General features: G+C 65.5%; 103 protein-coding genes, 1 tRNA gene and 3 pseudogenes (2 of these 107 running past the window's edge). 49 read left to right on the top strand and 58 right to left on the bottom strand.

All coding sequences use genetic code 11. The features are described from left to right. A protein-coding gene (locus DACI_RS17900) for a hypothetical protein (protein ID WP_012205385.1) crosses the window boundary here: on the bottom strand, positions 1–519 show its 5' portion. 210 nt of this gene lie to the left of the window's left edge; the window shows 519 of its 729 coding nt (coding positions 1–519); it begins with the start codon at positions 517–519; the stop codon falls past the left edge of the window. A gap of 202 nt (positions 520–721) precedes the next feature. Here DACI_RS17900 and DACI_RS32730 point away from each other — a divergent pair, with 202 nt between their 5' ends. Beyond that, complete coding sequence (locus DACI_RS32730) at positions 722–1,984, top strand: alpha/beta hydrolase (protein WP_080518201.1); 1,263 nt, start codon at positions 722–724, stop codon at positions 1,982–1,984. A gap of 37 nt (positions 1,985–2,021) precedes the next feature. On the opposite strand, the pseudogene DACI_RS17890 reads toward DACI_RS32730, so the two are convergent. Continuing rightward, positions 2,022–2,973 (bottom strand): annotated as a pseudogene (locus tag DACI_RS17890) (IS481 family transposase); the annotation flags it as partial. A gap of 174 nt (positions 2,974–3,147) precedes the next feature. Between DACI_RS17890 and DACI_RS32400 the strand changes: the two are divergent. Both DACI_RS32400 and DACI_RS32815 read left to right on the top strand, forming a co-directional pair. Further along, positions 3,148–3,516 (top strand): hypothetical protein, encoded by a 369-nt coding sequence (locus tag DACI_RS32400; protein WP_043781882.1) that lies wholly within the window; start codon positions 3,148–3,150, stop codon positions 3,514–3,516. Beyond that, a complete protein-coding gene (locus tag DACI_RS32815) occupies positions 3,516–4,037 on the top strand; it encodes a helix-turn-helix domain-containing protein (RefSeq protein WP_373784222.1) in 522 nt (173 codons plus the stop codon). The genes DACI_RS32400 and DACI_RS32815 overlap by 1 nt, the downstream gene beginning before the upstream one ends. Positions 4,038–4,082: 45 nt before the next feature. Here the strand turns inward: DACI_RS32815 and DACI_RS31395 are convergent, their stop codons facing one another. Further along, entirely contained in the window at positions 4,083–4,439 is a 357-nt protein-coding gene (locus DACI_RS31395; RefSeq protein ID WP_012205380.1) for a hypothetical protein, read from the bottom strand. Between the two features lie 364 nt (positions 4,440–4,803). Between DACI_RS31395 and DACI_RS17875 the strand changes: the two genes are divergently transcribed. Then, the gene (locus tag DACI_RS17875) at positions 4,804–5,121 is read left to right on the top strand and encodes a hypothetical protein (protein ID WP_012205379.1); all 318 of its coding nucleotides are present in this window, start codon (positions 4,804–4,806) and stop codon (positions 5,119–5,121) included. A gap of 154 nt (positions 5,122–5,275) precedes the next feature. Further along, a complete protein-coding gene (locus tag DACI_RS17870) occupies positions 5,276–5,521 on the top strand; it encodes a helix-turn-helix transcriptional regulator (RefSeq protein ID WP_012205378.1) in 246 nt (81 codons plus the stop codon). Here DACI_RS17870 and DACI_RS17865 read toward each other — a convergent pair. Both DACI_RS17865 and DACI_RS32560 read right to left on the bottom strand, forming a co-directional pair. Further along, a complete protein-coding gene (locus tag DACI_RS17865; RefSeq protein ID WP_225970947.1) occupies positions 5,508–6,356 on the bottom strand; it encodes a tyrosine-type recombinase/integrase in 849 nt (282 codons plus the stop codon). The genes DACI_RS17870 and DACI_RS17865 overlap by 14 nt on opposite strands. Next, positions 6,344–6,781 (bottom strand): integrase arm-type DNA-binding domain-containing protein, encoded by a 438-nt coding sequence (locus DACI_RS32560; protein WP_225970946.1) that lies wholly within the window; start codon positions 6,779–6,781, stop codon positions 6,344–6,346. The genes DACI_RS17865 and DACI_RS32560 overlap by 13 nt, the downstream gene beginning before the upstream one ends. 189 nt (positions 6,782–6,970) lie before the next feature. Between DACI_RS32560 and DACI_RS17860 the strand changes: the two genes are divergently transcribed. After that, positions 6,971–7,987, top strand: coding sequence for a D-2-hydroxyacid dehydrogenase family protein (locus tag DACI_RS17860; protein WP_043781876.1), 1,017 nt, complete (start codon positions 6,971–6,973; stop codon positions 7,985–7,987). Positions 7,988–8,033: 46 nt separating this feature from the next. On the opposite strand, the gene DACI_RS17855 is transcribed toward DACI_RS17860, so the two are convergent. From DACI_RS17855 to DACI_RS17845, 3 genes are read right to left on the bottom strand one after another with little or no spacing between them, the layout of a single operon-like run. Further along, entirely contained in the window at positions 8,034–8,849 is an 816-nt protein-coding gene (locus DACI_RS17855) for a hypothetical protein (RefSeq protein ID WP_043781875.1), read from the bottom strand. 3 nt (positions 8,850–8,852) lie between these two features. Further along, positions 8,853–9,284 carry a DNA polymerase III subunit chi gene (locus DACI_RS17850; RefSeq protein ID WP_012205376.1) on the bottom strand — a complete coding sequence of 144 codons (432 nt, stop codon included), beginning with the start codon at positions 9,282–9,284 and terminating at the stop codon, positions 8,853–8,855. 45 nt (positions 9,285–9,329) lie between these two features. Further along, on the bottom strand, positions 9,330–10,907 hold the full coding sequence (locus tag DACI_RS17845) for a leucyl aminopeptidase (protein WP_012205375.1): 1,578 nt from the start codon (positions 10,905–10,907) through the stop codon (positions 9,330–9,332). Positions 10,908–10,930: 23 nt separating this feature from the next. On the opposite strand from DACI_RS17845, the gene lptF reads away from it, so the two are divergent. The 9 genes from lptF to DACI_RS17800 all read left to right on the top strand — a co-directional run bounded on the left by lptF (position 10,931) and on the right by DACI_RS17800 (position 22,404). Further along, on the top strand, positions 10,931–12,058 hold the full coding sequence (gene lptF, locus DACI_RS17840) for an LPS export ABC transporter permease LptF (protein ID WP_012205374.1): 1,128 nt from the start codon (positions 10,931–10,933) through the stop codon (positions 12,056–12,058). Then, positions 12,058–13,167: an LPS export ABC transporter permease LptG gene (gene lptG / locus DACI_RS17835; protein WP_012205373.1), complete on the top strand. Its 1,110-nt coding sequence runs from the start codon at positions 12,058–12,060 to the stop codon at positions 13,165–13,167. Before lptF ends, lptG begins: the two co-directional genes overlap by 1 nt. A gap of 10 nt (positions 13,168–13,177) precedes the next feature. Next, positions 13,178–13,591: a sirohydrochlorin chelatase gene (locus DACI_RS17830; RefSeq protein WP_012205372.1), complete on the top strand. Its 414-nt coding sequence runs from the start codon at positions 13,178–13,180 to the stop codon at positions 13,589–13,591. A 64-nt stretch (positions 13,592–13,655) separates the two neighbouring features. Continuing rightward, positions 13,656–14,597, top strand: coding sequence for a CysB family HTH-type transcriptional regulator (locus tag DACI_RS17825; RefSeq protein ID WP_034398475.1), 942 nt, complete (start codon positions 13,656–13,658; stop codon positions 14,595–14,597). A gap of 58 nt (positions 14,598–14,655) precedes the next feature. Then, a complete protein-coding gene (locus DACI_RS17820) occupies positions 14,656–15,822 on the top strand; it encodes a pyridoxal phosphate-dependent aminotransferase (protein WP_012205370.1) in 1,167 nt (388 codons plus the stop codon). Positions 15,823–15,927: 105 nt separating this feature from the next. Continuing rightward, positions 15,928–17,622, top strand: a complete 1,695-nt coding sequence (locus DACI_RS17815) for a tannase/feruloyl esterase family alpha/beta hydrolase (RefSeq protein WP_012205369.1) — start codon at positions 15,928–15,930, stop codon at positions 17,620–17,622. A gap of 126 nt (positions 17,623–17,748) precedes the next feature. Continuing rightward, entirely contained in the window at positions 17,749–18,711 is a 963-nt protein-coding gene (locus DACI_RS17810; protein WP_012205368.1) for a helix-turn-helix transcriptional regulator, read from the top strand. A gap of 77 nt (positions 18,712–18,788) precedes the next feature. Further along, a complete protein-coding gene (gene fauA / locus DACI_RS17805) occupies positions 18,789–21,008 on the top strand; it encodes a TonB-dependent alcaligin siderophore receptor FauA (RefSeq protein ID WP_225970945.1) in 2,220 nt (739 codons plus the stop codon). A gap of 400 nt (positions 21,009–21,408) precedes the next feature. Then, positions 21,409–22,404, top strand: coding sequence for a Bug family tripartite tricarboxylate transporter substrate binding protein (locus DACI_RS17800; protein WP_012205366.1), 996 nt, complete (start codon positions 21,409–21,411; stop codon positions 22,402–22,404). Here the strand turns inward: DACI_RS17800 and DACI_RS17795 are convergent. The 9 genes from DACI_RS17795 to DACI_RS17755 all read right to left on the bottom strand — a co-directional run bounded on the left by DACI_RS17795 (position 22,340) and on the right by DACI_RS17755 (position 32,643). Further along, positions 22,340–23,569, bottom strand: coding sequence for an NAD(P)/FAD-dependent oxidoreductase (locus DACI_RS17795; RefSeq protein WP_012205365.1), 1,230 nt, complete (start codon positions 23,567–23,569; stop codon positions 22,340–22,342). The two genes, DACI_RS17800 and DACI_RS17795, sit on opposite strands and share 65 nt — an antisense overlap. A gap of 9 nt (positions 23,570–23,578) precedes the next feature. Beyond that, positions 23,579–25,480, bottom strand: a complete 1,902-nt coding sequence (locus DACI_RS17790; RefSeq protein ID WP_012205364.1) for a LodA/GoxA family CTQ-dependent oxidase — start codon at positions 25,478–25,480, stop codon at positions 23,579–23,581. A 179-nt stretch (positions 25,481–25,659) separates the two neighbouring features. Then, the gene (gene rng, locus DACI_RS17785; RefSeq protein WP_013802635.1) at positions 25,660–27,147 is read right to left on the bottom strand and encodes a ribonuclease G; all 1,488 of its coding nucleotides are present in this window, start codon (positions 27,145–27,147) and stop codon (positions 25,660–25,662) included. A 161-nt stretch (positions 27,148–27,308) separates the two neighbouring features. Next, entirely contained in the window at positions 27,309–27,923 is a 615-nt protein-coding gene (locus DACI_RS17780) for a Maf family protein (RefSeq protein WP_012205362.1), read from the bottom strand. Positions 27,924–28,050: 127 nt separating this feature from the next. Next, positions 28,051–28,518: a 23S rRNA (pseudouridine(1915)-N(3))-methyltransferase RlmH gene (rlmH, locus tag DACI_RS17775; protein ID WP_012205361.1), complete on the bottom strand. Its 468-nt coding sequence runs from the start codon at positions 28,516–28,518 to the stop codon at positions 28,051–28,053. Positions 28,519–28,539: 21 nt separating this feature from the next. Further along, a complete protein-coding gene (rsfS, locus tag DACI_RS17770; protein ID WP_012205360.1) occupies positions 28,540–29,325 on the bottom strand; it encodes a ribosome silencing factor in 786 nt (261 codons plus the stop codon). A 249-nt stretch (positions 29,326–29,574) separates the two neighbouring features. Continuing rightward, entirely contained in the window at positions 29,575–30,639 is a 1,065-nt protein-coding gene (hemF, locus tag DACI_RS17765) for an oxygen-dependent coproporphyrinogen-III oxidase (RefSeq protein WP_012205359.1), read from the bottom strand. 4 nt (positions 30,640–30,643) lie between these two features. Next, complete coding sequence (gene purD, locus DACI_RS17760; protein WP_012205358.1) at positions 30,644–31,927, bottom strand: phosphoribosylamine--glycine ligase; 1,284 nt, start codon at positions 31,925–31,927, stop codon at positions 30,644–30,646. Then, a complete protein-coding gene (locus DACI_RS17755; protein WP_012205357.1) occupies positions 31,924–32,643 on the bottom strand; it encodes a YebC/PmpR family DNA-binding transcriptional regulator in 720 nt (239 codons plus the stop codon). The genes purD and DACI_RS17755 overlap by 4 nt, the downstream gene beginning before the upstream one ends. Positions 32,644–32,721: 78 nt before the next feature. On the opposite strand from DACI_RS17755, the gene DACI_RS17750 reads away from it, so the two are divergent. The 3 genes from DACI_RS17750 to upp all read left to right on the top strand — a co-directional run bounded on the left by DACI_RS17750 (position 32,722) and on the right by upp (position 36,059). Next, a complete protein-coding gene (locus tag DACI_RS17750; protein ID WP_012205356.1) occupies positions 32,722–34,248 on the top strand; it encodes a helicase HerA-like domain-containing protein in 1,527 nt (508 codons plus the stop codon). Positions 34,249–34,395: 147 nt separating this feature from the next. Then, positions 34,396–35,373: a threo-3-hydroxy-L-aspartate ammonia-lyase gene (locus DACI_RS17745; RefSeq protein ID WP_043783498.1), complete on the top strand. Its 978-nt coding sequence runs from the start codon at positions 34,396–34,398 to the stop codon at positions 35,371–35,373. Between the two features lie 56 nt (positions 35,374–35,429). Continuing rightward, on the top strand, positions 35,430–36,059 hold the full coding sequence (gene upp / locus DACI_RS17740; RefSeq protein WP_012205354.1) for a uracil phosphoribosyltransferase: 630 nt from the start codon (positions 35,430–35,432) through the stop codon (positions 36,057–36,059). A 71-nt stretch (positions 36,060–36,130) separates the two neighbouring features. On the opposite strand, the gene DACI_RS17735 is transcribed toward upp, so the two are convergent. Next, positions 36,131–36,832, bottom strand: a complete 702-nt coding sequence (locus DACI_RS17735; RefSeq protein WP_012205353.1) for a YebC/PmpR family DNA-binding transcriptional regulator — start codon at positions 36,830–36,832, stop codon at positions 36,131–36,133. Between the two features lie 263 nt (positions 36,833–37,095). Between DACI_RS17735 and DACI_RS31390 the strand changes: the two are divergent. Further along, positions 37,096–37,236 (top strand): annotated as a pseudogene (locus tag DACI_RS31390) (PQQ-dependent sugar dehydrogenase); the annotation flags it as partial. Between the two features lie 20 nt (positions 37,237–37,256). On the opposite strand, the gene DACI_RS17725 reads toward DACI_RS31390, so the two are convergent. From DACI_RS17725 to DACI_RS17705, 5 genes are all read right to left on the bottom strand, one after another. Next, positions 37,257–38,249 (bottom strand): tripartite tricarboxylate transporter substrate binding protein, encoded by a 993-nt coding sequence (locus DACI_RS17725; RefSeq protein WP_012205351.1) that lies wholly within the window; start codon positions 38,247–38,249, stop codon positions 37,257–37,259. Positions 38,250–38,312: 63 nt separating this feature from the next. Continuing rightward, positions 38,313–39,134: an amidohydrolase family protein gene (locus DACI_RS17720; RefSeq protein ID WP_012205350.1), complete on the bottom strand. Its 822-nt coding sequence runs from the start codon at positions 39,132–39,134 to the stop codon at positions 38,313–38,315. Continuing rightward, positions 39,134–40,297, bottom strand: coding sequence for a CoA transferase (locus tag DACI_RS17715; RefSeq protein WP_012205349.1), 1,164 nt, complete (start codon positions 40,295–40,297; stop codon positions 39,134–39,136). Before DACI_RS17715 ends, DACI_RS17720 begins: the two co-directional genes overlap by 1 nt. A gap of 58 nt (positions 40,298–40,355) precedes the next feature. Further along, positions 40,356–41,360, bottom strand: coding sequence for a tripartite tricarboxylate transporter substrate binding protein (locus DACI_RS17710; protein WP_012205348.1), 1,005 nt, complete (start codon positions 41,358–41,360; stop codon positions 40,356–40,358). A gap of 81 nt (positions 41,361–41,441) precedes the next feature. Further along, positions 41,442–42,311: an HpcH/HpaI aldolase/citrate lyase family protein gene (locus DACI_RS17705; protein ID WP_043781868.1), complete on the bottom strand. Its 870-nt coding sequence runs from the start codon at positions 42,309–42,311 to the stop codon at positions 41,442–41,444. A 75-nt stretch (positions 42,312–42,386) separates the two neighbouring features. Here DACI_RS17705 and DACI_RS17700 point away from each other — a divergent pair, with 75 nt between their 5' ends. Next, entirely contained in the window at positions 42,387–43,304 is a 918-nt protein-coding gene (locus DACI_RS17700) for a LysR family transcriptional regulator (RefSeq protein ID WP_012205346.1), read from the top strand. A 9-nt stretch (positions 43,305–43,313) separates the two neighbouring features. Here DACI_RS17700 and DACI_RS17695 read toward each other — a convergent pair whose 3' ends face one another. After that, positions 43,314–44,222 carry a LysR family transcriptional regulator gene (locus DACI_RS17695; protein WP_192812286.1) on the bottom strand — a complete coding sequence of 303 codons (909 nt, stop codon included), beginning with the start codon at positions 44,220–44,222 and terminating at the stop codon, positions 43,314–43,316. Positions 44,223–44,329: 107 nt separating this feature from the next. On the opposite strand from DACI_RS17695, the gene tam reads away from it, so the two are divergent. Further along, a complete protein-coding gene (gene tam / locus DACI_RS17690; protein ID WP_012205344.1) occupies positions 44,330–45,103 on the top strand; it encodes a trans-aconitate 2-methyltransferase in 774 nt (257 codons plus the stop codon). Between the two features lie 19 nt (positions 45,104–45,122). Here tam and DACI_RS17685 read toward each other — a convergent pair whose 3' ends face one another. Further along, positions 45,123–45,518, bottom strand: coding sequence for a VOC family protein (locus DACI_RS17685; protein WP_012205343.1), 396 nt, complete (start codon positions 45,516–45,518; stop codon positions 45,123–45,125). A gap of 148 nt (positions 45,519–45,666) precedes the next feature. On the opposite strand from DACI_RS17685, the gene DACI_RS17680 reads away from it, so the two are divergent. Further along, positions 45,667–46,896: a nucleoside recognition domain-containing protein gene (locus DACI_RS17680; RefSeq protein WP_012205342.1), complete on the top strand. Its 1,230-nt coding sequence runs from the start codon at positions 45,667–45,669 to the stop codon at positions 46,894–46,896. Between the two features lie 142 nt (positions 46,897–47,038). Here DACI_RS17680 and sbcB read toward each other — a convergent pair whose 3' ends face one another. From sbcB to dnaE, 5 genes are all read right to left on the bottom strand, one after another. Further along, on the bottom strand, positions 47,039–48,478 hold the full coding sequence (sbcB, locus tag DACI_RS17675) for an exodeoxyribonuclease I (RefSeq protein ID WP_012205341.1): 1,440 nt from the start codon (positions 48,476–48,478) through the stop codon (positions 47,039–47,041). A gap of 37 nt (positions 48,479–48,515) precedes the next feature. After that, on the bottom strand, positions 48,516–49,970 hold the full coding sequence (gene cls, locus DACI_RS17670; RefSeq protein ID WP_012205340.1) for a cardiolipin synthase: 1,455 nt from the start codon (positions 49,968–49,970) through the stop codon (positions 48,516–48,518). A gap of 83 nt (positions 49,971–50,053) precedes the next feature. Beyond that, entirely contained in the window at positions 50,054–52,390 is a 2,337-nt protein-coding gene (gene clpA, locus DACI_RS17665; RefSeq protein WP_012205339.1) for an ATP-dependent Clp protease ATP-binding subunit ClpA, read from the bottom strand. Between the two features lie 63 nt (positions 52,391–52,453). Further along, positions 52,454–52,831, bottom strand: a complete 378-nt coding sequence (clpS, locus tag DACI_RS17660) for an ATP-dependent Clp protease adapter ClpS (RefSeq protein WP_012205338.1) — start codon at positions 52,829–52,831, stop codon at positions 52,454–52,456. A gap of 133 nt (positions 52,832–52,964) precedes the next feature. After that, a complete protein-coding gene (gene dnaE, locus DACI_RS17655) occupies positions 52,965–56,498 on the bottom strand; it encodes a DNA polymerase III subunit alpha (RefSeq protein ID WP_043781863.1) in 3,534 nt (1,177 codons plus the stop codon). Between the two features lie 212 nt (positions 56,499–56,710). Between dnaE and DACI_RS17650 the strand changes: the two genes are divergently transcribed. Beyond that, complete coding sequence (locus tag DACI_RS17650) at positions 56,711–57,502, top strand: outer membrane protein assembly factor BamD (protein ID WP_012205336.1); 792 nt, start codon at positions 56,711–56,713, stop codon at positions 57,500–57,502. Here the strand turns inward: DACI_RS17650 and DACI_RS17645 are convergent. After that, positions 57,465–59,639: an ATP-dependent DNA helicase gene (locus DACI_RS17645; RefSeq protein ID WP_012205335.1), complete on the bottom strand. Its 2,175-nt coding sequence runs from the start codon at positions 59,637–59,639 to the stop codon at positions 57,465–57,467. The genes DACI_RS17650 and DACI_RS17645 overlap by 38 nt on opposite strands. 136 nt (positions 59,640–59,775) lie before the next feature. On the opposite strand from DACI_RS17645, the gene DACI_RS17640 reads away from it, so the two are divergent. Continuing rightward, the gene (locus DACI_RS17640) at positions 59,776–60,546 is read left to right on the top strand and encodes a PP2C family protein-serine/threonine phosphatase (protein ID WP_012205334.1); all 771 of its coding nucleotides are present in this window, start codon (positions 59,776–59,778) and stop codon (positions 60,544–60,546) included. 9 nt (positions 60,547–60,555) lie between these two features. Here the strand turns inward: DACI_RS17640 and DACI_RS17635 are convergent, their stop codons facing one another. From DACI_RS17635 to DACI_RS17615, 5 genes are all read right to left on the bottom strand, one after another. After that, positions 60,556–61,284, bottom strand: a complete 729-nt coding sequence (locus DACI_RS17635) for a hypothetical protein (protein ID WP_012205333.1) — start codon at positions 61,282–61,284, stop codon at positions 60,556–60,558. 40 nt (positions 61,285–61,324) lie between these two features. Further along, a complete protein-coding gene (zapE, locus tag DACI_RS17630) occupies positions 61,325–62,428 on the bottom strand; it encodes a cell division protein ZapE (protein WP_012205332.1) in 1,104 nt (367 codons plus the stop codon). Positions 62,429–62,525: 97 nt separating this feature from the next. Beyond that, complete coding sequence (gene lpdA, locus DACI_RS17625) at positions 62,526–63,953, bottom strand: dihydrolipoyl dehydrogenase (RefSeq protein ID WP_043781860.1); 1,428 nt, start codon at positions 63,951–63,953, stop codon at positions 62,526–62,528. Positions 63,954–64,043: 90 nt separating this feature from the next. Continuing rightward, positions 64,044–65,309: a 2-oxoglutarate dehydrogenase complex dihydrolipoyllysine-residue succinyltransferase gene (gene odhB / locus DACI_RS17620; protein ID WP_012205330.1), complete on the bottom strand. Its 1,266-nt coding sequence runs from the start codon at positions 65,307–65,309 to the stop codon at positions 64,044–64,046. 54 nt (positions 65,310–65,363) lie between these two features. Next, on the bottom strand, positions 65,364–68,243 hold the full coding sequence (locus DACI_RS17615; protein ID WP_012205329.1) for a 2-oxoglutarate dehydrogenase E1 component: 2,880 nt from the start codon (positions 68,241–68,243) through the stop codon (positions 65,364–65,366). 231 nt (positions 68,244–68,474) lie between these two features. Between DACI_RS17615 and DACI_RS17610 the strand changes: the two genes are divergently transcribed. From DACI_RS17610 to DACI_RS17570, 8 genes are all read left to right on the top strand, one after another. Further along, complete coding sequence (locus DACI_RS17610; protein ID WP_012205328.1) at positions 68,475–69,638, top strand: AI-2E family transporter; 1,164 nt, start codon at positions 68,475–68,477, stop codon at positions 69,636–69,638. A gap of 357 nt (positions 69,639–69,995) precedes the next feature. Further along, complete coding sequence (fdnG, locus tag DACI_RS17600; protein ID WP_080518199.1) at positions 69,996–73,061, top strand: formate dehydrogenase-N subunit alpha; 3,066 nt, start codon at positions 69,996–69,998, stop codon at positions 73,059–73,061. Positions 73,062–73,071: 10 nt separating this feature from the next. Further along, on the top strand, positions 73,072–74,001 hold the full coding sequence (gene fdxH, locus DACI_RS17595) for a formate dehydrogenase subunit beta (protein ID WP_012205325.1): 930 nt from the start codon (positions 73,072–73,074) through the stop codon (positions 73,999–74,001). Further along, a complete protein-coding gene (locus tag DACI_RS17590) occupies positions 73,998–74,624 on the top strand; it encodes a formate dehydrogenase subunit gamma (RefSeq protein WP_012205324.1) in 627 nt (208 codons plus the stop codon). Before fdxH ends, DACI_RS17590 begins: the two co-directional genes overlap by 4 nt. Positions 74,625–74,836: 212 nt before the next feature. Continuing rightward, on the top strand, positions 74,837–75,811 hold the full coding sequence (gene fdhE / locus DACI_RS17585; protein WP_012205323.1) for a formate dehydrogenase accessory protein FdhE: 975 nt from the start codon (positions 74,837–74,839) through the stop codon (positions 75,809–75,811). A gap of 14 nt (positions 75,812–75,825) precedes the next feature. Beyond that, a complete protein-coding gene (gene selA / locus DACI_RS17580; RefSeq protein WP_012205322.1) occupies positions 75,826–77,280 on the top strand; it encodes an L-seryl-tRNA(Sec) selenium transferase in 1,455 nt (484 codons plus the stop codon). A gap of 10 nt (positions 77,281–77,290) precedes the next feature. Continuing rightward, entirely contained in the window at positions 77,291–79,222 is a 1,932-nt protein-coding gene (selB, locus tag DACI_RS17575; protein ID WP_012205321.1) for a selenocysteine-specific translation elongation factor, read from the top strand. Between the two features lie 189 nt (positions 79,223–79,411). Beyond that, positions 79,412–79,507, top strand: a tRNA-Sec gene (locus DACI_RS17570). Between the two features lie 32 nt (positions 79,508–79,539). On the opposite strand, the gene DACI_RS17565 is transcribed toward DACI_RS17570, so the two are convergent. From DACI_RS17565 to DACI_RS17550, 4 genes are all read right to left on the bottom strand, one after another. Beyond that, a complete protein-coding gene (locus DACI_RS17565) occupies positions 79,540–80,046 on the bottom strand; it encodes an OmpA family protein (RefSeq protein ID WP_012205320.1) in 507 nt (168 codons plus the stop codon). A gap of 1 nt (position 80,047) precedes the next feature. Next, positions 80,048–81,277, bottom strand: a complete 1,230-nt coding sequence (locus DACI_RS17560) for a sensor domain-containing diguanylate cyclase (protein ID WP_012205319.1) — start codon at positions 81,275–81,277, stop codon at positions 80,048–80,050. Then, entirely contained in the window at positions 81,274–81,831 is a 558-nt protein-coding gene (locus tag DACI_RS17555; protein ID WP_043781856.1) for a YfiR family protein, read from the bottom strand. The genes DACI_RS17560 and DACI_RS17555 overlap by 4 nt, the downstream gene beginning before the upstream one ends. Positions 81,832–82,013: 182 nt before the next feature. Then, on the bottom strand, positions 82,014–82,850 hold the full coding sequence (locus DACI_RS17550) for a GNAT family N-acetyltransferase (RefSeq protein WP_043781852.1): 837 nt from the start codon (positions 82,848–82,850) through the stop codon (positions 82,014–82,016). 99 nt (positions 82,851–82,949) lie between these two features. Between DACI_RS17550 and selD the strand changes: the two genes are divergently transcribed. Beyond that, positions 82,950–84,008: a selenide, water dikinase SelD gene (gene selD, locus DACI_RS17545; protein ID WP_043781849.1), complete on the top strand. Its 1,059-nt coding sequence runs from the start codon at positions 82,950–82,952 to the stop codon at positions 84,006–84,008. A gap of 106 nt (positions 84,009–84,114) precedes the next feature. Here the strand turns inward: selD and DACI_RS17540 are convergent, their stop codons facing one another. Together DACI_RS17540 and DACI_RS17535 are read right to left on the bottom strand one after the other, a co-directional pair. Further along, the gene (locus tag DACI_RS17540; protein WP_012205316.1) at positions 84,115–86,565 is read right to left on the bottom strand and encodes a penicillin acylase family protein; all 2,451 of its coding nucleotides are present in this window, start codon (positions 86,563–86,565) and stop codon (positions 84,115–84,117) included. A gap of 156 nt (positions 86,566–86,721) precedes the next feature. Beyond that, entirely contained in the window at positions 86,722–87,201 is a 480-nt protein-coding gene (locus tag DACI_RS17535) for an Lrp/AsnC family transcriptional regulator (RefSeq protein WP_012205315.1), read from the bottom strand. A gap of 662 nt (positions 87,202–87,863) precedes the next feature. On the opposite strand from DACI_RS17535, the gene DACI_RS17530 reads away from it, so the two are divergent. Beyond that, positions 87,864–89,354 carry a GGDEF domain-containing protein gene (locus DACI_RS17530; protein ID WP_012205314.1) on the top strand — a complete coding sequence of 497 codons (1,491 nt, stop codon included), beginning with the start codon at positions 87,864–87,866 and terminating at the stop codon, positions 89,352–89,354. A gap of 32 nt (positions 89,355–89,386) precedes the next feature. Here the strand turns inward: DACI_RS17530 and DACI_RS17525 are convergent, their stop codons facing one another. Continuing rightward, positions 89,387–91,207 carry a methyl-accepting chemotaxis protein gene (locus tag DACI_RS17525; RefSeq protein WP_012205313.1) on the bottom strand — a complete coding sequence of 607 codons (1,821 nt, stop codon included), beginning with the start codon at positions 91,205–91,207 and terminating at the stop codon, positions 89,387–89,389. 800 nt (positions 91,208–92,007) lie between these two features. Between DACI_RS17525 and DACI_RS17520 the strand changes: the two genes are divergently transcribed. Then, on the top strand, positions 92,008–92,301 hold the full coding sequence (locus DACI_RS17520) for an H-NS histone family protein (protein ID WP_012205312.1): 294 nt from the start codon (positions 92,008–92,010) through the stop codon (positions 92,299–92,301). 486 nt (positions 92,302–92,787) lie between these two features. On the opposite strand, the gene DACI_RS17515 is transcribed toward DACI_RS17520, so the two are convergent. Beyond that, positions 92,788–94,350, bottom strand: a complete 1,563-nt coding sequence (locus DACI_RS17515; RefSeq protein ID WP_012205311.1) for a methyl-accepting chemotaxis protein — start codon at positions 94,348–94,350, stop codon at positions 92,788–92,790. Next, positions 94,340–94,564, bottom strand: coding sequence for a hypothetical protein (locus DACI_RS32050; protein ID WP_157059668.1), 225 nt, complete (start codon positions 94,562–94,564; stop codon positions 94,340–94,342). Before DACI_RS32050 ends, DACI_RS17515 begins: the two co-directional genes overlap by 11 nt. Before the next feature lie 132 nt (positions 94,565–94,696). Here DACI_RS32050 and DACI_RS17510 point away from each other — a divergent pair, with 132 nt between their 5' ends. Continuing rightward, positions 94,697–95,872 carry a GGDEF domain-containing protein gene (locus DACI_RS17510; protein WP_225970944.1) on the top strand — a complete coding sequence of 392 codons (1,176 nt, stop codon included), beginning with the start codon at positions 94,697–94,699 and terminating at the stop codon, positions 95,870–95,872. Between the two features lie 109 nt (positions 95,873–95,981). Here the strand turns inward: DACI_RS17510 and DACI_RS17505 are convergent, their stop codons facing one another. Together DACI_RS17505 and DACI_RS17500 are read right to left on the bottom strand one after the other, a co-directional pair. Next, positions 95,982–96,161: a CsbD family protein gene (locus tag DACI_RS17505; RefSeq protein ID WP_012205309.1), complete on the bottom strand. Its 180-nt coding sequence runs from the start codon at positions 96,159–96,161 to the stop codon at positions 95,982–95,984. A gap of 131 nt (positions 96,162–96,292) precedes the next feature. Further along, positions 96,293–96,694: an Arc family DNA-binding protein gene (locus DACI_RS17500; RefSeq protein WP_043781844.1), complete on the bottom strand. Its 402-nt coding sequence runs from the start codon at positions 96,692–96,694 to the stop codon at positions 96,293–96,295. A 182-nt stretch (positions 96,695–96,876) separates the two neighbouring features. Here DACI_RS17500 and DACI_RS17495 point away from each other — a divergent pair, with 182 nt between their 5' ends. After that, entirely contained in the window at positions 96,877–97,269 is a 393-nt protein-coding gene (locus DACI_RS17495) for a hypothetical protein (protein ID WP_012205307.1), read from the top strand. A gap of 24 nt (positions 97,270–97,293) precedes the next feature. On the opposite strand, the gene DACI_RS17490 is transcribed toward DACI_RS17495, so the two are convergent. Together DACI_RS17490 and DACI_RS17485 are read right to left on the bottom strand one after the other, a co-directional pair. Next, positions 97,294–98,595: a UDP-N-acetylglucosamine 1-carboxyvinyltransferase gene (locus tag DACI_RS17490; RefSeq protein WP_013802678.1), complete on the bottom strand. Its 1,302-nt coding sequence runs from the start codon at positions 98,593–98,595 to the stop codon at positions 97,294–97,296. A gap of 141 nt (positions 98,596–98,736) precedes the next feature. After that, entirely contained in the window at positions 98,737–99,213 is a 477-nt protein-coding gene (locus DACI_RS17485) for a GNAT family N-acetyltransferase (RefSeq protein WP_012205305.1), read from the bottom strand. A gap of 271 nt (positions 99,214–99,484) precedes the next feature. Here DACI_RS17485 and DACI_RS17480 point away from each other — a divergent pair, with 271 nt between their 5' ends. The 3 genes from DACI_RS17480 to DACI_RS32725 all read left to right on the top strand — a co-directional run bounded on the left by DACI_RS17480 (position 99,485) and on the right by DACI_RS32725 (position 102,489). Continuing rightward, on the top strand, positions 99,485–99,688 hold the full coding sequence (locus DACI_RS17480; RefSeq protein ID WP_012205304.1) for a hypothetical protein: 204 nt from the start codon (positions 99,485–99,487) through the stop codon (positions 99,686–99,688). Between the two features lie 251 nt (positions 99,689–99,939). Continuing rightward, positions 99,940–101,013: a linear amide C-N hydrolase gene (locus DACI_RS17475; protein WP_043781839.1), complete on the top strand. Its 1,074-nt coding sequence runs from the start codon at positions 99,940–99,942 to the stop codon at positions 101,011–101,013. Between the two features lie 579 nt (positions 101,014–101,592). Continuing rightward, the gene (locus tag DACI_RS32725) at positions 101,593–102,489 is read left to right on the top strand and encodes an IPTL-CTERM sorting domain-containing protein (protein ID WP_264080302.1); all 897 of its coding nucleotides are present in this window, start codon (positions 101,593–101,595) and stop codon (positions 102,487–102,489) included. Positions 102,490–102,569: 80 nt separating this feature from the next. Here DACI_RS32725 and DACI_RS32550 read toward each other — a convergent pair whose 3' ends face one another. From DACI_RS32550 to DACI_RS31380, 5 genes and pseudogenes are all read right to left on the bottom strand, one after another. Further along, positions 102,570–102,716, bottom strand: a complete 147-nt coding sequence (locus DACI_RS32550) for a hypothetical protein (protein ID WP_225970943.1) — start codon at positions 102,714–102,716, stop codon at positions 102,570–102,572. 365 nt (positions 102,717–103,081) lie between these two features. Beyond that, positions 103,082–103,472, bottom strand: a pseudogene (locus DACI_RS17460) (head maturation protease, ClpP-related); the annotation flags it as partial. Positions 103,473–103,580: 108 nt separating this feature from the next. Then, the gene (locus DACI_RS17455; RefSeq protein WP_225970942.1) at positions 103,581–103,916 is read right to left on the bottom strand and encodes a hypothetical protein; all 336 of its coding nucleotides are present in this window, start codon (positions 103,914–103,916) and stop codon (positions 103,581–103,583) included. 162 nt (positions 103,917–104,078) lie between these two features. After that, positions 104,079–104,552 carry a hypothetical protein gene (locus DACI_RS32545; RefSeq protein WP_225970941.1) on the bottom strand — a complete coding sequence of 158 codons (474 nt, stop codon included), beginning with the start codon at positions 104,550–104,552 and terminating at the stop codon, positions 104,079–104,081. After that, the gene (locus DACI_RS31380; protein ID WP_080518198.1) at positions 104,527–104,742 is read right to left on the bottom strand and encodes a hypothetical protein; all 216 of its coding nucleotides are present in this window, start codon (positions 104,740–104,742) and stop codon (positions 104,527–104,529) included. The genes DACI_RS32545 and DACI_RS31380 overlap by 26 nt, the downstream gene beginning before the upstream one ends. A 943-nt stretch (positions 104,743–105,685) precedes the next feature. Between DACI_RS31380 and DACI_RS32810 the strand changes: the two genes are divergently transcribed. From DACI_RS32810 to DACI_RS17415, 9 genes are all read left to right on the top strand, one after another. Beyond that, entirely contained in the window at positions 105,686–106,378 is a 693-nt protein-coding gene (locus tag DACI_RS32810) for an IPTL-CTERM sorting domain-containing protein (protein WP_012205298.1), read from the top strand. A 612-nt stretch (positions 106,379–106,990) separates the two neighbouring features. Continuing rightward, on the top strand, positions 106,991–108,298 hold the full coding sequence (locus DACI_RS17445) for a tyrosine-type recombinase/integrase (protein ID WP_012205297.1): 1,308 nt from the start codon (positions 106,991–106,993) through the stop codon (positions 108,296–108,298). A 95-nt stretch (positions 108,299–108,393) separates the two neighbouring features. Then, positions 108,394–108,606, top strand: coding sequence for a hypothetical protein (locus tag DACI_RS17440; RefSeq protein ID WP_012205296.1), 213 nt, complete (start codon positions 108,394–108,396; stop codon positions 108,604–108,606). After that, complete coding sequence (locus tag DACI_RS32540) at positions 108,603–109,649, top strand: hypothetical protein (protein ID WP_012205295.1); 1,047 nt, start codon at positions 108,603–108,605, stop codon at positions 109,647–109,649. Before DACI_RS17440 ends, DACI_RS32540 begins: the two co-directional genes overlap by 4 nt. Beyond that, positions 109,646–109,846 carry a hypothetical protein gene (locus DACI_RS32040; protein ID WP_012205294.1) on the top strand — a complete coding sequence of 67 codons (201 nt, stop codon included), beginning with the start codon at positions 109,646–109,648 and terminating at the stop codon, positions 109,844–109,846. The genes DACI_RS32540 and DACI_RS32040 overlap by 4 nt, the downstream gene beginning before the upstream one ends. Then, a complete protein-coding gene (locus DACI_RS17430; protein WP_012205293.1) occupies positions 109,846–110,655 on the top strand; it encodes a hypothetical protein in 810 nt (269 codons plus the stop codon). The genes DACI_RS32040 and DACI_RS17430 overlap by 1 nt, the downstream gene beginning before the upstream one ends. Positions 110,656–110,686: 31 nt before the next feature. Further along, positions 110,687–110,917: a hypothetical protein gene (locus DACI_RS17425; protein WP_012205292.1), complete on the top strand. Its 231-nt coding sequence runs from the start codon at positions 110,687–110,689 to the stop codon at positions 110,915–110,917. Position 110,918: 1 nt separating this feature from the next. After that, positions 110,919–111,218, top strand: coding sequence for a hypothetical protein (locus DACI_RS17420; RefSeq protein ID WP_012205291.1), 300 nt, complete (start codon positions 110,919–110,921; stop codon positions 111,216–111,218). Next, on the top strand, positions 111,215–111,508 hold the full coding sequence (locus DACI_RS17415) for a hypothetical protein (protein ID WP_012205290.1): 294 nt from the start codon (positions 111,215–111,217) through the stop codon (positions 111,506–111,508). Before DACI_RS17420 ends, DACI_RS17415 begins: the two co-directional genes overlap by 4 nt. Here the strand turns inward: DACI_RS17415 and DACI_RS17410 are convergent. The 4 genes in view from DACI_RS17410 to DACI_RS17395 are tightly spaced (each overlapping or abutting the next) and all read right to left on the bottom strand, a layout consistent with a single transcriptional unit that may run on beyond the window. Then, positions 111,493–112,029: a hypothetical protein gene (locus DACI_RS17410; RefSeq protein WP_012205289.1), complete on the bottom strand. Its 537-nt coding sequence runs from the start codon at positions 112,027–112,029 to the stop codon at positions 111,493–111,495. The genes DACI_RS17415 and DACI_RS17410 overlap by 16 nt on opposite strands. Further along, positions 112,026–112,577: a glycoside hydrolase family 19 protein gene (locus DACI_RS17405; RefSeq protein WP_012205288.1), complete on the bottom strand. Its 552-nt coding sequence runs from the start codon at positions 112,575–112,577 to the stop codon at positions 112,026–112,028. Before DACI_RS17405 ends, DACI_RS17410 begins: the two co-directional genes overlap by 4 nt. Continuing rightward, positions 112,574–112,792 carry a hypothetical protein gene (locus DACI_RS17400; protein ID WP_043781822.1) on the bottom strand — a complete coding sequence of 73 codons (219 nt, stop codon included), beginning with the start codon at positions 112,790–112,792 and terminating at the stop codon, positions 112,574–112,576. Before DACI_RS17400 ends, DACI_RS17405 begins: the two co-directional genes overlap by 4 nt. Next, positions 112,779–113,458 carry the final stretch of a hypothetical protein gene (locus DACI_RS17395; protein ID WP_012205287.1) on the bottom strand. Its footprint extends 1,213 nt past the window's final position, so 680 of the gene's 1,893 nt are visible here — the last part of the coding sequence; the start codon falls outside the window, past its right edge; the stop codon is at positions 112,779–112,781. Before DACI_RS17395 ends, DACI_RS17400 begins: the two co-directional genes overlap by 14 nt.

The raw sequence follows: 113,458 nt of genomic DNA, 5'->3' as shown, positions 1-113,458 counted from the left end.
GTTGGTGCCGGAGTAGCTGTTGCCGTCGCGCGTGACAGCGCCGCTTGGCGCCGTTGATGCAGCCGGCTGAACAGGTGCTGGAGGAGCGGCCGGCGCGAGAGTTGGTGCCTGGGAAAAGTCGTTGACTGCGGAGAAGTCGGCATACGGAGCTTGAGCAAAGGAGGCTGGCACGGCAGGAGGCGCCGCATTGCTGGCCGAAGATGCGCTCGGCGGTGCTGGGAGGCGGTAGCCCACGCCGACACAGGCACTGGCAGGCTGCGGCGTGCTGCCCCCGAACGTCAGCGAGCGCGGATCGCTGGCGGCGTTCATCCGCATGGAGCCCGCGTCCAGGCTCTTGGCTGGCTCGAACGAGCTCGGTCCCGTGGCGGCGTAGGGCTGCATCATGCCCGGCCGCGTGCCTGCGGTTTCGGGCCGGCGGTAAACGCCGAACCCAGTGCCGTGCGTCACGTTGGAGGATGCAGGCGCATACGGTTCTTCACCGTTCTGGCGCCGCAGTGCTTCGAGGATGGTGGTGGCCATGAGCGTTCCTTGGTTGCTTCATGGCAGTCTGATTAGAGAAAGCCTTCTCATCAAACACTAATGGGGGTCTCTCCTACTCTAGACCTCAGGGATGAACTTCCGAGAGGTAGCACTCATTGCGCACACGGTAGGTTTCTCACCGTTGACTCGCTCAAGCAACTGGCGTAACTTTTGTAACTACAAATGATTTTCGGGAGAAGAAATGCAATTCGCAAAAATCAGCCTCATGGCTCTGGTGGGTTTCGCGATCATGGGATGTGCTTCCCAAGCCCCTATGCAAACGCCCTATCCATCCATGCCAGCATCTCCCGCGCCGGCACCAGCCACTGCACCTGCCCCGATTCCAGTTCCGACACCGACCTCAGTACCTGCCCCAGTCGGGACCCCTCGACCGACAGATCTGTTTCCCCCATCCGCTGAAGCAGTGATTCCGCCTGGGTTGACGAATCCAGCTCCAAATGCAGGAACATCTGTAAATGTCTGGTACGCGACGAACAGACAGATAACCGCGCCATTTAAATTATCCGACCCATACACAACATTAAGAGATGATAAGCTGAACTATGGGATAGCAAATGTGTGGGTTCCAGAGAATAGGCGACGTGGCTCGATGGGCTCCATATGGGGAGAGATAACCCAAAAAAATCAGAAAGTAAAATATCGCAGATCTGACCCAATGTTGCCTAGCGATTTTTGGCCCAGCTTGGCAAGCAAGCTAAAAACCTCTCCAGAAGGAAAGGTCGTTCTCGTCTTTATTCACGGATACAACGTAAATTTCGTCGATGCAACAAAACAAACGGCTCAACTCTGGCACGACCTTCGACTACAGGGCGCTCCTGTCTTATTTTCTTGGCCTTCAAAAGCAGATCCCAAGAAATATATCCTGGATGAGGCTAGCGTTGAATATAGCGAACTACACCTAGAAAAATTCCTTGTTGCCCTAAGGAATGAAGTTGGATCAGCACAACCAATTCACGTAATAGCGCATAGCATGGGGAATCGTGCGCTACTTAGGGTGGCGGAACGAGTGCAAAAAAAACTAAACTTTGGGCAAATTATTCTGGCTGCTCCTGATATTGATGCAGACCTCTTCCATCATCTAGCTCAACACTACGGAAAAATCTCAACAAGAACTACAATATATGTAGCAAAGAACGACCTTCCCGTTTCTTTATCAAAACAAATCCATGGAGCGGATAGAGTAGGTGCGCCGCCGTATTTCATACAAATACCAGGCATTGATACCGTAGAAGTAGTGGCTTCGAAAAAGCTCTACGAAATGGGGCATTCATACTATGCCGAATTCAATCCCATGCTTGATGAAATTGAATATCTTTTCAAGAACAATCCAAAGCACGGTGCGCCTATTGTCACTCCGCGTGTTAGCACAAAGGAATGCGCCGAAAGCGAACCAGCTTATAAGATAGAGAAAGCATGTTGGAGAATATCCAAAATCGCAAAATAGAGACCGGCATCAACACACCACAGACTAAGATGTTCAGTCCCACAGTGAGATGGTGCGGATGAAGTCTAAAGCGGCTTGGATCTTTTTCCCATGCCTCGCAAATCGCCCGCAATGGTGTCTTCCACCTGAGCGCCTTCAAGTGCTTGCCGAAGTTGTAGCTTTGTATGAAGGCCTGGACATGCTCCCGTAGCTGCTCCAGCCCCTCGTACTCGTAGGCCTTGATCGTGGATTCCTTGGTGGTCCGGTTCATGCGCTCGACCATGCCGTTCGTCCAGGGGTGATATGGCTTGGTGTGCCTTTTATCGACGCCATTGAACTTGCAGATGCGTTCAAAGATGTGACCGATGCATGTGTCGGTGATGCCGCCTCTGAAGCGTTCTTGTCCCGTAAAGGCCATGCCGTTGTCCGTCAGAACGGTATGTATGCGGTACGGAAAGGCTATAAGCACCTGCCGAAGGAACTGTGCTGCATTGGCTTTCGTGGCCCTGTCAAAGAACGCGACATGCGTGAATTTTGTGACGCGGTCTATGGCGACAAACATGTGCTGTTTGCCGCTGGAGATCTTCATTTCGGCGCTGTCGATGTGCACGAAGCCCAGCGTCGTTTCTTCAAACTTTCCGTGCCTTCGTGGCAGGTGCGTTACGGGTTGTCGGCTGATTCCGTGACGCTGCAGGCATCGATGCAAGGCGCTGCGGCTGAGCTTGGGTGCTGTCTCCAGGAGCTGTCCCATGAGATCGTCCAGCGACAAATGCCCTTGCTTGCGTAACGCAATTGCCAGATGTTCTTGCATCTTGAGAAAGATGCCGGCTTGCTCTGTCCCGAGGACCCATGGGCTCGTCGAGCACCGAGGTGCGCGCACGCCACTTGGCCACGGTCTTGGGATTGATGCCGTAGAGCTTGGCCAAGGACCGATGGGAGCCGGTCGCTAGCTGGAGTTCTGCGCGGATACGCGGCGTTGAGCGGGCGCTGCCATGCAGGCGGATTGCAATAGTGCTTTCTCCTGTTTCAGGCTGAAGAATGCACCATGACTTCCTGGGACCGTACATTTAATTCCCAGGCACGCCTTCACGGCATCGGCACTTTCCTCCAAAAGCCCGCAGCACTTGCTCGCGGGCCTTTTTCATTCCCGGCCCGCAGCGGCCACCGCCATAGCAGATACCACCGTGAATCACACCCTGGACAAGATAGCCATTGCGTGGGGCACCGCGCCCCAAATCGGCCAGCAGGACAGCGTGCCGAAAGGAATGGGCGCCCTCGCAGACTTCACCCCCAAAGCTGCCCAGAGCGCGACAGCAACCGCCATGGCCGGCGCCAAGGAACAGGTCGGGCAGGTGCAGGCCACGCTGCGGCGCCTGGGCAAGCGTTTGGCGCCGGTGCTCGGCCCGGCTGCAGGGCAGACAGACGGCGATTGCGCCCAAGGCAACCAGAAGGCGAATTCCGCGCCGTTGGTCTCCCAGATCGACGCGCTGACCCACGTGCTGCGGCTGGTGCGGACCGAACTGCAGGACCTGGAGCGGCGCCTGGCGTTGTGATGGGGATGGCGAACACCTTCGGGGCGCGCCTGATTCGCGCCCGGGTCGCAAAAGGGCTGAGCCAGTCGGACCTAGCCGCGAGCAGCGGCATAGCGCCCGCTCAGATCTCGCGGTACGAAGCCGACAAGAACCAGCCTCGTCTGCATATCCTCCGCAAGCTGGCTGCCGCACTGGATATTGCTCCCGACCGGCAGTTGGCCGGCGACGATGAAGCCGATACCGAGCCTGCAGACACGGCACCGACGACGCAGTGCAAGGCGCATCCCCGTCGATATGCATGCGTGCCTCAGCAAGCTGGCGGGCTCGTCCAACCGCAGCCTCAACGCCGAGATCGTTCACCGCCTGGCCCAGACCCTGGGCGAAGACTTCGCCGCAGGGCAGCCCGCTGCGCAGCCGGTGCTGGCCGAGAGCTGGCCCAGATGCGAAAGCAAACCGACTGCCTGCGCGAGTTGGTGGAGCTGGCGCGCCCTGCAAAGCCCGAGCGAGCGGATTGGCAGTCACATCGAGTCCAAGCACCTTGAAAAGCAACAGGCACAGGTGCCAGGTTTTACCCCCAGTGATTCAATTCAGCGAATCGTAGATTTGGTTTTCCCTTCTGAATTCATTTTTGTGACTTCTGCACCTTTCATTAATGGAGAAGATTTCAATATTGGTCGAACAATCCTGTAAAGTTTTTCTGCATCCCTGCCTCTTATATCAAAATACCCATCATTACCGTCAGCATGGAGCTCTGGCTCATCCAATTCTCCAGCCCCAGATCTCTTCAGTGCTTTGACCAACTGCTTCTGCAGATCACGAACATCGGCATATTCCTCTGGATTGTATTCAAAATGAATCGAAAGCGTAGGACCATTCTGTGGAGAAGCAACCGCTACCAGCGATGCTGTGCAAAGCATTAATGCGACAGATGATATTTTTATCATATAAACAGCAGAGCAATTTTTAATACAAACTCTGTCGAGGATTTATGCAAACATCTTAAGACAAATAAGTCTGGTATTTTATACGGCCGGAGTTATCTAGCGCCCTCTAGACCAAAACTCAACATAAATTACCCAATTTCTGCAGACGCTGCTTTGGCCTGATTCAACACGCCATCACGCAGGCGCCCTGCCCCCCGGAAGCCGCCGCGATGGAGCTGGAGCCATTTCGGCATCTCTACCATTGGAGTGGGTTCTGACCCGGCTTCATCGACCTTCACCACCACTTTCCAGCCGGGCCCTGGGGGACTATCTCCAACCCTCCCTGACTCCCCAGGCGTGCCCATCCGGGCGCCGGCTCTTTCCAATGACCACCAGCGGCAGCCAGCAGCAGCTGATCGCCGCGCCCCTGTGCACGCTGCGCAGGAACAGCGTAGGCAGCGACATTCGCGAGCCTGTGCCCACCGTCACGGCCGGGGCCGGGGCCGAGCACCATGCCCTGATCCAGTACCACCTGGCGCTCGTGACCGTGTGGCTCAAGGGCGAGCCCTGGGTGATCGTGGACATCACGCTGCGCATGCTGGTGCCGCGTGAACTCTACAACGCTCAGGACTTTCCCCCTGGCCGACCGGACCGGCTCCGGCAAGCCTCTGACGAAAACGGTCCAGAGTCGGCAACTCCGTGAGCCCGCTGCCTATGCGGCAAATCGTCTCGCTCAACTCTCCCGAGGCCACGGGCTGGCAACTGCGCCGGGCCGCCTGATCTTTCCAACCTGGCCCGCCCAGCGCGGTCCGTCCTAAATGACCAGCACCCGCTGGCCATATTCTTTGAGGCCAACCATGTCCAAAAGCATCACCCTGAACTTTGCACCTGCCGTGCTCGGCCGCGAGCATGCCGCAGCCTACGTGGCGCTGAGCGTCAGTTCCTTCGAACAACTGGTGCGTGAGCGCCAGATACCCCAGCCACGCCAGCTGTCTGCCAGGCGCGTTGGCTGGCTGCGCGCCGAGCTCGATGACTGGTCCGCCCGGCGGCCGGCATCCGAGCTGCTGCCACCGGAGAACACCGGCGCCCCTAAGCCCCGATGAACTCCTCCAACTTCGCATCGAGCGCCGCCAGCCATTGGCCGCGCTCGGCGTCGTACCGGTAGAGGTTGTAGTCGCCCGCCACGCCAGGGAGGACGTGGCCAAGGATCGCCTCTCCAACCTCATGCGGACAGCCCATCGACGCAAGGATGGTGCGCCCCGTCCGCCGAAGATCATGCGGTGACCAATGCGTCACGGTCAGCCGCGCCCGCCGGTGCTCGGGCTTCGTCTTGCTGTAGGGCTGCAGATAGTGCACCTTGGTCTGCATGTAGGCCTGGGTCTGTCCTTTCAGCACACCATCGCGCCCGATGCTCGGGAACAGCCATTGCCCCTCATTCGCCAGCAGACGACGCACGATCTGCTCGGCACGACCGAACAAAGGCACACGCAGGTCATGCGCAACCTCAACGTGCCGAATCTTCATTGCCTCCTTGGGCACGGTCCACCAAAGCACACCCCCCTCCTCCGACAACTGCTTCTTCTGCATCTGGCAGATCTCCCCGCCTCGCGTGCATGTCCACAGCTGCAGCGTCAGGAAATCCTGAACCTGCTGGCTGAACATCGACAGCTCGCCGCCGATCAGCATCTTGATCTCCGCGCCGCTCAGCACGCGCTTGCTGGTGCCCTTGTCTTTGCCCTCGCGCACTGCGCCTTTGCTGCGCAGTTTGTGGGACGTGCGTTCCGCCCACCAGTTGGGCATGCCATCCGGAATTCGCCCTGACTCCAGCCCCACGCGCCATGCAGCTGCCATCTCCGTCTTCACGGACTTGGCCAAGACGGGGCGGTCGGCCAGACCTTCAATGACGTCGTAGACAAAAGAGCGCCTCACCTCGGCCACGGATGTCGACTCCCGTCCCGAGATCGCATTGCGCAGACGCTGCTCGATGTTGCGCGCGCCCTTGGCTCCCGGTTGACCAAGAGATACCGGGCGGCATGGTCGTCAACCAGCATGGTCAGTGTGTAAACCTGTGCAACCGGTTGCGCCAATGCCTTGCGCGCCAGCTTTCGCTCATCCGCCGGATCTCTTCCCTGCTCACGCAGGTCCCGTGCTGCCTGCCATTCGGCTGCAGCCTGAGCTGGCGACATGGCTGGCCATTGGCCGAGCTTGACCTGCTTGAGCTTTGCCGAATCCGCCAAGCTTCTGTAACGATAGGTCCAAGATTTCGTGCTGGCCGTCGCTTCGAGCCTCAAGCCTGGGCAACCTTGTACGACAATGTGTTCGCCCTGCTTTAGGGTCTTGGCTGAACGTGCGTCAAAGAACATCTGAAGCTACACCTTGAGTGCCGGAAAAACCTACACAAAAACCTATACCGAGCGGTGAAGTGCAGACGAGTCCAGGCAAGTGCAGATGAAGCACAAAGGTAAGCGCAGGAATGGAATAAATCATTTGCCGACAACATCTTGCGCGGCAAACCAGAGATAAATCAAAGGCTTATGACGGATTCACAGGCAATGAACATCATCATTCTTGACGACTACCAGGACGCCGTGCGCAAGCTGGACTGTGCTCGTCTGCTGGAGCCCTTCAACGCCAAGGTCTTCACCAATACCGTCAAGGGCGTTGGCCAGTTGTCGGTGCGGTTGCGCGATGCGGACATCATCGTGCTGACCCGCGAGCGCACGCAGATCAGCCGGCAGCTGCTGGAAAAACTTCCGCGCCTGAAGCTGATCGCGCAGACCGGCAAGGCCGGCGCCCATATCGATGTGCAGGCCTGTACCGACCAGGGCGTTGCGATTGCCGAGGGCGTGGGCTCGCCCATTGCGCCGGCAGAGCTGACCTGGGCGCTGATCATGGCGGCCACGCGGCGGCTGCCGCAGTACATCGCCAACCTCAAGCACGGCGCATGGCAGCAATCGGGCTTCAAGGCTGCGTCCATGCCTGCGAATTTCGGACTGGGCAGCGTGTTGCACGGGCGCACGCTGGGCATCTGGGGCTACGGCCGCATTGGACGGCTGGTCGCGCACTACGGCCATGCCTTCGGCATGCAGGTTCTGGTCTGGGGCAGCGAAAGCTCGCGCCAGAAGGCGCAGGCCGATGGCTTTGCGGCGGCGGACTCGCGCGAGGCTTTCTTTACCGAATCCGACGTGCTGTCCATGCATCTGCGCCTGCATGAGGCCACACGCGGCATCGTCACGGCGCAGGATCTGGCACGCATGAAGCCGACCGCCCTGTTCGTGAACACCTCGCGCGCGGAGCTGGTGGAGGCCGATGCCCTGCTGGGTGCGCTCAACCGAGGCCGGCCGGGCCTGGCGGCCGTGGACGTGTTCGAGAGCGAGCCCATCCTCCAGGGCCATGCGCTGCTGCGACTGGAGAACTGCATCTGCACGCCGCACATCGGCTACGTGGAGCAGGACAGCTATGAGCTGTACTTTCGCGCTGCCTTCGACAATGTGGTGAACTTCGTTGCGGGGCAGCCCAGCAACATCCTCAATCCCGAGGTGTTCTCAGGCCCGGCCCGCGCAGGCTGACGACCGGATCAGGCGGGGGCTTGCGCCACCCGCCCTTGCCCAGCACTCAACGGCCGCCCTGGCCGGAGTCGCCACGTGCGGCCGTGGCGCGAAAGGCCAATTCATCGGCCACCGCCTCATAGACGGCCTGGCGCACGACGGATTCCACCTCCTCGCGCAGACGCACGACGATGGACCGAGTCTGCTGCTGAACCACGGTGGCAATGGCGTCGCGCAGGCGCTGGTCCAGCACCAGGTCCACACGCTGCATGAGGCGATGGACCAGATATTCCTCGGTGACCTGCTGCGCATGGCTGTCCCAGATGGACTCCATGGTGGGGGCAGCCGGCGTCGGCGCGGCAGCCGCCTCTGCCACGACAGCCTGCACCACCGGGACCACCAGGTCGGCAGGGACCACTTCCCCGACCGGTGCCACGTCGCCCGCTGCAGCCACATCTGCCGCACCTGCAACATCCGCCGCATCAGTCACATCAGCCATTTCGGCCAGACGGCTTTCCTGGGCCAATTGCATTTCCACGGACGGGGCGCTGGGCGGCTGATAGTCCGAGAGCACGGGCTGCATTGCAGGTGTCGGGATTTCCTCGGGTGCAGCCTGCTCGGTGACCATGGGCCGCTGGGGCTCCAGGTCCTGCGGCAGCGGCGGCAGGGACGCAGGCAGGGCGACCACGCCACGCCGAGGCGCCAGCATGCCTTCGCTGGCCCAGGGCGTCGCTTCGTCCGTCAGCGGCAGTTCGGACACGGGGTGTGCCAGGGGTGCCGGGGGCTCGACCGCCTGAACCGGTGCCTGCACCGCATCCACCGCAACGACATCGGTGAGCGTGGGAACAAAGCGCGGTGGGGTTTTGGAGGGAGGAGCGCTCATGGCTTACTCCTTGAGCACCAGGTCATGGCGCTTGATGGAAATACCCTGGGCCGCATAGTGCTTCCAGCGCTGCCGGGCCAGGTGGCGGTCTTCCTCGTCGGTGGCGGAAACCACTTCGACGACACGCGCAAAGCGCTCGAACCCTTCGGGCACTTCGCCGCCCAGGTTGACCAGCATGTCGTGGTGCGGCGCGCCGTCCAGCCGCTCCAGCAAAACGATGGGCGAGAAGGCCATGATGTCTGCCCCATCGCCTTCTCCGGCATGGGCCAGGAAGTCGGTGGGCGAGACACTCCACAGCCTGGGCGACAAGGCCTTGAGCAGCGGTGGCGACCCCAGCACCACCAGTTGCGTGCGGTGCCTGAGTGCCTTGCGCGCCAGGCGGCAGACATAGGCCAGCTTGTCGGGCGCGTTGAAATGGAAGGCCACTTCAGTCAAGCGATGCTCCCTTCAAACAGGCCCGGGCCGACGGGGACGATGCGCTCATGCCTGCTCCGGCTGAGCGGCAACTGCAGCCTTGCGGCGGCTGGCAGGTCCTGCCTTGGGTGGCACAGGTTTCTTGGGTGCAGCAGCTTTATGGGATGCAGCAGCCTTGGCCTGCGCCTTGCCAGCATCGATGCCGGCCAGCAGATAGTGCAGCAGCAGGCCCACGGGGCGGCCTGTACCGCCCTTGGCGGCGCCGCTCTTCCAGGCCGTGCCGGCGATGTCCAGGTGCGCCCAGGGAATGTCGCCCACAAAGCGCTGCAGGAACTTGGCTGCCGTGACTGCGCCACCCGCGCGGCCAGCCACATTGCCCATGTCGGCGAAATTGCTCTTGAGGCCTTCGCCGTACTCCTCGTCCAGCGGCATGCGCCAGCAGGGATCCAGTGCCGCATCGCCGGCCTGCTCCAGCGCGCGGGCCAGTTCGTCGCTGGGCGAGAACATGCCGCTGCGCAGCCCGCCCAGGGCGATGACGCAGGCGCCGGTCAGCGTGGCGATGTCCACCATGGCGCGGGGCTTGAAGCGGGCGGCGTAGGTCAGCGCATCGCAGAGCACGAGGCGGCCTTCGGCATCGGTGTTGAGGATCTCTATGGTCTGGCCGCTCATGCTGGTGACCACGTCGCCCGGCTTGACGGCAGCGCCGCCGGGCATGTTCTCGGACGCTGGAATGAGGCCGACGACATTGACGGCCGGCTGCAGCCGGGCCAGCGCATGGAACACGCCCAGCACGCTGGCGGCGCCGCCCATGTCGAACTTCATCTCGTCCATTTCAGCGGCAGGCTTGAGCGAGATGCCGCCGGTATCGAAAGTGATGCCCTTGCCGACCAGCACCACGGGCGCGGCGCCCTTGGCGCCGCCGTTGTAGTGCAGTTCGATGAAGCGCAGCGGCTGCTCCGATCCCTGGGCCACGGCCATGAAAGCGCCCATGCCGAGCTTGGCGACTTCGGCGGGGCCGTGGATCTTGCAGCTGATGCCGGGCAGCTTGGCCAGGGCGCGGGCCGCGTCAGCCAGCAAGGTGGGCGTGGCGTGGTTGGCGGGGCGATTGGCCCATTCGCGTGCCAGGGTCATGCCTTCGGCCTGGGCCACGGCGGTCTTGAAAGCGTCGGCAACGCCATTCTTGTCGCCCGCCTTGACGGCTGCGGCAATCACCAGCTTCTTGAGCGCCACGGGCTTGGCCTGCGGCTTGGTGTGGGTATAGCTGTAGCAGGCATCGGCCGCCGACAGAACGGCGGCAGCAACGGCAGGACCTGCCGCATCGAAGCCAAAGCACAGCAAGGCCTTGCCAACACCGGTCGCCTTGAGCGCGGCACCTGCGCCGGCCACGGCCTGGCGCACTTCCCGTGCCGAGCCGTTGCCCGCGCCCAGCAGCACGACGCGGCGTGCAGCGACGGCAGGCAGGCCGTACAGTGCCAGCTGCTTGCCGGCTGCCGTTTCGAAATCTCCGGCCTTGACCGCGTGTGCGACCAGGGTGGACAGCGCGTCGCTGCCCGTGACCGTGGCTTCGGTCACCAGCACCAACAACAGGTCACACTTTTCACGTACTGCTGCGGCAGTCGTCAACGGCTTCAGTTCAAAGTTCATAATCGGCGTTTTCCTTTCAGCCAATGTTATTCGATTCATCCATACGCAAAGAGCTGGCCCGCAGCTTCGGTGCCACGGTCGTGGTGCTGATCACGGTCGTCATGACCATGATGCTGATCCGCACGCTGGGCCAGGCTTACAAGGGCAATGTCAGCCCTTCCGACGTTCTGCTGGTCATGGGCTATACGGTGCTTGGCCAGTTGCCCACGATTTTGGGCCTGGGGCTTTTCGTGGCCGTGGTCGGCTCGCTGTCGCGCATGTACCGCGACAGCGAGATGGTGATCTGGTTCGCCGCAGGCCAGGGGCTGGCCAGCCTCCTGCGCCCGCTGCTGCGCTTTGCCTGGCCGGTGCTGGCCGTGATCGCCGTGCTGGGCCTGGGCATTCTGCCCTGGGCCAATCAGCAGATCGAGCAGATCAAGACCCAGTTCGAGCAGCGCAGCGACATCGACCGCATCGCCCCCGGCGAGTTCCAGGAGTCTGCCGGCGGCTCGCGCGTGTTCTTCATCGACAAGGACGTGCCCAGCGCCACCGCTGCCAACAATGTGTTCATCGTGGCCAATGAGCGCGGGCGCGAGTCCGTGACCTCGGCGCGCGGGGCGCGGCTGGAAGTGATCAAGGGCGAGCGCATGGCCGTGCTGACCGACGGCCAGCGCATGGAAACGCAGACCAGCGACGGCTCGGTGAAGATCAGCGAGTTCAAGGAATACGGCACGCAACTCGGCAGCGGCAGCAATCTGGCCGCCGCCGAGGAAATGGCCGCGCGCAGCACGTACACGCATGAGCTGCTGCCGCGCACCGAACCCATCTACCGCGCCGAGCTGGGCTGGCGCATAGGCCTGCCGCTGGCGGCGCTGAACTTCGTGATCCTGGGCCTGGCCGTGGCCAGCGTGAACCCGCGTGCTGGCGGCAGCGGCAGCCTCATGCTCGCGCTGTTCGCCTTCATCGTGTACTACAACCTGATGACGCTGGGCGAGAACTGGGTGGCCTCGGGCAAGCTGAGCATGCCCGCCATGACGGCCCTGCTGCACGGAGGAACATTGCTGCTGGCACTGCTGGTGCTGCTGGCACGGCACAAGCGCTGGTCGCCGCGCGACCTGTGGCGCAGGCCCTGCAAGCCGACTGCCCTGGATGACGCAAAGGCGGTGCCCTGATGAGAGTTCTGAGAAACCTGCTGTACCGCGACATCATCGCGGCCGTCGGCTATGTGACGCTGGCCTTCCTGGCGCTGTTCTTCTTCTTCGATCTGGTCGATGAGCTGCGCTGGGTCGGGCGCGGCGGCGACAACGGCTACCAGATCACGCACGCCCTGCTCTTCGTGGTGCTGCGCATCCCCAGCCACTTGTATGAGCTGATGCCCATCACCGTGCTGATCGGCACCATCTACGTGATGGCGCGCTTTGCCCAGAGCTCGGAATTCACCATCATGCGCACCAGCGGCATGGGCCCCTGGCTGGCGCTGCGCACGCTGATGGTGCTGGGCCTGGGTTTTGTGCTGGCCACCTTCGGCACGGGCGACTACCTGGCGCCGGCGGCCGAGAACGCGGGCCAGAACATCCGCGCCATCCACCTGGCCCAGCTGTCGCGCGGCGCCACGGGTGCCTGGCTCAAGGAACGCCAGGGCGATCACTCCATCGCCATCAACGTGCGCGCCATCCGCGGGCCCGGTGATTTCTCCAATGTGCGCATCTTCGACTTTGACGGCCAGGGACGCATCTCGGCCCAGATCCATGCGCAGGCGGCGCAGGTCAGCGAGGATGGCGAATCCTGGACGCTCCAGGGCGTTGAGGCCAGCCGCCTGAAGGCCAAGGCCGACGCAGGCATGGTGCTGCTGCGCGAGAAGGAGGACAGCCTGGTCTGGAAGACCGGCATCAGCGCCGAAATGGTCTCGGCCGCGCTGCTCAAGCCCGACCGCATGTCCACCATTTCGCTGTTCCAGTACGTGCGCCACCTGGAGGCCAACGGCCAGGCCGCGCAGAAGTACGAGATCGAGTTCTGGCGCAAGGTCTTCTACCCCATGAGTTGCCTGGTGATGGTGGTGCTGGCCCTGCCCTTTGCCTATCTGCATTTCCGCTCGGGCGGCATCGCGGCCTATGTGTTCGGCGGCGTGATGGCCGGCATCAGCTTCTTCCTGCTGAACAACGTGTTCGGCTACATCGGCACGCTGCAGACCTGGTCGCCCTGGCTGACCGCTGCGGCGCCGGGCCTGCTCTACAGCCTTCTTTCATTGACCGCGTTCACCTGGCTGGTGCTGCGCCGCTAGATCCGTTGCCATGCAAAACGACACAACAGCGGCCGGCATTGCCGGCCTGATCCTGCTGGCCCACGGCTCCCGCGACGCCCTGTGGCGCCAGCCCATCGAGGCCGTGCTCGGCGCCGTCCGGCAAACGCGGCCCCACGGCCTGGCTGCATGCGCCTACCTGGAAGCCTGTGCGCCCGACCTGCCCACCGCCGCGCGCGGGCTGGTCGAGGCGGGCGCCACGCACATCACCGTGCTGCCCCTGTTCCTGGGCACGGGCAAGCATGCGCGTGAGGACATCCCGAAGCTGGTGCAGGAGATCCGCCACACCTACCCACAGGTGGCCGTGGAACTGGAGCCGGCCGTGGGCGAGCATCCACGTGTCACGGCCCTGCTGGCAGAGCTGGCGTTGGCGGCCATGGAGCCTTCCGGAAGGTCAGGAAGCTGAAATAACGAATCGCTTCTTTATATAAATGCAGCATAATGGCGCGCTGCACCCAGCTGTCACCGCCATGAACCTGCACCAATTCCGATTCGTCCAAGAAGCGGCGCGCCGCAACCTCAACCTCACCGAGGCGGCCAAGGCCCTGCACACCTCGCAGCCCGGCGTCTCCAAGGCCATCATCGAGCTGGAGGAGGAGCTGGGCATCGACATCTTCGCGCGCCACGGCAAGCGCCTCAAGCGCATCACCGAGCCCGGCCTGGAGGTGCTCAAGAGCATCGAACTCATCATGCGCGAGATCGGCAACCTCAAGCGCATCGGCGAGCAGTACAGCGCCCAGGACAGCGGCACGCTGTCGATTGCCACCACCCACACCCAGGCCCGCTACGTGCTGCCGCCCGCCGTGGCACGGCTGCGCGACCTGTATCCCAAGGTCACCATCAGCCTGCACCAGGCCACGCCGGCCGAGGTGGCGCGCATGGTCATCGACGAAATCGCCGACATCGGCATGGCCACCGAGTCCCTGGCCGACTACCCCGATCTCGTCACCCTGCCCTGCTACGAATGGCAGCACGTGCTGGTCATGCCCACAGGCCATCCGCTGGCACAGAAAGAGCGCATCACGCTGGACGACATCGCCCATGAGTCGCTGATCACCTACCACCCCTCGTTCACCGGGCGCGGCAAGATCGACCAGGCCTTCGCCACGCGTCGGCTGCGTCCGCGCATCGTGCTGGAGGCCATTGACTCCGACGTGATCAAGACCTACGTGCGCCTGGGCCTGGGCATCGGCATCGTGGCCGAGATGGCCATGCGCGACGATCCGGTCAACGACCTCGTGGTCCGCCCCATGGGCCATCTGTTCGGCCAGAGCGTGGCGCGCGTGGCCATCAAGCGCGGCGCCTATCTGCGCAACTTCGTCTACCGCTTCGCCGAACTGCTCAGCGACCGCCTGACGCGCGATCTGATCATGCGCGCCATGAGCGGCCACGTGCACGACTACGAACTCTGATCCTCCGCCCCACCGGGCCCGCAGTGCGGGCCCGTTCCCGTTTTCCGCTGCCTCCGCCATGACCTCTGCCACGCCCCGCACGCCCGCCTTCCCCAGCCGCCTGCCCCATGTGGGCACGACCATCTTCACCACCATGTCGGCGCTGGCCGCCGAGCACCAGGCGGTGAACCTGGGCCAGGGCTTCCCCGACTTCGGCTGCGACCCCAGGCTGGTCGATGCCGTCACGGCCGCCATGCAGGCCGGCCACAACCAGTACCCGCCCATGCCCGGCCTGCCGCAGCTGCGCCAGGCCATGGCCGACAAGATGCAGGCGCTGTACGGCCGCCGCTACGACGCGGGCACCGAGATCACGGTCACGGCCGGCGCCACGCAGGCCATCCTCACCGCCATCCTGGCCACCGTGCATGCGGGCGATGAGGTCATCGTGCTCGACCCCTGCTACGACAGCTACATGCCCAATATCGAGCTGGCCGGCGGCGTGCCCGTGCGCGTGCCGCTGACGCCGGGCAGCTTCAAGCCCGACTTCGCCAAAATTGCCGCCGCCATCACGCCGCGCACCCGGCTGCTGATCATCAACAGCCCGCACAACCCCAGCGCCACCATCTGGAGCGATGCCGAGATGCTGCAGCTGCAGGAGCTGCTGGCGCCCACCGACGTGCTGCTGATCAGCGACGAGGTCTACGAGCACATGGTCTACGACGGCCGCCAGCACCAGAGCGCCGCGCGCTTTGCCGGCCTGGCGGCGCGCGCCTTCATCGTCTCCAGCTTCGGCAAGACCTACCATGTCACGGGCTGGAAGGTGGGCACCGTCGCCGCGCCGGCCGCGCTCACGGCCGAGTTCCGCAAGGTCCACCAGTTCAACGTCTTCACCGTCAACACGCCCATGCAGGCGGGCCTGGCCAGCTACATGGCCGACCCTGCGCCCTACCTGCAGCTGCCCGCCTTCTACCAGGCCAAGCGCGACCTGTTCTGCCAGGGCCTGGAAGGCTCGCGCCTGCGCCTGCTGCCCACGGCGGGGACCTACTTCGTCTGCGCCGACATCTCGGCCGTGTCGGACCTGGACGAAGCCGCGTTCTGCCAGTGGCTGGTCCGGGAGCATGGCGTGGCGGCCATCCCGCTGTCGGCCTTCTATGGCGACGGCTTCGACCAGCGCGTGGTGCGCTTTTGCTTTGCCAAGCAAGACAGCACGCTGCGTGCGGCGTTGGAGCGGCTGCGCAAACTCTGAAACCGGGCGCGGGGCAGCGCCCACGCCGGGTTGTCCCGTCATCCTCTGAGATGACATGGCCCCTCCGTCCCTGGTCTTACGCTCGGGCGACAGGAGACACAAGCCATGCGAACCGACCACGCCCCACGCGCCTTGCGGCGCGTTTTTCCATCCACGGCCGCCTTTGCCGCATCCCTGCTCATGGCGGGCTGTGGCGGTGGCAGCAGCCCCACTTTGGCCGATGCCACAACGCAGGCGGCCGCCTGCGCCGACCTGCCTGACAGGGCAGGCCTTGCGGCCACCCGGCTGTCCACCAGCTATGTGCCGCCCGACACCCGCAGGCCGGGCGGCGCCAGCACCGGAGCGCTGCTGCCCGGGCACTGCGTAGTCACCGGTGCCATCAACCCGCGCGTGGGCGTGGACGGCAAGAACTACGCCATCGGGTTCCAGCTCAGCCTGCCGGACCAATGGAACGGCCGGTTTCTCTTCATCGGCGGCGGTGGCAACGACGGCATCCTGCGCGACACCTCGCTGAGCTCCAGCATCTCTGGCGCAACGCCTTCGCCGCTGGGCCAGGGCTTTGCGGTGGTCTCCACCGACGCGGGCCACACCGGCACGACGGCCAGCTTCGGTGCCGACCCTCAGGCCCGGCTGGACCACGCCTACAACGCCTACGACAAGACCGCCGTGGCGGCCAAATCGCTGATCTCCACGCGCTACGGGCGCAAGCCTGAGCACTCCTATTTTTCAGGCTGCTCGGGCGGAGGACGCCAGGGCATGGTGTTCTCGCAGCGATTTCCCGACTACTTCGACGCCATCACGGCCGGTGCCCCTGCCATGCGGGTATCGAGCGGCGCCACGGTGGCCGCGATGTGGAACACCATCGAGTTCGAAGCCATCGCGCCGACCGACAGCAGCGGCCGGCGCATCCTCTCCCGGGCCTTCAGCAACGAGGACCTGAACCTGGTGGCCAAGGCCGTGACCGCCTCCTGCGATGCGGCCGACGGCGTGGCCGATGGCATGGTGAACCACGTCAAGGCCTGCCATTTCGACCCCGGCGTGCTGCAGTGCGGCGGCGCCAAGACCGGCAGCTGCCTGAGCAGCGGACAGGTGAACGCGCTCAGAAACGTGTTTGCCGGGCCGCGCAACTCGGCAGGCCAGGCCCTGTATGCGGGCCAGCCGTGGGATCCGGGCCTGGCAGCGCCGGGCTGGCGCACCTGGACACTGGGCAGCTCCACCACCGCCACGCCGGATTCGCGCTACATCACGCTGATCGTGGATGCGCTGGTCAACGAATTCCTCACCCCGCCAGACCTGGGCTTCAACCCGCTGGCCTTCAACTTCGACACCGACCCGGCGCGCATGCAGGCCTACTCGGCCATCTATGACACCTACCGGGACGACCGGCTCACGGCCTTCCGGCAGCACGGCGGCAAGATGCTCTTCATCCACGGCATGTCCGACCCCATCTTCTCGGCGCTGGACACGCTGGACTACTACGAGCGCCTGGCCGCCAACAACGGAGGCATGCAGGCCACGCAGGACTTTGCGCGCACCTTCCTCGTGCCGGGCATGAACCATTGCTCGGGCGGCCCGGCCACGGACAGCTTCGACTCCATACAGGCCATGGTCGACTGGGTGGAGAAAGGCATCGCCCCGGACACCATCGCCGCCAGGGCCCTGCCGTCCAGCGTGGACTTTCCGCAGCGCACGCGCCCGCTGTGCCCGTATCCGAAGATTGCCAGGTACAGGTTCGAGGGCGCAGCCGCCGGCACGGGCAATGTGGAGGATGCGGCCAGCTTTGTCTGCGCCCTGCCCTGAGCCTGCGCATCTGCGGGCTGGACGCCACGGGCCGTGGCCGCCGCAGGGCCGTAGCAAGCCTGCAGCGATAATGAGAAGCGTTCACTGCAGCGAGCGCTTCCCGCCACCGCCTTTCCGCCTCCGCCCATGCCCGCCCCTTCCCAGCGCTACACCACGGCGCAGCTCGACGCCATGCGCCAGCGCCACGGTTTCAGCGTGCGCTTTCTCTCCACCGTCTCCGAAAACGATTGCATCTTCGAAGGCCAGGTGCAGGAGCACCAACTGCCTTCGGGCCTGCAGCTGGTCAGCTCCGACATCCGCATCAACCATGGCTATGAATCCACGTCCGAGCATCCGCGGCGCTTCACCGCCGTAGTCCTGCTGGACGGCCAGGCCGAGCTGCAGCTGCCCGCCGCCCGCAAGGCCCTGAGCGTGACGCGCCATGCCGCAGCGGCATTCTCCTGCGGCGACACCGAGGTGCTCAAGGCCACCCATGCGGCAGGCCAGACGGTGCGCGGCTTCAACCTGTCCATCGAGGCGCCCGAGGCCTGCGCCGATGCCGAACTGGCCGAGCTGCTGCACCATGCCCTGCGGCAGTCCGGCCCGCCGCTGCATGCCTGGTCGCTGCCCGAGCATCTGGCGGTGTCGCTGCGCCAGCTGCTCGATGGTGTCTGGAGCGGCAGCCTGGCCCGGCTGCACCGCGAAGGCATTGCGCTGCAGGTGCTGGCCTGCGCGCTGCAGGCACATGCGCAGCCGCGGCCTGCGCCCTCGCCGCGCATCCACCCCCGGGACAGGCGCGGCCTGGAGCGCGTGCGCGAGTGCATGGATGCAGCGCCCGGCCAGGCGCACAGCCTGGACGACCTGGCGCGCCTGGCCTGCATGAGCCCGACCACGCTGCGCGAGAAATTCCAGGCCGCCTACGGCCAGACCGTGTTCGGCTGGCTGCGCGAGCGCCGCATGCAATTGGCGCGCGAGCGGCTGGCACAGGGCTGGAGCGTGCAGGAAGCGGCCGACTGCGTGGGCTTTCAGCACGCCAGCAATTTCGCCACGGCCTTTCGCCAGCGCTTCGGCCACGCGCCCAGCCAAGGCAGCCTGCGTCGCAAACCATAGGACTGGCGTCGCCGGGAACAGGCGGCGGCGGCGCACATTTCCCACAATCCGGGCTCACGCCCAGGACCATGGAAATGATGAGCATTCGCATTCAAAACCCCGCCCCGCGACACCTCCAAGGCGCGCGGACCCCGCTATCCCTGCTGATCTGCGCCCTGTGTGCCGCCCCTGCGCCAGCAGTCTGGGCCGCCGACGAGGACAGGCCCCCTGCCAGGAACAGCGACACCGAACTGGGCACCGTCACCGTGCGCGCCGCCGCCGATGCGGGCACCACCGAAGGCACGGCGCGCTACACCAGCGGTTCCACGGGAACGGCCACGGGCCTGCAACTGTCGGCACGCGAGACACCGCAGTCGGTCAGCGTGATCACGCGCCAGCTCATGGACGATGCCGGCCAGCTCACGGTCTCGCAGACGCTGGAGGCCTCCGCCCCCGGCCTGTCGGTCAGCCGCAGCGACAGCAACCGCTATCAGTTTTCCTCGCGCGGCTTTGGCGTCAGCAACTTCCAGTTCGACGGGCTGGCCTCGCCCATCAACAGCCTGTGGAACTTCGGCGCCACCGACATGGACACGGCCTTCTACGACCGTGTGGAAATCGTGCGCGGCGCCACGGGCCTGCTCAATGGCTCGGGCGATCCGTCGGCCACGGTGAACTTCGTGCGCAAGCAGCCGCGCGAGACGGCGGGCGGCCATACCTCGCTGACGCTGGGCCGCTGGAACCTTCGCCGCGCCGAGGCCGATCTGTCCCTGCCGCTGGACCGCGAAGGCCGCGTCCATGGCCGTGTCGTGGCCGTGCAATCGGACAGCGATAGCTACGTCAGCCACTTTGGCCAGCGCAGGCAGGGCCTGTACGCCGTGGTCAGCGCGGCCCTGACGCCCGCCACCCGGCTCGTGACCAGCCTCGAATACCAGAAGAACACCAGCCCCGGCATGGGCGCCGGCTTTCCGCTGTTCTATGCGGACGGCAGCCGCACGGACTTCGACCGCTCGGTGTCCAACAACGCGCGCTGGTCGCATTTCGGCACGGAGAACACCACGGCCACGCTGGACCTGACCCACCGCCTGGACAACCGCTGGCTGCTGCGCGCCGCCTACAGCCGCAACGACGGCAACTACGACATGCGCTACGTCTACCGGGGCGGCGCGCCGGACGCCAGCACCGGCCTGGGCATGGCCAACTCCTTCATCAAGTACCGGGGCGACCGCTCGCGCGACAGCCTGCACCTCACGGCCAGCGGCCCGGTCGCGCTGTTCGGGCGCCAGCACGAGATTGCCGTGGGATGGAACCATGTGCGCGACGATATCGACATCCGCCGCTATGCACCGCTGGGCACGCCGCCTGCCACGGACAACTTCCTCGACTGGCGCAACGGCAGCCTGGCCGAGCCGGGCTGGTCCGACGCCTCCAACGGCGGCGACGACAGCCGCATGCGCCAAAGCGGCGGCTATGCCGTGGGGCGTTTCTCGCTGGCCGATGGCTGGACGGCCGTGGCCGGCGCCCGCCTGAGCCGCTGGTCCACGCGCCAGAATTACTTCGGCAGCCTGCGCGACTACCGCTACAGCAACGAAATCACGCCCTACGCCGGCCTGCTGTGGGACATCGATGCCCGGCACACGGCCTACCTGAGCTACACGGAAATCTTCACGCCCCAGAACTACCGCGACAAGCAAGGCAGCATCCTGGACCCCGTCACCGGCCAGGCCTTCGAGCTGGGCCTCAAGGGCTCCTGGCTGCAGGACCGGCTGCAGGGTTCTGCCGCGCTGTTCCAGACCCGCCAGGACAACCTGGCGCAGGACACAGGCGAATTCATCGACGGCACCACAGACCAGAAGGCCTATCGCGGCGTCAAGGGCGCGCAGGTGCGCGGCATCGATCTGGAACTCAGCGGCGAGCCGGCCCGGGGCTGGCGCCTGGGCGCCAGCTACACGCACTACACGGCACGCAGCGCCAGCGGCGCCGCCTTCAACACCACGCACCCGCGCAGCCTGGTCAAGCTCACGGCCATGCGCAGCTTCGAGGGTGCGCTGCAGGGCCTGAGCCTGGGCGGCAACCTGCGCTGGCAAAGCCGCATCTGGCAGAACGTGACCAACCCGCTGCGCCAGAGCGTGCAGGTCGGCCAGGGCAGCTACCTGGTGGTCAACCTCTCGGCCCACTACCGCATCGACCCCACCTGGTCGGCCAGCGTGCAGCTCAACAACCTGCTGGACCGCCAGTACTACAGCCAGATCGGCTTCTACAACCAGGGCTGGTGGGGCGAGCCGCGCAATCTGACGGTGAGCCTGAAGGCGGATTTCTGAGCTGTATCGGCATCGGCAATGCCCACCCCACCCCGGTGCCCCGGCGGGCGCCGGGCCGCGCCATGGGGCGCACCGTGCAGGTGCAGGCAGGAGCCGCAAAGCCGCATGGATGCGGACAGTTGGCAGCGCCGGGGGCGGATGCAGGAGAGGGTGCGGACCTTGTTCATGGGCGGGTCCAGGAGGCTTGCGCCGTGGTTGCAGGAGCCATGACGGGCGCACGCCGGTGCAATCCATTCTCATTTGACAAGCAAGGCCGAACAGGTCATTCGCCCGCCGCATGACGTCCTGCCAAAACATTGATTGACGTCAAGACAGCCACCGCCCAGCATTGGCCCGCCTGAAAAATCTGCCGCTGGCCCCAGCCGCTGCGCCACCAGAACATCGACAAGGAGACATCCCCATGCCCCGCACCCTTTCACGCAAGCAATTCCTGCGCGCTGCCGCGCTGCTTGGCGCCACTACGCTGCTGCCCCTGCCCCAGGCCTGGGCGGATGCCTACCCGGCCCGGCCCGTCAAGCTGGTCGTGCCCTTCGCCCCTGGCGGCAATACCGATGTGCTGGCGCGCATGGTGGCGCAGGGCCTGTCCGAATCGCTGGGCCAGCCCGTGATCGTGGAAAACATCTCCGGCGCCAACGGCTCCATCGGCGCCAGCCGCGTGGCTTCGGCGGCCAATGATGGCTACACGCTGCTGTTCGGCACGGCCGGCACCCAGGCCATCAACCAGAGCCTGTACAAGAACCTCAGCGAGAAGAACCTGGGCGATTTCGAGTACGTGGCCCTGGTGACCACCATTCCCAATGTGCTGGTCGTCAACGAGACGCGCACGCCCGCCAGGACGGTGAAGGACCTGGTGGCACGCGCCGCCGCGCAAAAGACCGGCATGAGCTATGGCTCGCCGGGCAGCGGCTCCACGGTCCACCTGTCGGGCGAGCTGTTCAAGAGCGCCACCCAGCTGGACATGGTGCATGTGCCCTACAAGGGCAGCGCGCCGGCCCTGACCGACCTGCTGGGCGGCCAGATCGATTTCATCTTCGAGAACGTGACGCCCGCCCTGCCCTTCGTGCAGTCCGGCAAGCTCAAGGCCCTGGCCGTGACCTCCGAGCAGCGCCTGCCCGCCCTGCCCGATGTACCGACCATGAAGGAAAGCGGCTACCCCACCTTCGTGACCGGCACCTGGAACGGCGTGCTGGCACCCAAGGGCACGCCGGCCGCCATCGTCAAGCGCCTGGAAGAGGCCACGCTCAAGGTGGCGGGCCATGCCGACTTCAAGTCCAAGGTGACGGCGCTGGGCGGCGAAGTGCGCCTGCTGGACTCCAAGGCCTTCCGCGAATTCACGCGGGCCGAGTACCAGCGCTGGAATGCGATCGTGCAGACGGCGAAGCTGGAGCGGCAATAACGTCGGCTCCGGTCCCCGCCTCCGGCGCCCGCTGGCGGCGAGCCCAGAACGTCTCGTTCGCCCAGCGCGGCTCCAGCGCATAGTAGTGCTGGTGATGGCTGCGGTACGCGGCGCGTATCGACCGGATCCACACATCCCAGGCAGGCAACGCATCGGCATCGCCCGCCAGGCTGCGGCGCACGGCCTTGGCGGCCTCGCTGCCCGTGACCAGGCTGTTGAGCAGACCCTGCGATGCCAGCGGATCGAAGGACAGGCCTGCATCGCCAACGGCCAGCCAGTCCGGCCCGCTGGCTGCATCCAGCCATTGTTCGTGGGCGGCGGCCACGCGCAGTGGCTCCAGCACACGGCTGCCCCTGCTGCGCGCGCCCACCAGGGCCGTGTGATGCGCCATTTCCAACAGATCGGCCGTGCTGCGCAGGCGCCGGGCTTCAGGCAGATCGATATCGGTCTGCCAGGCAATCACGCAACTGCCATCGGGCAGGTCGGCGCTGTACCACCAGCCTTCGGCATCCGACTCGATCATGGTGGTGCCTGCATGCTCATGCGATGGCGGCTCCACCCAGGCGTGAAAGCAGACCAGATGGCCACCACGGTGGACCTGGGCGCCCACCTGCCGGGCCACGCGGGCCGCGCGGCCCGTGGCATCGACCACGATGCGGCAGGACAGCTCCAACGGGCCGTGCGCCGGGTCGCCCTGCGCCCTATCGATCAGGCAGCGCCAGCGCATGGGTGCGCCCGGTGGCTGGCGCTGCAGGCTGCGCAGCGTGGCGGGCACCAGGCAGGGCACGCCACGGCTGCGCGCAGCCTCCAGCAGCATGGCGTCGAAGCGCTTGCGGTCCAGGTGCCAGACCGCGCCATGCGGGTCGAACAGCGCGTCCTGAAAGATGACCTCGGAGCTTCCCCACAATGACCGCCGCGACCAGGCAGGACGGTGGCCCTGTGCCGCGAACGCATCCCACACGCCCAGGTCGGACAGAATCACCCGGGCCGCAGCGGGCAGGGTTTCGCCAATGGCCCGCCCAGCCTGCACGGCGCGTCCTACCAGCGCCACGCGGCAGTGCCCTGCCAGTTGCGCGGCAACGGCCGCGCCCGCCGGCCCTGCGCCCACGACGAGCACATCCAGTTCATCCGGCAGCGGCGCGGCGGCCATGGCGTGCGACGGCATGGCCGGCACTCAGCGCGGCAGCACCGGGCCGCGCTGCGTCATGGCGCGCAACTGCTGCTCGTTGTCTGCATCGAAGGGCTCGATGCGGGGAGGCGCCTCCTGCCCGTCCGGTTGCTGCGCAGTCTTGAGCATGTGCGACGGCGCCGGGGCGATGCGGTTTTCCACCTGCATCACCGGCGGGAAGTCCTTGTCGCCCCGCAGGCCGGGCCGACTCTCGATGACGCCCATGTCACCGAAGTGGCTGATCATGCGGTTGATCTCGCTCTCATAGCCTTCCTCACCCAGTGTGCGGAACCACGACTCGCGCCGGTTGAAGGCGGCGACACGCTGCTCGCGCGGCAGCTCCGTGTCGATGACCCTTTCATAGGCCTCCTGCGTCAGCACCTGGTTGGGCACGCGGGCCGGCCAGAACGTGGGCAGGTAGGGGTCGTAGCGTGGGCCATAGCCGGCGTAATAGCCGCTGCGGCAGCTGGCGGTGTCGGTCTGCCAGGGGACCGCCATCCAGCGCGTGAGGTCGCCGGCCACCTGCGCATACAGAGGCCCGCTCTCGGACAGGGCCACCGCAGGCGTGAGCCGGGAGCCGTAGAGCTGCAGCTCGGGCGGGTTCACTGCCGCCTCGCGGATGCGGAACGGCGCCCGGTACATGCTGGCGTGCCGCATGGGCCAGGTGATCTCGCAGCCCGGGTGGAAGGCGTCGGCCAGGCAGTCGTCCATGGCGGCATGGTCGAGCATGGCCGGCTGCTCCTGCAGCGGCACGTCGGCGAGCTGGGCAGGGTACTGCTGGCCGGGCTTCCAGTCGGACAGGAAATGGCCACCGGCCCACAGATCCAGCATCCTCAGCTGCGTGGCCGTCAGCGCCGCATGCTGGCGCGGTGTGTCGGCGGGCGGCACGGCCATGGCGTCGCCATACAGCCAGGGCCAGGGCTGGGGAGATGCGCCATCACGGTCAAAACGGCGGAAGGCATTGGCCACCTGCTGGCGCAGCTCGGCCCAGGTCGTGCCCGGGCTGTTGAGCCTGGCGATCCACGCCTCGTCATCCACACTGGCCGCCCCGCCCCAGCCGAACTGGGATGCAAAGCCCTTGTTCGCCCACTGCAGGCTGCTCTGGCGCTGGAGTATGGGCAGGATGTGCCGGCTGAAGGAGACGTGCGGCGGGAAGGCGGCCATGCCCGAGTGGATGTACACATCCTCCATCAGGTCCTTCATGGTGCGCACCGACTTCATCTGCGGGCCGTAGTTGGGCGGCGCAACCGTGACCCATGCCGCATCCACCGGCACGGAAGCGCCGGCCACGACGACCTTGGCACGCACGGGGCCGTCGGCCACATCGTCATGCCAGCCCTCGTTGTTCGCAAACGTGGTGGCCTTGGAGCCATCCACGGAGGCAGAGACGCCACGGCCTCCCAGCACGAGAAGCTGGCCCGTCTTTTCAATGCGCAATTCGCCCAGATAAACCGGCTTGCCGCAGAAACTGCCGCTGTCGAATGCCACCGGGGCCGAGCCATTGGCAATGCGGCGGGCTCCGGGTCGAATGGCCAGGCTTTTCCGGTCCTTCACCGTGGCATTGCGCAAAATCGTGGGATCGGCCGTTGCGGCTTCAGGCACGTCCAGCGCCAATTGGAATTGATACCAGGCAGCCTTGGTATTGGCCAGCTCGACTTCCCATTCGATCTGGTCCTGGTCGGCCGTGAGTTCACGCACCACCTCGCCCGCGGCGTTGTAGCCGTAGATGCGAAAGCGCGCAGCCTGGCGCTTGAGCGCGCCCTGCGCATCGCGCAGGCTGCCCGGCGCCATGGGCGGCACATGCATCAGCTCGGGGCCGACATAGTACTCATCCGGACTATTGCCAATACGCGCCACACCAATTCCCGGGTGTATGGCTGCACGCACAATGGTGGAGTCGATGCCCATTCGTCGCCCTTTCAGTTGCTGAGGCACTGATTGCAACAAACAGTATCAAAAAAGCCGAGACAAAGTTAATTATCGGGAATCAACAATCCATAGCAACGCAAGAATGAGTTCAATTGAACCCATTCATTCGCCAATAGACGGACTGCTATTGATAATGAATTAGCAAGATAAATATCGATTCACAGCAGCACGATGTCGTATTGCTCCTGTGCCATGGCCGTCTCGGCCTGCAGCGAGATGGGCTTCTTGATGAAGTCGGACAGGCCGGCCAGGTGCTGGCTTTCCTCGTCCAGGAACATCTCCACCACCTTGGGCGAGGCCACGATGCGGAACTCGCGCGGGTTGAACTGGCGCGCCTCGCGCAGGATTTCGCGCAGCACCTCGTAGCAGACGCTGCGCACGGTCTTCACATGGCCCTTGCCCTGGCAGACCGGGCAGGATTCGCACAGCATGTGGGCCAGCGATTCGCGCGTGCGCTTGCGCGTCATCTCCACCAGGCCCAACTGCGAGAAACCGCCCGCCATGGTCTTGACGCGGTCGCGCCCGAGCTGGCGCTTGAATTCGGACAGCACCTCGGCCTGGTGGTCGTCGCGCACCATGTCGATGAAGTCCACGATGATGATGCCGCCCAGGTTGCGCAGGCGCAGCTGGCGCGCGATCTGCTGGGCCGCTTCCAGGTTGGTCTTGAAGATGGTGTCGTCGAAGTTGCGCGCCCCCACGTAGCCGCCGGTGTTGACGTCCACCGTAGTCAGCGCCTCGGTCTGGTCCACGATCAGGTAGCCGCCGGACTTGAGGTCCACGCGGCGGCCCAGCGCGCGGGCGATTTCCTCGTCGATGGCGAACAGGTCGAAGATGGGCCGCTCGCCGCGGTAGTGCTGCAGCTTGGGAACGGCCGCCGGCATGTATTCCTGGCCGAAGGTCATGAGCAGGGCGAACTGCTCCTTGGAGTCGATGCGGATGCTCTGCGTGCCCTCGCCCACCAGATCGCGCAGCACGCGCTGCAGCAGGTTCAGGTCCTGGTGCAGCAGCGACATGGGCGGCAGGCGCACGGAGGCGTCCTTGATGCGGCTCCAGGTCTTGCGCAGGTAGCGGATGTCGTCGGCCAGCTCGGCGTCGCTGGAGTCCTCGCCATTGGTGCGCAGGATGAAGCCGCCGCCCCCGCCGGTTTCCTTGGTGCCCACCAGGCCCTGCAGGCGGGCGCGCAGCGCGTCGCGCTCGCCCTGCGGGATTTTCTGCGAGATGCCGATATGGTCATCCTGGGGCAGCAGCACCAGCAATCGCCCCGCAATGCTGATCTGCGTGGACAGGCGCGCGCCCTTGGTGCCGATCGGGTCCTTGATGACCTGCACCATGATGGTCTGGCCTTCGAAAACCTGCTTTTCGATGGGCACGACAGGCATGTCCTTGCGCGCGAACATGGGAGCCTCGCCCCCTTCCTGCCGCTGCCAGACATCGGCCACATGCAGGAAGGCCGCGCGCTCCAGGCCGATGTCGATGAAGGCCGACTGCATGCCCGGCAGCACGCGCGAGACCTTGCCCAGATAGACGTTGCCGACCAGGCCGCGCTCCAGCGGGCGCTCCATGTGCAGCTCCTGGACGGCGCCGTTCTCGATGATGGCCACGCGCGTTTCCTGTGGCGACCAATTGATCAGAATGTCTTGCTGCATGCTGTGCCTGTGGTGTGCTTTGTCGTTTGTATTTCTCGGCCATGGCGGCCCGGCAATCATTGCGCCGGTGGCCGCTTGCCACTATCTTGCCGCGCCATCCGCTGCCATCGGCGGTCTGCGCATGCCTGCACGCCCCTGCGGGCCCAGGTCGGGGAGCCGGCCTACAGTGCCCAGCCCAGCTCGCGCAGCAGCGCCGCCGTCTCGAACAGCGGCAGGCCCATGATGCCCGAGTAGCTGCCGTGCAGCCACTGCACATGGGCCGCCGCGCGGCCCTGTATGCCATAGGCGCCGGCCTTGCCCATGGGCTCGCCCGAGGCCACATACGCGTCGATCTGCTGCGCGCTCATGGCCGAGAAGCAGACCTGGGAAACCGACAGCGCAGCCAGGCGCCGCGCGCCGTGCTGTATGGCGACGGCGGTCAGCACCTCGTGCTCGCGGCCCGCAAGCGCGGTCAGCATGCGGCGGGCATCGTCGGCATCGGCAGGCTTGCCAAGAATGCGGCCATCCAGCGCCACCGTGGTGTCCGAGCACAGCACGGGCGCCACAGCCAGGGCGCGGCGCGCATGGCGGGCCATGGCGGCATCGAGCTTGAGCGCGGTGACGCGCTGCACATAGTCGCGCGCTGCCTCATCGGCCAGTTCGGCCTCTATGGCCTCGGCATCTTCGGCAATGTCGCCCTCGGCGTTGGGCAGCAAAAGCTCATGGGCCACACCCAGCTGCTCCAGCAGCTGGCGGCGGCGGGGGCTCTGGGAGGCAAGGTAGATGAATGGCGGCATGATAAGAATGAGAAATGCCTTCAGCCCTTTGTTGCAAAGCGCTGAAGGCTATCAAAATCATAGTATCACGAGATCCTCGGATCCGCGTGACAGGGCCGCTGGCAGAGCCTGGGAGCCGGGACAGGCCCTATTCCCGGTGGTAGGGATGGCCGGCGTTGACCGACCAGGCACGGTACAGCTGCTCGATGAGCAGCACCCGCACCATGGCATGCGGCAGGGTCAGGTCCGACAGGCGGATGCGCTCGTGCGCAGCCTGCCTGAAGGCGGGGTCCAGTCCGTCCGGGCCGCCAATGATCAGGGCCACGTCGTCGCCCTCCAGCTGCCAGCCCTGCAGGCGCTGGGCCAGGGCCTTGGTCGTCAGATTGGTGCCGCGCTCATCGAGCACGACGATGCGCGTGCCGCGCGGAATGGCGGCCTCGATGCGCTTGCGCTCGGCCGCGTACAGGGTCTCGACCGTCTTGGAGCCACGCGGCTCGGTCTTGACGGCCTTGAGCTCCACCTTGAGCTCCGGGGGAAAGCGCTTGGCATAGTCGTCGTAGGCCGTCTGCGCCCAGTCGGGCACATGCTGGCCCACGGCCACGATCAACAGCTTCATGCAGCGTCAGTCCCGAACCGTTCAGGCCTTGGCGCGGGGAGCGCGCTTGGCGGCTGGCTTGGCAGCGGCACCTGCCTTGGGCTTGGCGGGAGCGCGGTTGACCACCACGGTCTTGATGGCCTTGGGCGCTGCCGTCTTGCGGGCCGGAGCCTTGGCGGCGGCCGACTTCACGGCGGCGGACTTGGGAGCGGCCGACTTTGCAGCAGCCGTACGGGATGCGGCCGGCTTGGCAGCTGCGGAACGGGGTGCAGTGGCCTTGGCAGGAGCTGCCTTCTTGGCAGCGGGCTTCTTGCCCGCAGCAGGTGCGGCGGCAGAGGCGGCCTTCTTGGCAGCAGGCTTGGCGGCCGTTGCAGCAGCCTTCTTGGAAGCGGCCTTCTTGGCCTTTTCCTCGGCCTTGTCGGTGGCGGCCGAGCGCGTGGGCTTGGGAGCACCCAGCTTCAGGCGCACAGGCGTTTCGCCCCAGATCTCTTCCAGGCGGTAGTACTGGCGGATGGCTGGCTGCATGACATGGACCACGGCCTGGCCGCAGTCCACGATGATCCACTCGCCGTTTTCTTCGCCTTCCTGGCGTGGCACGGGAAAACCGGCCTGCTTGACAGCGTCGCGCACGCTGGAGGCCAGCGCCTTGGTCTGGCGGTTGGAGGTGCCCGCAGCCACGATCACGCGCTCGAACAGCGGCGAGAGCTTTTCGGTATTGAAGACCTGGATGTCTTGGGCCTTGACGTTTTCGAGGCCGTCAACAATGGCGCGTTGCAGCTTGGTCACGTCGCGCTTGGCTGCGGAATCCGATTTGGTGGAAGTGGTCATCAGGCGGTGATCAGTGGAATAGAAATGGGATCAATATAGCGCGAGCGCCGTGCGGCCCGTAGAGGGCTTGGCTGTAGCGGCGCTCCAAAATGCATGGAGTTCGCCCACAGATCGCCGGAAGATTTCGCGCCGAAGAAAGTGGAGAACGCAGCCAACGCTGCGCCTCAAGCTATTGAAATTATAGTTTTGCCGCCTATTCCCTTGCACGCGCGGATTTCGCCACGCGGCCGGAGATGGCGGCAATGGGACTCAAAGCCAGTCGCGGCGCACCAGGAATTGCTCCAGCAGCGCCCGCTCGGGCGTGCCGGGCGCGTCCTCGCGCTGGTAACTCCAGCTCGCATGCGGGGGCATGGACAGCAAGATGGATTCCGTGCGCCCGCCGGACTGCAGGCCGAAGTGCGTTCCCCGGTCCCAGACCAGGTTGAACTCCACATAGCGGCCGCGGCGGTAGCGCTGGAAATCGACCTGCTGCTGCCCGTAGTCCATGGCCTGGCGGCGCTCGACGATGGGCAGGTAGGACTCCAGAAAGGAATCTCCCACCGAACGCAGCATGTCGAAGCTGCGCGCCTGGCCCAGCTCAGAGAAGTCGTCGAAGAAGATGCCGCCGATGCCGCGCTGCTCGTTGCGGTGCTTCAGGCAGAAGTACTCGTCGCACCAGGTCTTGAAGCGCGGGTAGAGCGCGTCGCCAAAAGGCGCCAGCGCATCGCGGCAGACGCGGTGAAAGTGCTGTGCATCTTCCTCGAAGCCGTAGACCGGTGTCAGGTCCATGCCGCCGCCGAACCAGCAGGTGGGCTCGTTGCCCGGTTGCCCTGCCGCACCTGAGCCGGCCGCACCTGAGCCGGCCGCACCTGAGCCGGCCGCACCTGAGCCGGCCGCACCTGAGCCGGCCGCACCTGAGCCGGCCGCACCTGAGCCGGCCGCACCTAAGCCGGCCGCAATCATTCGCACATTCATGTGTACCGTAGGCACAAAAGGATTGCGCGGATGGAAGACCAGGGACACGCCCATGGCCTCGAACGGCGCACCCGCCAGTTCAGGCCGGTGCTGCGTGGCCGAGGGCGGCAGCTGCGGCCCGCGCACATGCGAGAAGCCGCAGCCCGCGCGTTCGAACACGCGGCCGCCCTCCATGATGCGGGTGATGCCATCGCCCTGCAGGCGCTCGCCGGGGCCCTTGCTCCAGGTGTCGGACAGAAAGCGTGCACCGCCCTCGCCTTCCACCTGCTCCAGCGCCTGCGTGATGCGGGCCTGCAGGCCCGTCAGGTACTCGCGCACCTGGGCCACGGGCAGCGCCTGCCCGGTCGATTGCTCTGCCATGGACTCAGTTCTTCACGGCACGGAAGCCGATGTCGCGGCGGTACTGGGCACCATCGAAATGGATGCCGCGCGCCACGTCATAGACCTTTTGCTGGGCCTGCTTGACGCTGTCGGCCAGCACGGTGACGCACAGCACGCGGCCACCGCTGGTGACGGGCACGCCGTCCTTGAGCTGGGTGCCGGCATGGAAGACCATGGCGTCGGCGGCGTCCTGCGGCAGCCCGCTGATAGCATCGCCCTTGCGCGGGTCCTCGGGGTAGCCTGCTGCGGCCATGACCACGCCCAGCGCCGTGCGGCGGTCCCATTGCAGCTCGACCTGGTCGAGCTTGGCATCGGTGGCCGCCAGCATGACGTCCACCAGATCGCTCTTGAGGCGCATCATGATGGGCTGGGTCTCGGGGTCGCCCATGCGGCAGTTGAACTCCAGCGTCTTGGGATGGCCGGACGCGTCGATCATCAGGCCCGCATAGAGGAAGCCGGTGTAGGGAATGCCGTCCTTTTCCATGCCGCGGATGGTCGGCAGGATGATCTCGCGCATGGCGCGGGCATGCACGTCGGCCGTGACCACGGGCGCGGGCGAGTAGGCGCCCATGCCGCCCGTGTTCGGGCCCTGGTCGCCGTCCTTCAGGCGCTTGTGGTCCTGGCTGGTTGCCAGGGCCAGGACGTTCTTGCCGTCGCACAGCACGATGAAGCTGGCTTCCTCGCCGGCGAGGAATTCCTCGATCACCACGCGGGCGCCGCCGTCGTTGTGGGCCACGCCGTACTTGTTGTCCACGAGCATGAAGTCCACGGCGTCGTGGGCTTCCTGCAGCGTTGTCGCAACGACCACGCCCTTGCCTGCGGCCAGGCCGTCGGCCTTGACCACGATGGGCGCACCCAGGCGGTCCACGTAGGCATGGGCCGCCACCGGGTCGGTGAAGGTTTCATAGAGCGCCGTGGGGATGCCGTGGCGCGCCATGAAGTCCTTGGAGAAGGCCTTGGAGCTTTCCAACTGGGCGGCCGCCTTGGAGGGGCCGAAGATGCGCAGGCCGTGGGCGCGGAACTCATCGACCACGCCGGCAGCCAGCGGAGCCTCGGGGCCGACCACGGTCAGCGCGACCTTCTCGGCCTGCGCCCACTCGCGCAGCGCCTGCGGGTCGGTGATGTTGAGGTTTTCCACCTTGCCGCCGGCCAGGCCCGTGCCACCGTTGCCGGGGGCCACATAGACCTTGGTCGATTTCGGCGATTCAGCCAGTTTCCACGCCAGGGCGTGCTCGCGGCCTCCGCCACCAATCACAAGAATTTTCATAGTTCAGCGTTGTGGTAGACGTCCTGTACGTCATCCAGGTCTTCGATCATGTCCAGCAGCTTTTGCATGCGGGCTGCGTCATCGCCTTGCAGGGCGATGGTGTTTTCCGGGCGCATGGTGACTTCAGCCACCTCCGGCGTCAGGCCCTTGGCCTGCAGCGCGTCGCGCACGGTTTCGAACTCTGCGGGTGCGGTCAGCACCTCGATGGCTCCCTCGTCATCGGTGATCACGTCCTCGGCGCCGGCCTCCAGAGCCACTTCCATGATCTGGTCCTCGTCGCTTCCGGGAGCGAAGATCAGTTGTCCGACATGCTTGAACTGGAAGGACACGGAACCTTCCGTGCCCATGTTGCCACCGTACTTGCTGAAGGCGTGACGCACATCCGCCACAGTGCGCACGCGATTGTCGGTCATGGTGTCCACGATGATGGCCGCGCCGCCGATGCCATAGCCTTCGTAGCGGATTTCCTCGTAGGTCACGCCTTCGAGGTTGCCCGTGGCCTTGTCGATGTTGCGCTTGATGTTGTCGGCCGGCATGTTGGCCGCCTTGGCCTTTTCCACCGCCAGGCGCAGGCGCGGGTTGGCGCTGAGATCGCCCCCTCCCGTGCGTGCCGCCACCATGATTTCACGGATGATGCGAGTCCAGACCTTGCCGCGCTTTTCGTCCTGGCGGCCTTTGCGGTGCTGGATATTGGCCCATTTACTGTGTCCTGCCACAGGCTGTCCTTTGATATTGATTTAACCTTGCGGCTGGGATTTTACTTTTGACCGCATGCTCCCCCGAGGAAACCCGAAATGGCCGCTCCACTTCTGATCGCCCGCCACTCTGCCACAGAATGCCTGCTGCTGCCGGCACTGGCCAATCGACATGGCCTGATCACAGGCGCCACCGGCACCGGCAAGACCGTGACGCTGCAGAAAATGGCCGAGGGATTCTCCGAGATCGGCGTGCCGGTGTTCATGGCCGACATCAAGGGAGACCTGTCCGGCATCAGCCAGCCCGGCAGCACGGGCGCCAAGATGGCGGCCTCCCTGCAGGAGCGCGGCATCGAGATTCCCCAGCCCCTGGCCTGCCCCACCACGCTGTGGGACGTGTTCGGCGAGCTGGGCCACCCGGTGCGCGCCACGGTCTCGGACATGGGCCCGCTGCTGATCGGCCGCATGCTGGCCCTGAACGACACGCAGATGGGCGTGCTCAACCTGGTCTTCAAGATTGCCGACGACAACGGCCTGCTGCTGCTGGACCTCAAGGACCTGCGCGCCATGCTCCAGCATGTGGGCGACAACGCCAAGCAGTTCACCACCGAGTACGGCAACATCAGCGCGGCCAGCGTGGGCGCCATACAGCGCGGGCTGGTGGCCATCGAGTCGCAGGGCGGTGACAAGTTCTTTGGCGAGCCCATGCTCGACATCAACGACCTGATGCAGACCGATGCCGGCGGCAAGGGCGTGGTCAACATCCTGGCCGCCGAGAAGCTGATGAATTCGCCGCGCCTGTACTCCACCTTCCTGCTGTGGATGCTGTCCGAGCTATTCGAGCGCCTGCCCGAGATCGGCGACCCCGACAAGCCCAAGCTGGTCTTCTTCTTCGACGAGGCCCACCTGCTGTTCAACGACGCGCCCAAGGTGCTGCTCGAACGCATCGAACTGGTGGTGCGCCTGGTGCGCTCCAAGGGCGTGGGCGTGTATTTCGTCACGCAAAACCCAATGGACGTGCCCGACACCGTGCTGGCCCAGCTGGGCAACCGCGTGCAGCATGCGCTGCGCGCCTTCACGCCGCGCGACCAGAAAGCCGTCAAGGCCACGGCCACCACCATGCGGCCCAAGCCCGGCCTGGATATCGAGGCCGCCATCACCGAGCTGGCCGTGGGCGAGGCCCTGGTGAGCTTCCTCGACGACAAGGGCCGCCCCGGCATCACCGAGCGTGCCTACGTGATCCCCCCCGGCAGCCAGATCGGCCCCATCAACGAGGAGCAGCGCAAGACCCTGCTGGCACAGTCGCTGGTGGCCGGCGTCTATGAAAAGGCAGTGGACCGCGAATCGGCCTACGAGGTGCTGCGCGGCCGCACGGCAGCGACCGGCGACGGCGCAGCGCCAGCCGGCACGGGCCCGGCCGGTGCCACGCCTGCGGCGAGCGAAGGGGGCGCCATGATGGACGGGCTCAAGGACCTGCTGTTCGGCACCACCGGCCCACGCGGCGGCAAGCACGACGGCCTGGTGCAGACCATGGCCAAGTCCACCATGCGCACCATGGGCAATTCGCTGGGCAAGGAAATCCTGCGCGGCGTGCTCGGCGGCATCCTGGGCAACAAGAAGCGCTGAAGCGCTGGCGCACCGGCCCTGCGCCGCATCAAACACCATAGCACCCAGCCGTTGCCATGCAACGGCTGGCGCATTTCAGGGCTCTGAAAGCCCGCGCATGCGGCTATGATCGAAAGCGCCTCCATCCACTTTGCGGAACCGCACGCCATGACGACGAACAGCCCACCCTCGCTGCCCACCTATGACGATGTCGCCGCCGCCGCCGGCCGGCTGGAAGGCGTGGCCCACCGCACACCCATACTGCGCAGCCGCACCGCCGACGAGCTGCTGGGCGCCCAGCTGTTCTTCAAGTGCGAGAACCTGCAGCGCACGGGCGCCTTCAAGATACGCGGCGCCTACAACGCGCTGTCGCAGTTCACGCCCGAGCAGCGCAAGCGCGGCGCACTGGCCTTCTCCTCGGGCAACCATGCCCAGGCCGTGGCACTGGCCGCGCAGATGCTGGACATGCCCGCGCTCATCGTCATGCCCGAGGATGCCCCCGCCTCCAAGATGGCAGCCACGCGCTCCTACGGCGCCCAGGTGGTGACCTATGACCGCTTCACCGAGGACCGCGAGGCCATCTCCCGCCGCCTGGCCGACGAGCGCGGCATGACACTGATCCCGCCGTTCAACCACCGCGACGTGATCGCCGGCCAGGGCACGGCAGCCAAGGAACTGTTCGAAGAGGTGCCCGACCTGGACTACCTCTTTGTCTGCCTGGGCGGCGGCGGCCTGCTGTCGGGCAGCCTGCTGGCAGCCGGGCAACTGGCGCCGCGCTGCAAGGTCTACGGCGTCGAGCCCCAGGCCGGCGACGATGCCCGCCAGTCGCTGCGCGCAGGCCAGATCGTGCAGATCCCCACGCCCCACACCATTGCCGACGGTGCCCAGACCCAGTCCATCGGCGATATCACATTCGCCATCATCCGCGAGCATGTGGAAGATATCCTGGCTGTGGCGGACGAGCATCTGGTGCAGGCCATGCGCTTTTACGCGGAACGCAAGAAAATCGTGGTCGAACCCACGGGAGCGCTCTCGCTGGCGGGCGCCCTGCATGGCGGGGTTGCGCTGTCGGGAGCGCGCGTGGGCATTCTGATCAGCGGCGGCAATGTGGACCTGGCGCGCTACGCACGCTTTCTGCACGACTGAACCGCCCCCTGGCGCCGGCCGCAAATGCCGGCGCCCCTTTTTTCCAGAAGAAAACCATGAGTACTCTGCACCTGATCGACCACCCGCTGGTCCAACACAAGCTCACGCTGATGCGCCGCAAGGAAGCCAGCACCAACAGCTTTCGCCGCATGCTGGGCGAGCTGTCCACGCTGATGGCCTACGAGATCACGCGCGACATGCCGCTGCAGGACATCGAGATCGAGACCCCGCTGGAGACCATGACCGGCAAGGTCATCGACGGCAAGAAGCTGGTGCTGGTGTCCATCCTGCGCGCCGGCAACGGTTTCCTCGACGGCATGCTCAACGTCGTGCCCGGCGCGCGCATCGGCCACATCGGCCTGTACCGCGACCCCGAGACGCTGCAGCCCGTCGAGTACTACTTCAAGATGCCCTCCGAGATGGAAGAGCGCGACGTGCTGGTCGTCGATCCCATGCTGGCCACGGGCAACTCGGCCGCCGCCGCCGTGGCGCGCCTCAAGCAGCTGAACCCGAAGTCCATCAAGTTCATGTGCCTGCTGGCCGCGCCCGAAGGCGTGGCCACCATGCAAAAGGCCCATCCCGACGTGGACATCTACACGGCCGCCGTGGACCGCCAGCTCGACGCCCACGGCTACATCCTGCCGGGCCTGGGCGACGCGGGCGACCGCATCTTCGGCACCAAGTAGCTTGGTGCACGCACCCACAAAAAAGCCGCACATCGTGCGGCTTTTTTGCTGGGGAGCGGGGGGCAGCGGGATCAATCCACCAGCCCCGCATAGACGTGCTGCACGTCGTCATCGTTCTCGATGCCGGCCAGGAAGTCCTGCACTTCCTCCTGCTGCTCGGCCGACAGGCTGGCCATGCTGACCGGCGTCTTGGCCTTGTAGCCCAGCTTGGCCGACAGCACCTTGAAGCCCTGGGCCGGCAGCGCCTTGCTCACGGTATCCAGGTCCGTCGGGTCGGTGATGAACAGCGTCGTCCCCTCTTCCTCGCCGGGCTCGAAGTCCTGTGCGCCGGCCTCGATGGCGGCCAGCTCGGCATCGGCACCGCCTTCGGGCTCGCCCTCGATCATGCCCACATGGTCGAAGTCCCAGGCCACGGCCGTCATCTGGCCCTTGCGGAAACACACGCGCATGTTGGGCGCCGTGCGGTTCACGTTGTCGGTCAGGCACTCGATCATCACGGGCACGCGGTTGGGGCCGTAGCCTTCATAGACCACGCGCTCGTAGTTGACGGCATCGGCACCCACGCCCGAGCCCTTCTTGATCGCACGCTCGAGCGTGTCCTTGGGCATGGAGGCCTTGCGGGCGGCTTCCACGGCCATGCGCAGGCGCGAGTTGCCTGCCGGATCGGCGCCGGCGCGCGCCGCGACGATGATTTCCTTGGCCAGCTTGCCAAACAGCTTTCCCTTGGCATCGGCGACCAGCGCCTTGCCCTTTGCTTTCCATTGCGCGCCCATGGCTGCTTTTCCCTTGCGGATTCTCTGGTGGGTAGGAGGCGCCGCCGACCGCCCCACGCAGGGACCCGGCCCGGCGCCGAAAGAGCGCTGTTTATACACCCGCGCAAGTGGCTGCGCGGGCTTTTTGCGCAGTGGTTGACAGGGCGCCGCTGGCTCTGGCCGCGTCGTGCATGATGTTTGCCAGATCAAAGCCGGCCGACTGCGCATCGTGCACGGTGACGTGCGCCTCGCGCCGGCACTGGCTGGCCTGCCCCCTGTGGACCGGCAAGGTAACGGCCAGCGAGCAGGTGCTGCCGCGCCTGGGCCAGCGCGTGCGTGATGTCCGCCAGGGACCGGACGGCTGGCTTCACCTGCTGACGGACGCCCAGGGCGGGCAGTTGCTGCGCGTCACTGCCACGCCCTGAGCCCCGTCACGCGCGGCGGCTCACTGCACGGTGATTCCGTTGGCCTTGACCACGGCATCCCAGCGCTTGCGCTCGGCCGCCACGAAGCCCGTGAAGGCGGCGGAGGAACTGCCCACCGGCGTCAGACCCAGCTTTTCAAGGCTGGCGCGCGTGGCCGGCAAGGCCAGGGCCTTTTGCACCAGGTCCTGCAGCTTCTGCACCGTGTCGGGCGCGGTGCCTGCGGGCAGGAAGAAGCCGTTCCACTCCGTGACCTCGAAGCCCTTGATGCCGCTTTCCGCCACCGTGGGCACGTCGGGCAGGTCCGGCATGCGCTTGGCCGAGGACACGGCCAGCGCCTTGAGCTTGCCGCCCTTGACGTAATTGATGCTGGAGGCCGCGTTGGCAAAGTACACATCGACCTGGCCGCCCATGACATCGACGATGGCGGGCGCCCCGCCCTTGTAGGGAACGTGGACGGCATCGAACTTGGCGTCTGCCTTGAGCAGTTCCGTCGCCATCTGGGCCAGGCTGCCCGGACCGTAGGAGGCATAGGTGAGCCTGCCGGGCTTTTGCCGCGCGGCATTCATGAAGTCGGCCAGGCTGTTGTAGGGCGAGGACGGCGCGGCCACGAGGATGTTGGGCACGCTGATGGCCTGGGACACGGCAATGAAGTCCTTGGCCGGGTCATAGGGCAGCTTGCGCAGTGCCGGGTTGATGGCGAAGGACGATGCGTCATACAGCACCGTATAGCCATCGGCCTTGGCACGCGCCACGAGGGCGGCACCGATGGCGCCGCTGGCGCCGGCCTTGTTGTCCACCACCACGGTCTGGCCCGAGACCTCGCCCAGCGCCTTGGCGATGATGCGCGCCGCATTGTCCGCACCGCCGCCGGCCGAGAACGGCACGACGACCGTGATGGCCTGCGCGGCCGGATAGTCGGCCGCATGCAGCGTGCCCTGGAACAGGCCCAGCCCCGCCCCAATACCCAAGGCCAGCACCGTCATGGCGGGCCGCAGTGTCTTGATCTTCTTCACGTTTCTGTCTCCTGTTGCTCAATGGTGAAAACCTGGGCTGCGAGGGTTGCGTGCCCCGCGCCCTCAATCGAATCCGTAAAGCTCGGCGGCGTTGTCCACCAGCACGCGGGCGCGCAGCGCCGCATCGGGAATCCAGCGTGACAGCAGCGCCAGCAGCATGGGGGTCTGCGGCGGATGGGCAGCTTCGGTGACATGGGGCCAGTCGCTGCCCCAGACCAGGCGCTGCGGGGCCTCGGACACCCAGGCCTGCGCCAGCGCGTCGCAATCGGCATAGCCTGCGGCCAGGCCCGCCCGGCTGTTCAGATACGGGCCCGAGAGCTTGACCCAGGCCCTGCCCTGCTGCACCAGCTCGCGGACCACGCCGAAGGCCTGCTCGTGCACGCCAGCGCTGTCAGCGCTGTCAGCGAGCCGCGCCATGTGGTCGAACACCAGGGTGCATGGCAGCCGCTGCAGCAGCGCCGCATGGGCCTCGATCTGGCTGGCCAGCCAGTGCAGCTGCACATGCCAGCCCAGCGCGGCAATACGCTCGGCCAACGGCTCCAGCATGTCCAGCCGCACGGCTGCATCGTGCTCGGTGTGCAGCGAAAAGCGGATACCGCGAATGCCGCCGTCATGCAGCGCCTGCAACTGTGCGTCGGTGATATCGGGGTGCACCACGGCAATGCCGCGCGTGCTTGCTGCGCCCAGCGACTGGATGGCGTGCAGCGTGACCCGGTTGTCCGTGCCATGCGCACGCGGCTGGACGATGACGGCGCGCTCCAGCCCCATGGCGCCGCGCAGCTGCGCATAGTCGGCAGCCGTGGCATGAGCACCAAAACGCGTACCAAAGCGCGGATCGAAGACATGCAGATGGGCGTCGCAGGCGCCAGCGGGCAGTGCGTGCATCAGCGGCTCTCTTGCGCGGCGGCCTTCAGTGCCTCGGTATGCTGACCCAGCGTGGGGGCGGCAAAGGCCGGCGGGCCAGGCGTGCGGTCGAATTCGACGGCGCCGGCAAAGCCCCGGTAGCTGCCCAGGGTCGGGTGCTCGAAACGGGTGACCATGCCCTCGGCCTGCACCTGCGGGTCGTCGAACATGTCTTCCACCGTGCGGGCCGCCGCGCAGGGCACTTCCTCGCCGAACAAGGCCTCCCACTCCAGCGCGCTGCGCCCCGCAAGCGCCTGGCGCAGCAGGGGCACCAGCACGTCGCGGTGCTGGGCACGCTTGCGCACGGAGTCGTAGCGCTCGTCGCTGGCCACCTCGGGCAGATCCAGCTTGCGGCACAGCGCGGCCCAGAAATGCGCGGTGTTGGCCGAAATGTAGAGATAACCTTCGCGCGTCGGGTGGATGCCCGTGATGCCGCCGGAGCGCATGTCGCGCCCTACCTCGCGCGGCTCGCCCTCGGCCCAGACCATGCGTGCGGACTGCATGGTCAGCGCCGCGCGCAGCAGGGACACGCCCACATGCTGGCCCAGCCCGCTTTTCTCGCGCTCGTACAGCGCCGACGACACACCGCCCGCCACCAGGGCCGAGGCGTAGTAGTCCACCACGGAGCCGTAGAGAATCTCGGGCGGCCCGCCTGCCTTGCCCTGCATGGCGCACATGCCGGTCATGGTCTGCAGCACCTGGTCGTAGCCCGCCTTGGCCTTGAGCGGCCCGCGGCTGCCATAGCCGGTGACGCTGCAATAGATGAGGCGTGGGTTGATGGCGGCCAGTTGCGCAAAACCGATGCCCAGCCGCTCGGGCACGCCGGGCCGGAAGTTGTGGACCAGCACATCGGCCTCGCGCACCAGGCGCAGCAGCACGGCGTGGTCGGCCTCATCCTTCAGGTCCAGCACCATGCCCCACTTGCTGCGGTTCACGCCCAGGAAGGCGCGGCTTTCCGCTTCCAGCGTGGAGGGGTACTTGCGCAGGTTGTCGCCCACGGGCGGCTCGACCTTGATCACCTCGGCGCCCTGGTCCGCCAGCAGCGAGCAGCCATACGGCCCCGCGATATAGGCGCTCAGATCCAGCACGCGCACACCGCTGAGCGGGCCTTTCGGTCCCTGGCGTTCACCGGGCACAAAACTCATTCGTTTCTCCTGATAGGGAAGCGGGAAGGCCTGGGGCGCCTCCCGCCAGCGGCCGGGTTCAATCGGCCTGGATATTGCGGTCCTTGGCGAGCTGCTTCCAGCGCGCCACGTCGCTGCGGATCACCTGTGCGAACTGCTGCGGCGTCACGGGGTTGGCAATGGCGCCTTCGCGCAGGAAGCTGGCCTGGATGGTCGGCTTGGCCAGCACCTGGTTCACGGCCTGGTTGAGGCGGTCCACGATGTCGGCGGGCGTGCCCGCAGGCGCCAGCAGCCCCCACCACAGATCGAATTCGTAGCCCGGGATGGCCGTTGCCATGGGCGTCAGGTCCGGCGCAATGGGGCTGGGCTTGAGGCTGGTGATGCCGATGGCGCGCAGCTTGCCGTTGCGCACCATGGGCAGGATGGACGGGCCGCTGGAGACCAGCATCTGCACCTGGTTGCCGATCACGTCGGTCACGGCCGGGCCCTGTCCCTTGTAGGGCACATGCATGATGTCCATGCCCGGCACCATGGAGCGCATCATCTCGGTCGCGAAGTGGTTGATGCTGCCGGTGCCCGAGGTGGCGTAGTTGAACTGGCCCGGGCTGGCCTTGATGGCGCGCACCAGATCCTGCGGCGTCCTGGCCGGGAATTCGTTGTTCACGGCCACCACCAGCGGGCCCTTGGCAAACATGGCCACGGGCGCCAGGTCCTTGACGGGGTCGAAGGGCATCTTGGCCTGTACCGCGGCATTCGTGGTCATGCTGGACGAGACCGCCACCAGCGTGTAGCCGTCCGCCGCCGCCTTGGCCACCGAGGCCGTGCCGGTGTTGCCGCTGGCGCCGGGCCGGTTGTCCACGATCACGGCCTGCTTGAGCAGATCGCCCATTTCCTTGGCCACCTGGCGTGCGAACACGTCGTTGGAGCCACCCGGCGGATAGGGAACCACCATGGTGATGGCCTTGGACGGGAAGGCGCCCTGCGCCATCAATCCCGGCGAAGCCAGCCCGGCCAGCGTGGCCACCGTTGTGGTGGCGGCCAGCGCCACCAGCCTGCGCCGCGCGCGGCAATGGGAAATGCTCATGTCTTTGTCTCCTGTACTGTTTCTTGTCATGGGGATGCCCGGCATGCGGGATGCCGGGGCACCGGATTGCCGGCCGCCCGTTCAGGCCACCAGCAGCCCCTGTGCATGCGCCGCAGCCACGATGGCCTGGGCACGCAGCACGAAGGGCTTGTCCACCATCTTCCCGTCCACCACATAGGCGCCCAGGGCGTTGGCATCTGCCTGGCGGGCCGCCTCCACCACCTTCAGGGCGTGCCCGATTTCCTGCTCGGTGGGCTGGTAGACCGCATTGGCCAGGGCGATCTGGCTGGGGTGTATGCAGGTCTTGCCCAGAAAGCCCAGGCCGCGCGACAGGCGGGCCTCGGCGCTGAAGCCCTCGCTGTCGCGGATGTCGGCAAAGGCGCCGTCGTAGGCGTAGACGCCGGCCTCGGCGGCGGCCATGCGCACGGCAAACAGCGCCTGGGCAATGGCGGCGGGCTCGCGCCGGTTCACGCCAAAGGGCTCGAACAGATCGCCCAGCCCCATCTGCAGGCCGGCCACGCTGGCATGGGCGCTGGCCAGTTCGGCAGCGCAGCGCAGGGCGCGGGGTGTTTCGATGTTGAGCAGCAGGCCAGGCGCCTGGACCACGCCGTTGGCATCTGCCGCCTCGGCAATGCGCTGTGCGGCCTCGCGCACCTGCTGCACGGTCTCGGGCTTGGGCAGGTTGATGAGGTGCACGCCGTCGCGCACCATCTCGGCGATGTCGGCGCCGAAATGCGGCGTATCCATGGCGTTGACGCGCACGATCAGCGTCTTGCCATGGCCCCGGCTTTCAGGGCTGAGCAGGAAGCTGCGCAGCAGGCCGCGCGCCTCGTCCTTGCGGGCCTCGGCCACCGCGTCCTCCAGGTCGAAGGACAGTGCGTCGGCGTCGCCGGCCAGGGCCTTGGCGAACAGCTCGGGACGCGATGCGGGAACAAACAGTTTGCTTCTCATGCACCGCATTGTGGGCGGCAGAAAGCCAAGAGAAACACAGGTAATATTTGTTCAAACCACACAAATTCTTTGTTTATGGAAACCAGCTACCTGCACAGCTTCCTGCTCGTGGTCGAGACCGGCTCCATGGCCGAGGCCGCGCGGCGCCTGAACATCACGGCCGCCGCCGTGGCCCAGCAGATCCGCATCCTGGAGCGCGAGTTCGACGCCCCCCTTCTGGCCCGCGCAGGCCGCACCGTGCTGCCCACGCCAGCCGGCCACCGACTGTCGCAATCGGCCCCGCTGCTGCTGCGCGAGCTGGCCAACGCCAAGACCCATGTCAACCATGAGGGCGCCGACGGCGAGCTGGTGATAGGCACCATCAACACGGCCCTGCACAGCCTGCTGCCCGACATCCTGGCGGGCTTTGTGAAGAAGTGCCCGCAGACCAAGGTGTTCCTGCGCTCGGCCACCACGCGCGAGCTGTACCAGGCGGTGCAGCAGGGCGAGCTGGATGCCGCCGTCTGCCTGCACCCCTCGTTCGCCCTGGCCAAGACCTTCGACTGGACACTGCTGCGCGAGGAGCCGCTGGTGCTTCTGGTGCCGCACCAGCTGGCGCACCTGGACCCGCACACGCTGCTGCGCACCCAGCCGCTGATCCGCTATGACCGCAGCCTGGGCGGTGGGCAAATGGTGGAGCGCTACCTGCGCGCCGCGCAGATTGCGCCGCAGGAGCGCTTTGAGCTGAGCTCGCTGGTGGCCATTGCCATGATGGTGGAGCGCGGCCTGGGCGTTTCGCTGGTGCCCGACACGGCACTGAACCTGCCCGATGGCCAGGGCGTGGTGCGCCTGGCCCTGCCCGAGGAATCGCAGTCGCGGCGCTTTGGCGTGATGTGGCTGCGCTCGTCGGCACGGCTGCCGCTGATCCACAGGCTGGTGGACTGCGCACGCACCGTGGTCAAGCAGCGCGGCGGCCCGCGCGCTGCCGCACGCGCAGCAAACAGGACACCGTAGCCCGCGCCGTCAGGACTCCGCCACGGCCGCCGTGGCAACCAGGTCCTGGAACCTGCGCAGCACGGCCGACGCATCGCCCACGCGCGTGGCCAGATGCAGGGGAGCGGCCAACCCGGGGCACTGGGACAGCGCACGGTAGACAATGCCGTCGCTGCGCAGGCGCTGCATGGAGGCCGGCACGATGGACAGCCCCAGCCCTGCCGAGACCAGGCTCAGCGTGGCAGTCATGCGCGGCGCCTCCTGCACCACGCGCGGGCTGAAGCCCGCCTCCAGGCAGGCCTTGAGAATGGCGTCGTACAGGCCCTGCCCTACCCTGCGCCGGTACAGCACGAAGTCCTCCGAGGCGAGCTGCGGCAAAGGCACGGGCCGACGCAATGGGCGTGCCAGCGCATGCCCTGCAGGCAGAGCCAGCAGCATGGGCTCCTCCAGAATCGGCACGGCCTGCAGCCCCTGGCTGCCATGCAGGGGCGAGCGCACAAAGGCCGCGTCCAGCCGCTCGTGCAGCAATGCATCCATGAGTTCACCCGTGCCCGCCTCCTCCAGCGCCACGGCCACGCCGGGCACCTGCTGGCGGAACATGCGCAGCACGCCGGGGACAAAGGGATGCAGCGCGGCAGAGCTGGTGAAGCCCACGGCCAGCCGGCCCGTCTCGCCCCGGGCTGCGCGGCGCACCACCTCGGCCAGCACGTCACAGCGCTCCAGCAGCGCCTTGGACTCTTCCAGCAGCGCCAGCCCCGCCGCCGTCGGCCGCACGCCGCGCGGCAGGCGCTGCACCAGCTCCACGCCCAATTCGTGCTCCAGGCCCTGCAGCAATCGCGTCAGCGGCGGCTGCTGCATGCCCAGGCGCTCGGCCGCACGCGTGATGTGGCCTTCCTCGGTGATGGCGACAAAGGCGCGCAGTTGGCGAAGCTCGGGCACGTCAATACTTTCAAGGTATGGGAAGACTTCAATTGTGGCATTTGCAATCATGGATGGACGGATTTACGCTCGCGCCCCACAAACACACCTACCTGAAAGGCAACACGATGACCTGGTCCGCAAAGCAGTACACAACGTTCGAGCAGGAACGCACGCGCCCCGTGCGCGACCTGGTGGCCGCCATTCCCGACCTGCCTGGCCGCGCCGTGCGGCTGGCTGTGGACCTGGGCTGCGGCCCCGGCAACTCCACCGAGGTCCTGGCCCAGCGCTTCCCCGGGGCCACCGTGACGGGACTGGACAATTCCGAGGACATGCTGGATGCCGCACGCAAGCGGCTGCCGGGCACGGCCTTCTCACTGGCCGACATCGCCACCTGGCAGCCCGACCAGCCGCAGGACGTGATCCTGGCCAATGCCTCGCTGCAGTGGCTGCCCGACCACCAGCAGCTTTACCCGCGCCTTGTCAGCCACCTGGCACCCGGTGGCAGCCTGGCCGTGCAGACGCCGGATAACCTGGAAGAACCGGCCCACCGGCTGGCGCGGGAGGTGGCCGCCAGCGGCCCCTGGGCCGCCACGATTGGAGATGTGCGCCACCCCGCACGGCACAGCGCGGACTTCTACTACGCCCTGCTTCGCCCGCACTGCAGCAACGTGGATGTCTGGCGCACCACCTACTTCCACCCGCTGGCGGGCAGCCATGCCGCGGTGGTTGAGTGGTTCAAGGGTTCGGCGCTGCGTCCCTTCGTCGCGCCGCTGGACGAGGAGCAAAAGGCCGGCTTCTACGCAGCGTATCTGCAGGCCATCTCCCAGGCCTACCCCGCGCTGGACGATGGCACGGTGCTGCTGCCCTTCCCAAGGCTGTTCATCGTGGCCAGCCGCTGAAGCAGCGCGCCTTCGGCCCTCAACGCGCCGGATGCGGCTCGATGAGATCCCACAGATTGCCGTAGAGGTCTTCGAACACGGCCACGGTGCCGTGGGGCTTGCGCTGGGGGTCCTGCACAAAGCGCACGCCGCGCGAGCGGTAGGCCTCGAAGTCGCGCAGGCAGTCGTCGGTCTGCAGGAACAGGAACACGCGCCCGCCCGTCTGGTTGCCCACGCGCGCGGCCTGTTCCTCATTCGTGGCGCGGGCCAGCAGCAGGCGCACACCGCCGCCACCGGAGGCTACGGTGACCCAGCGCTTGCCCTCGGACAGGGCGGTGTCCTCGATCAGCACGAAGCCCAGCGCGCCCACATAAAAGCGCAGCGCCTCGTCATAGTCGCGCACGGCGACGCTCACCTGTCCTATCACCTGGGGCATGGAATCCTTTGCAGCAATGGTGCGGTCCTCGGACCACGGGGCCGCGAGGATAACGGAGCCCTGTCAATGCCCTGCCGCCCTGGCCCGTAAGCCCTGCGGCTGGCCCCACAATGGCGGCTTGCAATTGCCTCGTGAGGGACGGGAATCCATGCTGAATGCCTTGTGGCTGGGCTTTTTTCTGGTGGCGGCCGTGGCTGCGCTGGCGCAATGGCTGGTCGGCGGTCAGGTCGGGATTTTCTCGGCCATGGTGCAGGCGCTGTTTGCCATGGCCAGGCTGTCGGTCGAGGTCATGGTGCTGCTGTTCGGCACGCTGACGCTGTGGCTGGGCTTTCTGCGCATCGCAGAGAAGGCCGGCGTGGTGGAGTGGCTGGCGCGCGTGCTGGGCCCGTTGTTCGCCAGGCTCATGCCCGAGGTGCCGCGCGGCCATCCGGCCCTGGGCCTGATCACGCTGAACTTCGCGGCCAACGGGCTGGGACTGGACAACGCGGCCACGCCCATGGGCCTGAAGGCCATGCGCTCGCTGCAGGAGCTCAATCCCCGGCCCGACACCGCCACCAATGCGCAGATCCTGTTCCTGGTGCTCAATGCGTCGTCGCTGACCTTGCTGCCCGTGACCATCTTCATGTACCGCATGCAGCAGGGTGCGCCCGATCCCACCCTGGTCTTTCTGCCGATCTTGCTGGCCACCTCGGCCTCGACACTGGTCGGCCTGCTGGCCGTGGCCGCCGTGCAGAGGCTGCCGCTGTGGAGCCCCGTGGTGCTGGGCTACCTGCTGCCGCTGGGCCTGGCGCTGGCGGGCTTCATGGCCTTTCTGGCCACGCTGTCGGCGGCCGCGCTGGCGCAGCTGTCATCGCTGCTGGGCAACCTGACGCTGTTTGCCCTGATCGTGCTGTTCGTCACCCTGGGCGCCTGGCGCAAGGTCGCGGTCTACGACAGCTTCATCGAAGGCGCCAAGGAAGGCTTTGACGTGGCCAAGGGCCTGCTGCCCTACCTGGTGGCCATGCTCTGCGCCGTGGGCGTGTTCCGCGCATCGGGTGCGCTGGAGTACGCGCTGTCGGGCATACGCTGGGTGGTCGATGCCCTGGGCATGGACGCCCGCTTCGTGGACGCCCTGCCCACGGCCCTGGTCAAACCCTTCTCGGGCAGCGCGGCGCGCGCCATGCTGATCGAGACCATGCAGACCCAGGGCGTGGACAGCTTCGCCGCCCTGGTGGCCGCCACCATCCAGGGCAGCACCGAAACCACCTTCTACGTCCTGGCCGTCTACTTCGGCGCCGTGGGCATACAGCGCGCCCGCCACGCCGTGCCCTGCGCCCTCATCGCCGAACTGGCCGGCGTGATGGCGGCCATCGTGGTCTGCTACAAGTTCTTTGGCTGAAGGCACAAATGGGCGCTGCGCCTAAAGCCGACGCGGCCCAGGGCGAGGAACACCGAGCAAGGGCCTACACCACCCGCCCCGCCTCGCCCCGCCGCGAGGGTGTCGCACCTCTCGGGAGAGGCCGCGCGGCGGCTCAGGGGGACTAAAGTTCCGGCATGATCGCCTCGGCATAGTCATACAGCGCCCCCAGGATTTCCTCTCCGCGCTCGTCGGCGGTTTCCGATAGCTGATCGACCATGGCAAACATCTGCTCGGCCGTGCGTGCGCCGCCCTTGCCTTCGATCAGGCAGGCAGCGCAGTGCTGCAGCCAGCGCTGGCGCTCGGCAGGGTTCAGGCTGGCGGGGAAGTTGCGGGCGCGGTAGCGGAACAGCAGTTCGGTCAGGCGGGCATCGTCGAAGCCCGTGCGGTCCAGCGCCAGCTCCTGCGCAGACAGGCTGCGCAGGTGGTTGAGACGGCGCCGGTCCTCGTTGCCCACAAAGCCGCCATACAGGTCCTGGTCGGCATCCAGCCCCTCCTGCGCAGGGCGCTGGTGAACGGCACGCCACAGCGCGCTCATGTCGGGCAGGTCACGTGCAATGGCCGCATGGCCCATGCACTGCTCCACATCGATGCCCCATTGCGCGGCCATGGCCGCGCTCAGCGTCTTGAGGCTGCCGACCACCATGGGCGACTTGTTGACGTGGATGCTCTTGATGGGCAGGCGCTGCATGCCTTCGGGCAGGTCGGCAGCGCGCGAGAACAGGCGCAGGCGCAGCGTGTCCACGTCGATGGAGGCCAGCTCGGACGGGTCCTGCGCCAGATCCCAGCAGATGATCTCGTTCTTGTTGGTGGGGTGCGTGGCCAGCGGCCACATGACGGCGATGCAGCCGCGCTCGGGCCGGATCATGCCGCTGACGTGCAGGAAGGGCCGTGCATGCGCCGGCTCGGCCGGCAGGCCCATTTCCTGCAGCACGCGGTCCTTCTTGTGCAGCGAGAAGGCGAAGTCGAACAATCTGGGCTGGACCTTGCGGATCAGCCGCGCCAGCCCGATGGTGGCGCGCACGTCGGACAGCGCGTCGTGCGCCTTTTCGTGCAGAAGGCCGTTGGCGCGGGCCAGGTCCTCGAGCTTGAAGCTTGGGGATCCATCCTCCTTTTTCGGCCAGACAATGCCTTCGGGGCGCAGCGCATAGACCATGCGCACCACGTCGAGCAGGTCCCAGCGCCCGCAGCCGTTTTGCCATTCGCGCGCATAGGGGTCGATGAGGTTGCGCCAGAACATGAAGCGCGTGATCTCGTCGTCAAAACGTATGGTGTTGTAGCCCACGCCCACGGTGCCTGCCTGGGCCAGTTCTGCCTCGATGCGGGCGGCGAACTGGGCCTCGGGCATGCCCTGCTCCAGGCATTGCTGGGGGGTGATGCCGGTGATCAGGCAGGACTGCGGATCGGGCAGGTAGTCGCCTGCCGGCTGGCAGTACCACATGACGGGTTCGCCGATTTCATTGAGTTCCGCATCCGTGCGGATGCCCGCGAATTGCGCGGGCCGGTCATAGCGCGGCTGGGCGCCGAAGGTCTCGTAGTCGTGCCAGAAGAAGGTATGGGCCATCGGGCGAGTATGCCTGCGAAAAACGGGCCACCGGCCCTCACAGCAGGGGCGAACACAGCCGCGCGCCCGAGTCGAACAGGCGCAGCGCAAAGCCCAGGTCGCGCTTGAAGTGCACGCGCTGGGCCTGCTCCAGATCGGCCTCGAACTGCTTGGCCAGATCGCCGTTGAGCGCAGGCCCGTAGGCGATGGCGCAGACCTCGTAGTTCAGGAAGAAGCTGCGGTAGTCGAAGTTGGCCGTGCCGATGATGGCGATGTTGTCGTCCACCACCAGGGTCTTGGAGTGCAGCATTCGTGCCTTGTACTCGTAGACGCGCACGCCGCAGCGGATCAGCTCGTCGTAGTAGGAGCGCGCGGCCGCCGTGACCAGGGCCGAGTCCGAACGACGCGGCACCAGCAGCTGCACATCGACACCGCGCAGCGAGGCATTGGTGAGCGCTGCCAGCGCGGCCTCCGTCGGCACGAAATACGGCGTGGTCAGCCAGACACGCTCCTCGGCCGCGTTGATGGCCGCCAGATGGGCGCGGTAGATGGCCTGCAGGCCGTTGTCGGGGCCCGAGGTGATGATCTGCACGGGAAGCGGGCCCTCGGGCGCATCCGGCAGCAGCAGGTCGATGTCGGCGGGCTCGTTCTTGGGGTCCTTTTCCAGCGCATAGGCCCAGTCTTCGAGGAACACGGTCTGCAGCCAGTTGACGATGGCGCCCTCCAGGCGCAGGTGCACGTCGTGGTAGGCATCGGGCATGACACGCGCGTTCTCTTCGTCGGTCACGTTGACGCCGCCCGTGAAGCCCACCTTGCCGTCGCACACCAGGATCTTGCGGTGGGTACGGAAGTTGATGACCGGGCGCAGCCGCCGGCCGATCTTGGTGCCATGGAACAGTGCGACCTCGGCACCCGCATCCTCCAACGGCTGCAGAAAGCGCCGTCCCAGCTTCTTGGAACCCAGGGCATCCACCAGCAGGCGCACCTGTATGCCTGCGCGGGCCCGCTGTATCAGCAGGTCGCGCAGGGCCGTGCCGGTCTGGTCCGGCTCGAAGATGTAGTACTCCAGGTGGATGTGGTGGCGCGCCGCGTTCACCGCCTCGATGATGGCGTCGAAGGTGGCAGCGCCGCCCACCAGCAGCCGCAGGTCGGCGGCCGTGCTGACGGGAAAGTCGCTGGTGGCCGCCACCAGCCGCGCGACCTGGTGCAGGCGCTCCGAGCTGCCCGGCATGCGCTCGCGCAGGCGCTGCACGCCTGTTCGCACACGCGATGTCTTGCGCGCACGCAGCCGCTTGATGCGCTGGCGCTTGAGCCGCTGCGGGCCGAAGAAGTAGTAAATGGCCAGCCCGCCCACGGGAATCGCCGCCATGGACAGAAGCCAGCTCAGCGTGGCCACGGGTGCGCTGCGCTGCAGAAGGATCCACACCGCGACGATCACCACATAGACCGACCAGGTCACCGACAGCAGCAGCAGCGCATTCTCATGGGTCAGGTACTGACGAAGCCACTCCACAAAGACTCCTTCGGGCGGATCAAAGAAAAAGCCGGCAGCCCGGGGGGCTGTCGGCTTGCGCGATGGGCATCAGGCGATGCACATCAGTCGGCGGTGGCCTCTTTGGGCTCGGCCGGCTCGGACGCCGGGTCCTGCTTGGGCTGGGGCGTGATGTCGAGCTTGACTTCGCCCTTGTCGGCATCGTCGGCGTCGGCCACCCAGTCCACTTCCAGGCGGCCACCGTCGACCAGTTGCCCGAACAGCAGCTCGTCGGCCAGCGAACGCCGGATGGTGTCCTGGATCAGGCGCTGCATGGGGCGAGCACCCATGAGCGGATCGAAGCCCTTCTTGGCCAGGTGCTTGCGCAGCGCATCGGTGAAGGTGACCTCCACGCGCTTTTCGGCCAGTTGCTGCTCCAGTTGCAGCAGGAACTTGTCGACCACGCGCAGGATGACCTGCTCGTCCAGCGGCTTGAAGCTGACGATGGCGTCCAGACGGTTGCGGAACTCCGGCGTGAACAGGCGCTTGATGTCGCCCATTTCGTCGCCGGCCTGGCGCGGGTTGGTAAAGCCGATCGAGGCCTTGTTGATGGTCTCGGCGCCCGCGTTCGTGGTCATGATGAGGATCACGTTGCGGAAGTCGGCCTTGCGCCCGTTGTTGTCCGTCAGCGTGCCGTGGTCCATGACCTGCAGCAGCACGTTGAAGATGTCCGGATGCGCCTTCTCGATTTCGTCGAGCAGCAGCACCGAATGCGGCTTCTTGGTCACGGCCTCGGTCAGCAGACCGCCCTGGTCAAAGCCCACATAGCCCGGAGGCGCGCCGATCAGGCGGCTGACGGCATGGCGCTCCATGTACTCCGACATGTCGAAGCGGATCAGGTCCACGCCCAGGATGTAGGCCAGCTGCTTGGCCGCTTCCGTCTTGCCCACGCCCGTGGGGCCGGAGAACAGGAAAGAGCCGATCGGCTTGTCCGGCTTGCCCAGGCCCGAGCGCGCCATCTTGACCGAGGAGGCCAGCGCTTCCAGCGCCTTGTCCTGGCCGAAGACCACGCTCTTGAGGTCGCGCTCCAGCGTCTGCAGCTTGCTGCGGTCGTCGTTGGACACGTTGGCAGGCGGAATGCGCGCGATCTTGGCCACGATGGCCTCGATCTCGGCCTTGTCGATGGTCTGCTTGCGCTGCTCCACCGGAATGATGCGCTGCGCGGCACCGGCCTCATCGATCACGTCGATGGCCTTGTCGGGCAGGTGGCGGTCATTGATGTACTTGGCCGACAGCTCGGCCGCAGCCTGCAGGGCGGCGGCGGCGTACTGCACGCTGTGGTGTTCCTCGAAGCGCGACTTCAGGCCCTTGAGGATGTCCACGGTCTCGGCCACGGTGGGCTCGACCACGTCGACCTTCTGGAAACGCCGCGACAGCGCTGCATCCTTTTCGAAGATGCCGCGGTACTCGGTGAAGGTGGTCGCGCCGATGCACTTGAGCTGGCCGCTGGACAGCGCCGGCTTGAGCAGATTGGACGCGTCCAGCGTGCCGCCCGAAGCGGCGCCCGCGCCGATCAGCGTGTGGATTTCGTCGATGAACAGGATGGCGTTGGGCCGGTCCTTGAGCGACTTGAGCACGCCCTTGAGGCGCTGCTCGAAATCACCACGGTACTTGGTGCCCGCCAGCAGCGCGCCCATGTCCAGCGAATAGACCACGGCTTCGGTCAGCACCTCGGGCACCTTGCCCTCGGTGATGCGCCAGGCCAGGCCTTCGGCGATCGCCGTCTTGCCCACGCCGGCCTCGCCGACCAGCAGCGGGTTGTTCTTGCGGCGGCGGCACAGGATCTGGATGGTGCGCTCGACCTCGTAATCGCGCCCGATCAGCGGATCGATCTTGCCGTCCTTGGCCGCCTGGTTGAGGTTCAGCGTGAACTGCTCCAGGGGCGAAGCCTTTTCGTTGCGCTCGCCGCCGGCGCCCTCTTCGGACTCGGCAGGGTTTTCGGCCTTGGCAGGCTCGGGCGGTTCGCCCTTCTTGATGCCGTGGGCAATGAAATTGACCACGTCCAGACGCGTCACGCCCTGCTGGTGCAGGTAGTAGACGGCGTGCGAATCCTTCTCACCGAAGATGGCCACGAGCACGTTGGCGCCCGTGACTTCCTTCTTGCCGTTGCCGGTGGATTGCACATGCATGATGGCGCGCTGAATCACACGCTGGAAACCCAGCGTGGGCTGTGTGTCCACCTCATCGGAGCCTGCCACCTGGGGCGTGTTGTCCTTGATGAAGTTGGACAGGGCCGAGCGCAGGTCATCGATGTTGGCTGAGCAGGCGCGCAGCACTTCCGCTGCACTGGGGTTGTCCAGCAGGGCCAGCAGCAGGTGTTCCACGGTGATGAACTCGTGGCGCTGCTGGCGCGCTTCGACAAAGGCCATGTGCAAGCTGACTTCCAGTTCCTGGGCGATCATTGATGACTCCTTTTCGCTTGCTGGGGATTATTGACTGCAACCATAAATCAGGGCGGCCCGGGTTTATTCAACAGGCTCGAACATCGCCTGCAACGGATGGCCTGCCTTCTGGGCCGCCTGCAGCACCTGTTCGACCTTGGTGGCCGCCACGTCGCGCGAGTACACGCCGCAGACGCCGCGGCCATCCAGATGGATCTTGAGCATGATCTGGGTGGCCGTTTCGCGGTCCTTGCCGAAGAGTTCCTGCAGGACGATGATGACGAATTCCATGGGCGTGAAGTCATCGTTGAGCATCACGACCTGGTACATCTGCGGCGGCTGGACGCGCTGGCGTCGCCGCTCCAGCACCACGGCGCCGTCATCGTCGGACACGGGCCGCACTGTAGGGATGGCAGGAGGGATCGAAGGGGGTTGGGTTGCCATGAAAATCATTCTAGCCATCGGAGCCACTGTTTTCCGGAAGGGATATGCGAGGCATGCCTGAAGAATTCAAGCGCGGCGCCCGCCCGGGCCGGCAAGCACGCACCAAAGCAGTGCCTGCTCGCCGCCATCGGGCGCTGTGCCACCTTGCGGGTTATTCGTAGACCACCTTGACCTGTGCACTGCCGGCCTGGGCGTACCAAGCCGCCAGGGCCGCATCGCTGGGATAGAAGCGGCTGGCATCGCCCAGCGCCAGCTCGCAGCTGGCCGAGCCGCGCTCGTCCTCGCAGACCAGGCCCAGGCGCACTTTCATGCCGCGCTGCAGCTCGCCGTGCTCGCCCTGCTCCACCACGGCGGGGAACTGGCGCAGCAGGCCAAGCACGTCAGGCATCTTCTCGCCCACGCTGACCTGCAGATAGCGCGCAAAGCGGCAGCGCGCGTCTGCCAGATTCCACAGCTGCTGGGCCTTCATGCGCAGGCCGCCGCTGAAATGGTCCAGCTGCAGGCGCCCGGTGATGACGACGAATTCATCGTCCTTGAGCAGTTCGCGGTAGGTGTTGAGCGTGTTCTCGTCCACCGAGGCCTCGATCACGCCCGAGCCGTCATCGATCTTGAACAGGCCCAGCCTCCCGCGCTGGCCATTGATGGCGCGGAAGTCGCTGATGATGCCGGCCAGCGTCTGGGGCTCGCGGCTGTCGCGCAGCTCGGCCAGGGGCGTGCGCACGAAGCGGCGCACCTCTTTCTCGACCTCGTCGAACAGGTGGCCCGAGAGGTAGAAGCCCACCGCCGTCTTTTCCTGGGTCAGCCGCTCCTTCACGCCCCAGGGCAGTGCCTCGACCAGCGGCGGCTCCTGGGTGCTGGAGCCCACGGCGTCATCGCCCATCATGTCGAACAAGCCGCCCTGGTTGGCGTTGGCCAGCGTCTTGTTGCCGAACTCGAAGGCATGGTCGATGGAGGCCACCAGCGACGCCCGGTTGAGCTCGATGGCGTCGAAGGCGCCGCCCTTGATCAGGGCTTCCAGCGTGCGCTTGTTCAGGCGCGTGCGGTCCACGCGCACGCAGAAGTCGGCCAGGCTCTTGAAAGGTCCCTTGTCGGCGCCGCGCGGCCCCACGCCGCGGCCTTCACGCGCCGCAACGATGGCCTCGATGGCCTGCTGGCCCGTGCCCTTGATGGCGCCCAGGCCGTAGCGGATGACCTTGTCGGTGACGGGCTCGAATCGGTACATGCCGCGGTTGACGTCCGGCGGCTCGAAGCTGATGCCCATCTTGAGCGCGTCTTCGTACAACACCTTGAGCTTGTCGGTGTTGTCCATTTCCACGGTCATGTTCCCGCAGTAGAACTCGGCCGTGTAGTGCACCTTGAGCCAGGCCGTGTGGTAGGCCAGCAGCGAGTAGGCGGCGGCGTGCGACTTGTTGAAGCCGTAGCCCGCGAACTTCTCCATCAGGTCGAAGACCTCGTCGGCCTTTTCCTCGCTGATGCCCTGCTTGGCCGCGCCCTCGCGGAAGATCCCGCGGTGCATGACCATTTCCTCGACCTTCTTCTTGCCCATGGCTCGGCGCAAGAGGTCGGCGCCGCCCAGCGAGTAGCCGCCCAGCACCTGGGCGGTCTGCATCACCTGCTCCTGGTAGACCATGATGCCGTAGGTCTCGGCCAGCACCTGCTCGACCAGCGGGTGCGGGTACTCCACCACTTCCTTGCCGTGCTTGCGCGCGACGAAGCTGGGGATCAGGTCCATGGGGCCCGGGCGGTACAGCGCGTTCAGTGCAATCAGGTCTTCCAGGCGGCTGGGCTTGGCGTCGCGCAGCATGCCCTGCATGCCGCGCGATTCAAACTGGAACACGGCTTCGGTCTTGCCCTCGGAAAACAGCTGGTAGGTCCGCGCGTCGTCCAGTGGGATGTTCTCGAAGGCGAAGTTCTCCTGGCCCTTGTGGCGCTTGATGATGAACTCGCGCGCGATCTCCAGGATGGTCAGCGTGGCCAGGCCCAGAAAGTCGAACTTCACCAGGCCCACGGCCTCCACATCGTCCTTGTCGTACATGGCCACGGCCGAGTCGCTGCCCGGCTGCTGGTACAGCGGGCAGAAGTCGGCCAGCTTGCCCGGAGCGATCACCACGCCGCCCGCGTGCATGCCGATGTTGCGAGTCATGCCTTCGAGCTTCTGGGCCATTTCGATCAGGGTCTTGACGTCTTCTTCTTTTTCGATGCGCTCGGCCAGCATGGGCTCGGCCTCGATGGCGTAGGTGTACTTGTCGCCCTCCTTCTTCGGATTGGGCGGGTATTTGAGCGTGACGTGCAGGCCCGGCTTGTTGGGAATGAGCTTGGAGATGCCGTCGCAGAAGGTGTAGCTCATGTCCAGCACGCGGCCCACGTCGCGGATGGCCGCGCGCGCGGCCATGGTGCCGAAGGTGGCGATCTGGCTGACGGCGTCGCGGCCATAGAGCTGCTTCACATAGTCGATGACGCGGTCGCGGTTGGCCTGGCAGAAGTCCACGTCGAAGTCGGGCATGGACACGCGCTCGGGGTTCAGGAAGCGCTCGAACAGCAGGTTGTATTCCAGCGGGTCCAGGTCCGTGATCTTGAGCACGTAGGCCACCAGCGAGCCCGCGCCCGATCCGCGGCCCGGGCCCACGGGGCAGCCGTTGAGCTTGGCCCACTTGATGAAGTCGCCCACGATGAGGAAGTAGCCCGGAAAGCCCATCTTGAGGATGGTGCCGATCTCGAACTCCAGCCGTTCCACGTAGCGCGGGCGCTGCGCCTCGCGCTTGGCGGGATCGGGATACAGGTGGGTCAGGCGGTCTTCCAGGCCGTTGAAGGATTCGCTGCGGAAGAACTCGTCCATGGTCATGCCGTCAGGCACGGGGAAATTGGGCAGCTGCGGCTTGCCCAGCACCAGGGTCAGGCTGCAGCGGCGCGCGATTTCCACGGTGTTGGCAATGGCGCTGGGAATGTCGGCGAACAGCGCCTGCATCTGCGCGGCGGTCTTGAAATGCTGGTCTCGCGTGAAGCGGCGCACGCGCTTCGGGTTGGCCAGGATCTCACCCTCGGCGATGCACACGCGCGCCTCGTGCGCTTCGTAGTCGTCGGGACCGAAGAACTGTATGGGGTGCGTGGCGACCACGGGCAGGTTCAGGCGATCGGCCAGCTGCACGGCGGCCAGCACATGGGCTTCGTCGTCAGGCCGGCCTGCGCGCTGCAATTCGATGAAGAAGCGGTGCGGGAACATGCTCGCCAGCCGCTGGGCCACGGCGGCTGCGCCGGCCTCGTCGCCGCGCATCAGCGCCTGGCCCACGGGGCCGGCCTGGGCCCCGGCCAGCACGATCAGCCCCTCGCCCAGCTCCTGCAGCCAGGCCCAGGTGTGCACGGCCTGGCCCTTGACCACGTTGCGGGTCCAGCCACGGGCCAGCAGTTCGGACAGGTTGTGGTAGCCCAGCGGGCTTTGCACCAGCACGATGATGCGCGAGACGGCGGCACCGTTCTCGCCTTCGATCTGGATTTCCGCGCCCAGCACGGGCTTGACGCCCTTGGCCCGCCCTTCGCGGTAGAACTTGACGCCACCAAACAGGTTGTTGAAGTCTGTGACGGCCAGTGCGACCTGCCCGTCCTCGGCGGCGGCCTTGACGATGGCATTGATGCGGTTGGTTCCGTCCACGACGGAGAATTCGGTGTGCAGGCGCAAATGGACAAACATATGGGCGCCATTGTAGAAAGCTCCGCAAGGCCGGGACCCGTTCACGGCCATGCCTTTGCCGCCGCCCCCGCCTGCGGGGCGGGCATCGCAGGCCGTTACAATGCTTCGGCCCGGTTGCGGGAAAATCAGGCTTTGTGCGGCCCCTCAGCGCGGCCCGCGTTCCTGCCCGCCAACCCTCTCACCGCCCTTCGATTGCCCGAGAAACGTCCACCATGCAGCGTATTCCCCTGTCCATCGTTCCCGCCATGCTGGTCGCAGGCGTTCTGACAGCCTGCTCCAGTACGCAGCAAGACCCTACTGCCAAGTGGACCCCGGACCGCATCTATACCGAGGCCCGCGACGAAGCCGCCTCCGGCGCGTTCGACAAGGCCGTTCCGCTGTTCGAGAAGCTCGAAGGCCGTGCCGCCGGCACGCCCCTGGCCCAGCAGGCCCAGCTCGACAAGGCCTATGCCCAGTACAAGAGCGGCGACAAGATCCAGGCCACCGCCACGCTGGACCGCTTCCTGAAGCTGCATCCGGCCAGCCCCGCCACCGACTACGCCCTCTACCTGAAGGGCCTGGTCAACTTCAATGACAACCTGGGCATGTTCTCCTGGCTGTCGCGCCAGGATCTGTCCGAGCGTGACCAGAAGGCCGCCAAGGACTCTTTCGAGTCCTTCCGCGAGCTGGTGACGCGCTTTCCCGAGTCGCGCTACGCCGAGGATTCGCGGCTGCGCATGCAGTACATCGTCAACTCGCTGGCGCAGTACGAAGTGCATGTGGCCCGCTACTACTACGGACGCGGCGCCTACGTGGCCGCCATCGCGCGCGCGCAGACGGCCGTCAAGGACTACCAGGGCGTGCCCGCCGTGCGCGAGGCCATGCAGATCCTGGTGAATTCATACGACGCCCTGGGCATGACGCAGTTGCGCGACGACGCGCAACGCGTGCTGACCGCCTCCTACGGCCAGGAGTCCGACCAGGACCTCACGGCAAAGCAGAAGTCGTGGTGGAAGCTGTGGTGATCTGCGGCGCAGGCTGCGCCAGCGCCTGCAGGGCCTGAACAAAGGCCGCCTCGTCCACCAGGGTCCGCATGGGCGGCAGCGCGGCACGCAGCCGCCGCCCGTAACCCATGGTGGCCAACCGGGAATCACAGACCACGAGTACGCCGCGATCCGTCTCGCGCCGGATCAGGCGGCCGGCGCCCTGCTTGAGCGCCATGGCGGCCTCGGGCAGCATGTAGTCGGCAAAGGCCTGACGCCCCACGGATTCCAGGCTGCGCGAACGCGCCTCGACCAGCGGATCGTCGGGCGGCGGAAACGGCAGCTTGTCGATGACCACCAGCTGCAGCGCATCGCCCGGCAGGTCCACCCCCTCCCAGAAAGTGGCCGAGGCCACGAGAATGCAGCCCCGCCCCGGGCTCGCCCCCGTGCCTTCCCTGCCTTCTCCGGCCGCGATAAAGCGCTCGATCAAGGCCAGCTTGGGCGCCTGCCCCTGGACCAGCACATCCAGTTCACCAAACAGCCCCAGCGACTGCTGCAGTGCATCGCCTATGGCGTGCAGCGCCCGCAGCGTGGTCGTCAGCACCAGCGTGCGCCCGCCCAGGCGCTGGGCGGCATCCAGCGCCAGGCGCGCCACCTCGGTGCTATGCGTGGCACTGCCGGCCTGGGCAAAGGGCCGGGGCACGTAAAGCGCTGCCTGCCGCGCATAGTCAAAGGGACTGTCCACGCGCAGCACCTGGGCCTCGCGCAGGCCGCAGGGCTCGGTGAACCAGCTCAGGCGCTCGTCGTCACCCAGCGTGGCCGAGGTGAAGATCCACGCGGTGCCCGAGGGCTGCCGGGGCAGGCCTGCAGCTTCGTGAACGGGCGCGGGCGCGCCTTCTTCCTGTTCTTGTGGCTCGGGCTCGGGCTGTGCATCCTCTCGCTCCTGGTCTTCCGATCCCTCCTGCTCCTGCGTCAACCCCAGCAGCCGCGTGCGCATGATGTGCGCAATGGTCAGCGGAGACTCCAGCATGCGCATCTGCTGGCTGCCCAGCTCCAGCCAGCGCACCGTGTCCTGCACGGCGGCGGCGGCAAAGGTGGCCAGGCGCCGCAGCAACTCGTTGCCGCGCTCGAACAGCCTGCGCAGTTCGGGGTCGCTGACCTGCAGTTGCACCAGCGGCTCCAGCAGTGCCCGCAGGCTGCGCCCCAGCGTCACCAGGGCGGTGCGCCAGCGCTGCGCGTCCAGCCCCTGCGGCGTCACGCCCTGCCAGGGCAGGCGCCCGCCCGCCGGGGGCTTGCCTGCCGCCAGGCGCAGCTCGCGCAAGGCCTGCTCCACACGTGCCGAAAGCTGCATCCAGTCGGCCATGCCGCGCGCCAGTTCCTGGCCGGCGCGCAGCACATCGCGGGCATAGCCCGTCAGTTGCTGGCCCGACAGGCTCTGGCCCGCGAACTGCACGCCGGTGTCGTTGAGCTGGTGGGCCTCGTCCACCACGACCACGCCCACGCTGGGCAGCAACTGGGCCACGCCCGACTCGCGCACATCCAGGTCGGCAAACATGAGGTGGTGGTTGATGACCACCACGTCGGCCTCCAGCGCAGCGCGGCGGGCCACGTTGACATGGCAGTCCTGCCAATGCGGGCAGTCGGAACCCAGGCAGTTGTCGCGTGTGGAAGTGACCAGGGGCAGCGCGGGCGAGCGCTCGTCCAGCGCGGGCAACTCGCCCAGGTCGCCCGTACGCGTGGTGCGTGCCCATCGCTCGACCAGGGCCACGCTGCGCAGCACCTGCGGGTCCTGCGGCGCCGTGCGGCCCTGGCGCACACGCTCCAGCCGCTCCATGCACAGGTAGGCGCTGCGGCCCTTGAGGCGCGCCATGCGCAGCGGCATGCCCAACGCGGCAACGAGGCGCGGCAGATCGCGGGCATACAGCTGATCCTGCAGCGCGCGCGTGGCCGTGGACACCAGCACGCGCTGGCCGCTGAGCAGGGCCGGCACCAGGTAGGCATAGGTCTTGCCCACGCCCGTGCCGGCCTCGACCACCAGGGTCTGGCGCTGCTCGATGGCCTGGGCCACGGCCAGGGCCATGCGGGTCTGCCCCTCACGCGGCAGGAACAGCGCCTCGGCGCGCGACAGCAGGCCTTGCGGCGCGAAGGCCGCCTGCACGGCGGCGGTCAGAGAATGCAAAGGGCGGGTCCGTTTGTTGAAAAAGAGAGCGCCGCCGGGGTGCGGCGGGCCAGCGCCGGGGACGGTGCTCCGATAATATGCGCCATGACATTGGTGTGCCCATCCACCGCCCCAAGAGCCCACCAAACCAGAGACCATGCAGCCAGCGTACCGACTCCAAGCCGCCACAGGCATCCATCGCGGTGACAGGCAATACCAGCAAGACCAGGTGATGCTCATGGCCCACCCCTATGTACACGGCTGCCTGCTGGGCGTGCTGGCCGACGGCATGGGCGGGCGCAGTGGCGGGCGCAAGGCCTCCGACCAGGTCATGCTCACGGCGCGCCAGCTGTTCGAGCGCTTCGAGCCGGGCAAGGAGGACTGCACGGCGCTGCTGGAGAGCATCGTCCACGAGTCGCACATGGTGATCCGGCTGACGGCCATCTCGGCCGAGCAGGAGCCGCACAGCACCATTGCCGCCTTCGTGCTGCTGCCCCAGGGCCGCTGCCACTGGGTGCATTCGGGCGATTCGCGCATCTACCACTACCAGGGCGCGACCATGGTCCACCGCACCAAGGACCACTCCTACGTCCAGTCCCTGGTGGACAGGGGAGAACTCACCGAATTCGAGGCCCATGTGCACCCCAAGTCCAACATCCTGCTGGGCTGCCTGGGCACCGAGGCCGAGCCGCCCATGAGCCACCACGTGATCGAGCACGTGCACCCGGGCACCACGCTCATGGCCTGCAGCGACGGCGTCTGGCACTACTACACGGCAGAGGAACTGGGCACCGTGCTCAACGCGCTCACGCCGCGCGAGGCCACGGAATTCCTGATCGACAAGGCACGCGTACGCGCCCAGGGCGGGGGTGACAACCTGTCGCTGGTGGTGCTCAAGCTCGAGGCACTGGAGCCGGTGACGGCCTGACCACCGGGCTCAGGGCGCCGCAGACGCGGGAGGCGCAGGCAGTGGCGCTGCCTGCGGGCCGCGCTCGCGGGCGGCATCGGCGGCACGGGCCTTGCGCTCGGCAGCCTCTTTTTGCTTGGCCTCGAACTGGGCGCGGGCGGCAGCTCGCCGCTCCTGCTCCTGCGCAGACTGGCGCTGCTCGATCTGCGCCTGGCGATCACGCTGGTGGCTGGCCTGCTGGGCTGCGCGCTGCTGTGCGTCCTGGGCACGCTGGGCCCTGATGGCCTGGGTGTCGCGCTGGGCGGCCGGTGGCCGCTCCTTGGCTTGCATGGACGAGGCGGCCTTCTGCGCCTTCTTGGCCTCGATATCCTCAAGGCGCTGGGCGGCGCGCTCCTTGCGCTCCTCGTCGTTGATCTGCAGCTCGCGTTCGCGCAGCGGCTTGTCCTGCTCGCGGGCCTCCTCGCGCGCCTGCCTGAGGCAGTCTTCCACGGCAAAGCGCTGGTAGCACTCGGACTCCAGGGCCGTGCGCCGCCTGTCGATGACGGCACGCTGGGCCGCGATCTCGGCGCGTGCGGCCTTGCGCTCGGCCTGGACCTGCTTTGCAGCCTGGGCGCGCTCCTGCCGCGCATCGGCATCGCTATCCGCGCCAGCCTCCGCAGCCATGGCCGGGCCGGCCAGGACAAGGCAGGCCAGCGCAGCGCTCAGGGCAGCGGGCAGTTTCTTCACAAGGGCGAAAGCAGAGGTAGGCAGTTTCAACATGTACAGGTCCGGCAAACGACGCCAGTGGCTGCGAACGGCCTCAGGTCAGGCTGGTGTCCACCACACGGCGCTCCAGCGCCAGGAATTCCTTGGACTGCATCTCGTTCAGGCGCGATACGGTACGGGGGAACTCATGGGCCAGCGGGCCCTCAGTGTAAAGCTGCTCGGGCGGCACGGCGGCCGAGATGACCAGCTTGACCCTGCGGTCGTACAGCACGTCCACCAGCCAGGTGAAGCGACGCGCGGGCGATGCCATGTTGACCGGCATATAGGGCACGTCGGACAGCAGCACGGTGTGGAACTGGCTTGCGATCTCCAGGTAGTCGTTCTGCGAGCGCGGGCCGCCGCACAGCTCGCGGAAGTCGAACCAGACCACGCCACCGGCGCGGCGGCGCGCACGGATCTCGCGCGCCTCGATGTGCAGCACGGGGTCTTCGTCCTTGACTTCGGCCAGCTTGTCGAAGGTTTCGGTCATGGCCGCATCAGCCTCTGCACCCAGGGGCGTGTGATAGAGCCGGGCGTTTTCCAGCGTGCGGCGGCGGTAGTCCGTGCCGTTGTCCACGTTGACGACTTCCATGCGCTCGTTGAGCAGGTCGATGGCCGGCAGGATGCGGTCGCGGTGCAGGCCGCCCGGATACAGCTCGTCGGGCTTGAAGTTTGAGGTGGTGACAAAGCCCACGCCGTTGGCGAACAGCGAGACCAGCAGCCGGTGCAGGATCATCGCGTCCGTGATGTCGGCCACGTGGAATTCGTCGAAGCAGATCAGCTTGTACTTCTTGGAGATGCGGGCACCCAGCACGTCCAGCGGGTTCTGCGTGCCCTGCAGCACGGCGAGCTCGCGGTGGACCTCGCGCATGAATTCGTGGAAATGCAGGCGCACCTTGCGCCTGAGCGGCACGGCGTTGAAGAAGCAGTCCATGAGAAAGCTCTTGCCGCGCCCGACCCCGCCGTACATGTAGACGCCGCGGGGAATCTCGGGATGGTTGATGAGCTTCTTGAAGGCGTTGGAGCGGCGCTGGCGGTAGACCGCCCAGTCGTCGGCACAGCGCTGCAGCGCCTCGACGGCGCGCAACTGCGCAGGATCACTGTGAAAGCCCTTGGCTACCAGTTCGGCCTCGTAGGCCTCTCGCACTGAAACGCTCATGCAGCATCAACCATTCGCTATGTATTCAGAAGCTGAAAACGCTTGCAGGGCAAGCGCTTTCAGGTCTTTGGCTTGGGCTAGATGGCTAGCCTGGCACTCAGAAATTCAAAGTGCGCTTGTCGACGGCCAGTGCCGCTTCCTTGGTGGCCTCGGACAGCGAGGGGTGGGCATGGCAGATGCGGGCGATGTCTTCGCTCGATGCCTTGAACTCCATGGCGACCACGGCTTCGGAGATCAGCTCCGAGACCATGGGGCCGACCATGTGCACGCCCAGGATTTCGTCGGTCTCGGCATCGGCCAGGAACTTGACCATGCCCGTGGTGTCGCCCAGGGCGCGCGCACGGCCGTTGGCCAGGAAGGGGAAGGTGCCAGCCTTGTACTTGACGCCCTGCTCCTTCAGTTGCTGCTCGGTGCGGCCCACCCAGGCGATTTCGGGGCTGGTGTAGATCACCCAGGGGATGGTGCCGAAGTTCACATGGCCATGCTGGCCGGCAATGCGCTCGGCCACGGCCACGGCCTCTTCCTCGGCCTTGTGCGCCAGCATCGGGCCGCGCACCACGTCGCCCACGGCCCAGACGCCGGGCAGGCTGGTCTTGCAGTCGTCATCGACCACGACGCAGCCGCGCTCGTCCAGAGCCAGGCCCACGGCCTCGGCATTGAGGCCGGCCGTGTTGGCAGTGCGGCCGATGGAGATGATCAGCTTGTCGGCCTCCAGCGCCTGGGCTTCGCCCTTGGCGTTGGTGTAGGCGATGGACACGCCCTTCTTGCCGCTCTTGATTTCGCCGATCTTCACGCCCAGCTCGATCTTCAGGCCCTGCTTGTCGAACGCCTTCTTGGCTTCCTTGGCGATCTGCTCGTCCACGGCGGACAGGAACTTGTCCATGCCTTCGAGCACGACCACTTCCGTGCCCAGGCGGCGCCAGACCGAGCCCATTTCCAGGCCGATCACGCCAGCGCCGATCAGGGCCAGCTTCTTGGGGGCCTTGCCCAGGCGCAGGGCGCCGTCGTTGGACAGGATGTTCTCTTCATCGAAGGGCACGCCGGGAAGCGCGCGGGCGCTGGAGCCCGTGGCGACCACGATCTGCTTGCCCGTCAGCACTTCCTCTTCCTTGCCGGCAACCTTGATCTCGTAGCCGCCCTCGACCGCCTTGACGAACGAGCCACGGCCGTGGAAGAAGGTGACCTTGTTCTTCTTGAACAGGTACAGGATGCCGTCGTTGTTCTGCTTCACGACCGCATCCTTGCGGGCGATCATCTTGGCCACGTCCATCTCGACCTTGCCGGTGGAGATGCCATGGTCGGCAAAGTGCAGATTGGCGTGCTCGAAGTGCTCGGACGACTGCAGCAGGGCCTTGGAGGGAATGCAGCCCACGTTGGTGCAGGTGCCGCCCGGAGCGGCGCCGCCCGCGGTGTTCTTCCACTCGTCGATACAGGCCACGTTGAAGCCCAGTTGTGCGGCACGGATGGCGGCGATGTAGCCGCCAGGGCCCGCGCCGATGACGATGACGTCGAATTGCTTGCTCATTTCAGGAATCTCTTGTCTGTGATGCATGAAAAAACCCACCGCAGGGCACGCGGCCAAGGGTGGGTTTTCGTCGTGTCGAACCCTGTGGAATTACAGGTCGAACAGCAGGCGCGAAGGATCTTCCAGCGCGTCCTTCATGGCCACCAGGCCCAGCACGGCTTCGCGGCCGTCGATGATGCGGTGGTCATAGGACATGGCCAGATAGTTCATCGGGCGGACCACGACCTGGCCGTTCTCGACCATGGCGCGGTCCTTGGTGGCGTGCACGCCCAGGATGGCCGACTGGGGCGGGTTGATGATGGGGGTGGACATCATCGAGCCGAAGGTGCCGCCGTTGGAGATGGAGAAGGTGCCGCCGGTCATTTCTTCAATGCCCAGCTTGCCTTCGGCAGCCTTCTTGCCGAATTCGGCAATCTTCTTTTCGATGTCGGCGAAGCTCATCTGGTCTGCATTGCGCAGGATGGGCACCACCAGGCCACGGGGCGAACCCACGGCGATACCGATGTCGAAGTAGCCGTGGTAGACGATGTCGTTGCCGTCCACGGAAGCATTGAGCACGGGGTACTTCTTCAGGGCGTGCACTGCCGCCTTGACGAAGAAGGACATGAAGCCCAGCTTGGTGCCGTGTTCCTTGGTGAAGGCGTCCTGGAACTTCTTGCGCAGATCCATCACCGGGGCCATGTTCACTTCGTTGAACGTGGTCAGGATGGCGTTGGTGGACTGCGACTGCAGCAGGCGCTCGGCCACGCGGGCACGCAGGCGGCTCATGGGCACGCGCTGCTCGGGACGGCCGCTGAGGTCTTCCTTGGCAGCGGGAGCCGACACCTGGGGCAGCGCCTTGGTGGGCACGCCGGTGGGGATGACGGCAGCCGTGGACTGCACGCCGCCCTTGACGGCGGCCAGGGCGTCGCCCTTGGTCACGCGGCCATCCTTGCCGGAGCCAGCCACGTTGGCGGCCGACAGGTTGTTCTCGGCCAGCAGCTTGGCAGCGGCGGGCATGGCGACATCGCCCTTGCTGCCGCCAGTGGCAGCAGCAGCGGCGGGAGCAGCAGCAGGCGCTGCGGCAGCGGGAGCGGCGGCTGCGGCAGGAGCGGCAGCGGCCACGCCGGCCACGCCTTCGGTGTCGATCTTGGCGATCAGCTGCTCGGCCACCACGGTGGCGCCATCACCTTGCACGATCTCGGCCAGCACGCCAGCGGCGGGAGCGGGCACTTCGAGCACGACCTTGTCGGTTTCGATTTCGATGAGGATCTCATCGATTGCAACCGCTTCGCCGGCCTTCTTCTTCCAGGTCAGCATGGTGGCCTCAGCGATGGACTCGGACAGCTGGGGAACTTTGACTTCAACGATAGCCATTTGTGATTCTTTCCAAAAGTGTTCTGTACTGATACGTAGCGGGTGGGGGCTGCCTTACTTGTTCAGGACAAAACCCTTGAGCTTGGAGAACGCGCCTTCCACCAGGGCCTTTTGCTGCTCCTGGTGCAGGTGTGCGTAACCCACGGCGGGCGATGCCGAGGCAGCGCGGCCGGAGTAGCCCAGCTTCTGGCCATCGAGCATGTTCTCGTGGATGTAGTGCTGCACGAAGAACCAGGCGCCCTGGTTCTGCGGCTCGTCCTGGCACCAGACGATCTCGGTGGCGTTGCCGAACTTCTTGAGTTCAGCGGCGAAGGCCTTGTGCGGGAAGGGGTACAGCTGTTCGACGCGGATGATGGCGACGTCCTTGCTTTCCTTCTCGGCGCGCTTCTTGACCAGGTCGTAGTAGACCTTGCCCGAGCAAGCGATCACGCGCTTGACCTTGGCCGCGTTCTTCACGACGGCTTCGTCCTGCTCGGGGATCACGGTCTGGAAACCACCGCTGGTGAACTCGGACAGCGGCGAGGTCGCATCCTTGTTACGCAGCAGAGACTTGGGGGTCATGATGACCAGCGGCTTGCGCAGCGGGCGCACCATCTGGCGACGCAGCACGTGGAAGATCTGGCTGGCCGTGGTGGGCTGCACGATCTGCATGTTGGCGTCGGCGGCCAGCTGCATGAAGCGCTCCAGGCGTGCCGAGCTGTGCTCGGGGCCCTGGCCTTCATAGCCGTGCGGCAGCATCAGCGTCAGGCCGTTGATGCGGCCCCACTTGACCTCACCGGAGGCGATGAACTGGTCGATCACCACCTGGGCGCCGTTGGCGAAGTCGCCGAACTGGGCTTCCCAGATCACCAGGGTGTTGGGATCGTTCGACGCGTAGCCGTACTCGAAGCCCAGCACGGCCTCTTCGGACAGGATGGAGTCGATGACGGTGAACGGAGCCTGGCTGTCGGCCACGTTCTGCAGCGGGATGTAGGTGCCTTCGCTCCACTTTTCACGCTTTTGGTCATGGATGACCGAGTGGCGGTGGGTGAAGGTGCCGCGGCCGCAGTCCTCGCCCGACAGGCGCACGGGGTAGCCCGATGCGACCAGCGATGCGAAGGCCATGTGCTCGCCCATGCCCCAGTCCACGTTGACATCGCCGCGGCCCATGGCTGCGCGGTCGTCATAGACCTTTTTGACCAGCGCGTGCGGGGTCACGGTCTCGGGGATGGTGGTGATGCGTTCGGCCAGACGCTTCCATTCGGTCAGCGGGATGGCGGTGTCGCCGGCGTCGGTCCAGGTCTTGCCCAGGAACGGGCTCCAGTCCACGGCGTACTTGCTCTTGAAGTTCGTCAGCACCGGGTCCACGGTGTGGCGGCCTTCGTCCATGGCGGCACGGTAGGCCTTGGCCATGTCGTCGCCCAGCGTCTCGCCCAGGCCTTGCGTGGCCAGCTTGTCGGCGTACAGCTTGCGGGTGCCGGGGTGGGCGCCGATCTTCTTGTACATCAGCGGCTGGGTCAGGGCAGGCGTGTCCTGCTCATTGTGGCCCAGCTTGCGGAAGCAGACGATGTCCACGACCACGTCCTTGGCAAACTCCATGCGGAATTCCAAGGCCAGTTGCACGGCCAGGGCCACGGCTTCCGGATCGTCACCGTTCACGTGCAGCACGGGCGACTCGATCATCTTGACGATGTCGGTGCAGTACAGGGTGGAGCGGGTGTCGCGCGGATCGGAGGTGGTGAAGCCGATCTGGTTGTTGATGATGATGTGCACCGTGCCGCCCGTGGTGTAGCCACGGGTCTGGGCCAGCGCCAGGGTTTCCTGGTTCACGCCCTGGCCGGCAAAGGCGGCATCGCCGTGCACCAGCACGGGCAGCACCTGCTTGCCATGCGGGTCGTCGCGGCGGTCCATGCGCGAACGCACCGAGCCTTCGACCACGGGGTTGACGATTTCCAGGTGCGAGGGGTTGAAGGCCAGCGACAGGTGGACGGGGCCGCCTGCGGTGGACACGTCGGAACTGAAGCCCTGGTGGTACTTCACGTCACCTGCGGGCAGGTCTTCGGGGGCAGTGTGGTCGAACTCGGCGAACAGGTCCTTGGGCATCTTGCCCAGGGTGTTGACCAGCACGTTCAGGCGGCCGCGGTGGGCCATGCCGATCACGACTTCCTGCACGCCCTTCTGGCCGGCAGCGTTGATCAGCTCGTCCATGGCGACGATGAAGCTTTCGCCACCTTCCAGAGAGAAGCGCTTTTGGCCGACGTACTTGGTGTGCAGGTAGCGTTCCAGGCCTTCGGCAGCCGTCAGGCGGTCGAGGATGCGCTTTTTCTGGTTGGCGTCAAAGCTGGGCTTGGTACGGCTGGTTTCCAGCTTTTGCTGCCACCAGCGCTTTTGCGTCTGGTCGGTGGCATACATGTACTCGGAGCCGATCGTGCCGCAGTAGGTCTCGCGCAGAGCGTTCATCAGCTCGCGCAGCGACATGCTTTCCTTGCCGAAGAAGGTGTTGCTCGTGTTGAACACCGTTTCCTGGTCGGCATCGGTGAAGCCGTAGAACGACGGCTCCAGCTCGGGAATTTCGGGGCGCTCGGTGCGCTTGAGGGGATCGAGATCGGCCCAGCGTGCGCCGACGTTGCGGTAGGCGGCGATCAGTTGCTGGACGGCGGTGCGCTTGCGGCCCAGCTCGGAGTCGGCGCCGGAGGCCACGACCACCTTGGTGCCGCCTTGCTTGGCGCGCTCGGCGAAAGCGTTGATGACGGGCTGGTGCGGGACGTCCTTGGAGTCCGTGCCGTCGACTGCTGGCACATGTTGCAGTGCATCAAAGTACTCGCGCCAGGAATCCGGCACGCTACCGGGGTTGGCCAGGTAGTTCTCGTACATTTCTTCGACGTAGGGGGCATTGCCGCCGAAGAGGTAGGTATTGCCTTGGTAGGCTTGGTAGACCGACGTCTGATCGCTCATATTGCGCTGACCTCAGCCTCCCTGAAGGAGGCATTAGCTGGTTTGTGGAACCTTCCGCGACACGGCTGTACCGATTGGCGGATGCGACTGTGGCTGGGGAAGGGCCTGGTTGCGACCGCCATTGTGCCACCGTTCAAACATCGCAGCAGGGCAGTTACCAAGCGATTACCTGGACCCTCCGGGAGTTCCCGCAGTCGCGTACATTGGCGCATCTTCCGAACGGACCGACAGATGAACCTGCTGCCCTTACACAAACGCACTTTCATGCTGCTGCTGATCGCGGCGACCATCGGCTTCGGTGCCGTGCTCTGGGAATTCATGGGGGCCATCTTCTGGGGCGTCGCCCTGGCCATCCTGTTCTCGCCGCTGCACCGGCGCCTGCTGGCACGCATGCCCCGGCGCACCAATCTCGCCGCCCTGTCCACCCTGCTGCTGTGCCTGGTCGTGGCCATCCTGCCGCTGGCGCTGATCGGCGCCTCCCTGGTGCGCGAGGCCTCGTTGATCTATGAGCGCGTCAACAGCGGCAACCTGGACGCGGGCACCTATCTGCAACAGATCATGGACGCCCTGCCCTCCTGGGTCACACCCTGGCTGGAGAGGTTGCACCTGGGTTCGCTGGCCGAGCTGCAGGACAAGCTGTCCAGCATCGCCATGCAGGCCTCCAAGCTGGCGGCCACCAAGGCGCTGGGCATAGGCCAGAACACGTTCGGCTTCTTGGTGGGCTTTTGCGTGATGCTGTACCTGCTGTTCTTCCTGCTGCGCGACGGCCGTGACCTGACCCAGCGCATCCGCATGGCCATTCCGCTGCAGGCCGACCACAAGGCCGAACTGTCGAGCAAGTTCACCACCGTGATCCGCGCCACCGTCAAGGGGAACCTGGCCGTGGCGGCCGCACAGGGCGCGCTGGGCGGGCTGATCTTCTGGATTCTGGGCATCCAGGGGCCCGTGCTGTGGGGCGTGGTGATGGCCTTCCTGTCGCTGCTGCCTGCCGTGGGCGCCGGCCTGATCTGGGCACCGGTGGCCATCTACTTCCTGGCCACCGGTGCCATGGGCAAGGGCCTGATCCTGATCGCCTACGGCGTGTTGGTGATCGGCCTGGTGGACAACGTGCTGCGCCCCTTGCTGGTGGGCAAGGACACGAAGATGCCCGACTACATCGTGCTGATCTCGACGCTGGGCGGCATGGCTCTCTTCGGACTGACGGGTTTTGTGATAGGCCCCGTGATCGCGGCCCTGTTCATGGCGATCTGGGACATGTTCTCGCGCATGCAAGTGCAGGATGAGGAAAAGCGCCGCCAACTTGCCCAGGCAGGTTTGGCGCATGCTGAATATCAGACATCGGATGATATGGACCTCAAGCAAGCACCGCACGATCCGCGCCCGCCGGCACGCTGAGCCTGCTCCGGCCCCTCCCTCTGGACGGGGCCGGAAATCCATTTCCAGGCATTCAATGGGTGCAAATGGATCGCATTCGCGCAATAGCCTGGATTCATCGAGCTCATTCATCCATTCAATGAATGGCGGATTGATATAAAACAAAATGTCCGAAGCCCTGAATCCAGATAATCATTTCAACTGATGATCCCGCCGGGCGGCGCCCCGGCAAGCCCCGCGCAGCAAGGCCTGGCGTGGAGCTTGCGCGCGAATGCCGCACAGGCCGACTCAGGATTAAGGGTTATTTCCCGGATTGATTCCGGGGTGCACTCGTAGAATTTGCTTACAAGCGTCAATTTCTATTAGAAGGTACCCCACATGGTCCAATTCTCCAGACGCCAGTTCATGAAAGTGACTGGTTCGACTCTGGCCGGATCCAGCCTGGCGTTGATGGGCTTCTCGCCCACTGCCGCCCTGGCTGAAGTGCGCCAGTTCAAGCTGGCCGCCACCACGGTCACCCGCCAGACCTGTACCTACTGCTCGGTAGGTTGCGGCATACTGATGTATTCGCTGAGCGACGGCGCCAAGAACGCCAAGCTGTCGGTGATCCACGTCGAGGGCGATCCGGACCACCCCGTCAACCGCGGCACGCTGTGCCCCAAGGGCGCCTCGCTGCTGGACTTCGTCCACAGCCCGCACCGCCTGAAATACCCCGAGTACCGCGCCCCCGGCTCCAACGAGTGGAAGCGCATGTCCTGGGACGAGGCGCTGACGCGCATCACCAAGCTGCTCAAGGACGATCGCGACGCGAACTTCGTCGAGCAAAACGACAAGGGCCAGACGGTGAACCGCTGGCTGACCACCGGCATGCTGGCCGCCTCGGCCTCCAGCAACGAAGCCGGTTACGTCACACACAAGGTTGCCCGTTCCTGGGGCCTGCTCGCACTCGATAACCAAGCACGTGTCTGACACGGCCCGACGGTGGCAGGTCTTGCCCCGACGTTTGGCCGTGGAGCGATGACGAACCATTGGGTCGACATCAAGAACGCGGACGTTATCCTGATCATGGGCGGCAATGCCGCTGAAGCACATCCCTGCGGTTTCAAGTGGGTGACCGAAGCGAAGGAGCACAACGGTGCGCACTTCATGGTGGTCGATCCGCGCTTCAACCGCTCCGCCTCCGTGGCCGATTTCTATGCCCCCATCCGGTCGGGCTCGGACATCGTGTTCCTGGGTGGCGTGATCAACTATCTGCTCACGAACGACAAGATCCATCACGAATACGTGAGGAACTACACCGACTTCTCGTACATCGTGAAGGAGGAGTTTGCGTTCGACGAAGGCATCTTCTCGGGCTACGACCCGCAGACACGCAAATACGACAAGTCCAGCTGGGACTATGAGCTCGACGCCGACGGCTACGTGAAGGTGGACGCCAGCCTGCAGCATCCGCGCTGCGTGTACCAATGGCTCAAGCGCCACTACGCCAGCTACACGCCCGAGAAGGTGGAGAGCGCCTGCGGCACGCCCAAGGAAAAATTCCTGCACGTGTGCGAGAAGCTGGCATCGACCGCCGTGCCGGGCCGCGTCGCGACCATCCTGTACGCACTGGGCTGGACACAGCACACCACGGGCGCGCAGATCCTGCGCACGGGCGCCATGGTCCAGCTGCTGCTGGGCAATATCGGCGTGGCAGGCGGCGGCATGAACGCGCTGCGCGGGCACTCCAACATCCAGGGCCTGACGGACCTGGGCATCCTGTCTGCCTCGCTGCCCGGCTACCTGACGCTGCCCAACGAAGGCGAGCAGGACTACCAGAAGTACATCGACGCGCGCACGCCCAAGGCCATGCGCCCGGGCCAGATGAACTACTGGTCGAACACGCCCAAGTTCCACGTGAGCCTGATGAAGGCCTGGTGGGGACCGGCGGCCACGGCCGAGAACAACTGGGCCTTCAACTACCTGCCCAAGCTGGACAGGCAGTACGACATGCTGCAGGTGTTCGACCTGATGGCGCAGGGCAAGATCAACGGCTACATCGCCCAGGGCTTCAACCCGCTGGCAGCCCTTGCGAACAGCAACAATGTGCGCGAAGGCCTCAAGAAGCTGAAGTTCCTGGTGATCATGGATCCGCTGGTCACCGAGACATCGGAGTTCTGGCAGAACCACGGCGAGTTCAACGACGTGGATCCGGCATCGATCCAGACCGAGGTGTTCCGCCTGCCCACGACCTGCTTTGCAGAGGAAGACGGCGCCGTCGTCAGTTCCTCGCGCGTGCTGCAGTGGCACTGGAAGGCGGCCGAGCCCCCGGGCGAGGCCAAGACCGACATCGCCATCATGTCGGCCCTGCACCTGCGCCTGAAGCAGGCCTATGAGAAGGACGGCGGCAAGTTCCCCGAGCCGATCACCAAGCTGTGGTGGCCCTATGCCCATGCCGATCATCCGACCTCGGAAGAGATCGCCAAGGAGTACAACGGCCGCGCCCTGGTGGACCTGTTCGACCCCAAGGACCCGACCAAGCTCATCCGCAAGGCCGGCGAGCAGCTGGCCGGCTTCGGCGAGATGCGCGACGACGGCACGACGATGGGCGGCTGCTGGATCTGGGCCGGCTGCTGGACCTCGTCCGGCAACCAGATGGCCCGGCGCGACAACAGCGACCCCACGGGCATAGGCAACACGCTGAACTGGGCCTGGGCCTGGCCGGCCAACCGCCGCGTGCTCTACAACCGCGCCTCCTGCGACCGCAACGGCCAGCCGTTCGATCCCAAGCGCACGCTGATCCGCTGGAACGGCAAGGCCTGGGGCGGTGCCGACGTGCCCGACATGGGCCCGACCATGCCGCCGGAGACCACCGATCCGTTCATCATGAACCCCGAGGGCGTGGCGCGCTTCTTCGCCCGCAAGGGCATGAACGAGGGACCGTTCCCCACCCACTACGAGGCCTTTGACAACCCGCTGGGATACAACCCCATGTATCCCGACAACAAGCTGGCGGTCATCAACCCGGCCACGCGGATCTTCGACTCCGTCAAGGATTCGGCGGGCTCGCCCAGCGAGTTCCCGCACGTGGGCACGACGTACCGCCTGACCGAGCACTTCCACTACTGGACCAAGCACGTTCAGCTGAACAACATCGTTCAGCCCGAGCAGTTCGTGGAAATCGGCGAGGCGCTGGCCAAGGAACTGGGCATCGAGACCGGCCAGCATGTGAAGGTCAGCTCCAAGCGCGGCTTCGTCAAGGCCGCCGCCGTGGTGACCAAGCGCATCAAGCCCATGAAGATCGATGGCAAGACCATCCACCACGTGGGCGTGCCCATTCACTGGGGCTTCTCGTCCACGGGCCGCAAGGGCTACATGGCCAACAACCTGACGGCATCGGTGGGCGATGGCAACAGCCTTACCCCGGAATCCAAGACCTTCCTCGTGAAGGTGGAAAAGGTTTAAGGAGCAGCTGATGTCATCAACCATGTCTCTCGATATCAAGCGTCGCTCGGCCACGACGACGCCTGCTCCCAGTGCGCGCGAAACGCACAGCGGCGAGGTGGCCAAGCTCATCGATGTCTCCAAGTGCATCGGGTGCAAGGCCTGCCAGACCGCCTGCATGGAGTGGAACGACCTGCGCGACGAAATCGGCACCTGCGCGGCCGGCGTCTATGACAACCCGACCGATCTGACCGATCAGTCGTGGACCGTCATGCGCTTTACCGAGTACGAGAACGAAGCGACCGGCAACCTGGAGTGGCTGATCCGCAAGGACGGCTGCATGCACTGCGAGGACCCGGGCTGCCTGAAGGCCTGCCCCTCGCCGGGCGCCATCGTGCAGTACAGCAACGGCATCGTGGACTTCCAGCAGGACCAGTGCGTGGGCTGCGGCTACTGCGTCACGGGCTGCCCGTTCAACATCCCGCGCATCTCCAAGAAGGACCACAAGGCCTACAAGTGCACGCTGTGCTCGGACCGCGTGGCCGTCGGCCGCGAGCCTGCCTGTGTCAAGACCTGCCCCACGGGCGCCATCATGTTTGGCACCAAGGAGGCGATGAAGGACCAGGCCGAGCACCGCATCGGCGACCTCAAGCGGCGCGGCTATGCCGAGGCCGGCCTGTATGACCCGCAAGGCGTGGGCGGCACCCATGTGATGTACGTTCTGCATCACGCGGACAAGCCTTCGCTGTACAAGGGCCTGCCCGACGACCCGAAGATCAGCCCCATGGTGTCCCTGTGGAAGGGCGTGGCCAAGCCGCTGGCCATGGCCGCGCTGGGCGCAGCTGCCGTCGGCAGTCTGTTCCACTACATCACCAAGGGCCCGAACGACGTGTCCAAGGAACTGGAAGACGAAATGGACCGCAAGGACCAGGAAGCCGCTGAAAAGGAGGCCCGCCGATGAAACGCAACCCACGTGACCTGGTGCGCTACAACGCATCGGAGCGTGCCAACCACTGGGTGGTCGGCATCTGCTTCATCCTGCTGGCGCTGTCGGGCCTGGCGTTCTTCCACCCGGCCTTCTTCCCGCTCACTCAGCTGTTCGGCGGCGGGCCGTGGACGCGCATCCTGCACCCCTACATCGGGGTGGTGATGGCGCTGTTCTTCATCATCATGGCGCTGCGCTTCTGGCGCCTGAACGTGGTCGAGCCGCGCGACATCGAGTGGCTCAAGAACGTCAACAAGATGATCGACGGCGACGACCACGACATGCCCGAGCAGGGCAAGTACAACGGCGGCCAGAAGCTGCTGTTCTGGGGCCTGGTCATCGGCATGCTGGCGATCACCGTGACCGGAGCGCTCATGTGGCGCGCCTGGTGGACGCTGCCCGTCAACGTGGTGCGCGCCGCCTCGGTGGTGCATGCCATTGCGGGCGTGTGGATGATCGGCTTGATCATCATGCACGTGTACGCGGCCATCTGGACCCGGGGCACCATCCGCGCCATGCTGTACGGCACGGTGACGCGGGCCTGGGCCAAGCAGCATCACCGGGGGTGGTATCGCAAGATGACCGGAGACAACGACTGAGCCCCCTGAGCGGCTGCGCCGCTTCCCCCTCTCGCTTCGCGGGGGGGACGGCACCCTCGGTGCGGGGCGGCCCTTCCTCGGTGCCCCTGCTCTGGGGCACGCCGGTTTCATAGGCCAAGGACAATGCGCAACCCCGTGTTAGCCTTTCGCCTGAAGCCACCAGCCGCCCGGCGTCCCTGGACGCTGGGCGATTGTCTTTTTGGAACATTCCAATGCAACGCATTCTTCAACCCGGCGATATCGAGTCGCTGGACCACACCAGTTTTCCGCGCGTGCTGCTGCCGCAGTTGCCGGGGCTGTTCGTCGAGCGGGCGGCACGGCTGCGGCAGCTGGCCGAGGGCAATCCGATTGCCGATTACCTACGGTTCGTGGCGCAGATCGTGGACGCGCAGGCCAAGGCGGCCGGGCAGTTGACGCTGGCCGAGCCCGATGCGGCGCTGATTGCGCGGGCGCAGGAGCATTCCATGCCGCTGCTGCCTGCCGCCGACCATATCGATGCCGCCTGGCATGGCGTGCTGGACCGCATGCTCGATGCCCTGTCGGGCGCCGATGGCCTGCCTGCGCCGCTGCAGCCGCTGCTGCAGGAGCTGCGCGCGCTGGACACGGCCGGGCGTGACGAGATCGCGCAGCGGCTGCTGCAAAAGGAAGTGGCGGCCCGCCACGTGGGCATGGCGCCTTTTGTGATGGCTGCGCTGCAGGTGGTGTTTGCCACGCGCGCCAGCGGCCTGAGCGCACGCGACTTGCCCTATACCGATCCCGCCTCGATCTGCCCCGTCTGCGCCAGCGAGCCCGTGGCCAGCGTGCTGCGCATCGGCGGCAAGGCGGCGGGCCACCGCTACCTGCACTGCGGCACCTGCTGCACGGAGTGGCACATGGTGCGCGTCAAGTGCTCGCACTGCGAGTCGACCAAGGGCGTCGAGTACCAGGGCATCGATGGCGCAGGCGATACCGTGCTGGCCGAGACCTGCGAGGAATGCGGCAGCTACCGCAAGGTGGTCAACCAGGAAAAGGACCCGATGGCCGAGCCCCTGGCCGACGACCTGGCCTCGCTGATGCTGGACCTGCTGATGGGCGAGGAGACGCGCTTTCAGCGCGCCAGCGCCAATCCCCTGCTCTACGTGGCCTTTGCCGAGGAGCAGGATGAGGCCGGCGACGCGCTGATCGACCCCGCCACGCCTGCTGCCTGACCCTTTCGCACGCCATGACCGATACCGCCGCCCCCTCTGCCGCATCCCCTGCCCCGTCCGCGCTGCGCCTGCCTGCCGTGGACAAGGTGCTGTTGAGCGCCGACATGCTCGCGCTGCGCGAGCGCCACGGCCTCGATGCCTGCACCCAGGCCGTGCGCGAATCCCTGGCGCAGATGCGGGCCGATGCGCAGGAGCGGCTGCGGTCGGGCGAGCCCGATGCAGGCGCGCCCGGCATCACTGAGGTGGTCCAGGCGGCCGGCCTGCGCTTGGCGCAGCGCTTTGCGCCCCGGCTGCGCACCGTCTTCAACCTCACGGGCACGGTGCTGCACACCAACCTGGGCCGCGCCCTGCTGCCGCAGGAGGCCGTGGACGCCGTGGTGGCCGCCATGACGGCGCCGGCCAACCTGGAGTACGACCTGGAAGACGGCGGCCGTGGCGACCGCGACGACCTGATCGAATCCCTGGTCTGCGAACTCACGGGTGCCGAGGCCTGCACCGTCGTCAACAACAACGCCGCCGCCGTGCTGCTGACCCTGGCCACGCTGGCGGCCGGGCGCGAGGTCATCGTCTCGCGCGGCGAGCTGGTGGAGATCGGCGGGGCCTTCCGCATTCCCGACATGATGACGCGCGCAGGCGCCACCCTGGTCGAGGTGGGCACCACCAACCGCACCCATGCGCGCGACTACGAAGGCGCTGTCGGCGAACACACCGGCCTGCTCATGAAGGTGCATTGCAGCAACTACGCCATCACCGGCTTCACCAAGGCCGTGAGCGACGCGGAGGTGGCATCCATTGCCCACGCGCACGGCCTGCAGATGGTGGTGGACCTGGGCAGCGGCACCCTGGTCGACCTGCGCGAATGGGGCCTGCCCTACGAGGTCACGGTGCGCGAGACCATCGAGTCGGGCGCCGACATCGTCACCTTCAGCGGCGACAAGCTGCTGGGTGGCCCGCAGGCTGGCCTGATCGTGGGCCGCAAGGACCTGATCGCCCGCATCAAGAAACACCCGCTCAAGCGCGCACTGCGCGTGAGCAAGCTCACCCTGGCTGCGCTGGAGCCCACGCTGCGCCTGTACCTGCACCCCGAAAAGCTGGCCGAGCGCCTGACCACGCTGCGCCTGTTCACGCGGCCCCAGGCCGACATGCAGGCCCGCGCGCAGGCCCTGCAGCCGCTGGTGCAGCAGGCGCTGGGCAGCCGCTATGTGGTGGAAACCGCCGAGATGAACAGCCAGATCGGCAGCGGCGCCCTGCCCGTGGAAAACCTGCCCAGCTGGGGCCTGCGCCTGCATCCGGCCGACGGTCGCCAGGCCGGCCGCCAGCTCACCCGGCTGGAGGCCGGCCTGCGCAGCCTGCCCCGCCCCGTCATCGGCCGGCTGCATGACGACGCTCTGTGGCTGGACCTGCGCTGCCTGGAGGCAGCCGACGAGCCTGCCTTCACCGAACAGCTGCCGCTGCTGCACATCGCCTGAGGACGAACGCATGATCATCGGCACCGCCGGCCACATTGACCACGGCAAGACCACCCTGGTGCGCGCGCTCACGGGCGTGGACACCGACCGCCTCAAGGAAGAGAAGGCGCGCGGCATCTCCATCGAGCTGGGCTATGCCTACACGCCGCTGCCCAATGGCGAGGTGCTGGGCATCATCGACGTGCCCGGCCACGAAAAATTCGTGCACACCATGGCCGCAGGCGCCGTGGGCATAGACCACGCCTTGCTGGTGGTGGCCGCCGACGACGGCGTCATGCCGCAGACGCGCGAGCACCTGGACATCCTGCAGCTGCTGGGCGTGCGCGAAGCCACCGTGGCCCTGACCAAGGCCGACCGCGCCACGCCCGAGCGGCTGCAGCAGGTGCGCGCCGAGATCGGGGCCCTGCTAGCCCCCACGCCGCTGGCCGGCGCGCCGGTCTTCCCTACCGCGGCAGCCCTGCCTGACGACGCAGGCGTGGCGCAGTTGCGCGAGCACCTCATGGCGCGCGCCCAGTCCATTCCCGCGCGGGCCAGCGACGGGCTGTTCCGCCTGGCCGTGGACCGCAGCTTCACGCTACCGGGCCAGGGCACCGTGGTCACAGGCACCGTGTTCGGCGGGCAGGTGAAAGTCGGCGACACGCTGGTGCACTCGGCCTCGGGCACCGAGGTGCGCGTGCGCAGCCTGCATGCCCAGAACCAGGCCAGCGAACAGGGCCTGGCCGGACAGCGCTGCGCGCTCAACCTGTCGGGCATTGCCAAGGAAGCCATCACGCGCGGCGACTGGATCGCCGACGCACGGCTGCTGCAGGCCAGCGACCGGATCGACGTGCGCCTGCAACTGCTGGCCGATGCGCCATCACTGGCCCAATGGTCGCCTGTGCATGTGCACATCGGTACGGCGCGCTGCACGGCCCACGTGGCCCTGCTGCAGGACCAGCCGCTGAGCCCTGGCGAACAGGCCATCGTCCAGCTGGTGCTGGACATGCCCGTACATGCCCAACCCGGCGACCGGCTCATCGTGCGCAATGCCCAGGCCAGCCGCACCATTGCCGGCGGCAGCGTCATCGACCCCTTTGCACCCGCACGCAAGCGCCGCAGCCCCGAGCGCACGGCCTATCTGCAGGCGCTGGAATCGCTGATTGCCACCGGGGATGCCAGCGCACTGGTGCAAGGCGCGGCGCACGGCATTGCCACGTCGCAGCTCATGCGCCTGACGGGCCGCGCATCGGTGGCCACGGATGCCCGCCTGCACCGCCTCCCCTTGGCGGAGGGCGATACGCTGCTGCTGGGCGAGGCACGCTTGCAGCAGCTGCGCAACCAGGTGCTGGACAGCATGGCGCGCTTCCACGACAAAAGCCCCGACGAGCCCGGCGTGAACGCCGCACGCCTGCGCCGCATGGCACTGTCGGGCCTGGTGCATGCAGGGCATGACGCGCTGTGGAAGGGATTGCTGCAAGCCCTGCTGCAGGACGGCAGCCTGGCCGCCAGCGGCGCCTGGCTGCACCTGCCCGGCCACAGCGTGCAGCTGTCGGACAGTGAAAAGCAGATCGCACAGAAACTGCTGCCCGCCATCGAGGCCGGCCGCTACGACCCGCCCTGGGTGCGCGACCTGGCCCGCGACAGCGCCACCGGCGAGGAAACCGTGCGCCAGCTGCTGCGCAAGCTCGCACGCCAGGGCCAATTGTTCCAAGTCACCAAGGACCTGTTCTACACAGCAGCCCGCATGGACGAACTCGCGGCCCTGGTCCGCGAGCTGGCCTCCTCCACCCCCAACGCCGAAATCCAGGCCCACGCCTTCCGCGACGCCACCGGCCTGGGCCGCAAGCGCGCCATCCAGATCCTCGAATTCTTCGACCGCATCGGCTACACCCGCCGCCTGCGCGACGCCCACCTGCTGCGCCCCGATGTGCAGTGGACCACTGGTGCCACAGCAAGAATCTGAGGCAAGGGGCCGCTACAATGGCCGGCTTTGGACATACCGCTTGCAGCGGCGCGGCCCAACCCAGGGACGCCGAGCAAGAGCCGCCTCGCGGCGGGGGCGCCTAGCCGATGGCGTCGTCCCCCTCCCCCGCGAAGCGGGTAGAGAGGGGGAAGGCGCGCAAGCGCCTCAGGGGGTGCCCAACATCCAGAAGGAAAGCATACGCACCCGGTGGTGCGCCCGGGCTTCAAACCCGGTCAGGGGCGTCAGCCGCTCCTGGGTAGGTTCGACTCCTGCTGCTTTCCGCCAATCCCCCGACTCTGATTCCAGCCAGGTTCCGGCTATTGCAAGGGCACGACGATGGCCACGCGGCGGTTCTCCGCCGCATCGCTGGGTACCACGGGCATGGCGCGGCCCAGGCCCTTGACCTCGATATCCTGGCGCGCCAGGCCAGCTTCGGCCAGCACATCGGCCACGGCCTCTGCGCGGCGCAGCGACAGGCGCATGTTGTAGGCATCGCTGCCGCGATCGTCCGTATGGCCTTCCACGCGCAGCCGCTCTATGCCCACGCCCTTGAGGGCGCGGCCCAGCTCCAGCACCTTGGTGCGCGCCTGGGCGCCGACTTCGGCCGAATCAAAGCCGAACAGCAGCTTGCCCGACATCTGCAGCTCCCAGCCCTGGTCTGCCTGCGCAAAGCCCTGGCTGCGCAGCAACTGCTGCTGTTCTTCGGTCAGCCCCGGCGCCTTGGCCGGCACCTGCGGCACCGTCTGGCAACCGACCAGCGCAAGGGCCAGCACTGCGGCCGCACCTGCACCGCACATCCGGATCCAGCTCCGTCGTTTCAACATGTCATCCTCCTGTGATTCGTTCGGCCTGGCGCATGGCCTTGGCCTGGTACATGGCCTGGTCTGCATGGCGCATCAGCGTCTCCATGCTCTGGCCATGCTTGGGAAAAAGGGCGACGCCCGCGCTGACCGAAGGCTGCAGCACCACGCCTTCGCTGACCACCAATGGCTCGCGCATGGCAGCCTCTATCTTGTCCCGCACCATCTGCGCATCGCCGCCCCCGCCCACGGGATAGAGCAAGATGGCGAATTCGTCGCCGCCCAGCCGCGCGACCAGATCGGTCTCGCGCACCTGCGAGCGCAGCCGGGCACCCACCGCCTTGAGCAGCACATCGCCCACGGCATGGCCGTAGGCGTCGTTGACCTGCTTGAAGCGGTCGTTGTCCAGAAACAGCACGGCCAGCTTCTGCCCGCTCTCCGCTGCACTGTCCAGCGCCTGCTGAAGTCGCTGCTCGAAATGCAGCCGGTTGGCCAGCCCGGTGAGACTGTCGCGCGAAGCCTGCCGCTCCAGGGCCGAATTTTGCTGCTGCAGCCGCTCATGGCGCGTCTGCAGCTCGGCCAGCAGCGCGTTGAAGTTGTCGCCCAACTCGCGCAGCTCGGCAATGCGCGCCAGCGGCACGCGCTGGTCCATGGATCGGTCATGGCGCACGGCCCGGGCCACGCGCGCCAGCTGCTGCAACGGCTCGGCAATGTCGCGCAGCATGCGGCGCGACTGGCGCAGGCCCACATAGCCGCTGACACCCACGCACAGCACCAGCACGATGAAACCTGCGCCCAGGAAGCGGACCAGGCCCACGCCATCGCTGGCCAGCTGCACACTGCCGACCAGCCTGCCGTCCTGGCGCACATCGGCCTCGGCGCGCGGCAGGCCAATGCCCACGGCCAGCAGCTCCCCGATGCTGGACAGCGCCGAGCCACCATGGCCCGACCACCGCACGAACGGACGGCCCTCGGCATCGAAGACCTCGGCGTGGGCCACGCCTTCGCCACGCAGCAGCTGGTCCAGTACGCGGGCGGCTTCGTCGCGGTCACCGAAGACCAGCGATGCCTCGACCGTATAGGCCAGCGAACGGGCCACCAGATGCAGGTTGTTGGATAGGTACAGGCGCAGGGTGGCCACGCCGACGATGAGCAGCAGCGCCCCCGCCAGCGCGATGGCCACCGCCGCCATGCGCAGGTGCGCGCGGCGGATCACGTTGCGCAGGGAGGCATTGCCGGACAGGGACAACTTCATGGCAAGGTCCTGTGGCGCGCCAGTTGCAGCACCTTGGGATTGACACGCAGGCCGCTGCGGGCCACGGAGTCGAGGCTGACCTCGAAGCCCGCGCCCTCGCCACGGCGGCGCAGGCAGAACATGGCACCGATGCGGCACAGCTCGCCCCGCTCGCTGATGGTCAGCAGCGGCCGCCCGGCCAGCTGCTCCATGAGCTTGCGCCAGGCCGCCTCATCGAGCTGGCCGGCATAAATGCCCTCGCATTCGACCAGTGCGCGCGCATCGACGGGCGCCACGCGCCGCACCTCCAGCCGCTGGCTGCCCACGGTCTGCGGGGCGCCATTGAGCAGGTCGTCGGCATATTCGGTGGAGCCCACCACGCACAGCCGCAGCACGGGGCTTTCCGTGGGCCAGCGCGTGTAGCCCAGGATGCCTACGACGGTGCGCGTCACTCCCAGCTCATGCTCATCGGCCGCCGGCTCCGCATGTGCATGCCCCACCAGCCCGGCCTGCAAGGCCAGCAGACCCACGACCAGCCAGGCCCGGGCAGACAGGCCTTTGATCCTGCAATCCATGCCCCACCTGCGGTATGTGTGATGTATGCGATGTGTGCGAGCTGCCAACCAAGGCTCCTTGAACGGAATATCCATGCATTGCGCCACGCTGGCGCACTGAAGCATTTTTTCACATATCGACCCCATCGGGCCGCCGGGACTGTCACGCCGGGGCGCCCGTGATGGGCCAATGCGGCAACACCTCAAAGCGCAGAGGCAGGCAGCCGGTAGTGATAGCCGTAGAGTGCCTGAAAGCCCAGGCTTTCATACAGCCCGCGCGCCACCATGTTGGGCGCACGCACCTGCAGTTCGGCCCATTGCGCTCCCTGTGTCTGCCCCCAGTGCATCAGGCCATGCACCAGCGCCCGGCCCAGTCCCTGGCCGCGCAGCGCAGGCGTGATGACGATGTCATACAGGCCCACGCAGCCGCGCTCCACGACGGCCAAGCCAAACCCGACCACCTCGCCGCCCGCTCCACCGCCCATTCCACCGCCCACTTGCAGCGAAGCAAATGCGGCGGTCCAGGCAATGGACTGCAGCATATGGTGGTGCGCCTGCCTGTGCTGGTCCGGCACGGCGCCGGCCTGGGCAAAGCCCTGCAGCCAGGCCGTGCCAGGCTGGGCTTGAATGGCAAGGGTCCAGCCCTGGTCGTTCGCTGGCGGCGCCATGTCCGTCAATGCGGCACGCATCACCAGGGAAGGGTCGGCCAGCAGGTAGCCTGCCTGCGCCAGCTGCGCATCCGCCTCGGGACTTGCCAGGGGCGAAAGGCGAAAGATGGCAGGCAGGCCCTGGCGCTCGTAGAAGGCCTCGATCTGCGGCAGCAAGGCGTCAAGGCGGGCGCCGGGCTGCTGGGCATTGGCCGAGTTGGCGCGCTTGGTATGGCCCTGCGCGGCGCGCAGCAGCCAGTCGCCGCAGAGCACGGTGCGCTGGGCCGGCCAGGCGTTGAAGCCGCGCTGCTCCACGCCCACCACCGTCTCGGGATCGCACTCCACGGATGCGCGGTCATGAGTGAAAGACTTGGACATGCCCGCTTGTACCATGGCCGCCCGCTGTGCCCGCCCATAATATGGCGCGCCGCCGCGCTGGCGGCAGGCACTCTTTCCCACTACTGCGATCGCCGCCGATCGCCGGATTGCTCCATGACCACAGACACCTCCCAAGCCCCCCGACTCACCTCGCTGTCCCATGGCGGCGGCTGCGGCTGCAAGATCGCGCCGGGCCTGCTGGCGGAGCTGATCGGCAAGAGCGCGCTGCCCAAGCAGTTCTTCCCGGACCTGCTGGTGGGCACGGAGACCGCCGACGACGCCGCCGTCTACCGCATCAACGACGAGCAGGCCATCGTGGCGACCACGGACTTCTTCATGCCCATCGTGGACGACCCGTATGACTTCGGCCGCATCGCCGCGACGAATGCGCTGTCCGACATCTACGCCATGGGCGGCCAGCCCCTGATGGCCCTGGCCATCGTGGGCATGCCCATCAATGTGCTGCCGCACGACACCATTGCCAAGATCCTGGAAGGCGGCGAATCGGTCTGCCGCGATGCCGGCATTCCGCTGGCCGGGGGCCACTCCATCGACTCGGTCGAGCCCATCTACGGCCTGGTCGGCATCGGCATCGTCAACCCCCGCCAGATGAAGCGCAATGCCGACGCCCGGGCCGGCGACGTGCTGATCCTGGGCAAGCCGCTGGGCGTGGGCATTCTGTCGGCCGCACTCAAGAAGAACCTGCTGGACGAGGCCGGCTACCGCGCCATGGTGGAAGCAACCACCCTGCTCAACCGCCCCGGCACGGCGCTGGGCAAGATGGACGGCGTGCACGCGCTGACCGATGTGACGGGCTTCGGCCTGCTGGGCCACGGCCTGGAGCTGGCACGCGGCGCGGGCCTGACGGCACGCATCGACAGCCGCAGCCTGCCCGTGCTGCCCACGGTGCAGGGCTTTGCCGAGCAGGGCGTCATCACGGGCGCCTCGGGCCGCAACTGGGCCTCGTATGGCGCGCAGGTTGCGCTGGGCGCCGGCATCACCGATGCGCAGCGCGCGCTGCTGACCGATCCGCAGACCTCGGGCGGCCTGCTCGTGTCCTGCGCGCCGGATGTTGCCGATCAGGTGCTTGCACTGTTTGCCGAGCAGGGCTTTGGCAGTGCCGCCATCGTCGGCCGCATGGAGGCGGGCGAGCCGCGCGTCATCGTGGACTGACGGCCAGCGCATTCCAAAAGCAACGGGGGCCTCGGCCCCCGTTGCTTTTTGCACTCCCGGCGAGCCGCCAGCGAACCGGCGGCCCGTCACCGGGTTACAGGTGGCTTCACTCGCTCACGGTCTGCGTCTTGTAGGCCGGGCTGGCCTGAATGGCGCTGTCGGTGAACGGCAGCTTGAGCCATTGGCGGGCGCCGTAGGCCTTGGTGTAGTCCACGTAGTGGGCCGAGGCCGGGTCGTCCGACAGCGAGAAGGTCAGGAAGGTATGGGCCTCCACACCGGCCGACGGGAAGCTCACCACCTGCATGTAGCTGTTGCCGTGCGGCTGGCCATCCATGCTGTAGCCGCCCTGCTCTATCTTGTTTTCCGAGCAGGTGATGGTGAAGTAGCCCACCTCGCCGCAGCCGCCATACAGCGCGATCTTGTCGCCGCCGCGCTGCGAGAACAGCACGGTGCCGCGCGCCGCATCCATGGCAAAGCCGCTGGCCTGCACGGCCTTCACTGCTTCGGCGAACGCCTTTTGCAGCGCCGCCTTGGCAGTGGGCTTGATGCCACGCGGCGTGTTGACGGGGTCGGCCGCATCGAAGGGCACGGCATACAGGTCGGCCGATTTGATCTGGCTGGCCACGCGCTTCCAGAACTCATCCCAGACATGGGAGCCCCTGGATGCCGCCGTGCCCGTGCCGTCCCAGGCCTGCAGCGCCGTGCAGGCAGCCGATACGTCCACCGTTTCACCCGCCGAGGACACGGGGCCTGGACAGACCTGGGCCAATGCCTCGTCCTTGAAGCGCGCGCTGTAGACACGGCTGTCCAGCACCATCTGGCGCACGATGTCGCTGGTGGCCAGCTTGCCCGGATAGCCGTCCGTGCCCGCCAGCCGCTGCAGCGCCATGGTGTGGCCCAGGCGCGTGCGCAGGCTCTGGGCTGAAGAGGTGGAGCCGAAGATGGCCGGATAACCGGTCAGCGGCGCAGAGGCATTGGACAGCCAGTAGCTGTCATTCATGTTGCCCACGTAGTCGCTGCGCAGCAAATTGGGCATACGTGCGGGGCCGATGGCGCCCGCCTGCACCGAATCCGCATCCGAACTCCAGTCGCACTGGCTGCTGCCACCTGCCAGCACCGGCACCTGGGGCAGCGCCGCGTTGATGGCGGCCGAGGCCGGCGTGGCACAGGCCTGCAATTGCGCGGGCGGCACGTTGGGCACGGCGCCTATGTCGGCATACCAGACCTGGGCATTGCCGCGCCCTGCGGCCACGGTGTTGACCCAGGGAATGGCCGACTCCTCCTTCTGGATGCGGATGAACTCGTCCAGCGACCTGGCCTGGTTCCAGCGCAGCCAGTTGCGGAAGGTGCGGTAGTTGTAGGCGTTGATGTCGCGGATGGCGAACACGCTCTGCGTGGTCCAGCCCAGCGCCGGGTCCATGGCGCCCAGGTTGACCACCGGGCCGTGCACGGTCTTGTACAGCGTGCGCGTGACCTGGTCTTGCCCGCCGGAGGCATTGCGCACGCTCACGGTGATCTTGCTGGCCTGCATGGCCTCGGTCTTGCCGTCGCGCACATAGCGGGTCGGGTCATTGGGCGCCAGCTGGTACATGAACAGGCCGAAGCGCCGCGCCGTGGACACGGTGTGGCTCCAGGCCACATCGTTGTTGAAGCCGATCAGCACCATCGGGATGCCCAGAAAGCTGGCGCCACTGACATCGATCTCGCCGGGGATCGTGAGCTGCGATTGATAGAAGCGGTCCGGCCCCTTCCAGTACCAGTGCGGATTGCCGAACAGCACGCTGCTGCCGCCGCCCGTGGCCTGCTGGCCAAAGCCGTACATGTTGCTGCCGATGCCCGTGGTGCCGCCCACCTGCAATGATGGCGCCACCACCTGCCCCGGCTTGAGCGCGGCCAGCTGCGTCGCGGCCGGCCGGGCCTTCGCCGGCCTGGCCGAGGCCGTTGCTGCCGCAGCCGCTGCAGGCGGCACGGCATTGGCGATCTGGGCCACGAAGTTGCTGTAGCCGCCGGCCAGATTGGCCGTGTACATGCGCCGCCAGATGTCCTGCGCGGTAATGGCCTGCACCCAAGGCTGGCCCGCGCAGGCCGCATTGGTCTTGGCCCCGGCCGGGGTCTCGCGCACCACGCGGTTGTAGCCGGCCACGAAGCCATCGACCAGTTGCTTGAGCTTGTCCGGCTGGGCCTGGATCATGGCGGCCACGGCGTCATCGGAGACGACATGGCGGAAGAAGAAGTCCGAGTCGAGATTGCGCGGCCGGTCGATGGTGCTGTCGTAGACGGCCTGGGCATCGCCGCCCAGGTAGCGCGAGCGCTCCCCGCGGTACGTCAGGAAGGAGTCGGCCATGGTGCACAGGTTGTCCTGCGCCTGGGCATAGCCGGCGCCATAGCCCAGGCCCGTCCAGTCCTTGGCCTTGATGTGCGGAATGCCCATTTCCGTGCGGCGGATCTCCGCGCTGTACTTGCTGCTGGAGCCGCCGCCCGAACCGCCGCAGGCCGCCAAGGCGGCCAGGCAAATCAATGACAGGGGCTTCCATCCACTGCGAACCGCTGGGTACATGCTTTGTCTCCTGGTGTTATGCGTACACAAAGAAAGGCCCCTGTTGGTACGGGGGCCCACAACAGCATAGGAGGGCCGCAAGGGACTGCCTACCCGGCAGTTTCACTAGCAGATGTCAGAGACCCGACAGTGGTTGCAAGGGCTGCAGCGCGCCCGTCAGGCAGCGGATTCGCCCGGCTGGCTCAGGGCCGCCGTCGTGCGCCGATCGATCTTGCGGCTGAGCACCACCGAGGTATAGGTCTGCTGAATGCCGTCGATCAGGCCGATGCGGTCCAGCAGCGCATCGAGCTTTTCATTGCTCTCGCAGCGCACGAACACCATGTAGTCGTACTGGCCGCTGACGGCAGAGACCTCCTCGACCTCGGTGAAGCGGTTGAGCGCCTGCATGACCAACGTGGCCGTCTTGGGCTGCACGCGGATGCCGCAATACGCCCGCACGGCAGACTGCTCCACGCGTGCGCCCAGGCGCACGCCGTAGCCGGCGATCACGCCCTCTTGCTCCAGCCTGGCAATGCGCGCCACCACCGTGGTGCGCGCCAGATTCATCTGCCGAGCCAGATGTGCGGTGGAAGCCCGTGCATTGGTCTGCAGCAGACGCAGCAGCTGGCGGTCGGTTTCATCAAGACGGTATTCCATGCGGTTCCCTGGATTTCAACGGCGAGCACCCATGGAGGCTGCCCGGATGTGGTTTTACATTTCGGCAGAGATCTCCACCAATCCGGCGATTTTATGCGTTGCTCATCGTCGATTTATCGACAGGAGTCGTACTTTTCCTGGTACCGCGGCGGCAGGAGCGACTCTCCAGCCCTCGCCGACCAGCAGCCGCCACAACTGGCACCACCAGCTCTTGGGATATTCATCAGAAACAAAAGTAACTAATTACAAATTCTTGGTGCGACAGGAAGCAGGGACCACGCAGGGACCTGACTACGGAACCGCATGAATCCTTAGCATGCATCCCATCTTTCCTTCACAAAAGCTGCTCCAGGCGCACCGCTGCCACTTGCGGCAGTGCTGATCGGGCTTACCGGCGCCTGCGAAACGCTTTCAAAGCGTGCTGTATGCAAGATGGATCAGTACTTGCAAATACATGCATTTCCGCTAGATTGGCCCCGCAGGCGTAAATTTTGTGTACTCAAGTTACCCCGCGCGTCTTGTTTTATCTGCCCCGAGGAGGATTTCCTGTTCCCGCTGCCCGCCGGGCCGCTCGTTCATCACCATGACAAAGGCATGGCCGCCATGCCCGACGAACGCGCGCAGAGTCCGGTGCCTCCATTCGGTCTCCACAGGGGAGACATATGTCACATCGCGCCGCATCCGGAGATCCGTGGAGCCTTCCACAAGTTGCAACGCCCTGGCGGGACAGCTTTGTGCTGGGCGGGGTGCTGTTTCTGTGCTCGGCCGTGGCGCTGGGCCTTCGCTCTCCGGAGCATCTGTCGTCCCTGTGGCTGTCCAACGCCCTGCTGCTGGGCTGGATGCTTCGCAGCCCTGCCTACAGCCATAGACACGGCTGGACGGCTGCCGCCATTGCCATGGCGCTGGCCGAATGGCTTTCTGGCAGTCCGCTGGACCAGACCCTGTGGCTGACCTTTGCCGACCTGGCCGCCGTGGCCTGCGGCTGGGTGATGATGCGGCGCCTGCCGCAGCGGGTGCAGCAGATGCGCTCCCCTTCCTCGGTGCTGCATCTGGTGATGTGCAGCCTGCTGGTGAGCGTGGTCGGAGCCGTGCTGGGCTCGGCAGGCATGCACCATCTCATGCATTGGCCCTGGCAGCCCATGATGGCCATGTGGTTCAGCAGCGAGTTGATGCACATGACCCTGTTGCTGCCTGTGCTGCTGAGCCTTCCGGCAAAGCTGGAGCCGCTGTCCTGGCGCAGCCAGCCATTCAAACAAACGGCGCAGGCCTTGCTGCCGCTGCTTGCCCTGGCGATTTCCGAATCCATTGCCATCTACCTGGGCGGACCAGGCGCGCTGTCGCTCACCATGCCGGCCATGCTGCTGTGCGCCATGCGCTATCGGCTGTTCGTGGTCGCCCTGCTCAACCTGGTCAGCTGCGCCATCAAGCTGGCCACGTTTTCCCATGTGTTGTTCAGCTCGCCCGGCACCGAGCTGGAGACGACGTTCTCCTTCCGCCTGGGTCTGGCCATGCTGTCGATCGGCCCGCTGGCCGTAGCCTGCACGCTCATGGCTTTCAAGGACATGCTCAGCAAGCTGCGCCATGCAGTGAACCACGATGCGCTGACGGGACTGCTGGCACGCACCAGCTTTCTGGAGCGCGCACAGCGCACGCTGGAGCGCCTGCAGCGCGAGCGCCAGTCAGGCGCCATGCTGATGCTCGACCTGGACCACTTCAAGCACATCAACGACCGCCATGGCCATGCCGCCGGCGACCGGGTGCTGCAGGAAGTCTCGGCCCGCCTGTCGCAGGCGCTGCGTCCGCATGAGCTCATAGGCCGCCTGGGCGGCGAGGAGTTTGCGGTGCTGCTGCCCGGTGCCGACTGCGTCACGGCCAGAGCCGTGGCCCAGCGGCTGTGCGAGGCCACGCGCGAAATTCGCATCGACATGAACGATGGCGCAGCCATCTGCCCCACTCTGAGCATTGGCATAGGCTGCACGAACATGGCCTACCCACCGCTGGGTTTGAGTGCCTTGCTGCGCATGGCCGATACGGCGCTGTACCAGGCCAAGGCCAGCGGCCGCGACCGCTACTTCGTGGCCGGCGAGCGGCCGGGCGAGGCCGACTCACCGGCCTTTGCCTGCGAGCATTCCGGGGGCGCCAAAGCGGCCTGACACCAGGCACCGCCTCGGCGTCTTGCCAGCGCTCAGCGCAGGCGGCAGGCGCCGTTTCCTTCGTCGAGCTTGAAGCCCGCCACGGCCTGGGCCAGCTGCACCGCCTGCTGCTGCAGCGATTGCGCTGCGGCCGTGACCTCCTCCACCAGGGCAGCGTTCTGCTGCGTGACCTGGTCCATCTGGCCGATGGCGCTGCCCACCTCGGCAATGCCACGGCTTTGCTCCTGGCTGGCGTTGCTGATCTCGGCCACCAGCGTGCTGAGCTTGCGCACGCCGTCCACGGCCTGGTCGATGGTGGTGCCCGCATTGCGCACCAGGCGGCTGCCCGTGTCGATCTGGCCCACGGAGTCATCGATCAGCGCCTTGATCTCTCTGGCCGCCGTGGCGCTGCGTTGCGCCAGCGTGCGCACCTCGCTGGCGACCACGGCAAAGCCCCGACCCTGCTCGCCGGCGCGCGCCGCTTCCACCGCCGCGTTCAGCGCGAGGATGTTGGTCTGGAAGGCAATGGAGTCGATCACGCCGATGATGCTTTCGATCTTGCGTGCGGAGGCCTCGATGCCGCCCATGGTCTGCACCACCTGGCCGACGGCCTCTCCGCCCTGGGTGGCGATCTGCGAGGCGCTGGTGGCCAGCTCGCTGGCCTGGCGGGCATTGGCCGCGTTCTGCTGCACGGTTGCCGTGATCTGCTCCATGGCGGCTGCCGTCTGCTCCAGCGAGCTGGCCTGCTGCTCGGTGCGTGACGACAGGTCCTGGTTGCCACCCGCAATCTCTGCCGACGCCATGCGCACCGATTCCGACGACTCGCGAATGCGCAGCAGCACCGTGGCGATCTTGTCCACGAACTGGTTGAAGGACTGGCCGATCTGCGCCAGCTCATCGCGGCCGGCAGAGGTGAGGCGGCGGGTCAGATCGCCTTCGCCCGAGGCGATGTCCTGCAGCGCATCGCGTGCCACGGCCAGGCGGTTGAGCATGCGGCGCAGCGCCACGGTCAGCAGCACCGCCGCGCCCAGCACGGACAGCACGGTGATGAGGGCGGCCACCTGCAGCAACGCCCGCACCGAATCCGTGGCCTGTGCGCGGTCGATCACCACGGCCAGCGTCCAGGGCGTGCCCTCGACCTTGGCTGCGTAGAGCATCTGCGGCTCGCCATCGAGCACCAGATCGGCGCGGCCGCCCTGCTCGGCCAGGCGCTTGATCAGCGCGGCATCGAGTTCAGGGGCAATCGCGGAAGCGGGCTTGAGCGCCAGCTCGGGCTTGGCGTAGGCCAGCAGGCGGCCTTCGCCATCAATCAGAAAGGCAAAGCTTTTTTCCTGGGGACGGATGGCGGCCACTTTCCTGGACATGGCGGCCAACCGCACATCAGTGCCGACAACAGCCGTGATGGCGCCCGAGCTGCCGACCGGATCGACAAAGCTGATGGTCAGCTCGCCGGTGCTGGCATCGACATAGGCCGGCGTCACGCCTGGCCGGCCTTCGCGCACGGCCTGCTTGAACCAGTCGCGCTGGGTTCCGTCGTAGTTCTCCGGCATGGGATGGGTGAACACGGCGCGTTTGTCGGCATGGACGAAATAGGCGTCATCGAAGCCGCCAGCCTGCTGGCCGGCCAGCAGGAAGGGAACGGGGTCCGGCTGGTCCACCGCCTTCTTCAATGAGCCGGTGATGCGCTGCTTGTCCTGAACCCAGTCGGTCAGTGTGGATGCATGGGCCCGCGTGAGCTGGCCGATGTTTTCGTCGATATCGGACAGCGTGCTGCTGCGCGCCGTCCAGAAGGTGGCCATGGACAGCGCGAACAGCGCGGCCACGGTGATTGCTACGCAGATGAGGATCAGGCGGGCACGAAGTGTTTGAAACATGATGCGTAGTGAAGGCAAAACGAGGGCTGTGAATGCCCACCGAGCCTATCCGAGACGCATCGGCCGCCAGAGCTCGAAGAGTGCGTACTTGCCCTTGTAATTGCCTGCTTCTTGCGTGCGAAGAAGCCCGCTGGCTAGCCCCTTCTTGCAGGCACTGCATTGCTGGCAGCGCCGCCCAAGCTGCAGTCGTCAGCCTTTTGCAAGAACCAGTCACAAGCTTGAAGGATGCGTGCTATAGTGTCAATTTGTAACACAGACACTTGCCGCCCTGGCTGCGGGATTTTTCTGTCGCAAACGCCAGAGCCTTGATTCCAGGACCCTGCCGTTTGCGCCGCGCACCCTGTGTTTTTCCCTCCCTCATATTTTTGGGGTGCACCACGCGGCCTTTTCTTCCCTTGCATGGACTGCCATTGATCGAGAGTGGCTTCCCATCGGGGGCCGGCAGGGAGCCGGGCAAGAAAGTGTTTCACCTTGATACAAAAATGCCGATAAGAAGGCAGATCTGTCATTCAAGGGAAGAGAAACATGAAGCGATGCATCATCAAAGTGGCCGGCGCCTGCTACACAGCCCTGTTCCCCAGCACCTGCGCCGCTGTGGCAGACGCGATGGCCCGGTTTCCATACGCTACAAAAATCAGCGTCCGACTCGCCTAGACTCGGGCAAGATGGGAATCCGTTCTCAGACAGGCTCCAGGCAATACGCCTGTCGCCGTCCGGGTGTTGCGCGGCAGTGTAGGCTCACTTTGCCAAAAGTCTCCTAAGATTCCTTTATATTGGCAGATCAACATCCATTGATATACATGACTACCGACTACAAGACACTGCTGCAGCAGAAAGCCCATCTCGAAGCCCAGATCGCCGAAGTGCTCAAGACCGAGAAGTCCGGAGCCATTGCCCAGGTGCGCACCATCATCGACCAATACGGATTGACCGAGGCTGACGTCTTTCCTTCGTCCAAAGCCAAGGCTGGTGGCGGTTTCCGCGTGGTCGGCGTCCCCAAGTACCGCGACCCGGCCACGGGCGCGACCTGGACCGGCCGCGGCAAGCAGCCCCGCTGGATCGAAGGCAAGGACCGCACTCCCTTCGCCATATGAGGTCCGGCGCAGCCCGCCCCCTGGCAGCCACCAAGCTGCGACAGAGCCCGCCAAGTGCGGGCTTTTTGCTGCCAGAAGCAACGGGTTAACCCTATTGCTCAGAAGTTACAAATTCTTCAATGTAGTGCAGATGCGTGAACCGGCGGGTGCCGGCATGTTTCGGTACCCAAGCAATCACAACAAGGGAAACAGCAGGTATCACACAGGGAACTGTCCTACAGCCCTGCTCTCCAAAATCATGTTGGCCATGCCTTTGCAGCAAGCGCAAGCCATGTGGATGCAACCACGCAGCGGCAAAGTCCAGGCGGCCACTGGAGCGATCCGCAGCCACCACGAACCATTTTCCAGCCGGGCCAGGGAGACTATCTCCTCCCTCCCCTCTCACTGACTTACCCTGGCAGGCCCGCAAGGGCACCGGCTTTTCTCTTCAAGGACCGCCCTCGGGCGGTCCTTTTTTCTGCGTGTGTCATTGCGCCTTGGTGCTGGTCAACGCAAGGCTGGCACGGCATGGCCCACCTTGAACACGGCCACCATGCCCGACAGGCGCTGCGCCTGGTCGCTGAGGGCGGCGGCCGCCGCTGCGGACTCCTCCACGAGAGCCGCATTTTGCTGCGTCATCTGGTCCAGCTGGCTGACTGCCTGGTTGACCTGGCCAATGCCGTCGCGCTGCTCGGTGGAAGATGCCGTGATCTCGCCGATCATGTCCGAGACCTTGCGCACGCTGCCCACGATGTCATCCATGACCTGTCCGGCCTGTGCCACCTGGGCCGAGCCTTCCTGCGCGGCATCGACCGAGGTGCTGATCAGCACCTTGATCTCCTTGGCGGCCTCGGCGCTGCGATGGGCCAGGGCCCGCACCTCACCGGCCACCACGGCAAAGCCGCGGCCCTGCTCGCCAGCGCGGGCCGCTTCCACGGCAGCGTTCAGCGCCAGGATGTTGGTCTGGAAGGCAATGGAGTCGATGACACCGATGATGTCGGAGATGCGGCGCGCGCTGTCGCCGATGCGATCCATGCTGGCCACCACATGGCCCACCACGGCGCCGCCGCGCTCGGCGGCCTGGGCGGCGCTGCCGGCCAGATGATTGGCCTGGCGCGCGGTGTCGGCAGCCTGGCCCACGGTGGCGGTCAGTTGCTCCATGCTGGCGGCCGTTTCCTCCAGATTGGATGCCGTCTGCTCGGTGCGCGAAGACAGGTTGTGGTTGCCCGCGGCAATCTCGGTGGATGCGGTGGAGATGGAATGCACGCTGTCACGCACCTCCGTCACCAGCCCGCGCAGCCGCGCCGCCATGCCCGAGACCGAGCGCAGCAGGTGGCCGAACTCGTCCTTGCGACTGTCATCGGCCGACACCGTGAGGTCGCCCTGGGCGATGGCGTCCGTCAGCTGCACGGCACGTTCCAGCGGGCGGGTGATGGCCCGCGTCAGCACCAAGGCCAGCGCCAGGCCCGCCAGAAGGACCACGCCCTGGACGATCCAGGCCAGCACGCTGGCCTGCTGCCGGGCGGCCTGGGCCTGCTCGCGGGCTGCATCGCGCTGGCTGCGCTGCAGCTGCACGAAGACTTCCAGCGAGTCCACGTAGCGGCCAATGGCGCCAAGGTACTGCTGCTGGACGAACTCGCGGAATGCCGCTGCATCGCCGGTCAACTTGATCTCGCGCGCCCGCTTGTTCAGTGCCAGCACCTCGGTGCGGATGGTGGCAATGCGCTCCAGCGCCGCCTTGTCGGCCTCGCTGGCGCCCTTGACGATCTCGGCCTGCAGCTTGGTGATCAGTGCCGAGCCTTCCTTGACCCGGCCGTCGAGCAGGCGGGTCAGTTCCTCATCGGTGGAGGCATTGCTGGCCAGAACCCGCTCGCCCGTGGTCTCCGTTGCGCCCTTCCATTGAATGGCCAGGCTGATGCGACTCTCGTACTCGGACAACGTCTGCATGCCGTGGTCCATGGCGCGAGCCGCCGCAAACTGTGCCCAAAGCGATACCGCAAGCATCATCGCCAGCAAGCCGCCCAGCGTGCCCCAAAGCTTGGCGGACACGCTCCATTGATCAAATTTCATTCGTAGCACTCTCGTCGGAAAAACCGAATACAGGAAAGGTGAAACAACAGGCCGCGCACATCAGCGGCGACCGTTTTCCGGCGCAACGCCCTGCCATATCGGCATAGGCCACCAATCCGGAAAAGATGACCTGCTCTTTCGTCACAAATGCCCGGGACTTGAGGCCGCTGCACGGGTAGGTCCGATATCGCCAGCCGTGCACAACGCGGAACATGCGCCCATGCGGTCGCAAGCGCCGTGGCAACGGATGCAAAATGGACCGGCGCTTCGGAATGCAGCACCATTCAATGCCCCAATCGCGAAGCTGTCGCCACCCGCACCTGCAAGTGCATAACACGCTGTGGATGTGTCACTCGATACCGATCGCCTCTATGTATTGATTGCGCCGCTGAGCATTCTGCTGCTCAGTTGCACGCTGGCCGTGTGCTGGCTGGTGCAGCGGCGCCAGCGCTACCTGCTGTGGATTGCGGGCGGATACGCCCTGGTTTCTCTGGCGCTGGCCTGGCAAAGCCTTGCACCCCGGGAAGAACTGCACCACTGGGCCGTGTTCACGGGCGCCATGTATCTGTTCGGCACCTGGTGCTTCGCGCGCTGCATGGCGGGGCGCTATGGCGTCTCGGCCCATCCCTTGCTGGGGCTGCTCATAGGCGCCGTCGTCCTGGCTGCGCTGTACTACTACAGCCGGGTCCAGGTCGATCTGTGGGTGCGCGTGCACTGGCTCAACACCGGCCTGGGCCTGCTGCAGATGCTGCCGGCGCCCGCCATGCTGCGGCGCCGGCCGCCGCAGGACTGGCTGGAGAGAATGCTCTACTGGTCCTACGTGGTGTTTGCCGGCTACACCGCTGCCCGGCCGCTGCTGGTGCTGGCCCTGGGCAGCACCGATCTCAACGAGATTGCACGCTCCACCTACTGGCTGGTGACCCTGGTCAGCACGCTGTCGTTTGCGCTGCTGTTCACCCTCATGCTGCTGGCGTGCACGGTGCGCGATGTCTTCACCGCGCTGCGCGAGGAGCGCAACCACGACTCGCTGACCAACCTGCTCAACCGCCGCGCCTTCCAGGAGGCTGCCGAGCTGCGCCTGGCCGATCCGCACATGGCCCCGATCTCCGTGCTGATAGGCGACATAGACCACTTCAAGCGCATCAATGACAGCTGGGGGCATGACTGCGGAGACCGTGTATTGCAGGCCGTGGCCCAGACCCTGCAGCAACACGTGCGCAACGACGATCTGGTATGCCGCTTTGGCGGCGAGGAATTCGTGCTCCTGCTGATGCGCACCACGCCCCAGGAGGCCGAGCGCGTGGCCCAGCGCATACGCGCCCAGCTCAGCGCGGACGGCTATGTGCTGGCGGCCGGCCAGCGGGTGACCATCAGCTTCGGCATCGCACCCGTGGCCGCCAACACCGCCTTGACCGATGCGCTGACGCGCGCCGACGGCCTGCTGTATGCCGCCAAGCAGGCGGGCCGCGACCGCGTGCATGTGGCCACGGACCCTGGCCGCAGGGTGCCGCAGGCCGTCTGAAACAGGAAGCGCGCAGCGCCTTCTTCGCACGCCCATTCATCGAAATCCGTGGAAAAGAAAAAGCCCGCCAGGGTGTGGCGGGCTTGTTCGCAAAGGCAGGGTGAATGCCTTATTTTTTCGCGTCCTTCAAGACTTCCTTCACATCACCCAGCTTCTTCTGGGCCGTGCCTTCGACCTGCTTGGCAATGCCCTTGGCCTGTTGCTCGGGGCTGTCGATCAACTCGCCAGCCTTTTGCTGCACCTTGCCTGCGGCATCCTTGAGCGTGCCCTTGATCTGATCCGTGTTCATAGTTGCGTCCTTTGCTGCAAGAGCCTTCAAAAAGGGATAGGTTGTTTAACACCCAACGCAACGATACGCGTGGCAAACCGGGGCGCGCGACAGCGCGCTGCAACGATACGCGTGGTCTGAGGCCTACAGCCTCAGGTCTTCTTGCTGGTGCGGCGGGCCTGCACGCTGTCCCCCGTGGCCTTGGGCAAAGACGCGGCCTCACCCGCTTCGGAGCGCAGGCGCTTGAGGGCTTCGGCCACCACGGCCTCCTTGTGCGCCTCGAACAGGCCTGCAGCGGCGTCCTTGTGTTCTTGCAGCAAGCGGCACAGGCGCGCGATTTCCTTTTTCAACTCCGCCACATCCAGGTCCGGGCCGGTCTGGGCCATGTCGCCGGCTTCATCCAATTCGAAGCTGCGCCGTATGCGGGCAACGATTTCAGCATTCATGGAACGGTGGCCTGCCTTTGCCACTTCCGAGATGCGATCGCGCATTCCATCCGGGAAACGGACGATGAAGCGCTCCTGGGTTTCGCTGGGAAAGGGTTTTCGTTGCATTGGGCGATGGTACCTGCCAGATGCAAATTCAGATTCATGCCTAGTTGACATGATTCCAAGTTGGCATAACATTTGAATCGACCCGACCGAGGCCTGGGCAAGCCAGCACCCATGCCTATGCCCGTGCCGATGCTCGTGCGTACGAGCACTGAATCCCAGACCTATTGCGCAATAACAGAACCATGCCGGACACAGACATGCACGCCTGCGCGCGCCTTGCGCAGGCCCTCGCCAGAGCGCCCGATCCGGAGAGCCTGGCGACCGATGCGCTATGCCACATCAGCGCGGCGCTGAGCGTGCTGGAAATGCATGTGGAAAGATCCAACCGCGCCATGGTGGTCGGTGTCCACGACCTGCTGCGCAGCTACCACCTCAAGGCAGACCGTGCCGCTGCAGAGCAGCCGGTCGAGGCGCTGGCCAGCAGCGTGCTGCCGCAGATGTCGGCCGACCTTCAAGGCCTGCTGGAAATCATTGACCGCGTGAACGACGACGAGATGGACGACCCCATCCTCTATGCCGTGAGCTACCTGCTCAGGGCGGCCAAGAGATTCTCGGATGCGGCGCCGCAGGCATAGCGGCCTGCGCATCGCCGCCTGACCTCACTCCTCGTTGGTCCACTCCACCCGCGCGCCCAGGCTGCGCAGGTTCTCGACAAAGTGCGGATGCGCACGGCGAATCGGCGTGGCGTTGCGGATCTCCGATCGACCCTCGATGCTGCTGGCGACCATGAACAGCGCAATCGCCACGCGGATGATGTAGGGGCTCTCCACCACGGCCGGCGTCAGCGGATTGCCGCCAAAGGTGACCACGCGATGCGGGTCCGAAGAAAACACATGGGCGCCGAACTTGGATAGCTCGCCCGTCCAGCCCAGCGCGCCGTCGTAGATCTTGTTCCAGAACAGCGCATTGCCCTGCGCATGCACACCCAGCGCAATGAAGATCGGCAGCAGATCCACCGGAAAGTACGGCCAGGGAGCGGCTTCCACCTTGGTGAGCACATTGCTGGTGAAAGGCGTCTGCACCTTCAGCGGCCCCGAGCGCAGCGCGCGCGACCAGCCGTTCTTGTGCTCCACCTGCACGCCAAACTTGGCGAAGGTGCGGTCGATCAGCGGAAAGTTGTCCGGCGTGCTGTTGCGCACCTCCACATCGCCGCCCGTGATCGCACCCAGCGCGAGAAAGGTGGTGATCTCGTGGAAGTCTTCCTCGAAGGTGAAATCGCCGCCGCCCAGCGGCGCACCGCCGCGCACCGTCAGCCGCGAGGTGCCGATGCCGTCAATATCTGCACCCATCATCACCATGAAGCGGCAGAACTCCTGCACATGCGGCTCGCAGGCTGCATTGGTCAGCATGGACTCGCCCTGCGCAGCCACGGCGCACAGCACGAAGTTCTCCGTGGCCGTGACCGATGCATAGTCCAGCCAGTGGCGCACGGCCTTGAGCGGCGCGGCACTGTGGATCAGCAGGGAGCCGCTGGCGCGCTCCACCTCTCCGCCAAAGGAGCGAAAGATGTCCACGTGCGGATCGATCTCGCGCACGCCCAGCGTGCAGCCCTTGACGTTGTCCTCCAGCCGTGCCACGCCAAAGCGCGCCAGCAGCGGCGGCACCAGCATGATGGAAGAGCGCATTTCCTCGGGCAGGCGGTGCGAGGACGCGTCGAAGCGCGTGTCGCGGTGGTGCAGCTGCAGCGTGCGCGTGGCCTCGTCCAGTTGCACCTCGCTGCCCAGCGTGCGAAAGATGTCGAGGATCTTGCGCACATCCGTGATGTCCGGCACGCCATGCAGCCGCAGCGGCTGATCGGTCAGCAGCGTGGCGCACAGAATCGGCAGCACGGCATTCTTGTTGGCGGAGGGAACGACGCGGCCGCGCAAAGGCGTGCCGCCGTGGACGATGAGATTGGACATGGGGTGCAGCGCTAGCAGCGATAGGACAACGCGTGATTCTAGGGTTGCCGGGCTGCCCGCAGGCCTTGCAGCGGCAGCGCACGCCCACTGTTTCAACAGGTTTCGTATCCAGGCCGCCTACCCGACAACAAAGCGTCAGCCTCAGCCCTGCACTTCGTGCCCGTAGACGATGAAGCCCCGGTGCTCGGCCACCTGGTCATACAGCGCGCGGCCCGCCTCGTTGGAGGACTGCGTCTGCCAATACACGCGGCGCGCTCCCGCCTGCGCGGCCTGCGCATAGACCGCACGGATGAGCGACTTGCCAATGCCCTGCTTGCGCCGCCGCGCATCGGCAAACAGATCCTGCAGATAGCACACCGGCTCCAGCCGCGTGGTGCTGCGATGAAACAGGTAGTGCGCCAGGCCGACCAGCTCACCCTCGCTCTCCGCCACGAGCGCAAACACCGGCTCCAGCGGATTGAGGAAGCGCTCCCAGGTGGCCTGTGTGATGCCTTCGGGCAGCGCCGTCTCGCCAGCGCGCCCATAAAAGGCGTTGTAGCCCTGCCAGAGAGGAAGCCATTGGTGGTGGTCCGCCTGTGTGACAGGCCGGATCTGAAGCGGAGGAACAAGGGACGACATGGAACTCCTGGCAAATAAATGAAATGGGGACAAGGAATTCTAGGCACGGCAAGCCGCCGCCAAGAGGTTTGCAGGCCAGTCCCGGCCCCTCCGCAAAGCCTGAGGACGCAGCGCACAGCGCGTCCGCAAAACACATACACGGCGTACAGGCGCGGCCTACATGCGACCTCAGCCTTGGCCCGCACAGAAACACCGCGCAACCAATTGAAATAGAGCCCATAGGAGAGCACATACCCAGAAACCTCTCCAAATCATGTGACGGAGATACAAGATGAGTCGAGTCGTTCCGACAGAAAGCTTCAACCCGGACCCGGATGCCCGCTACCACCGCAGCCTGCTGGAAGCCTTTCCCGTGCGCGGCAACCAGCCTTTGCTGCTGCGCATGGAGCCACGCTCGCCCCTGGGGCGCCTGTACGCGCGGGGCTTGCGCGCATTGCGGGCCGCATTCGCCACCGAACTGCCGAGAACCTTCTGATGCGACACCTCTTCCTCGTCTTTCTGTGGTCCGCGATCTGCGCCATTTCCTTTGCCGTGGCAATGCTGGCCAGCCCCATGCTCAGCCACGCCATCTGACCGTGCTGCCAGCGGGCGTGCCGCTGCCTTCACCACGCCCATAAAACCATCGGCCATCTACTTGGCCGTCTTCAATGCGGCTTTATCCGACTCTGGATGCCAATGCCTGCCGCCTACACTGCGCCAGTCCATTTGCTTACAAAGGAATTGCCCGTGAAGAAAAGCACATTGCAGATTCGTCCCGTCGTGGGCGCATTGCTGGTGGGATTTGCCGGGATTGCAGCCCTTTCCAGCGCCTGGGCCTGTACCCGCCTTGTCTATTTGGGTGCGAATGGCCAGGTCGTGACGGCACGCTCCATGGATTGGAAAAGCGACATCGTCAGCAATCTCTGGGTACTGCCGCGCGGCATGGAGCGCAGCGGCAAGGCCGGCCCCAATTCCCTGCGCTGGACTTCCAGGTACGGCAGCGTTGTCACCTCAGGCTATGACGTGTCCACCACCGATGGAGTCAATGAGGCCGGCCTGAATGCCAACCTGCTATGGCTCGTGGAATCCCAATACCCCGCTTTCGGCGCAGGCAGCAAACCCGGCCTGACCATTGCGGCCTGGGCGCAATATGTGCTGGACAACTTCGCCACCGTGAAGGAAGCCGTCGCGGCTTTGGAGAAAGAGCCCTTCACCATCGTCTCGGACAACGTGCCCGGAGAGAACCGCCTGACAACGCTGCACCTCTCGATGTCCGACGCCAGCGGCGACAGCGCGATCGTCGAATACATCAACGGCCGGCAGGTGATACACCACGGCCGTGAATACCAGGTCATGACCAACTCGCCGACCTTTGATCAGCAACTGGCCCTGAACGCCTATTGGAAGCAAGTGGGCGGAACCACCATGCTGCCCGGCACCAACCGGGCCGCCGACCGCTTTGCCCGCGCATCGTTCTACGTCAACGCCATCCCCAAAAGCCCGGACCCCAACAAGGCGCTTGCCAGCGTCTTCAGCGTGATCCGCAATGCCTCGGTGCCATATGGCCTGAACACTCCCGAAGAGCCCAACATTTCGTCTACCCGCTGGAGAACCGTGTTCGACCACCAGCGCAAGCTCTATTTCTTCGAGTCGGCGCTGACACCGAACACCTTCTGGGTGGACCTCAAGGCACTGGACTTCAGCAAGCAAACAGGCAAGGTGCTCAAGCTCGACCTGGGACCGGATCAGGACCACACATTCTCGGGCGATGCCACGCGGAATTTTCAGGAATCGGCACCTTTTGAGTTTCTTGGATTGTGAGAGTCAACTTCAGGCGCAGGCCATGGGCTCGCGCACTGCTGCCTCAATGTTGACTTTGCGTTGTGCTTTGCATAGGAAAAGGCCTCGCATTAACTCGAGGCCTTTTCCATTGAAAACCAAAAATAGCAGAGCTAATCGCCACCAATCAATGCCATGATGGTTTATTGGCATTCATCCGGGAAAATAAATCCAAAAGATAAAATTCAATAATCCCAAAATCAATAAATTTGAATTTTCTATTGATTGATTTATATCAATATATAAACAACATCAAAACGACTCCTACAACCCGAAATCAAGTAATTCCTCAATAGACAATATTCAGGCCATCACATAGCATCGCGCTCGCAAAATATATTCACCAAGGGATGAGGAAAAATGCGAGCAACGACACCGAATCAACAAAGATGGATTAGGCCTTGGCCTGAAGTGCGCAAGGGCATATTGAATGCGCGTGTTCTGGCAGCTTGCGCTGCGTGCCTGGCCCCTGCGGCCTGGGCAGCGCCCTGCGTCAGTGGAACGGTGTACACCGCCGCTGGCGGACCCCAGGTTTGCACCGTACCTGCAGGCATCACGACCATGACCGTCACCCTCATCGGCGGTGGCGGCGGGGGCGTTTTCAGCTCATCCATGGTCACAGGAGGAAACGCTGCCGTTGGCACAGGCAGCTTGGCGGTGACTCCTGCCAACAACCTGCTGATCAGCGTCGGAGGCGGAGGTGCCACAGGAGGGCCTGTGGGCGCAGGGGGCGGTGGAAGCAGCAGCATCATCGACACATCCGCCCTCACCGTTCTAGCCGTGGCGGGCGGCGGAGGCGGCGCCGGCCGCAACGACACCGCTGGAGTTTCCGGTGGCAATGCGGGAGTGGGCGTCGGAGGTGGCAACGGCAGCAATGGAACGATGGGCAACGCGGCACACCCTGGTGGCGCGGGCGGCACGGTGGTTGGTACGGGCGGGGCCGGTGGCGTCGGCACCGACGGCACGGGAGGCGCTGGGGGCAGCACCGGCAGCAGGGACGGCAGCACGGCCACAGGCAATGACGGAGGCGGCAGCGGCAGCGGCGTGGGTCCTGCAGGACCAGGAGCCAGTGGCGCCAGCGCCGGCAGCATGGGTCCCGGTTTGGGCGGTGGCGGAGCAGGCGGCGGGGGAGCCGGGGGCTACAACGCCGGTGGCGGCGGCGGCGGCTACGGGGGTGGCGGCGGCGGCGGCGGGAACGCAGGCAACGCTGGCGACATAGGCGGCGCTGGCGGTGGAGGCAGCAGCTACGGCGCCGGAATCACATTCGCAGCAGCCACCAGCGGAGCCGGCATGGGCGGCGCAGGAAATTCGAATGGTGCGGACGGGTCCGTTCTGATCACCTTCGCGCCCCCAATCGCGTCAGCCCAGGCCATCCCCGCGCTTGGCGAATGGAGCTTGCTGCTGCTGTCGGGCCTGCTGGCCTTGGTCGGCGTAGCCAGGACGCGGCGCCAGCACTGAGGCATGCGCCGCCAGCGTTGATGCAGCCCTGACCCAAAAAACAAGGCCCGCAACTGCGGGCCTTTTCTTCGTCTGCGTGTCTACAGGCGGCGTGCGGCGATCTGCAGGCGCTCGGCCAGCGTGGGCTTTGCAGTCAAGCGCTCTGCCGTTCCCAGCACCCCATCGCGGCCCGTTACCGCCCGCGCTATCAGTGCCGTGCCCAGCGCACCACTTACGACACGGCCCATGCCACTTTCCGTCCGCCGGGCGTGACGCAGAGCCAATAGGCCAGCACCGAGCACCAGCCAGTGCTCTCCCGTAAATCCCTTGCGAGAGTCATCCCACTTGCGCAGGTCCTGGATCTTTTCTGATATCGCCATTCATTGCTCCTGTTTCTTCAGAGCTTGCATGGTGCCCCGCCAGCGGGCTGCGGGCTGTCGGTCCCTGAGCAAGATTCCGGTGGCGAGAGTCCTACGGGCGCGTTGTGGGGGCCAGCCCTGTAGTCCAGCTCAATGCGCTCCCACTGGGGGGCTTGCTTCTGTTCCTTGCTCATCCTGCCGAACGTGGCAGGCTTGGGACGGCACTGTCATCTCTGCGAGGCGGCTCGACGGGTGATCTCCGAGCTGGGCAGCAGGCCCGTGGCGAAGCTGTCATCGACAGCCTGTTGCGCACCGATCCAGGTTTCGCGATCCATCAGCATCGCGGCCTCGGCCTCGGCGATCCCGGAGCGGTGGGCATACAGCGCAGCCATCGCGGCATCGAACGGCGCCAGCACGGCGGCTGTGTCCGTCATGTCGTGGCGGTTTCCGACGGCCACGGCCAGGCGTTGTGGATCATCAGAAACGATCCATCGCCCATCAGGATCTCGTCGCCGGCCATGGCAATCACCGAAGCCACCGAGGCGGCCACGCCCAGCACGCGGATGATCACCTTTGCCTTGTGCTCGCGCAGCAGGTGTAGATGGCCATGCCCTCGAAGATGTCGCCACCCGGGGAGTTGAGGTTGTCAAACACAGGGAGCGTGCTCTTCAAAGTTTGCAACTTGGACATGGAAGGCCCCAAATGGAAACGCCACCCGAAGGTGGCGGTGAACAGCGATAAAGGCCTTGGCCACTAGGGCTTCGTGGGCATCTTCTTCATCTGATCGCAGGACTGCTGCTGTTGCTGCGCAGACATCGAAGACCACTTCTTCTTGAAGTCACTGGCTGCAGCGCTGTAGAGCTTCTCGTAGTCAGCCTCGGAGACCTTCAGATCAGATAGCGTCGCCGACTTCTGCTTTGCTTTCGCCTCATCTACCTTCTGGCTGGGCATGTGCTTGCATGCCAGTGCCATCTCGTTCATGGAGGCAGACATGCGAACGATGCCAGCAGCCACCGCGGTATTTGGATCATCTGCAGAAAATGCGCTGGAAGCTCCCAGCGCTACTACCAGAGCCGCAACAATCTTCATCCTTCGAGCCTCCTCAAAAGAACACATCATATTGGCAGGGCCCACAGAGTGCCATTTGATGGCCGCACTATGCCGGGCGTGGACCTGTTTGAAGCTTGCGGGAGTCGGCCGTCTGAATCCGCAGCGGCAGTGGCTGATGCGTGGTCGCTGAGCCATGGCCACTCAGTGGATCGCCACGCCCTCGGACTTGAGGGCGTTGAACTCATCGCGGCTCACCTTGCGTTCCACGGTCTCAGCAGCCACGAAGCTGAGATCCACGACGCCGGCCAGTTGCACAACGCCCGGGGTTCGAGCTTCAGCAACTGGCCAATGGGATGGCCATTCACGAAGATCAGGCGTCTGACGCCATCGTGGATGGATCTCTACCTTCTCGTGCGCCTGAGCCTTGGCCTGCGTCGGGATGATTCGCTCCACGTCATCTTCGATATGGCGGTAGACGAGGCCTTTGGCTTCTTCCGTCTGGGGCATGTGGGCCTCCTTGAGGGGATGGAAGTTGCCGCCACGCAGGCCTTGCACCCCATGCGCAATGCATGCTTTGCCGGGTGCGCCTGGTGGCGGCGGAAAAGCAAAGGCCGCCATCTTGGGCGGCCTTTGCTTGGCAAACTCTTTCTTAGGCTGGTTCGACAGTGATTTCAAACTCTTCGCCGATAACAACAAACCTCACCATTCTCACCAGGTAATTTCGGTTGAATGACTCATGCTTCACCGGCAAAGCAATCAGGTCACCCTTCGCAGGAATGTGACTGATCCTCAACTCCAAAAGCAGTTGATCACCCTCTACGTTAGACGCCGAGCCATCGAGAATAAAACGAACCAGAGAACTCATACACCCTCCAAATGCCGACGTTGGCACCGGAGGATTCTAGGAATCCTGCTCACCAATCGACTCGGCAAAACACCAGTATCCAAACAGTACGGGGCTGGGATTCGAACCCAGGAAGACCTTCGAATTGGCTCTAGGCGCCACGCCGATCCTTTTGCATCTAGTCGTCACCCTTCGAGTACTCGGGCACTCCGCCAAATCCATTCTTCCATCGGACTTACGGCGCAATGCCGCTGGGGGATATGCCGTTCGCCTCGCAACGAGCATCGTAGCAGCCCACGGAGGAGATCTCGTGCGCACCCTTCCCACAGCGCGCGTCCCGGTTGGTTCGGGCGCAAACGAAAAAGCCCCGACTACGTGAGCAATCGGCGCTTGAATCTAGTTTGATGAGTTCGACTGTGGGCCGCCTAAGGTTCGAGGGAGGAAAACGCCCTTTTAGCTTACGATGGATGCTCATCAACCACCATCGTCAGGAGGCCGGAGCATGGAAAAAGGTATGTCGGAAGTCCCGGGATTCCCATGCCCGATTTGCAATCGCATCATCAGACTATCGCTGATCGACCTTCTCCAAAAGAAGGAAGTAACCTGCAGTCAGTGCATGTCCACCTTCAAGATGGATAACCCTGCGCCTGAAGATGATGTCAGGAGGCAAAGTTTTCTAAGGCTGGCGAGCGGCCCGACCACTTGGCACAGATAAAAAGTCCGCTGGCGAACCTATCGGGCTATTTCTTTTGACTGTGTTTCCATCTCTTGCTCACCGACGCCCTTGGAATCTACATTTCGAGTGCTTTTGCACGAGCAATCAATTAGCACATAACAAACGAAAACTCAATAGCACAAACACCCAGTTGCACATAAATGACTATTAATAAAATTCATCGATAGTCGAAGATTCCAGCTATCAGAATCCGGCGTCCGCAACAATTCTTAACATTCCTAGGGCGCCATGAAGTCAGCACTCAAGAAGTCCGCAGCGGCAGCTGCTATGTGCCTCGCAGCCATCGGGGCCGTTCACGCAGCTACCTACAGCGCGGCAACCACTGGACCCTACACTGCAAAAACGGACTTCACCGTGTGTAGCGGTGGTCCGTGCCAGAACTACACCCTGGCCATGACCCCCTCTGGCTCGTTCACTACTTCGGCGCCACTTGCAGCCAACCTTTCGAACGCAAACATCGCAGCGCAAATCACATCATTCAGCTTCAACGATGGGATCAACACGTTTGCGAGCACCGACCCCAACGTGAGGATCTTCCAAGCAATCGTCTCAACATCTGCTACCGGCTCTATTACAAGTTCCGCCCTCTTACTCGAACTCTGGCAGACGGGAACGTCGCCACATGCAGTTGGCGACAAGGTGGCCCTTATTCAGATTGGAAACAGTGTCTTCGCAACGAATACTCTCAACTGCACAGGGGTTGGAACGACCCCTGCGGGAGCAGCTGACTCGTGCGTTTTGGGCCCTGGGGATATCGGTGCCTCGAATGCGAGCGGCGCGGCATGGACTTGGGCAGCCGTCACACCTCCAGCGACCGCAGCAACACCGGTGCCGTCAATGTCTGCCCTCGGCTTGCTCGTTCTATCAGCTCTGTTAGGCGGGGCCGGTTTGGCAATCTCAAGGCGCAATCGCAACGCTTAATTTCTGCACCTGACCCAAATGACAAAGCCCGCTGGCGAACCTAGCGGGCTTTTTCTTTGGGCGCGTTCCCCCATCGCTTCCATGTCTTGCCAGGCTCACCGCCTGGGGACGTTGCCGATGGGAGGAAGGCGGTTTAATTGCGCCTGCGTTGTAGGTACGCATATACATCACCCTTTCCCCGCTGCAACCACCTTCAGCCCCTTCATGCGCTTGAGCGCGGCGATGGCGCCCGAGCGTGCGCGGTCCACATGGGCGCCCTGCCCGAGCTTCACGCCAGCTCGGCCACCACGACCCGCGTCTACGACCGCTCGAAGGTCTCCAAACGGCAGTCCCTGGGCTGACCTCTATTCCCAAAGTAGGAATAAAACAAAAGCCGCGCTACCTTTACGATAGCGCGGCTTCCGCGTGTTTGTTGGTGGGTCCTGCGAGATTCGAACTCGCGACCAACGGATTAAAAGTCCGCAAAAACAGCATTCAGCAGTATTTCTGATTGTTGAATTTTCCATGTAAATCAACAACATACAACACAACTTCCACAAAACCGAATTCCGATAAATGCTGAAAAATTGATGCACCCGGCTACGGCACGGCTACGGCGGGTAGACTCTCGGCATGGCTCGCCCCTCCAAAAATCAACCGGTGGACTTGTCCACACCCATCAACATCACCCCCAGCGTGATCGAGCGCCTCGTGTGCCCAGAAGGCAAAGACCAGGCATTCCTGCGCGACGCCCTGGTCCCCGGCCTGCGCGTGCGCGTGTCCGCCCACGGGGCCAAGTCTTTCGTCTTCGAGCGCAAGGTGGGGCAGAAGACCGTGCGCAAGACCCTGGGCGATGTGCGCGTGCTAACTGTCGACGAGGCCCGTGCAGCGGCACGGCGCGCTCACGGCACCCTGGACGCAGGCGAGAGCCTGAACACGCCGGCCGCCCCGCCCGAACCGACGCACGACGCCACTGTGCAAGAAGCGTGGTCAGCGTATCTCGCAGACCGAAAAAGCCAATGGGGCGAGCGGCACTATGCAGACCACGAGAAGCTGGCGAGGCCGGGCGGCAAGAAAGCGACCCGGGGAACCAGGGGGCGAGGCGAGACAGTACCGGGCATCCTCTATCCGTTGATGGCGCTACCTTTGACAGACCTGACCCCCGCAACGATCGAGGCCTGGGCCGCCGAGCAAGCCAAGACAGGCCCGACCCAAGGGCGCCTCGGTGCGCGGATGATCAGCGCATTTATCAACTGGTGCGAAGACCAGCCAGCCTATGCCGGCCTCGCACCCCGTGGCGCTGCGGTCGTGAAGACAAAGCGTGTGCGCGAGACCTTAGGGAAGGCGCGAACCAAGAGCGATGCGCTGCTGCGCGAGCAGCTCGCCCCCTGGTTCCGCGCAGTGCTCACCATGAACAACCCGGCCATGTCGGCGTACCTGCAGGTGCTGCTGCTGACAGGCGCGCGCCCGGGTGAAGTTCGGACTATCCGGTGGGCGGACATTGACTGGGCTTGGGCAGGTCTGAGCATCCGGGACAAAGTGGAGGGTGACCGCATCATCCCGCTGACGCCCTATGTTCGATCGCTGATCGACGGCCTGTCGCGGCGCAGTGAGTGGGTCTTCACCAGTGCGGACGGGTCGTGCCTCTACAGCCCCAATCATGCGCACGACAAGGCCTGCCATGTTGCGGGGGTGCCGGCCGTCACCCTGCACGGACTGAGGCGCTCGTTCAAGAGCCTGACCGAGTGGCTGGAGATGCCTGCTGGTGTCGTGGCCCAGATCATGGGGCACAAGCCCAGCGCCACGGCGGAGAAGCACTACACGGTGCGCCCTCTGGACCTGCTGCGCATGCACCACGAGAAGATCGAGGCCTGGGTTCTTGCCCAAGCTGGCGTGCCGTTCGTTGCACCGAAGATAGGCCAGCGGCTGCAGGTTGTTTAGCATTTTGCGAAATCAACGTATCGCAATTTAGGCAAATGCGATAACATTCCGACATGTGGACGGCATCGGGTCGTCCCATTGATCGGAGATATCGCATGAACCGCTTCGGCCAACAGCCGCCTGCCCTCGAAACCCTGGCCGTGCCTACTGTGGACACGGCCACGGCAGCCCACTACCTGGACCGTTCGCCCCAGACGCTGCGGATCTGGGCCTGCAAAAACAGCGGTCCCATCGCGCCGCGCCGCGTCGCCGGCCGCCTGCAGTGGCTGGTCTCCGACATCCGCAAGGTGTTGGGAGTGCAGGCATGAACACGACCTCGAACAATATCCCCGGGGCAGCTCCTGCAGCTGTGGCGCCCCAGGGCGAGTACCCGCATGAGCAAATGGATGCCATGGCGCTCGCGCGTTACAAAGTCGTGCCATCTCACGCAAGCATGCTTTGGAGCCACGCGGTCGTTGCAGGACACGGCGCGCAGCAGCTCTATGTCGGCCGAGAGGTCGAGTGCCAGAACATGGCACGCAAGTTTGCGGGAGCGTTCCTTGATGGCGCCTTTGCATTCCACTCTATGGCTGCCGCGCCCACCGCCCAGGCAGCGCCCGCCCTGGAAGCGCCTGCAGCCCTGCTGACGAAGCCCGCGCTCGTTGGTAGCTGCCGCTTCGGCGTTGGCGTGCCAGAGCGCTACGTCATTGACGCGGCCCAACGGCACCATGAGCAAGAAGGCCAGCGCGAAGCCATGACGGCAGAGCAGTTTGCCGACGAGGAACGCAAGCGCCGCACGCTGTGGGAGCTGATCCATGGTCCGCTGGCAGCAGCGCCCCAGGCACCTGCTGCGCCCCAGGCACCTGCTGCGCCCCAGGCACCTGCTGCGCCCCAGGCACCTGCTGCGCCCCAGGCACCTGCTGCGCCCCAGGCACCTGCTGCGCCCGTGGGCACGATCACCGATGCGATGGTCGATGCATACCTGACCGCGCAGCGCCGCACTGTCGAAAAAGCAGACCGCTTCGGCCGTCCCGTGGCCTTGCACACCAACACTGTGCGCAAGGCATGCCGCCAGGGCCTGCTGGCTGCCATCGGGGCAGCACCTGCTGCGCCTGCAGTGGATGCCAAGGCCCACGACTGGCGCGAAAACGCAAGCTATGGAGGCGAGATTTGCGCAGAGTGTGGCGCGGCAAAGGGGTCGCGCCGTGGCAATGCTCCATGCGCCTGGCCGCCTGAACCGCTGGACGTCTGCACCGACCCCTACAACTGCGCGCGCTGCAAGGCGCATCCCAACCACCGGAAGGGTCTTGAGCATGCCGGGATCTCGCGGCCCCGATCCGCAGCCCAGGCCAAGGAAGGCGGTGCAGCATGAGCACGACCCTTTCGACAGGCCCATGGAGGGCAGAGGTGCACTACATGCGCGGCAAAGAGATCTGGATGCTGGTGCGCCACAACAGCCGCTTTTTCCGCTGCACGGAAACCATGGTCAGGAAAGATGGGGCACCACGCTACTGGCGCTCCAAACCTGCCGCCGAGGCCGCAGCCCAGGCAGCAGCCAAGGGGGCGTGATGCAGCACATCGTCTGCTACTCGGGTGGGCACAGCTCGGCCTTGGTCGCGCTCGACGTGGCCCACCGCTTCGGCACGCGCAACCTGGTGCTGCTCAACCACGACATGCACTTCAGCGTCGAGCATGCCGACATCAAGCGCTTCAAGCGCGACGTGGCCGAGCACCTGGGCGTGCCATTGACCTTCGCCAGCCGGCGCAACGCCAGGCAGGACCAGTTCGACGTGTGCGTGGAGGCCCAGGCGTTCAAGGTCGGCAGTGGTTCAGAGCTGTGCACCGCACGGCTCAAGACCGAGCCGTTCATGGAGTGGTTGGCGGTCAATGCATCCCAGGGCGAGAGCGTCATCTACTACGGCTTCGACGCCACGGAACCCGGGCGCATCCAGCGGCGCACCGGGATCATGGGCGCCCTGGGCTGGAAGACCGACTATCCGCGCCTCTGGAACGACCGTAAGCACGACAGCACGGAGGCCCTGGGCATCCCGCGCCCGTGCACATACGGCGTCTTCAAGCACGGCAACTGCATCGGCTGCCTCAAGGCCGGCTGGCAGCACTGGTACATCGTCTACTGCACGCGCCCTGACATCTGGCTCAAAGCCCAATGGGCCGAGGACGAGATAGGCCACGCGATCCACTGGGACGGCGACAAACCGGTCTACCTGGAGGACATGGCCGCGAAGTTTGCCGCAATGCAGGCGAACGGCATCCCGGCAACTGAGCACATCCCGCACCAACGGTTCTGGGCTCATGCAAACAAGATCATCCGCATCAACGTACTACAGGAGGCACTGCCATGCGAGTGCACCTCGTAATCGCGCGCCCCACTGGGCACAAGGAGAGCACATGAAAGAGCACCCACCTTTCGGCACAGCGCCAATCCGCTGCGGTCGCACGCGCTGCAGCTGGCGCGGCTACGAGACCGACCTGAACAAGGTGCCCGGCACCATCGGCGGCGTGAGCTGCACCTGCATCGCGTGCCCGACCTGCGGCTGCGACAGCTACTCGTTCATGACGGCCGGCGAAATCAAGGCATGGGAACGAAAGCAGCGCGCCCAGGCGCACAAGGAGAGCTGACATGCAGACAGCACTGCAAAATAAGGTCGCCCAGGTGCTGGCCGAAGTGGAGCGCAGCGAGCGCGGTATCGCCGGCTACGCCAAGGATGGCCACTACTTCCAAGTCGAGCGCGAGGAGGATTCCGACCGCTGGTACATCATCGTCGCGGCACCGAGCGGCGGGCGCTGCTACGACGGCTGGTGGGGTGATGACGGCAGGTGCGAAACGCTGGAGGCCGCCGTGGCAGAGGCCATCGACGGTGCATGCCTGCTCGATGAAGATGAGCGCGCCCAGGCGCAGCAGAAAGGACCTGCATCGTGAAGACCATCCTCTACGGCCCCGTCACGGAGGCACACCTGACCGATGCGTCGCTGTTCTCTGGCATCGACCCGACCGCGTTTATCACCAACGGGACGCGGAGGCCGCCGGTGACTGCCCTGCCTGTCGAAACCATTCCGGTTTGCCCCTTGGTCGGCGACAACGCGGGAGAGCTGCAGAACCACTGGCGCCTGGTGCTGGCCGCAGACGCCCTGATTCTCGTCGGACAAAACGACCACCTGCTGCACGCCGCGGGGAGGTACTCTCTCCCGATCTATCACTCGGAGGCCTGAACCTCTCCCTCGCACGCCTGCCGGTCCAAGGTCACTTGGTCGAGCAGGCGTTGCACGTCGAGGTCCCGCTGCTGGAGAAGTCCTCGACCCTCGACAAGTAGTTCGACACCCTCGCCTGCCAGTCCGCCGAGGGCTTCAAGCCGATCGAACGTACGCTGGCAGGCAACGGCGTCAGTTGGATCTCCCGAGCGACCACGGGCAGTTGCGTAGGCAAGTTGGTCGCGCAGCCGGCCAGCAGTGCGCTGTTCAGCAACAAGCTGGCGGCCCAGAGACTCTTTGTCTTTCGCATAATTCTCTTCCTTCGTTTGTTGATCAGCAGCGTGCTGCTGTTCACGTTTTGCCAGTTGGGTCTCGTGGGCCCGTGCAGCCGACTCCCGTGAGGCGGTCAGCTCCGCCGCCTGCCGGCCTGCGTCGGCCAGGTTGCGTTGCAGGCCCAGGTTGCGCAGGTGCAGTTGCTGGGCGAGCAGCACCAGCAGGCCAATCACCACCCAGTGCCAATACCGAGCGAGGGCGGCAATCACACCAGCACCTTCTTGGCAGCCGCCCACAACGCTAAGCGGTCATCCAAGCCGTTCGTGCCGCCGTTGATCTTCTTGGTGATGCCCAAGAAATCGCCGCGGTCGGCAAGGGTGTTCAAGCCTCGGCTGTGCCAGAACCAGGCTGCGGACAAGGCTGCCCATGCAGGCTGTTCAAGCGCCGCGGGGTCGTGCTCGAAGTCTGGTGCTCGAGGCTCGACGGCACGCAAGGCCCGAGTCGCCGCCTTGTAGTTGTCCCGACCGGTGACCTGGATGAGCCCTCGGCCCATGTACCGCTTGCCGTCGCCGGGCTCGATGTTCCCCAGGTCACGGCGGCCCTCGTACCGCAGCTGTGCCGCAGTAGGACCCCAGATCTCGCGCACATAGACCAGGCGGCCAGATTCGTGCCCCACCTGGGCCAGGAAAGCTGCTGCGCGAGCTGGCGAGTCGATGCCATAACGCGCGCAGGCTTCGGTGATTGCAGAGGTCCATTGGGTCGCGCGCAACAGCGTGGCGCCCGTGCATGCCGAGACGATTTCAGGTGTGAGTTTCATTCTTCAACGTCCTCCAGGGGTAAGTTCGGCGCCGGCCCTTCGATCGCCGAGTTGCGGATGTAGACCTGCTGGCCTACCGTGGCTTCGCCCACGACTTGAGTGATGTTTCCGCCCACTTCTTCAACCCGGACAGTCGTGCCGTCGACAGCCAGGACCGTGCCGACCCGCCGCGGCGCGCGCGGCAGCAGGCGCTCAAAACGCTTAAACAGGTTCAACGTGTGTCTCCAGGGTCAGGGTTTGATAGATCGTCGGCATGGACACGTCGACCGACACGCCGCGCGACAAGCCGATATGGGTGTTGCCACCTTCGACATACCGCACGAAGTTGCCGGGCTTGATGATTCCAGTCTCGTCGAGTACAGGCAGCCGCAGCGCCACAGTTGCAATGCGGCCCGTGGCAGAAAGGATCGCGCGGCCTCGTTGGCGCACCGCGTCTGCGTGGGTGATCAGCGGGTCCACCACGGTCGGCGCAGGTAGATCTCCTGCCGTGCCCGATCGTGTGTATCGGCCATGCACTCCGTGCTCCTGACCAATGACGAATGCCCGGTTGTAGCGAGGTTTCTCCGTCCACTCGAAGCTCTCCTGCGAGGTCACAGCCGCAGGCAACTCGAAGTTCGGGGTAACAGAATCCCACGCCCAGGCGGGCGCGGGATATCGCAGGTGCATGAGCAGCGACCGGTCTGTGTTGTGAGGCTGGACGTATGCGCCGGCGGCGCCAACCACGGCGTTGACCGCCGATATGTAGGAACCACTGTGGTTGAACACTCCTGCGGGCACGAGCCAGTCTGTCAAATTCCAGGCAGCAACAGACCATCCGATGGGCACGCCATTCAGGGTCAAGATGTCTTCCACGAGCTGCTGAGCTGTACGAGGAAACTCGT

The sequence above is a fragment of the Delftia acidovorans SPH-1 genome, assembly GCF_000018665.1.
Taxonomy (GTDB): domain Bacteria; phylum Pseudomonadota; class Gammaproteobacteria; order Burkholderiales; family Burkholderiaceae_C; genus Comamonas; species Comamonas acidovorans.
The sequence above is the reverse complement of the archived record's forward strand: the minus strand, read 5'-3'. Positions and strand labels throughout refer to the sequence as shown.

Coding starts and splice junctions, on each gene's coding strand:
- DACI_RS32730 (WP_080518201.1), top strand. CDS start 722: ATGCAATTCGCAAAAATCAGCCTCATGGCTCTGGTGGGTTTCGCGATC.
- DACI_RS32815 (WP_373784222.1), top strand. CDS start 3,516: ATGGGGATGGCGAACACCTTCGGGGCGCGCCTGATTCGCGCCCGGGTC.
- DACI_RS31395 (WP_012205380.1), bottom strand. CDS start 4,439: ATGATAAAAATATCATCTGTCGCATTAATGCTTTGCACAGCATCGCTG.
- DACI_RS17875 (WP_012205379.1), top strand. CDS start 4,804: ATGACCACCAGCGGCAGCCAGCAGCAGCTGATCGCCGCGCCCCTGTGC.
- DACI_RS17870 (WP_012205378.1), top strand. CDS start 5,276: ATGTCCAAAAGCATCACCCTGAACTTTGCACCTGCCGTGCTCGGCCGC.
- DACI_RS32560 (WP_225970946.1), bottom strand. CDS start 6,781: ATGTTCTTTGACGCACGTTCAGCCAAGACCCTAAAGCAGGGCGAACAC.
- DACI_RS17860 (WP_043781876.1), top strand. CDS start 6,971: ATGAACATCATCATTCTTGACGACTACCAGGACGCCGTGCGCAAGCTG.
- DACI_RS17855 (WP_043781875.1), bottom strand. CDS start 8,849: ATGAGCGCTCCTCCCTCCAAAACCCCACCGCGCTTTGTTCCCACGCTC.
- DACI_RS17845 (WP_012205375.1), bottom strand. CDS start 10,907: ATGAACTTTGAACTGAAGCCGTTGACGACTGCCGCAGCAGTACGTGAA.
- lptF (WP_012205374.1), top strand. CDS start 10,931: ATGTTATTCGATTCATCCATACGCAAAGAGCTGGCCCGCAGCTTCGGT.
- lptG (WP_012205373.1), top strand. CDS start 12,058: ATGAGAGTTCTGAGAAACCTGCTGTACCGCGACATCATCGCGGCCGTC.
- DACI_RS17830 (WP_012205372.1), top strand. CDS start 13,178: ATGCAAAACGACACAACAGCGGCCGGCATTGCCGGCCTGATCCTGCTG.
- DACI_RS17825 (WP_034398475.1), top strand. CDS start 13,656: ATGAACCTGCACCAATTCCGATTCGTCCAAGAAGCGGCGCGCCGCAAC.
- DACI_RS17820 (WP_012205370.1), top strand. CDS start 14,656: ATGACCTCTGCCACGCCCCGCACGCCCGCCTTCCCCAGCCGCCTGCCC.
- DACI_RS17815 (WP_012205369.1), top strand. CDS start 15,928: ATGCGAACCGACCACGCCCCACGCGCCTTGCGGCGCGTTTTTCCATCC.
- DACI_RS17810 (WP_012205368.1), top strand. CDS start 17,749: ATGCCCGCCCCTTCCCAGCGCTACACCACGGCGCAGCTCGACGCCATG.
- fauA (WP_225970945.1), top strand. CDS start 18,789: ATGAGCATTCGCATTCAAAACCCCGCCCCGCGACACCTCCAAGGCGCG.
- DACI_RS17800 (WP_012205366.1), top strand. CDS start 21,409: ATGCCCCGCACCCTTTCACGCAAGCAATTCCTGCGCGCTGCCGCGCTG.
- DACI_RS17795 (WP_012205365.1), bottom strand. CDS start 23,569: ATGCCGTCGCACGCCATGGCCGCCGCGCCGCTGCCGGATGAACTGGAT.
- DACI_RS17790 (WP_012205364.1), bottom strand. CDS start 25,480: ATGGGCATCGACTCCACCATTGTGCGTGCAGCCATACACCCGGGAATT.
- rng (WP_013802635.1), bottom strand. CDS start 27,147: ATGCAGCAAGACATTCTGATCAATTGGTCGCCACAGGAAACGCGCGTG.
- DACI_RS17780 (WP_012205362.1), bottom strand. CDS start 27,923: ATGCCGCCATTCATCTACCTTGCCTCCCAGAGCCCCCGCCGCCGCCAG.
- rlmH (WP_012205361.1), bottom strand. CDS start 28,518: ATGAAGCTGTTGATCGTGGCCGTGGGCCAGCATGTGCCCGACTGGGCG.
- rsfS (WP_012205360.1), bottom strand. CDS start 29,325: ATGACCACTTCCACCAAATCGGATTCCGCAGCCAAGCGCGACGTGACC.
- hemF (WP_012205359.1), bottom strand. CDS start 30,639: ATGGCAGAGCAATCGACCGGGCAGGCGCTGCCCGTGGCCCAGGTGCGC.
- purD (WP_012205358.1), bottom strand. CDS start 31,927: ATGAAAATTCTTGTGATTGGTGGCGGAGGCCGCGAGCACGCCCTGGCG.
- DACI_RS17750 (WP_012205356.1), top strand. CDS start 32,722: ATGGCCGCTCCACTTCTGATCGCCCGCCACTCTGCCACAGAATGCCTG.
- DACI_RS17745 (WP_043783498.1), top strand. CDS start 34,396: ATGACGACGAACAGCCCACCCTCGCTGCCCACCTATGACGATGTCGCC.
- upp (WP_012205354.1), top strand. CDS start 35,430: ATGAGTACTCTGCACCTGATCGACCACCCGCTGGTCCAACACAAGCTC.
- DACI_RS17735 (WP_012205353.1), bottom strand. CDS start 36,832: ATGGGCGCGCAATGGAAAGCAAAGGGCAAGGCGCTGGTCGCCGATGCC.
- DACI_RS17720 (WP_012205350.1), bottom strand. CDS start 39,134: ATGCACGCACTGCCCGCTGGCGCCTGCGACGCCCATCTGCATGTCTTC.
- DACI_RS17715 (WP_012205349.1), bottom strand. CDS start 40,297: ATGAGTTTTGTGCCCGGTGAACGCCAGGGACCGAAAGGCCCGCTCAGC.
- DACI_RS17710 (WP_012205348.1), bottom strand. CDS start 41,360: ATGAGCATTTCCCATTGCCGCGCGCGGCGCAGGCTGGTGGCGCTGGCC.
- DACI_RS17705 (WP_043781868.1), bottom strand. CDS start 42,311: ATGAGAAGCAAACTGTTTGTTCCCGCATCGCGTCCCGAGCTGTTCGCC.
- DACI_RS17700 (WP_012205346.1), top strand. CDS start 42,387: ATGGAAACCAGCTACCTGCACAGCTTCCTGCTCGTGGTCGAGACCGGC.
- tam (WP_012205344.1), top strand. CDS start 44,330: ATGACCTGGTCCGCAAAGCAGTACACAACGTTCGAGCAGGAACGCACG.
- DACI_RS17685 (WP_012205343.1), bottom strand. CDS start 45,518: ATGCCCCAGGTGATAGGACAGGTGAGCGTCGCCGTGCGCGACTATGAC.
- DACI_RS17680 (WP_012205342.1), top strand. CDS start 45,667: ATGCTGAATGCCTTGTGGCTGGGCTTTTTTCTGGTGGCGGCCGTGGCT.
- sbcB (WP_012205341.1), bottom strand. CDS start 48,478: ATGGCCCATACCTTCTTCTGGCACGACTACGAGACCTTCGGCGCCCAG.
- clpA (WP_012205339.1), bottom strand. CDS start 52,390: ATGATCGCCCAGGAACTGGAAGTCAGCTTGCACATGGCCTTTGTCGAA.
- clpS (WP_012205338.1), bottom strand. CDS start 52,831: ATGGCTAGAATGATTTTCATGGCAACCCAACCCCCTTCGATCCCTCCT.
- dnaE (WP_043781863.1), bottom strand. CDS start 56,498: ATGTTTGTCCATTTGCGCCTGCACACCGAATTCTCCGTCGTGGACGGA.
- DACI_RS17650 (WP_012205336.1), top strand. CDS start 56,711: ATGCAGCGTATTCCCCTGTCCATCGTTCCCGCCATGCTGGTCGCAGGC.
- DACI_RS17640 (WP_012205334.1), top strand. CDS start 59,776: ATGCAGCCAGCGTACCGACTCCAAGCCGCCACAGGCATCCATCGCGGT.
- DACI_RS17635 (WP_012205333.1), bottom strand. CDS start 61,284: ATGTTGAAACTGCCTACCTCTGCTTTCGCCCTTGTGAAGAAACTGCCC.
- zapE (WP_012205332.1), bottom strand. CDS start 62,428: ATGAGCGTTTCAGTGCGAGAGGCCTACGAGGCCGAACTGGTAGCCAAG.
- lpdA (WP_043781860.1), bottom strand. CDS start 63,953: ATGAGCAAGCAATTCGACGTCATCGTCATCGGCGCGGGCCCTGGCGGC.
- odhB (WP_012205330.1), bottom strand. CDS start 65,309: ATGGCTATCGTTGAAGTCAAAGTTCCCCAGCTGTCCGAGTCCATCGCT.
- DACI_RS17615 (WP_012205329.1), bottom strand. CDS start 68,243: ATGAGCGATCAGACGTCGGTCTACCAAGCCTACCAAGGCAATACCTAC.
- DACI_RS17610 (WP_012205328.1), top strand. CDS start 68,475: ATGAACCTGCTGCCCTTACACAAACGCACTTTCATGCTGCTGCTGATC.
- fdxH (WP_012205325.1), top strand. CDS start 73,072: ATGTCATCAACCATGTCTCTCGATATCAAGCGTCGCTCGGCCACGACG.
- DACI_RS17590 (WP_012205324.1), top strand. CDS start 73,998: ATGAAACGCAACCCACGTGACCTGGTGCGCTACAACGCATCGGAGCGT.
- fdhE (WP_012205323.1), top strand. CDS start 74,837: ATGCAACGCATTCTTCAACCCGGCGATATCGAGTCGCTGGACCACACC.
- selA (WP_012205322.1), top strand. CDS start 75,826: ATGACCGATACCGCCGCCCCCTCTGCCGCATCCCCTGCCCCGTCCGCG.
- selB (WP_012205321.1), top strand. CDS start 77,291: ATGATCATCGGCACCGCCGGCCACATTGACCACGGCAAGACCACCCTG.
- DACI_RS17565 (WP_012205320.1), bottom strand. CDS start 80,046: ATGTTGAAACGACGGAGCTGGATCCGGATGTGCGGTGCAGGTGCGGCC.
- DACI_RS17560 (WP_012205319.1), bottom strand. CDS start 81,277: ATGAAGTTGTCCCTGTCCGGCAATGCCTCCCTGCGCAACGTGATCCGC.
- DACI_RS17555 (WP_043781856.1), bottom strand. CDS start 81,831: ATGGATTGCAGGATCAAAGGCCTGTCTGCCCGGGCCTGGCTGGTCGTG.
- DACI_RS17550 (WP_043781852.1), bottom strand. CDS start 82,850: ATGGTACAAGCGGGCATGTCCAAGTCTTTCACTCATGACCGCGCATCC.
- selD (WP_043781849.1), top strand. CDS start 82,950: ATGACCACAGACACCTCCCAAGCCCCCCGACTCACCTCGCTGTCCCAT.
- DACI_RS17540 (WP_012205316.1), bottom strand. CDS start 86,565: ATGTACCCAGCGGTTCGCAGTGGATGGAAGCCCCTGTCATTGATTTGC.
- DACI_RS17535 (WP_012205315.1), bottom strand. CDS start 87,201: ATGGAATACCGTCTTGATGAAACCGACCGCCAGCTGCTGCGTCTGCTG.
- DACI_RS17530 (WP_012205314.1), top strand. CDS start 87,864: ATGTCACATCGCGCCGCATCCGGAGATCCGTGGAGCCTTCCACAAGTT.
- DACI_RS17525 (WP_012205313.1), bottom strand. CDS start 91,207: ATGTTTCAAACACTTCGTGCCCGCCTGATCCTCATCTGCGTAGCAATC.
- DACI_RS17520 (WP_012205312.1), top strand. CDS start 92,008: ATGACTACCGACTACAAGACACTGCTGCAGCAGAAAGCCCATCTCGAA.
- DACI_RS17515 (WP_012205311.1), bottom strand. CDS start 94,350: ATGAAATTTGATCAATGGAGCGTGTCCGCCAAGCTTTGGGGCACGCTG.
- DACI_RS32050 (WP_157059668.1), bottom strand. CDS start 94,564: ATGTTCCGCGTTGTGCACGGCTGGCGATATCGGACCTACCCGTGCAGC.
- DACI_RS17505 (WP_012205309.1), bottom strand. CDS start 96,161: ATGAACACGGATCAGATCAAGGGCACGCTCAAGGATGCCGCAGGCAAG.
- DACI_RS17500 (WP_043781844.1), bottom strand. CDS start 96,694: ATGCAACGAAAACCCTTTCCCAGCGAAACCCAGGAGCGCTTCATCGTC.
- DACI_RS17495 (WP_012205307.1), top strand. CDS start 96,877: ATGCCGGACACAGACATGCACGCCTGCGCGCGCCTTGCGCAGGCCCTC.
- DACI_RS17490 (WP_013802678.1), bottom strand. CDS start 98,595: ATGTCCAATCTCATCGTCCACGGCGGCACGCCTTTGCGCGGCCGCGTC.
- DACI_RS17485 (WP_012205305.1), bottom strand. CDS start 99,213: ATGTCGTCCCTTGTTCCTCCGCTTCAGATCCGGCCTGTCACACAGGCG.
- DACI_RS17480 (WP_012205304.1), top strand. CDS start 99,485: ATGAGTCGAGTCGTTCCGACAGAAAGCTTCAACCCGGACCCGGATGCC.
- DACI_RS32725 (WP_264080302.1), top strand. CDS start 101,593: ATGACCGTCACCCTCATCGGCGGTGGCGGCGGGGGCGTTTTCAGCTCA.
- DACI_RS32550 (WP_225970943.1), bottom strand. CDS start 102,716: ATGGGCCGTGTCGTAAGTGGTGCGCTGGGCACGGCACTGATAGCGCGG.
- DACI_RS17455 (WP_225970942.1), bottom strand. CDS start 103,916: ATGAAGATTGTTGCGGCTCTGGTAGTAGCGCTGGGAGCTTCCAGCGCA.
- DACI_RS31380 (WP_080518198.1), bottom strand. CDS start 104,742: ATGAGTTCTCTGGTTCGTTTTATTCTCGATGGCTCGGCGTCTAACGTA.
- DACI_RS32810 (WP_012205298.1), top strand. CDS start 105,686: ATGAAGTCAGCACTCAAGAAGTCCGCAGCGGCAGCTGCTATGTGCCTC.
- DACI_RS17445 (WP_012205297.1), top strand. CDS start 106,991: ATGGCTCGCCCCTCCAAAAATCAACCGGTGGACTTGTCCACACCCATC.
- DACI_RS17440 (WP_012205296.1), top strand. CDS start 108,394: ATGAACCGCTTCGGCCAACAGCCGCCTGCCCTCGAAACCCTGGCCGTG.
- DACI_RS32540 (WP_012205295.1), top strand. CDS start 108,603: ATGAACACGACCTCGAACAATATCCCCGGGGCAGCTCCTGCAGCTGTG.
- DACI_RS32040 (WP_012205294.1), top strand. CDS start 109,646: ATGAGCACGACCCTTTCGACAGGCCCATGGAGGGCAGAGGTGCACTAC.
- DACI_RS17430 (WP_012205293.1), top strand. CDS start 109,846: ATGCAGCACATCGTCTGCTACTCGGGTGGGCACAGCTCGGCCTTGGTC.
- DACI_RS17425 (WP_012205292.1), top strand. CDS start 110,687: ATGAAAGAGCACCCACCTTTCGGCACAGCGCCAATCCGCTGCGGTCGC.
- DACI_RS17420 (WP_012205291.1), top strand. CDS start 110,919: ATGCAGACAGCACTGCAAAATAAGGTCGCCCAGGTGCTGGCCGAAGTG.
- DACI_RS17405 (WP_012205288.1), bottom strand. CDS start 112,577: ATGAAACTCACACCTGAAATCGTCTCGGCATGCACGGGCGCCACGCTG.